Genomic DNA, 115,343 nt, shown 5'->3' on the forward strand with positions numbered 1-115,343 from the left:
ATCTATTTCAGTTAATCCTTTTAACATCAATGAACCTACAAAAATTAGTGCAGGTGCAGTTGCTGCACCTGGAATAGAGGCTGCCAACGGAGAGAAGAAAAGCATCAATAACATCAATATTGATGTTACAACTGAAGCTAATCCAGTTCTTGCGCCTTGAGCCATTCCAGCACCACTTTCTATAAAAGTTGTTACTGTAGATGTTCCAAATAATGAACCTACAACAGTACCAGTGGCATCTGCCATATATGCTTTTTTAGCTCTTGGAAGATTTCCATCTTTGTCTGTTAACCCAGCTGAATGTGATAAACCCATCAATGTTCCTGTAGTATCAAAGAAATCAACAAAGAAGAAAGTTAATACAACTATCCAAAAATTTGTGTTTAATAAACTATGCCAATCAAGTTTTAATTTTAAAAAAGTTGGAGAAATATCAGGTATTTTACCAACAACGCCCTTAAATTCAGTAACGCCTGTCATCATTGCAAAAATTGTAGAAACTATTATCCCTATTAATACAGATCCTGGTACTTTTAAAGCATATAAAATTGCTATTACAAATAAACCTATTATAGTTGTTAATGCTTGAGCTGAAGTTATATTTCCTAAAGTGATCAAAGTATCTGGATCACTAACAACTATTCCAGAACTTTTTAAACCAAGAAAGGCTATAAAAAGACCTATACCGGCACCAGTTGCTATTTTTATTGTTTTTGGAATAGCATTTCCTATAAATGTTCTAACCCCTGTTAAGGTTATAATAACAAAAATCAATCCTTCAACAAAAACTGCACCTAAAGCTATTCTCCAATCAATACCCATTTTAAGAACAACAGTGTAAGTAAAATAAGCGTTTAATCCCATACCTGGAGCTAAAGCTATTGGATAATTTGCTATTAATCCCATCATTAAAGTTGCAGTTGCTCCACCTAATATTGTTGCAACCATTAAAGCACCAAAATATTGTTGATATAAATCTGGATTACTTGCGACTTCTGGAATTGCATTTATCAATATTGATGGATTTACAAAAATAATGTATGCCATAGTTAGAAAAGTAGCAATACCACCGTATATTTCTTTTCTAACAGTACTTCCTGCTTTTTTTATTCCGAAAAAGCTTTCCAACTGAATAACCTCCCTTAAAATAAAATGCTCCTTCCTATTATCAGGAAGGAGCATCATTTATATAAAAATATTTTATAAAAACAAAAATCCCTCCTATAGTCAGATAATTTACGGTTATCTGGTAGAAACTTCCGAACCATATCTTCGGAAATATACAGGAAGACGAAAAAGTATTAACTTTTATATCACAATGATTATTTTAACAGAATTTTCAGATTAAGTCTTTAAAAAAATGTAACGGTAAAATAAAAATAATAAAATTTACTTTTTTGAATTTATTGTATAATAATTTATAAAGTATTTAATTAAATTTTAAAATATTTTATTTGAAAAAGAGTTATAATAGTAAGGTATAAATTTGTATAAAAGAGATGGGAGGCATATATGTCAAAATATATAAATATAAAAGGTGCAAGAGAACATAACTTAAAAGATGTTGATGTTAAAATACCAAAAAATAAACTGGTTGTTATAAGTGGCCTTTCTGGTTCTGGAAAATCTACACTTGCTTTAGATACTATATATGCTGAAGGGCAAAGAAGATATCTTGAATCAGTTTCTTCATATGCAAGGCAATTTTTAGGAGATTTAAAAAAACCAGATGTTGAAATGATAGAAGGTCTTTCTCCAGCTATAGCAATTGAACAAAAATCTGTCAGTAATAATCCAAGATCCACTGTTGGAACTATAACAGAAATATATGATTATATAAGAGTTTTATATGCAAGAATAGGAAAAGCTTATTGTCCAGATTGTGGTATAGAATTAAAAAGTTCAACAGTGGATGAAATAGTTGATAATATCTATAAAAACTTTGAACCAGAGTCAAGATTATATATATTTTCACCTATTGCTAAAGAAAAAAAAGGAGAATTTAAAAAAGAAATTAATAGTATGAAAGTGTCTGGATTTAGAAAAGCTGAAATAGATGGAGAAATTCTAGATTTAGAAGATATTGTATCATTACCTAAAAATGTGAGACATAATATAAATTTACTCATAGATAGAATAAAACTTAGAGATGAAAATTTTGAAAGAGTTTATGAAGCTGTTGAAATGGCATTAAGAGAATCTAACGGATTTGTTCAAATAAGAGAAATGGATAAAAAAGAAAAAACATTAAAAATTAAAAACTTTTCTGAAATGCTTGCCTGTCCAGAATGTGGTTATTCATTTCCAGAAGTAAATCCCAAATTATTTTCATTTAATAGTCCATATGGCGCTTGTGAAGACTGTCATGGGCTTGGATTTAAACTTGAAGTACAGCCAGAATATATTTTTGACTATGAAAAATCTTTAGATGAAGGTGCTACTCTTAATATGGGAAAAGATACCTATATGGTAAAAATAATGAAAGGAGTAGTAAAAGCTTTAGGCGAAGATCCAAATAAAAAATTAAAAGATTTACCAAAAAAAATAACAGATAGCCTTTTATATGGAACTGAAAAAAAAGTAGAAGTTATACTTGAAAGAGAAGATTCTAGCTATAATTTTAATAGAAAATTTGAAGGTATGGTAAATTGGTATGCTAGGAGATATTTAGAAACTGATTCAAAAGATATAAGAGAATGGATTGAAAGAAATTTTATGGTTCAAAATACATGTAATACATGTAATGGACATAGATTGAGAAAAGAAGCTTTAAATGTCAAAATAAATGATTTAAATATTTCTGAACTTACTACCTTATCCATTGAAAAAGTTGATGAATTTTTTAAGGATTTAAAAGTTTCAAAATTTGAGTATCAAATAGTTGAAGAACTTTTGAGAGAAATAAAAAAAAGATTGGGTTTTTTAATTGATGTTGGATTGGGCTATATAGGTCTTTCAAGAACATCAAATACTCTTTCTGGTGGAGAGTCACAACGTGTTAGATTGGCAACACAAATAGGTTCTGGATTAACAGGAGTTACTTATGTTCTTGATGAGCCAACTATAGGTCTTCATTCAAGAGATAATGATAGACTTATAGATACTTTAAAGAAACTTCAAAAACTTGATAATACTGTGATCATTGTTGAACATGATGAAGAGGTTATAAGAGCTTCTGATTACATTATAGATCTTGGACCAGGTGCAGGAATAAATGGTGGTAATATAATGTATCAAGGCACTACAAAAAATTTACTTAATAAACCAGAAAAATCTCTTACAGGTTTATATTTAACAGGTAAAAAAAGAATAGAATTTATAGATAAAAAAAGAGAAAAAAATAATAAATTTTTGGAATTGAAAGGTGCGACTCATAACAATTTAAAAAATATAGACTTGAAAATACCTTTGGGGAAAATGGTAGTTGTAACTGGTGTATCTGGATCGGGAAAGTCTTCATTAATAATGGATACTCTTTATCCAGCATTACAAAAAGAAATCTATAATTCGAGAGTTATACCAGGTAATTTTAAAGAATTAAAGGGCTTAAAAAATATAGATAAAGTTATTTCTATAGATCAGAGCCCGATAGGTAGAACGCCAAGATCTAATCCGGCTACTTATACAGGTGTTTTTGATTTGATAAGAGATATATTTTCAGCTACACCAGAGTCCAAAATAAGAGGATATAATAAAGGGAGATTTTCATTTAATGTTAAAGGTGGAAGATGTGAGGCGTGTAGAGGACATGGGGTTTTAAAGATTGAAATGCAATTTTTGCCAGATGTATATGTTACATGTGATGTTTGTAAAGGAAAAAGATATAATAAAGAAACTCTTAAGGTAAAATATAGAGATAAAAATATTTCAGATATTTTAGATATGAGTGTGGAAGAAGGAGCTGAATTTTTTAAAAATATAAATGCTATAGGGAGTATACTTGAACTTTTAAAAGATGTAGGGCTTGGTTATATAAAACTTGGACAACCAGCTACTACCTTATCCGGCGGAGAAGCTCAAAGAATAAAATTGACTTCTGAATTAAGAAAAAGATCTACAGGAAAAACAGTTTATATACTCGATGAGCCAACAACTGGACTTCATTTTGAAGATGTGAGAAAACTTATAGGTGTTTTGAATCTATTAGTTGAAAAAGGAAATACAGTTATAATAATAGAACACAATATGGATGTTATAAAAAATGCCGATCATATAATAGATATAGGACCAGAAGGTGGAATAGAAGGTGGTTATATTGTTGGAGAAGGAACACCTTTAGAGATATCAAAATTAAATACATATACTGCCAAATACTTAAAAAAATATATTTAATTATCTAATATCCAATCTATGGGTTCTGCACCAAAGATATTTTTTAAAGCATTTATTGGTCCAATACTTTGAAAATCATTCATCAATTTTTGTAATAAATTTAATACTATATTTAATTCAATATCATTTATTCTTTTATTAAAATAAGAGTCTAATAACTCATCCATATCTAGAATTCTGTATTTGAATTCTTTTGTTATAAGAATATCGAGTTCCAAATCATAAAAAAATATATTATCTTTAGAAGATTTATATTTTCCAAAATCTATATATATCAGGTAATTTGCCATATCTCCAGATATATCTTTGAAATAAGAAAGCATTAGATTTGTTTGTGGATTTAAAATACGTTTTACATAATCTACAGAATTATGTGTAGACAATTTTTCCCAATTTCTCTTAAATCCAAGTATGTGTTGATTAAATTCTCTAAACTCAGTAAAATCAAATTTATTTTCATTTATATGAGTTTTTATATTTTCAGCTTTGTTTTTTATATCGAAATTGTATGATTTCATTGAGCACCTCCAAAAATAAATGGTGACTTTAAGTCACCATTTATTATATCATAATTTTATATTTTATGAATCAAAAGACCAGATCTTAGTTTTGGTTCAAACCACGTAGACTTTGGTGGCATTATTTTATTTTCATCTGCAACATTTATCAATTGTTCAAGAGGTGTTGGGAACATAGAAAAAGCGATAGACCATCCTTCATTATCAACCCAATTTTCAAGTGTTTTAATACCCTTTATTCCACCTATAAAATGAATATTCTTATCTTTTCTTGGATCTTTTATATTCAATAGAGGATTTAAAAGATATTCTTGTAATATATAAACATCTAATTCTTTAACTGGATCTGAAAGATCTATTATATCTTCTTTTGCTTCTAATTTATACCAAGTTCCTTCAAAATACATTCCATATTCATGAAGTTTCTTAGGTGAGAATTCCTCAGTTTCAAGTTTTGATACTACAAATTTATCTTTTAAATTATTAATAAAATCATCAAATTCCATATTATTGAGACTTTTGACTATTCTATTATAATCTAAAACTCTCAATTCATCATGAGGAAAAATGGCAGCAAGAAAATAATTATATTCTTCTTTTCCATCATGATTAGGATTATTCTTCATCTTCAATTGTCTTGTTCTTGAAGATGCAGCAGCTCTATGATGACCATCAGCTATATATAAAGCATCAAGTTTTTCAAAACTCTCTTTTATCTTTATAACTTGTTCATCATTATCAATGATCCATAGTTCATGTTTAACCGCATTTTCATCTACAAAATCTGCAATTTTTTTGCCGATTTCAGCTGATTCGTTTAAAAGCATTTTAATATCATCATCTGATTTAAAAGTTAAAAAGACAGGTCCAGTTTGAGCACTTAGAGTTGTAATATGTCTTGTTCTATCATCTTCTTTTTCTTCTCTTGTTAATTCATGTTTTTTTATTAAGCCTTCATCATATTCATCTACAGAAACTGTAGCAAATATTCCAGTTTGAGATTTACCCCTCCAAGTTTCTCTGTATATGTAATATGATGGTTTCTCATCTTGAATCAGTACACCATTTGATTCAAAATTTTTCAAATTTTCTGATGCTTTTTTGTAAACTTCATCAGAATGAGGATCGACATAATCCTTAAAATCGACTTCAGCTCTTGTAACCCTCAAAAAATTTTCGGGTTTTTTTGAGACTATTTCTTTTACCTCAGATTCTTCCAAAACATCGTATGGTGGACATGAAAAGTCTTCAATAATATCTTTTTTTGGCCGTAATGCCTTAAAGGGTCTAACTATAGACACTACTATCCCTCCTCTTTAAGTAGATTGAAATATTTTTTTTGGATTTCAAACATTTCTTCTGCTTCAGATTCATCATAAATATGATCATAACCCAGAATATGTAAAACTCCATGTATTAAAATATAATATAATTCATTATTAAAAGAATTATTGAATTCTTTTGACTGTTCATATATCTTTTCTGACGATATAACTATATCACCTATTACGGGTTCATTCAAACCGTATTCAAAAGAAAGAACGTCGGTTGGTCCTGATTTTTTTCGAAAATTTTCATTATACTCTGTTATACGTTTATTATTTGTTATTAATATGTTTATTTCAAAGTTATCATCTTTATACTCTGAAATGATAACTTTTTTTACTATTTCAATCATTTTTGCCTCATTTATTTCAAATTCATTCTGTTCATTATTTATATTTACTATCATAGTATTTCACCTTCTAAGATTTTTTTGATCTATTTTAGGGTATTTAATTCTTTTATGATTCATTTCCATTATAGTTCTTATTATTCGGCCTTTTATCATTTGAAGTTCTTTTAAAGTTAAACCACAATCATCTAATTGTCCCTCAAAAAATAAAGATTGAATTAAATCATCGAGTTTTTCTGTTAAATCATTTACATTCAAATCTGGCATGGATCTTGTCATAGCTTCTGTTACATCACATATCATAAGTATAGCGGATTCTTTAAACTGAGGTATAGGACCAGGATATTTAAACATTTCTTTATCATATATACCAGTTTCATCATAATATTTCTTATAAAAATACTGTTTTATTCTTGTTCCTTGATGTTGAACTATCATATCTTCTATTAAAATAGGTAATCTATATTTTTTTGCCAATTCTTGACCATAAGTTACATGATTATTTAATATAAGAGAACTTAATTTAGCACTTATTTTATTATGTGGGTTTTGATTCTTCTGATTTTCTGTAAAAAAACTTGGTTTCCAAGTTTTCCCTATATCATGAAAATAAGAACCGACACGAGCTAATATAGTATTACCTCCTATATGTTCAACAGCACTTTCGGCAATATTAGAAATTATCATGGAATGATAATAAGTACCAGGAGCTTTTAAAGTTAATTTTTTTAATAAAGGATTGTTTAAATTTCCCAACTCTAATAAACCTATATCAGAATAAACTCTTGTGATATATTCAAAAAAAGGTAATATTCCCATAGTAATTAGAGTATTAAAAAAATATACTACAAAAAGACCTGCATAATCATATGTTGTATCTGATAAATCTAATATGTAAAAACAAAGCATTTGTACTAATGAACCAATTATAAATGGTAAGAAAATTTCTATTCTTCGCATTATTTTCTTTGAAATTATCGCAATAATAGCCGATGGTATAAATAAAGCAATTGTAAACTTTACATCAAATCCATATATCAAACCAAAATATACTGAAAATATGAATGAGGAAAGTATTCCAGATTCATAGTCGATTAATAATGTTATTATTAATGTGGAAAGTATACTATTTACAAAATATATATTTAAATATTTGAATATAAATAAATTATATAATATATTAAAAGTCAAGGGTATTAAAAAAGAAGACCAATAATTTATTGGATGTAATTTAAACATTCTTTTAAAAGATAATACAAGCTCTACTAAAAGTATCCAAATACTTAATATAATAATATTTATTTGAAATTGATAATTCAAAGTTATTCTTTTCCATATAATATATTCTGCAAATAAAGATATAATTATAAAAACTAATGAACGAAATACAATATGTTCAATTTTGGAATTAATAATTTTTTTAGAATTATAAATCATAAAATTCACTCCAAATTATTCTCATATTTTTCATATGCAGATATTATTTTTTTTACCAAAGGATTTCTAACAACATCACTATTATTTAAATAACTGAATTTAATTCCTTTGATATTTTTTAAAAATTTAGTTACAGTTAGGAGACCACTATCTTTTTTCTTTTCAAGATCTATTTGAGTTATATCTCCAGTTACTACTACTTTTGAATCAAATCCTATTCTCGTTAAAAACATTTTCATTTGCTGATAAGTAGTGTTTTGTGCTTCATCAAGAATTATAAAAGCATTGTTTAAAGTTCTTCCCCTCATATAAGCCAAAGGAACGACTTCTATTACACCCTTTTCTCTATAAAAGTCTAATTTTTCTAATCCCAAAAAATCTGTTAAAGAATCATATAAAGGTCTTAGATAAGGATCTACTTTATCTTGTAAATCTCCGGGTAAAAAACCAAGTTTTTCTCCTGCTTCAACTGCAGGTCTGGTTAATATTATTTTTTGAACCTTACCAGATTTCAAAAAATCTACAGCCATAGCAACAGCTAAATAAGTTTTTCCAGTTCCAGCTGGTCCAATTGAAAATACAATTTCATTTTCTTGCAAATCTTTTATATATTTTGATTGACCTTCTGTTTTTGCAACTATTTTTACCCCTTTTATAGTTGTATTTATTATATCTTTCATAGAATTCAATGCTCCTTTTTTTATAGTTAAATCATTTGAATTATATCTTGAAATTATATACAAAAATTGAGACCAATCTGGAAGATGATTCTCGTTTAATATTTCTATTAACTCTGAAATTATATTATAAGTACTATCAAGATCTGATTCATGATCACTTTCTATTAAAAGGATTCTATTTTCATAATTGAAATTGATATTGAAGATCTTTTTTAAATGTTTAAGTCTATTGTTATAAGCACCAAAAACTTCAACAGCTTCAAGATTTTCAGGTATCATTATTTGTTTTATCAGTATAATCAACTCCTTAGAATATAATGATTCTAATATATTCTAACATACTCATAAAAAAAATGTACTAATTATGTTTTTGAATCTTTATTTTTATGTTAATTAAAAAGAAAGTATATATGATATTATATACTATAATGAGATTGGAGGGGAGATTATGTGGTATCCCGGTCATATAAATAAAGCAAAAAATGCAATAAAGAAAAATTTAAAAATAGTTAATTCTATAATCGAAATAGTTGATGCAAGAGCACCTTATTCAAGTAGAGCGTATGAATTTGAAAAGTTATTTCAAGGTAAAGATAAAATAATAATATTAAATAAAGCTGATATATGCGATCTTGAAAAAACGAAGAAATGGGAAGAATTATATAAAAAAAGAGGATATAAAGTAATAAAAACCAGTTTAAAAGATGTAAATGCAAGAAATTTTTTGATAAAAAACGTAGCTCCTTTAATTCCAGTAAAATTTAATGAAAAAACTGCGATAATAGTTGGGGCTCCAAATGTTGGAAAATCAACTTTTATTAACTCAATAAAAGGTAAAAAGTCTACAAATACTGGTAATATGCCTGGAATAACAAGAGGAATACAATGGGTTAGTGCAGGAAATAATATAAGAATTCTTGATACTCCAGGAATATTATTTCCTGAACTGTATAATAAATCTATAACAAGTAAATTAATATTGATAGGTTCATTAAAAGCTGAAGATGATGAAGCCGATGAAGCAGTTTTTTATGCATATGAATATCTCAAAAATAATTATCCAAAATTAATAAAGAAAATTGTTGATAATGATTTACATAAAGGAGCATACGAATTTATTTTAGAATTTGCAAAAAAAAGAAATTTTATAAAAAAAGGTGGTATTGGTGATTATGAAAGAGGTAAAATGACCTTTTTAAAAGAACTTATAGATGGCAAATATGGTAAAATTACTTATGATGACATTGAGGAATTTGAAGAGATTAAAATTTAAATATCTTTTCATATTATTGATGATAATTAATTCAAAGGTATTTTCATATGAAGTATTTAGTACAGAAGAATTCTTTGATTTTTTTTTGAAAAGCAAAGTAAGTTCTTCTGTTAATATAGATATAGTTACAATGAGTTTAGATGAAGAAATTCTAAATTTTTTTGATCAGAAATCTCAAAATATAAATATTTACTGTCACTATTTTGATAAAACTTATATAAAAAAATTTGAAAATATAAAATTTCATAAAATAAAAACTCAAGGTGGATACCTTCATCAAAAATATATGATATTAGATAATAGCAGTATCATATTAGGGACTGGAAATCTCACGAAAAGTGGAATTTATCAAGATATAAACCATTATATATATACAGATAATGAAAAAATAGTTGAAATATTTAAAAAAGAAATTCAAAATATAAACTTAGATTTTAAAACATATAAAAAAGTGTTAAATTTAGAAAATGAAGAAATTATATTTTTAAATTTTCCATCTGAAGAAAATTTTAATTATATAAGAAAATTGATAAATAATGCCCAAAAAAGTATAAAAATTTTTACATTTTCTTTCACTGATCCGCTATTAACCTATGATATCCAATTAAAAAGTTCTGAAAATATTGAAATAAAAATATTATCAGATGATTGGAATAAAGAAAATGACTCTCCACTCAAATATATGAGTGGAGTAAAAATAAAATATTTAAAAAATTTACATTCTAAAATAATTATAATTGATGATAATTATTTAATATTTGGAAGTTTTAATCATACTTATAGAGCAAGAAAAAAGAATTATGAATATGTTTTAATATTTGATTCAGAATATCTTATAAAATATTTTGATGAACAATTTGAATATTATTATAATCGAGGTGTTGAACTTTGAAATTAAGAATTGCTATGGCTCAATTGAACCAAACCGTTGGAGATTTAGAAAAAAATACAGAAAAAATACTAAAAAGTATAAAAGAAGCTTATGAAAAGAAAACAGATATAATAGTTTTTCCAGAGCTTGCTATAACAGGATATCCACCAGAAGATTTAATATTAAAAACTCAATTTTTAAGGGATATAAAAATAAAACTTAAAGAGATAATAGAATACTCTAAAGAAAAAAATATTTTAATATTAGTTGGTGGTGTTGACTGGGATATAGAATCGTATAATTCAGCTTTTATAATATATAATGGTAAGCTGGAATATACGTATAAAAAAATGTTTTTGCCAAATTACTCTGTATTTGATGAAAAAAGGTATTTTTCTCCAGGATATGAACCACTTATGATAGATTTTGAGAATATAAAAATAGGGATAAATATTTGTGAAGATCTTTGGGTACCAAATGGACCTTCACTTGCTTTAGCTCAAAATGGTGCAAATATAATTATAAATCTATCGGCGTCTCCTTTTTATAAAAATAAAAATAAATCTAAAGTTGAAATGTTAAAAACGAGAGCATCGGAATTGTCTACATGGATAATATATACAAATTTAGTAGGTGGACAAGATGAAGTTGTTTTTGATGGTGGAAGTATAATATTAAATCCTTATGGTGAGATAAAAAGTAAAGGTCCATTATTTGAAGAAACAATTTTATATTATGATATAGATCCTTATGAAACTACGAGAGCTAATTTAAGAGAAGGAAAAAGAAAACATCATAATAGCAGTATAGCTGATAGTGTAAAAACGATAAAAATAAAACATGAAATAAAAGAAAATGAAAAAATAAAAAATGTCGAATATATTTGGGAGAATGAAATACATCAAATATATAAAGCAATAAAACTTGGTATAAAAGACTATGTTCAAAAAAATGGATTTAAAGATGTTGTATTTGGATTAAGTGGAGGTATGGATTCTGCAATTGTTGCAGCTATTGCTTGCGATGCATTAGGCTCTGAAAATGTTATAGGTATAATGATGCCTTCTGAATTTTCGTCTATAGGATCTATTGAAGATTCTGAAAAATTAGCTAATAATTTAAATATGAAAATATATAATGTTAATATAAAAAATACATATAATAAAATGGTTGAAGAAATAGAAGGAATCATTGGTAAAGATTTTGATGTAACTCAAGAAAATCTTCAAGCTAGAATAAGGGGCAATATAGTTATGGCTTATTCTAATAAATTTGGTAATCTTGCTCTTGCAACAAGTAATAAATCGGAATCTGCTGTTGGGTATTCTACTTTATATGGCGATATGGTCGGAGGTTTTTCTCCAATAAAAGATATATATAAAACTGAAATATATAAATTAGCAAAATTTTATAATGAGTTACATAATAAAGAAATAATACCCAATGAAATATTTATAAAAGCACCTTCAGCTGAACTAAGACCAGATCAAAAAGATGAAGATTCTTTATTACCTTATGAACTTCTTGATGAAATATTATTTAAATATATAGACAGGGAAATGTCTGTTGATGAATTGATAGAGCTTGGATATAAATTAGAAGATATAAAAAAAATAACAAGACTTGTTGATTTGTCTGAATATAAAAGAAGACAAGCTGCCATAGGAATAAAATTATCGGAAAGAGCTTTTGGACGTGATAGAAGAATGCCTATTACAAATGGTTATAGAGCTTGGAAAAGAATAGAGGGAGAATAAAAATGGCTAAATTAACTAAAACAGAGAGACATAATGCATTTAAAAATTTTTCAATAATATTAGGTCTTATGGCTGTTATATATCTCATCGCTTTTTTTCTTTGGGGAATATATGAAGAGGGTCTTAAATTTAAATTTTATTATCCATATATAAAGATAAAAGATAATTCTTTTAAAAGTATAAAAAATTTTCCATATAAATCAAAGAATACTTCAATAAAAATAGATGAAACAGAGTTTTCTAATATTTATGATATAAATACTAAGTTTGGGAATTCAGAAATAAGAAGTTTTGATAATAGATTCTTCTTTTTTGAAAATGAAAAATTATCAATAATAGCTTACCCTTCATATGAATTTAGAGGGTTAGAATATCAAATATTTAAAGATGATGGTAAACAAATAAAACTAATAGTAGTTCCAAATGAAAGTACAATAGATAATATATTTGATTTTTTAAATAATATAGAAGATGTTAAGAGAATAGAAAATATAGATAAATATGATTTTATAAAAACAGATGAAGAAAAGATGATAATCAATTCATATAAAAGAACTTTTATATTACCATCTAAAGATATAAAAACTATGGTTGAAAGTGATGAATTTATATACTTATTATCTAATGATTTAAAAGATTTAAACAAGATATATATAATAAACAAAGAAAATCATATAATAAATGAATTAATAATTTCAGAATACAAATAAAGCTGCTTATGCAGCTTTATTTAATAGTTAAAAGGTATTTTAATTTTCATTTCATTTCTTTTGGGATTTTTTTCAAATTGTATTTGTATTTTGCTTATATCATATTGGCGTATCCCACGATAAAATACAGCAATTTTTTCTCCTAATTCGGGTTCTTCATCGAGTAATTGGTTGAAATTTGATGAATCATCGATAGAAAAATTTTTTTTCTTACTTTTGAACAGGTTTTTAAATTTTATCATATAAATCCCTCCAATATACGATTGTATACTACAATAATTATATACCTGTATAATTAAAAAAACATTAATTTATAATTGCTTTAGTATTAATAAAAAATGTAACTTTTTTATTTCTTTTTTACTTTAAATTAAAATATTAAAAAAATATTAATATGACTAAAGATATTATACTATATAAAATAAATTAAAGCTAATTTGAAATTTTGATTTTATTGAATTTTAGGAATAAATATATTTAATAGGCATAAGTTATAATAAAAAGAGTTAATTACCTTTAAAGTTGTTTGAAATATTATCTTTAAAAAGGTAAAATATAATATGAAAAAAATTTCATATTTATAATAAAATGAGGAGGTATATAATGTTGTTTTCTGAAAAAATATTATCTGTAGAACCTTCAATAACATTAGAGTTAAATGCAAAGGCTATAGAACTTTCAAAAAAGGGATATGATATAGTTAAATTGACTGCAGGTGAACCAGATTTCAGTACTCCTACTGAAATAATAGAAGCTGCTTATGAAGCTATGAAAAATGGTAAAACTAAATACACTGATTCAAAAGGAATAATAGAACTTAGAGAAAAAATTGTAGAGTATGTTGAAAAAAGAACTAATTTAAAATATGGTACAGATGAAGTGGTTGTTACTAATGGTGGAAAACAATCTTTATACAATATTTTACTGGCTATGATAAATCCAGGGGATGAAATAATGGTTTTAGATCCTTCTTGGGTTAGCTATGAAGCTCAAATAAAGATGGTTGGAGGAGTTCCTGTCCATGTGCCTCTTGATGAAGAGGAAGGGTTTCTACCTACAGAAAGTAAATTAAATAGATATTATTCTCCAAAAACTAAAGCTATTTTAATAAATTCACCTAATAATCCTACAGGAGTTGTTTATCCAAAAGAAACTCTTGAAATTATAGCTAATTTTGCAAAAGATAAAGAAATATTTGTTATAAGTGATGAAGTTTATGAACTTTTAATATATGAAGGAAATCATATATCAATAGCTACTATTGAAGATATGAAAGAAAGAACTATAATAGTAAATGCTTTTTCTAAAACATGGGCTATGACGGGTTGGAGAATTGGATATTGTTTAGGACCTAAAAAATTGATGAAACAAATAGCAAAAATTCAATCTCATAGCACATCAAATGTTAATACTCCAACACAATATGCAGCTATAAAAGCTTTTGATGTTGATGTTTATTATATGTTTAAAAAATTTAAAGATAGAAGAGATTATGTTGCATCAAGATTAGAAAAAATGAATTTAAAATTTTTAAAACCTAAAGGAGCATTTTATTATTTTATAAATATATCTGAATTTGGAATAGAAGATTCAGAATTTTCTAAAAAATTATTAGATGAAGCAATGCTTGCGGTAGTTCCAGGTTCTGGATTTTATAAAAAAGGATATATAAGGATATCTTTTGCTACATCTGATGAAAATTTAGAAAAAGCTTTAGATAGACTTGAAAAATTTGTTAAAAATTTGAGAGAGAAAAAATGAAAACTTTAGATTTACTTGTTGCAGAAATTGGCAGTACAACTACAGTTGTTACTGCCTTTGATAAAATAGAATCAGATGAACCGGAAATATTGGGCCAAGCGGAACATTATACTACTGTTCTACAAGGAGATGTAACTTTAGGTATAAAAAAAGCAATATCTATACTTGAAAAAAAGATAAAAAATAAAATAAGATGGAAAAAGTTTTTGGCGAGTTCTTCTGCTGCTGGTGGACTTAAGATAACAGTTCATGGACTTGTTTATGATATGACTGTTAAAGCTGCAAAAGAAGCTGCTTTAGGAGCAGGAGGAGTTATAAAATATATAACTGCTGGTAAGATAAGAAATATGAATTTAAAAAAAATAATGGAAATATCACCAAAATTAATAGTTTTAGCCGGTGGTGTTGATTATGGAGAAGAAAATACAGTACTTTATAATGCTGCATTACTTGCAGACTCAGAAATAAATGTCCCAATTGTGTATGCTGGAAATTGTTCCGTATCAGAAGAAATTAAAAGAATTTTAGAAAAAAAAGGAAAAGAAGTAATATTAACTGAAAATGTTTATCCTAAAGTCGATCAATTAAATGTAAAACCTGCAAGGAAAATTATTCAAGAATCATTTTCAAAAAATATAATATATGCACCGGGAATGGAAAAAGTTTATGATATAGTTGATGATGAAATCATTCCAACTCCTGGATCTGTAATGCTTACAACTGAATTATTATCAGATATTTATAAAGATGTACTTGTTGTTGATATTGGTGGAGCTACTACAGATATTGACTCTGTTACAGAAGGAGATCCTTTAATACAAAAAATTATGTTATCTCCAGAACCTATTTCAAAAAGAACAGTTGAAGGTGATTTAGGCTTATATGTTAATGCTCATAATGTTATAGATTTGATAGGTGAAAATGAATTAAGAAAAGAATTTGAAGATTATGATGATTTAATAAAAAATTTGAGTCCATACCCTCAGAATGATAGACAAGAAATGTTTGTTTCTACTTTGGCAAAATACTGTTTTGTTGAGAGTATAAAAAGACATGCCGGAAACAAAAAATATCTTTATGGTCCAAATGGAAGACAAGAAATAGCAGTTGGAAAAGATTTAACTTCCATAAAATATATTTTTGGAACCGGTGGAATTTTGAGTAGGTCAAAATATAAATATGAAATAATGAAAAAAATATTAGAAGAAGATAGAAGAAATTCTTTAATTCCTGGACAAAAAATATTTTTTGGTTATGACAAAAATTATATATTTGCAGCTATTGGTGTTTTATCCACTGTTAATAAAGAGGCAGCTATTAATTTGTTGAAAAAAAATATAGAAATAATAAAAAACAGATGATAAAAATCATCTGTTTTTTTATGGTGGGCAGAGACAGAATCGAACTGTCGACACACGGATTTTCAGTCCGTTGCTCTACCGACTGAGCTATCTGCCCACTCGTTTATAAATTTATAAAAAATGGTGGGCGCTGCAGGATTTGAACCTACGACCCTCTGCTTGTAAGGCAGATGCTCTCCCGCTGAGCTAAGCGCCCTGATGGCGCCCCCAACCAGATTTGAACTGGTGTCTTTGGCGTGAAAGGCCAATGTCCTAGGCCGCTAGACGATGGGGGCTTTTGTTGTTTTTGTTTCGCCAACCGAGATATATAATATCATAGATAATCTATCTTGTCAAGGTTTTAATGTGAACAGAATATTAAAAAATTATAATTTTTCTTTTAGTATAATATTTCTCGCTAAAATTTCATCTTTTTTCATTTGTAAAATTAAATCTTTTTCGCTGTTAAACTTTATTTCAGATCTTAGAAATTTTAAAATTTTTATTTCAATTATTTGATCATATAGATTATCATCAAAATCCATATAGAATGTTTCTACTTTAGGTTCTTTCTTTTTTTCATAATATGTAGGTCTTATACCAACTGATGTTAAACCATATACAATTTTTTCATTTAATAAAGATTTTGATATATAAACGCCATATGCAGGAAAAAGTATATCTTCTTTATATCTTATATCCATATTGGCTGTTGGAAATCCCAATCTATCCCTACCAACATGTCTATCTTCATAAATAGGTCCTTCAAGTGTCCAATGCCTATTCAACATAAAGTTAGCTTTTTCTATTAGACCTTTTTTTAAAGATTTTCTTATCAAAGTTGAACTTATTCTTTTTCCATTATTTTTTAAATCATGAAGAACTTTTATTTTCAAACCTTTTTTAACCCCTTCGGTTAAGAGGTAACTTACATCTCCAAGAGCTCCTCTACCAAATCTAAAGTCTTCACCACATACGATTTTTTTTACACCTAAATTTATTAAATCATTTAAATATTCTTCATGGGTTATTTTCCAGACATCTTCCATATCAACAATTTTTACTTTGAATCCCATTTTTTCCATTAAGGATTTTCTTTTCCAACTTGGTAATATTAAACCATCAAATCCATTCACATATTGACCTATTGGATACCTCAACATTATAGCCAAAGGAATTAGATTATCTTTTTTTGCTTCTTCGAGAGTATTGTTTAGAATATAATTATGGCCTTTATGAACTCCGTCAAATGTACCAACAGTTAAAACGTACAAAATTAGTCACCTCAATATTTTATAAATTTTTGCTATTCTATCATTTCTTTCATTATTTTTAATAAGGGTTTTAATAAACGAAGAATTCTTTTCTGCCTTAGCTATTCCAAAAAAATTATCATTTTCATCTATTAATTTAACGAAATTATCTTTTTTAAATTTTTCATAGTTTTCTACAAATTCTTTATAGATTTGTATTCCATTCTTTATTTTATCTGAATTATTTACCTTTAAAATAGGAATATTTAAAACCTCATTTATAGAAATTATTTTTTCATAAGAAATATCATTTATATCAATAGTATTTAATATATTCATATTTCCAGCTTGAGTTCTTTTCAATTCAATAGTAACAGCACCAGGACCTATTATATAACCAATTTCCATTATTAAAGATCTTATATAAGTTCCAGCAGAAACAGTAACTTCAAATTCAAATTCTTTACCTTCTTGTGAAAAATTTTCTATAGAAAAAATTTCAATTTCATGAGGTGGAAGGTTTATAATTTCACCTTTTCTCGCATATTCATATAAACGTTTACCTTTATATTTCTTTGCACAATAAGAAGGCGGTGTTTGCATTCTTTTTCCCAATAAAGACATTATTGTAGGTTCAATTTTTTTGATATCTTCGTTTGTAACTTCATTTTGTTCTACTACTTTGCCATCTTTATCAAAAGTATCCGTTATTTCACCAAGTTTTCCACGCACAAAATATTTTTTAATATCTTTATTAAGAAATTCTATAAATTTAGTTCCCTTATTTATACCAAGAATAAGAACACCGGTAGCAAAAGGATCCAATGTACCGGTGTGGCCTATTTTTTTCGTATTAAGTTTTTTTCTTGCAATACTTACTACATCGTGTGAAGTCATATTTTCAGGTTTATTTACTATTAAAAATCCATTATTCATCATTTTCATCCTTAATTTCTATATTATTTAGTAAGTTATTTATTCTTATACTTGCTTCTATTCCTTCATCTTTATGTATTCTTAATTCTGGTGCTTTATACATTCTTATATTTTTAGCTATTAAAGTTCTTAAATATCCTTTAGATTCATTTAAACCATCTAATATTTTTTCAATATTTCCATTTAAAGTTGAAACAAATATATCGGCATAAGATTTATCTTTTGCTAATTTTACTTTATTAATTGTAAATAGTTGACCTCTCAATTTATCATTTCTTAAACTCGAAATATTTGAGTTTAAAAGTTTCATTATTTGTGATTCAAGCATTTGTATTTTAAATCCTGCCATTTTATTCACCATCCATATCTACGATAATATCTTTTAAATTCATAAAATCATTAGATTTATTTATTTTTTCCTCAAGTTCTTTGAAATAATTCAAATATAATTTTGGAGTCAAACCTATATTATTCCAAGTTTTATCATCAGGAATTTCTATTCCAAAATTTCCAGAATAACCATACATTATAGTATTAACAGATAAATTTGCAATGGATACAATTCCTATCATCATTTTAGAATCACTATCTTTTGCTTCAGAAGGAGTGTCATGATAAGCTGCTGTATTTATTATTAATTCAGACAATCCCCAATTCTCAAATAGCATTTTTCCAACTATTTGATGAGAATATGTATTCAATAAATCTTCAGCTTGATGAAATTTTATTTTTTTATGCCTAGCTACTTTTAATATTATTTCAAAAATATCTGGCATAACATAAGCCATAACAATTTTTCCCATATCATGCAACATTCCAGATAAGAAAGCCTCTTCTTTGTCTGGATAATTTAGATATTTGCATAAAAGTTCTGAGGCCATTGCAGTACTCATCAAATGTTTCCAAAATTTTTCAGTATTAAAAAATTCATATTCTTTTTTAAAATAGCTATTAGCAGTAAAAACTCCTAAAGCAAGATTTCTAACAGTTTTAAAACCAAGTATGTTTATAGCCTGAGAAAGCTTTGTTATTTTTCTTGGTAATGCATAATAAGCTGAATTTGATAATTTTAAAATTTTTGCTGATAGAGTAGGAGATTGTAAAACAGCCATATTTAAATCTTTTGTACTCGATTCAGGGTCTGAAGCAACATTTATGATTCTCTGAACTATGAAGTCAGGAGTTGGTAGATCATTTATTTTTTTTGAAAGTTTATTTATAGAAGTTTCCAATTAAATCACACCTTTTGGTAAAGTAATTATAAATTTAGAACCTTTTTCAAATTCACTCTCGAGGAGTATTTTCCCATTATGAAGTTCTACCAGTTCTTTCACAATGGATAATCCTATTCCAGTGCCCTGTATTTCATAGTTTAGTGAAGAATCTGCTCTAAAGAATTTCTCGAAAATTTTCTCTTGATATTCTTCTTTTATTCCCATTCCATTATCTTCTATATAAATAATTATATTTTCTTCATTTTGTTCATAATTTATTTGAACATACTTATCTTCTTTTTTAGAATCAGAATATTTTATAGCATTCTGTATCAAATTTACCAAAATTTGTTTAATTCTTGTCCTATCAAGATTTAATATTATGTTTTCATTTGATTTCAAAATGATTTTTACATCATTAGTTTTTGAAAATTCTTCTAAAGAAGATATTACTTCATTTATTAATTCTGTAAATTCAAAAGATTCTCTTCTTAAAGTTAAAGATTTTAATTCGAGTTTAGAGAAATCTAATAGATCATTTAAAAGCTTATCTAAATGATTGGATTCTTTAAAAATAGTATTTAAAAATTCAGATAAAGTATCTTTATCTAAAATATCTAAAGAATTTATAAGAGTTTCAGAATAAGCTTTAATAGCACTCAAAGGTGTTCTTAATTCATGTGACATCATAGATAAAAATTCCATCTTCATTTTATCTATTTTTTTGAGTTTCTCTAATTCTTTTGTACCAGAAACATCTCTTACAACTATCAAAACATAAGAATTTTCTTTTATTTCAATGTTTATAATATCTATAGAATAAAAATTATTTTTTATATCAAATTCAAAATTATTATTTAATTTATTATTGAAAGCTAATTCTGTATACTCTTCTATTTTATCCATTAAAGCACTATTTTCTTTTATTTTTGAAAAATTGTTATTTTCGAATTTTATTATTTTATTTTTATCATAGACAACTATAGATTCTGTAGTAGAATTTAAAACACTATTTAAAAAGTTTTTGTTTTCTTCTATTATTAAGTTTTTGGCAACTATTTTTTCATAGAGCTTTAGATTTTCAAAAAGGTTTCCCAACAAAAAAGATACTAATTTTATTGTAGTCATAAATTGATTAGAAAAATTTTCTTCTTCAGTATATCCAACATAGATAAAATTAATTTTGTTAGTACTAACTATAGGAATTAAAATATAAGATCCAACATCATCCGGAAAAATTGAAACATCAGACTTGTTATGTGCCCACATTACAATATCTTCTAGGTCTTTTTTAAAAGGTTTTCCAAATATTTCTATTATACTCTCATTTTCTAATTCAAAAAAATATTCTTCTTCAATTTCAAGAGATCTTTTTAAAATTATAGATATTACATCATAAGCTTCTTTAACTGAATTTATTTTCGAAATTTCCATTATTACAGTTGAAATCTGAGTTAAAAAAGATAAATTAGTTTTTAGTTTTTCAGCCATTGAAACACCATCCCAAAATAATTGTCTTAATAAATTATACATTATTAAAATTAATTTTTCAAAAAAAATAATCAATAACTCTATAAAACTTAAAAAAATAATGTTAAAATGAAAATATACACAAAAGGAGATGATATATATGGAAGATCCGTTAAGTAGTTATTCTAATAAACCACCATAAAGGAGGAATATATGTGAAAATAGAAATGACAGTAGATATAAAAAAATTAATAGATTTAAAACAATTCAAAGTTCTTAAAGAATTAATTTCTGAACAATCTGTTCCTTATATAGTTGAAATTTTAGAGGAACTTGAAGCAGAAGAAAAAATAGTAGTATTCAGACTTCTTCCAAAAGATATAGCGGCAGTTGTTTTTACTGAACTCGAAATAGATGATCAGAAAAAATTATTAGCTTTGTTTAAAGAAGAGAAATTGAAAGAAATAATAATTAATATGGAACCAGATGATAGAGTTGAAATATTTGAAGAATTACCAGCAAATGTTGTTAAAAATCTTTTAAATTATCTCTCACCTCAAGAAAGAGATCAAACTTTAATCTTATTAAATTATCCTCAAGATTCTGCTGGGAGAATAATGACACCAGATTTTTTTGATTTAAAAGAAGATCTTACTGTTTCGGAAGCTTTAAAAAATATAAGGACTTATGGAAACGAAAAAGAAACTATATATACATTATTTATTATAAATCATAATAGAAAACTCGAAGGAGTTATAGAATTAAAAGATTTGATATTTGCAGATGATGATAAATTGATAAAAGATATAATGAATAAAGAATTTGTATATGTTAAAGCTTATGAAAATGAAGAAGAAGTTGCAAAAATAATGAAAGATTATGATTTATTGGCTTTACCTGTAACAGATTCTGAAAAAAGACTTATTGGTATTATAACTATTGATGATATAGTAGATATAATAGAAGATTCAGTAACCGAAGATATACAAAAAATGGCTGGTATGGGTGTTACTGATACATCATATCTTCACACCTCAACTTGGAAACTTATAAAAAGTAGAGTTATATGGCTTATAATGTTACTTTTACTTGAGAGTACAGCAGCTTTTATAATAGATGGTTATTCTCATGTTTTACAAAAAGTTACTATATTGGCAGCATTTATTCCAACAATAAATGCAATGGGAGGGAATGCTGGAAGTCAAATGTCTGCAATAATAATACGTTCAATTGCGCTTGGCGAACTTGAATTTAAAGATATGAAAAGAGTATTTTTTAAAGAACTTCTAATTGGAAGTATTATGGGTGTGATTTTATCAATAGTTATGGGATTCAGAGCTTTTGTAAATACTCAAAATCCTATGATAATACTTAGTTTATCTATATCTCTTATAATTGTTGTAATAGTTTCCAATTTACTTGGAGCAATTTTACCTTTTATAGCAAAAAAATTAAAATTAGATCCTGCATTAATATCTGGTCCTTTAATTTCAACATTAATGGATGTTATAAGTATGACAGTTTATTTTTCTGTAGCATTATCTTTATTAAAAGATTTTATTTAGAACAAGGGCTTCTTATGCCCTTGTTAGAGAAAATGTGAAAAAATTCATTAAGTGTTTACTTTAAAAAATATAATTAATTAATATATTAGTTATATAATACAAATGCAACCTTAATAAAGGGGGAGTCAATATGATTGATTTTTATGTTTGTATGGGTAGTGCTTGTTATTTGAAAGGATCTAATGAAATTGTTGAAATAATTAATAGACAAATCGAAAAACATGATTTAAAAGCCAAAGTGCATTTAAAAGGTTCTTTTTGTTTAGGTCCTTGCAATCAAGGAGTTGTTATTAAAGTTGGGGATAAATTTTTTAAAAAAATGAGTCCAGAGAATACGATTGAAAAATTCGAGAATGAAATAATTCCATATATAGAAATATTGATGAATGGAGGAGAATGAATTGAATGTAACAAAAAATGTTTGGGAACTTATAATGGACTATGATCCAAATGGACTTTTAGCTATAGATGAAAATTATGATATAAAACTTGTTAATCCTGCATTTGTAAAAATGTTTTTTCTTGAAGGACAAGATGTTATAGGTAGATCTGTTTTTGATTTTTTTGATGATTATCAAGATTTTTATGAAGTTAATAATGGGAAAAAAAATTTAGTTAGAAGAATAAAAGAATATCCAAATTACGGTATTACTGTTTCTGAAGTAACTTTTAAAATAGAAGATGAAAAAATGGTTGTTAAAATTTTTCATGATATAACAGATCAAGAAAGAAAGGAAAAAGAATTGAGAACTTTAAAATTACAGATAATGGATGAAGTTCAAAAAATCGTTGATAAACAGATGAAAACAGGTCAAGAAATTGCTTCTATTCTTGGAGAAACAACAGCAGAGACTAAAGCCTCTCTTGTAAAATTGTTGACTATTTTGAAAAAAGAAAGTTAAATATGAGAGGTAGGTGTATTTAAATGATATCGGCGGTTATATACAAAAAAAATCTTAATAAATTTGGTGAAGAGGTATGTGGAGATAATTTTCAATTGGGAAAAACTGAAGATTCTAAAATAGCAGTTATGTCTGATGGACTTGGAAGTGGTATAAAAGCAAGTATATTATCTATTTTAACAACTGAAATAATAAGTACTATGTTTAAAAAAGGTGTAGATGTTGAAGAAGTTGTTCATACTATAGCAAATACTTTACCAGTATGCAAAGTAAGAGGAATAGCTTATTCTACATTTACAATTGTTCAAATTTTTAGGAATGGAATGGTCAAATTAGTAAATTATGATAATCCAAAACCAATAATATTAAAAAAAGGTCAACTTTATTGGCCAACTTATCAGGAAAAAATAATTAATGATAAAAAAATTAAAATATCTACATTTACTCTTGATCCAGAAGATTTTATATTTGTTATGTCTGATGGTGTTGTTCATGCAGGTCTTGGAAATTTAATGGATTTTGGTTGGGGAATAGAAAATATAGCTGGATATTTAAAAAGGATGTATAGAAGAACAAGAGATATAAAATACATGGTTGATAATTTAATAGCTGTTACAGAGAGTTATTATGGTTTTGAAGCGGGAGATGATGCAACACTTGTTGGTCTTAAGATTACAGAAAAACCAAGAGCAATAATATTTACAGGACCACCATTAGATCCGAAAAAAGATAGTTATTATGTTGAGAAATTTACTAAATTTGATGGTAAAAAAATAATATCTGGTGGAACTACAAGTAATATAGTATCAAGAATAACTGGAAATGAAATGGAAATAGATCTTACAAGTACTTCCAGCAAAGAACTTCCTCCTTATGGTCATATGGAAAATGTTGATTTAGTAACTGAAGGAGTTTTAACATTAAAAGCTTTAAATAAATTGCTTTCAGAATGTAAAAATAATATGTATGAAATAGATTTTGATAAAAAAAATATAAATGCGGCAGATAATATGTTTTTAATACTTAGAGACTGTGACGAAATAAAAATAATGGTTGGAAGAAAAGTCAATGCATTTTATCATAATCCAGCTTTACCTTTTGATATGTCCATAAGATCTAATTTAGTTAGGGATATAGTTAAAAATTTACAGAGAGTGGGTAAAGATGTTGAAATAGAATATTGTTGAGGAGGAAAAAGTATGGTGATAAGTATATGTGTTGGAACAACATGTCATTTATTGGGATCATCATCTTTAGTTGAAGCTATAAATGAGCTTCCAGAAAAGTATTTAAATAATGTTAGTATAAAGTATTCTACATGTTTTGATGTTTGTCATGGGCAAATGAAACCCCCTATAGCTAAGATAGATGACAAACTTTATGATGATTTATCTCCGGATAAAATCAAAAAAATTATTATTGCCATGGTTGGTGATAATTAGAATGAGATCTTTTATATTTAATGAAGTTATGAAATTGAGAAGACAAACCCTTATAAAAATGGCAGAAATGTATGAAAATAATCAATTAGAAGATGAAATCGATAAATTACCAAAAATAATGCTTCCAGGCCCTGAAGGTAAGTATAGAGGTTCTGTGTATCATGAAAGAGAAGTTTTAAAAAATAGGATAAAAAATTATTTAGGATTGGATTATGATAAAACAAAAGACAAAGAACTTTATGAATTAACTCCTTTTTTAGATGAAATATTATCTGGAAAAAGTGATTTAAAATCAGAAAAATTTGTTCAAGTTATAAAAGAAGCATGTGATTCTTGCCCTTCTGGAAGATATTATGTAACTGATTTATGTAGGAATTGTGTGGCACACTCATGTATGAATGCATGTCCTAAAAATGCTATATCTTTTGAAAATGGAAGAGCTGTTATAGATACTGAAAAGTGTATAGGTTGTGGACTATGTTCTAAATCATGTTCTTATTTTGCAATAGTAAAATTAGAAAGACCTTGTGAAAGAGCTTGTTCAGTAAATGCTGTAATAAAAGATGAAGATAATTCCGCAAAAATAAATGAAGAAAAATGTGTTAATTGTGGAAATTGTTATATTTCTTGTCCTTTTGGAGCTGTAGAAACTCCATCTTATCTCATGAATGTTCTTTACAGTTTAAAAAATTTTAAAAATAATATAGCTATTTTTGCACCTGCCATTGTTTCGCAGTTTGGTCCAAAAGTAAGCATAGGTCAAATAAAAGATGCATTAAAAAAAGCAGGTTTTGATAATGCATATGAAGTTGCTATAGGTGCTGATATTGTAGCTCAAGAAGAAGCAGAACTGTTAGATAATACTGAAGAATTAGTAACAACATCTTGTTGTCCTGCATTTGTTGAATATATAAAAAAACATCAACATAAATATATAAAAAATATTTCACCTGCACCATCACCTATGATTGCTTTGGCAAAAAAAGTTAAAGAAGAAAATAAAGATTCAAATATTATATTTATAGGACCATGTATAGCAAAAAAATCAGAAGCTTACAACAGTAATTATATTGATTATGTCATCACATTTGAAGAATTAGGTGCTTTATTAATAGCTAAAAATATTGAACCAACAGACTTTGAAAATGAAGACATAGAAGGTAGTTATGATGCTTGGAACTTTGCTGCTTCTGGTGGAGTTACAAAAGCTGTAGAGAATAGGATGAAAAAAGAAAATATAACAACTTTAAAAATGAATGGGCTTGAAGAAGGAAAACAAATTTTTAAAGATTTAGAAAAAGAAAACATAAACCTTCTTGAAGGAATGGCTTGCTTTGGAGGATGTATATCAGGACCAGGTGTTTTAATAAATCCAAGAGTTGCAAATAACGGATTAAAAAAAATCAAAACTTTAGATAAAATATAAAAAAAGGGTAGAATAATTAATTATTCTACCCTTTAATATTATTTTTTATATAAACAGATGACTTTTTTATCTACTTTTAAAATATCATCACTTACTTTATTAAAAGTTATAAGATCTCCAGAGAAAAAAACTAAAGAATTTTTACCGAGTATTAAACTACCATTACCATTTTGTATGAAATAACTTCCAACCATACTTGAATCTATTAAATATTCACCAGGTTCTAATTCTCCTGATTTCCATTCAGCCACTTTTAAACTTCTTAATCTTTCTTCTTTTGGAAAGTTAACCAATTCAAAATATTCTCCAGATATAACATTTTCTTTTTGATCTTTTGTAAACATTTCTACGGGGTTTTCGATTACTTCCTTCATACCCCCAAGTGTCTCACTCAATAATTCATAATATTTTTCGATTTCTTCTTTAGAAAAATTATTATTTAAAAATATATCTAATTCATCGAAATCTGCATCAGGTTTTTTTTCAAAAAAATCTTCAACAGCTTTAACAACATTTTCCATTATATGCCTCCAATTATAATTGCATTCTCATTATTTCTTTATAAGAATCTATTATTTTTGTCGTTACTTCTGTAGTCAATCTCAAAGATAGAGAAGCCTTTTCAGCAGCTATAATGACTTGATGTACATCATTAATTTTTCCAGTTGCATAATCATTTGTAGCTTTATCAGAAATATTTTGTAAACTGTTTACATCATTTATAGCATCATTAAGCATTTTTGAAAAGTTTAAATTTTTATTATTTTTATTTAAATCAGTATTTTTAATACTTTCTAAACCGATTTTATTTATTCTGTTTATCAAATCGATTCACCTCCCATATTATTTTCCAATATTTAAGGCCGAATTATACATTGTTTTAGCTGTATTTACAGCAGTTGCATTGAATTCATAAGCCCTTTGTGCAGATATCATATCTATCATTTCACGCAATGCATTTACATTTGGATATCTAACATAGCCATTTTCATCTGCATCAGGATTATCAGGTTCATATTCAAGACGAAATGGAGCTTGATCTTCATTTATTGAGCTTACTTTAACTCCACCAAAACTTTCTGAATTACTCATAGAACCATTTAAAACTTCTTCAAAAGAAACAGATTTTCGTCTATAAGGTCCTCCATTATCAGTTCTTGTTGTATTTGCATTGGATAGATTTTGAGAAATAATATTCAATCTAAATCTTTCTGCAGACATTCCACTTCCAGAAATATTCATGCTTTTAAACAAGCCATCCATCATCTACCACTCCTAACAGCAGTATTATATCTTTGAATAGAATAAGTCATCAATCTTGATAACCCAGTGTATTTCATAGAATTTTGAATCATCAATGAAAACTCTTTATCTTCATCAACATTATTACCGTCATTTTCAAATGATTTTGAATCATCAACTTTAACAGAAGGGTTTACTTCATCTATATTCTTAAAATTTGTGATATGCTTTGAATTATTTGTATTTAACTTTAAATCTTGATCAGAATTATTATCAATAGATTTATTTAACTCTTCTTCAAAAGAAACATATTTTCTTTTATAATTTGGGGTATTTTTATTTGAAAGATTTTGTGATATCATTTTATGACGTAGAACAGATGCATCCATTGCTTTTGGTAAAATTTTAAAGGTATCATTAAACATTTTTATCCCTCCTGTTCTATTATTCTTTAAAAAATATAAATTTCCTAAATGGAGGTCATTATATGAAAAATATAATGCTAATTGGATATTATGGTTTTAAAAATTTTGGAGATGATCTTCTTTTAAAAAGCATTTTAAAAATATTTCAAGAAATAAATTTTTCTGGAAATATATATATTCCATCAGATAATGAACTACCAATCAATAAAACTTCTTATTCTTTTTCTATAAAAAATATAAATAGATTTGATATTTTAAGTCTTAGAAGTTATGTTCAAAAAATGGATATAGTTATATATGGTGGAGGAAATCTATTTCAAAGCGAAACCTCTTTAAAAAGTTTTTTATATTATTATTATATAGCGAAAACAGCTATGAAAAATAATATAAAAATACTTTTATTATCTCAAGGGTTAGGTCCCATAAAACATAAAATAGCTTCTAAAATGTTAAAAAAAGTTTTATCTTATAAAAACCTACAAGCTATATTTAGAGATAATACATCTTATAATTTTGCAAAAAATTATAATCATAATGTTTATCTTTCGGCAGATCTAGGTCTTTATTGTTTGATGGATGAACAAGAAAATTTTATCAAAAAAGATAAAAAAAACAAAATATCTATATGTTTAAAAAATAATTATAATGATATAGAAAGTTTAATAGATTTTCTTTCTATTTTCAATGATCATGAAATACAAACACTCATAATAAATTCAGATAAAGATTCATCAGTAAATTATTATATAGTAGATAAAATGAGAGAAAATAAAGTAAATATACCTTTTCCATTAAAAGATTTTAATAAAATAATAGAAGAGATATCTACATCTAATTTAATAATTTCTGATAGACTTCATGGAGCTATTGCAGGTATTTTTTTTGGAGTACCTACGTTTACATACGGAAATAATAAAAATCAAAGAGTTTTAAAAAATATTTCATCGGATTATAAATTTTTTTATAAAGAACTAATAGATATAAGTTCTTTATACACAGATTATATAACTAAAGGTTATGATTTTAAAACACTTGGAGAAAGATTTAATATTGATATATTAAATTCAGTAAAGATAACTAAAGAACTCATTCAAAACGCCTTATAATTTGCAAAGTTTCTCCATCTGTAGAAAGTACAAGAACTATATTTTCATCTGGAGAAAAAATATCTATTGGATATTCATCTATATCTAAAGTTTGAAAAATTTTAAAATCTTTTATAATATACAATTTATTATAAATATGAGAAATTGCATATATATAATCATTATTAGGAGAAATTTCAAAGTCTTTAAGTGGCACATCTTCAAGTATTTTGGTAGTTTTTCCATTTTTAGTATCATAAAAATAAATACCACCATATAAAGAATTTCCAATTATATAATTTTTATAAGTAGAAATTTTTTCTGTATATTTACCAAATTGAGCTACAAATTCTTGCCTTTTATAAGAATTTTTATAAAGTTTTCCATCAAAATAAGAAATTATATATTCATTATTGTTGTAATAAGTTATATCTTTAGGAAATTTTATATTGGCATAGTTGATTATATAAGTATTTTTTTCAGGAATATAAAATAAAATATTAGTTAAAAATTTATTATCTTCAAAATTATCAAACATTGGAACAAAAATTTGATTATTTAATATATTTATTGCTGGACTATCAACTATTAAATTTGAAGATTTTAATATGTCCAAATTAGAATTTAATATATATAGTTTATTTGGTGAGTTTGAAGTTATATAAAGCTTATCATTTAAAAACACTATGTTTACTGGTTTTGATTCTATTCTAATTTTTTTTATTAATTTGTTATTTTTTAATTTTAAAATTTCTCTTTTATAATTATCTATTAAATATATAAATTCACCATCATATGCAGCTGCCATTGGTATTGTTGCATCATTATATTGAGAAATTTCATTTGTATAAAAATCTATAACGGATAATTTACCATCATAATCAGAAATCAAAGCATAATTATCGTAAGAATTTATATGAAAAGCCCTTTTTCCAATATTAAATTTATTTATTTCAACAAAATAATCTTCAGAAAATATTAAAACAAAAATAAAAATGTATAGAATTAAAATATAAAATTTTTTTATGATTATCTCCTCCTCAATAAAAATAAATCAATAATTATTTTATCACAAAGAAGATAAAAAATGAATAATTTAATTATATAAAAATATTAACTTAAAAATGAGAAAGATTTTTCATAAATCTTTTTGCTAAAACAAAATATTTATAGTATAATAAATTGAAAAAGACTGAAAAGAGGTGTATTTTTTGTGGTTCTTGTTGCTATAGTTGGAGGGAGTGGTTCAGGTAAAACAAGTGTTTCAAAATGCATAGTAGAGCATTTTAAGAATAGAGCATCATTATTAAATATGGATGACTACTATAAAGATTTACCCCCAAAAATAAATCCTTCAGACTTTAATTTTGATGATCCAAAAGCATTTGATTTTGAATTGTTTTCGAAACACATGAAAGAATTAAAAAATGGTAAAGATATTCATGTTCCAGTATACAATATGGTTACTTTTAGAAGAGAAAATGGTATTTTTGATTTATTTAGGACAAATGACCTTGTAATAGTCGAAGGAATATTTGTTTTACATGATGATAACATAAAAGAACTCTTTGATTTTTCAGTTTATATAGATGCTCCTTCTGATGAAAGACTTATAAGAAGAATTGAAAGGGATACAATAGAGAGAGGTAGAACAGTTGAAAGTATTTTAAAACAATATAGAAAGTTCGTAGCTCCTTCATTTAAATCTTTTATAGAGCCACAAAAGTTTAAAGCAGATATTGTTTTGCCAGAAGGAGTTAGTAATTTTAGAGGTATGAATATAATAATAAATGCTATAGAAAGAATGTTAGAAACAACATCACAGGAGGGAGATCAATGAAAAAATTAATAGTAATTCTTCTCTTATTTACAAGCTTAATTTCGATAGGGTTTTCTCTTGATTTAGATGTTCTAAGAAACAATTATAATTCTTATATTTCTGAATATAAAAGTGGAAATGAAGAAGGAAATCTTAAAGATTTTTATATTCAACTTGAAAATCTTGGAATATATAAGTTTTATAGAAATATTATGATAGGTAGTGCTGAGTATATTGATAGACCAACTAATATTCAAACGTATCTGTCAAATATATATAATTCTATGGAATTTGATAACTATGAAGAAAAGATTGCATTTGCTGGATTCTTAGCTTATGTTCAAAGTGATTTTTCTGGTCAAAGACTTTCAAAAGAATCTGTTAGATCTCTACCAGCATATTTTACTACTATTCAAGATTATAGGGGAGAAATACAAGATGAATCATTAACATATCTTGGAAATGTTATAGCTTATTCATTAGGTCTTGTTGAATCATCACCATATAAAAATATTAAAAAATTTGATATGAAAGCAAGTATAGATAATTATGATTTATATACATACTCAGGAGAAGCCCAAACTCTTTATGACTCTATGATAGAAAAAAATAAAATAGATTTAGAATCTAAAATAAAAGATATTTCGACTTCAGATTTAAATGGTGAAGAACTTGAATATGCAATAGATGACTTATCTTATGAATTTTTGCAATCACTTACAGAACAAGTTGATGATGAATTGACTGAAGTTATAAATATAATAATGCAAGATGGAAAAATAAGTTTAAATTTATATTATTTAAGATTTATAGTTTATGTAATAATTTTTATTTTATTTTATTTTTTCTATAAAAAATTTATACCTTATATTTCTCTAATAATATTTCTTTCTGAAAGTTTCTATATGTTGTTTATTTTTGATGCTTTAAAAGATACTATAAGTTCTTTTATATATGGTTCTTATTTTATTTTATTTATCGGTATTTTTGCTATTATCACACTTTTATCTGTATTCAAAAGAAGAGCAAATATATTCAAGAGAATTTCAAATAGTTTAATATTTATAGGATTATTATTATTGATATTAATACCTTCATATTATTCTGAAGATTTACTCATGAAAAATAATGTTTCGTTTGAAAATAGTGAGTTTCAAAAGCAACTTATGAGTGATATTCTATATTATGATCATGCGCCAGTTATGAAAAGTCTTGACTTTATAAGATCTGAACTTGGACAAGAATATTCAGAAATAAATCTAATATATAAAAATGAATTAAATGCAATGCTAAAAAAAGGAATAGACAAAAATATATATGAATATGTATATGCAGATGAAATTGATGGAATAGATATAAAAACTTTAAAAGAAGGATTAAAGTTTAACAATATAGAAAATTATCAAGAAATAGCAAAAGAATATTCAAGGGTTATAGAAAAAGCCATTAAAGTTTCAGAATTAAGGTCTGGAAGAGTTAATAATGAAATGAAAGTATTGAAAGACAATATAGCTGATGTAATAAGATACTCTGATGAAGATTTTATGGATTATTATGAAAAAGAGTTTTTTAAAATCACTTCAAATAATGAACTTTTACAGGCGATAGAAAAAGATACTCAAGAATATTTTGATGAGACACTTATAAGAAATAAAATACCTTTAAAAGCTTATAATACAAGTTGGGGAACTTCTATATTGATAATATTTTTACTTTCAATATTAATTTTTATAATCTTTGAACAAAGAATAATAAAAAATATTTCTTCAATCATGATGATTTTAGCCAGTATATTATCATTTATAAAACCTGATACATTAGAAGTAATATCACAGATTAAATTTCCAACTGTTCACACGTATGATTTTTCAGTTAATATTTTTTATGGTGCTATAATGTTAGTTATTTCGTTACTAATATACTTCAACCAAAGGGGAGGTAGTAAAGTATGAAAAAAATTCTTGTTTTATCGCTTGTTTTATTGCTTTTTGTAAGTGCTTTTTCATTAAAAGCAATAATGGTAACAGATACTGGAGGATTGGGAGACAAATCATTCAATGATGGTACATGGAATGGCCTTTTAAGGGCAGAAGACGAATTAAAAGTAGATATTGAATATATAATATCTAAAGAACAAACAGATTATATTACCAATTTAACAACAGCTGCAAAAAATGGTGATGTAATACTTGGTGTAGGTTTTTTAATGGCTGATGCTTTATTTAATGTTGCACCACAATTTCCAGACAAAAAATTTATAGGTATTGATATATCTCCATCAGAAGGACAAACAGTACCTAACAATCTTGCACTATATACTTTTAAAGAACAAGATGGAACTTTTCTTGCTGGATATATAGCTGCAGCTATGAATAAAACAGGTAAATTAGGTTATGTTGGTGGTATAAGAATTCCTCCAGTTATGAGACTTGAACTTGGATTTAGAGCAGGTATAAAAGCTTATAATCAACTTCATGGAACAAATATTGAATTAATATCAGGTTATGCTGGTGCTTTTGATGCTCCCGCTAAAGGTAAACAGATGGCTATGGCACAGTATGAACAAGGTGCAGATATTGTTTTCCATGCTGCTGGTGGAACAGGAAATGGTGTAATAGATGCTTCTAAAGAAAAAGGTAGTCAATTTTTAAATGTTAAAGCTGATGCTTCTTTAACAACAATAATAGATGAATATTTTAAAGCTGGAAGAGGATACTTCTCAATAGGTGTAGATTCAGATCAAGACTATTTAGCACCTGGTTATGTATTAGCTTCAGCAATGAAGAGAGTAGATAATGCAGCTTTTGAAGGAATAAAGTCTGCAAGATCTGCAAGAAGATTCCAATCTGGAGAAACAATATTGAGTTTAGCAGATGGTGGAGTTAGTTTATCACCTATGAAATATACAAAAGGTTTTGTACCTAATAAAGTTTTTGCAGAATTATCTTATCTTGAAAAATTAATAGCAGAAGGAACATTAGTTATTCCAGGAACAGATGAAGCATTTGGAACATTTGATGTATCAAGTGTACAATTTCCATTTTAATTAAAATAAAGGGCAGGAATCCCCTGCCCTATTAAAATATTAAATCAGTTAAATTTGTTTAATTGTTCTAATATTTTAATGAAAAATGAAAAACAGGAGGTGTTTTAATGTCTCAGCCTGAAGTTAATATAAAAGATTATGCCATTTATATGAAAGATATAACAAAACAATTTCCAAAAGTATTGGCTAATAATAAAGTCAATCTCAAGGTAAAAAAAGGTGAAATTCATGCTTTAATTGGAGAAAATGGGGCAGGAAAGTCTACACTAATGAATCAATTATATGGATTATATAAACCTACATCTGGAGAGATTTATATAATGGGAGAAAAGGTAGAAATAAATGGCCCAAAAGATGCTATTCTAAAGGGAGTAGGAATGGTTCATCAACATTTCATGCTTGTTGATAATCTTACCGTTGCAGAAAATGTTATTCTTGGTTCTGAGCCGAAAAAAGGAATTTCATTAAACTTAAAAAAGGCGAGAGAGGAAGTAAAAAAACTATCTGATAGATATGGTCTTTATGTTGATGTGGATGCTAAGATTGAAGATATACCTGTTGGAATGCAACAAAGAGTTGAAATAATAAAAACCCTTTATAGAGGAGCAGAAATATTAATCTTAGATGAACCTACTGCTGTTTTAACTCCTCAAGAAATAGAAGATATTTTTGAAATTATGAATAAATTAAGAGATGATGGAAAGACTATAATATTTATCTCTCATAAACTTCATGAGGTTATGAAAATATCTGATAATATAACTGTTATGAGACTTGGAGAGGTTACCGGGCATGTAAATGTAAAAGATACAAATGAAAAACAACTCGCAAATATGATGGTAGGAAGAGAAGTTGTTTTGAGAGTTGACAAACCGGAAAAAACACCTGGTGAAAAACTTGTAAAAATAGAAAATTTATGGGTAAAAGATAATAGACATTTAGATACTGTTAGAGGAATAAACTTTGAAATAAAAAAGGGTGAAATACTTGGAATTGCTGGTGTAGCTGGTAATGGACAAAGTGAACTTGTTGAAGCTTTGACTGGATTAAGGAAAATAGAAAAAGGAAATTATTATTTCAAAGAAAAAGAAATTTCAAAATATAATGTTAGAGAATTAAGAGAAGAAAATATTACACATATACCAGAAGATAGATTTAAATATGCTATGATACAAGAATATCCAAATTATTATAATATGATATTGGGCAAACATTATCTTGAACCATTTGCATATAGAGGATTTTTACAACATGAAAATATATTAAAAAGAAGTGAAACACTTGTTAAAAATTTTGATGTAAGACCTGCAGATTCTACAATAGCAACTGGAAATTTATCAGGGGGAAATCAACAAAAAGTAGTAATTTCGAGAGAAGTTTCTGCTGGACCTGAATTTATTATAATTGCTCAACCTACAAGAGGTCTTGATGTTGGAGCAATTGAATATGTTCATAATGAAATAATAAATCTTAGACAGAAAGATGTAGCTGTTTTATTAGTTTCTATGGAACTTGAAGAAGTTTTATCCCTTTCTGATAGAATAATTGTTATGTATGAAGGACAAATAATGGGAGAAGTAAAACCAGAAGAAGTATCGATCGAAGAGATAGGTCTTATGATGACAGGTAACAAATTAAAGGATATAAAACTTTCAGAAGACACAAAAAGCCATCATGGAGGCGATAAATAATGCCTAAAGTTCAAAGTAAAAATAAATGGATGCCATTTTTAGTTCCATTTTTCTCAGTATTAGTTTCTCTTATAATAGCAGCTATAATAATTCTATTATTGGGGAAAAATCCTTTAACAGCTTATGCTGAAATGTTTAAAGGAGCTTTTGGAAGTAGACTATCATGGGCAGATAATATAACTAAAATGACCAGTTTACTATTAACAGGATTGGCGGTAGGATTTGGATTTAGAGCTGGAGTATTTAATATAGGAGCAGAAGGACAAATGGCTGTTGGAGGAATAATGGCTACTTTTGTAGGGATAAATATGGGAAATGTTCCAGCAGTTATAGCAATTCCTCTTACAATGATGGCAGGTATACTTGGTGGAGCTGTATGGGCTTCAATTGCAGGTATTTTAAAAGCAAAAACTGGAGCTCACGAAGTAATCTCCACTATAATGCTAAACTGGGTAGCTTATCATTTGAGTAATTATGTTGTTTCTGGTCCTTTAGCTGTTGGACAAGGTGTTCCGAAATCTCCTGAAATAGCTCAAAGTGCTCAATTACCACCTTTGTTAACTGTACAGGCTTCAAATGTTCCATCGGGGATACTTGTTGCAATAGTTGCAGCTTTTGTCGTATATATAGTTCTTCAGAAAACAACTGTTGGATATGAATTAAAAGCAGTTGGATATAATCCTTATGCTGCCGAGTATGGTGGAATTTCGATATCAAAGAATATAGTTTTAACTATGGCCATTTCTGGAGGACTTGCTGGATTGGCTGGAGCAATAGAAGTAATGTGTGTTTATCATAGAATATTTGGAGCATTTACTGGAAGTAGGGGATTTGATGGAATCACAATAGCTCTTATAGGTCAAAATAATCCTATAGGAATAATATTCTCCTCATTCTTAATATCATCTTTAAGATCTGGTTCTAATGCCATGCAAAGTGTTGGAATTCCAGATGATATAGTAACTATAATACAAGGTATAATAATATTTTTTGTAGCAGCAAATAGAATAATAAAAATGTGGATAATGAAATTTTCTAAACCTGTTAAAGGTGGTGAATTAGAATGAGTTGGATAGAGGCAATTTTTACGGCATTGATATCTCCTCTTTTTTATAAATTAACAATTTTATCTGCTCTACCTTTAATATTTGCATCAATAGGTGGAGTATTTACCGAAAAAACTGGAGTAACAAATATAGCTTTAGAAGGAATAATGAAATTGGGTGCTTTTACATCTACAGCTTTTACATTTTTGACCGGAAATGTTTGGATTGGATTGTTGATGGGTATAATATCTGGAGCAATCTTGGCATATCTTCATGCTTATGTTTCCATAGAATGGGGGGCAGATCAAATTGTTTCTGCTACTGCATTGATAATATTAGCTCAAGGTATTGTAGGTTTTTTAATGGTTCCAGTTTTTAATCAAGAAGGGCAAAGTGATTTTGTATCAAAGATTCCTTTAGTTAGAATACCAGCCATACAAAAAATTCCTTTTATAGGCGAAATATTTGGTGAAATAACAATTTTCTTTTATATTGCAATAGTAGTAATAATAGCATCATGGTATTTATTATATAAAACTCCTCTAGGTTTAAGGATGAGGGCGGTTGGAGAAAACCCAAAAGCTGCAGATACTCTTGGAGTTAATGTAAAAGGCATAAGATATTTTGGTGTTTTGATGTCTGGACTTTTAGCTGGATTAGGTGGAGTATATATTGTTTTAGGTGATCTTGGACAATTTCAAGAACATATGCCGGCTGGAAAAGGTTTTATTGCATTAGCTGCCATGATACTTGGAAATTGGAATCCGATAGGAGCAATGTGGGCTTCTTTATTATTTGGAGCTGCAGAAGCTATGAATATTCAACTTCAAACTCTGTTAGAATTACCATCAGAAGCTAAAGCTTTATTAAATTTATTACCATTCATACTAACTTTAATAGTGGTTGGAGGATTTGTTGGAAAAACAAGGGCTCCAGCAGCGAGTGGTAAATCATATGAAAAAGAATAAAAAGTCCGCTTTGCGGGCTTTTTTTTAGTAATATAATATGATAAAATTGTATTTGTTGTTAAAATTTGGAGGTTAAAATGTTATTTGATGAACAATTTTTTGAAAAAGGAAAATATTTAATAGGAATGGATGAAGCTGGTAGAGGTCCTTTAGCTGGACCAGTATTTACTGGTGCATTAATTTTAGAGTCCAAACAAGATCTTAGAGATCTTTCAAAAGTTGCTAAAGATTCAAAAAAATTAAATTTTAAACAAAGGGAAGAAAGATTTGAATATATAACTAAAAATTTTCAATGGTATAGTGATTATGCTACTTCAGAAGAAATAGATGATATAAATATTTTTAAAGCAACTCAATTATCTATGAATAGAAATTATAATAAAATAAATAAAAAAAATTCTTATTGCTTAATAGATGGAAAAAATTTTAATTTTAATTTTAATTTTGAATGTATAATAAAAGGGGATGATAAATCATTTTTAATAGGTGGAGCCTCAATAATAGCAAAAGTTTTGAGAGATAGATATATGATAAATTTGCATGAAAAATATCCAATGTATGAGTTTGATAGGCACAAAGGATATCCTACAAAAAAACATATTGAAAATATAAAAAAATATGGAATATTTTCAGAATATAGGTTAACCTTTAATCCTGTTAAATCGATGATTATAAAAAAAGAAATAATAAAAGATTTTAGTGATATATCTAAAATTAGACTTTTTAGGATAGGAGTTTTATAATGGATAGAGATATAATAAACAATCTTGAAGAACTTTTTGAAGTAATGATAAAATTGAGATCAAAAAATGGATGTGAATGGGACAGAAAACAAACAATAAAGAGTTTAAAACCATATATAATAGAAGAATCATATGAAGTTGCACAAGCAATTGAAAATGAAGATTATGAAGAGTTAAAAGATGAACTCGGAGATGTTTTATTACAAATAGTTTTTCAATCGATTATAGCCGAAGAAGAGAAAAAATTTGATTTTTCAGATGTTATCAAAAGTGTCACCGAAAAAATGATAAGAAGACATCCTCATGTATTTGAAAAAAAGGGTGAATATTCTTATGAAAATTGGGAAAATATAAAAGCTAAAGAAAAAAATCATAAAAAACAATCTTCATTGGGAGAATTAAAAAATAATCTTCCACCAATATTAAAATTGAGAAGAATAATAGATAATTCGAAAGAACTGGGAATAAATCCATATAAAGATGAAAATTTAAAAGAAATTATGATAAATAATATAAAAAAAGATAATTTTTCAGATTTTTTTGAAGTGCTTCTATTTTATTTGTCAGAAAATAAATTGCAAATAAATGAAATAATAAATGAATCTGCAAAAAATTATTATGAGAAATTTATAAATATAGAAAAAATGTTAAATCAAGAAATAATTAATAATGAAAAAAATTTTATAAAACTTTGGAAAGATAAATATGGGGAGGAAATAAAATGAAAAAATATTTAATCTTATTTTTACTTAGCATTTTTACATTAGGTATGGCATTTAACTATGGTTTTGAGGAATTAGAAGATGAAATATCTATGAAGATAAATGAAGAAAAAATAAGTTCAGATTATTTAGCTGCAAAAAGTGGAACTATATCTTTATTAACTAATTTAAGACAACAAAATGATTCATTTTACTATCTTTTAACTAATACTGCTACTGGAATAGAACTTTTAAATGAATATAATTTACAACAAGCAAAAAAAGTTGCAAATCAAATACTTTTTATACAGTTTGTTGAAAATAAAGAAATCAATTTAAATAGAGAAGAAACAAAAAAACTCATAGAAGAAGATTTGAACTCTGCAATTAAGGACTCTAATTTAAAAGAAGAAGATGCAAATTATTATTTTATGACAAAAGGATATATGAATAAACAAAATTATATAAATGGAATAACATATGATAGATTGTATCAAACATCTATTAATAAACTTTATAATCAAATATCTTCAAGTTATGAAATAAATGAAGAAGAAATGAAATCAGAATATGAAAATAATAAAGAGAATTATATGCAAAAATCAACATCAGATATTGAGATCAAAAGATTCGACAATATTGATCAAGCAAATAAAGCTTATGAAAATATAATAAATGGATTAAATAATTATGAAGATATAAATAAAGATCAAACTCAAGCAGTTACAATATCTCTTGAAGATGAAAACAATGAAATAGTTAAAATGGTTAAAAATAATGCCCCTGGATATATATCAAAACCTTTAAATTTAAATCAAAATGAAGAAAGATTTATTATAAAAATAATAAATAAAAAACCTCAAAAACAGTTGACTTTAGAAGAATCTAAAGAACAAATAATATTTAACTTAAGAGATAAAAAAACTAAAGAATATTTTGATAAAATCTTACCACAAGAAATAACAGAATTTGTCAATAATTCAGATATAATATTTAATTCTAAATTATTCTAAGGAGGTTAAAACATGGAAAAAATAACTAAAGAACGTGTTATACAAGCATTAAGTAATGTATATGATATGGAAATTGGATTTGATGTTGTTTCTCTGGGGTTAATTTATGATGTTGATATAGATGAAAATAATAATATACATGTTAATATGACATTAACGACACCGATGTGTCCTTTAGCAGGAATGATGGTTGAAGATGCAACTTCGAAAGTAAGAGAAATAGAAGAGGCAAAAGAAGTAAAAGTTGATTTAATATTTGATCCACCTTGGGATCCTTCAATGGCAAGTGAAGAAGTAAGAAGAATATTAGGAATTTAAAATGAATTTAAATGAATTAATAAATTATTTAAACGGGAAATATAATATTTCCCGTTTAAATATTATAAAAAAATTATCAATGATAGAAAAAAAAGATATTATAGAATATATGTTTTCAGATCCTTTTATATCAGAAAAAAATGTTGAAAAACTTGAAAAAAATATAAAAGGATACCCAATAGAATATTTGGTAAATGAAGTACAATTTTTAAATAATATTTTTTACATAGATGAAAGAGTGTTAATTCCAAGAGTTGAAACAGAAGATTTAGTATTAATAGCAAAGAAAATAATTGAAGAAAAAAATATAAAAAAAATATTAGATCTTGGAACAGGATCTGGAGTTATAGCTATAACATTAAAAAAATTTTTTCCTGATATAGAAATCATAGCTTCTGATATATCTTTCGAAGCTTTAGAAGTTTTTAAAAAAAATTGTAAGAAAAATAATGTTAATATAAAAAGTTATTTAGGATCTTATTTGGAACCATTTTTAAAAGAACATGAACAAATAGATTTGATAATTTCGAATCCACCTTATGTTGAAGAAGAATACAAAAATAAAAATGAAACATTGAAATATGAACCAGATATAGCACTTTTTGCGGGAAAAGATGGACAGAATTTTTATAGAAAATTAATAAACAAATATTATGATTTAATAAAAAATAAAACTCTGTTATTTGAAACAACAGAGTTTAATGTATTAAAAACATATGATTTGATAGATAAGCTCTCTGGAAAAACAGAGATAAAAAAAGACAGTTTTGGTATAGAAAGATTTATTTATCATTATAAAAATTCACATAAAGATTAACTTCACCAGTTCCTATACCCATTATTTTTGCAACAGACTCCGGAGAATTACCGGAGTTTATGAGTTGTAAAATCTTTTTAATCTTCAAATTTTCTTCTTCATTTTGGGAATATAAAATTTTCTTTTTACCCTCAACAGAAGCATTTGTTATTTTAATTGATTCTTGTTTTGATGATATTTTGTTATATTTGTTTATTAACAAATCCAATTTTTTTAGATTTTGTTCAAAAAGGATATCATAATTATTTATAATTTTTGTTAATTCATCTTCCATTTCAAATCTATAATTTTCTAATTTTTCATCTAATTTATTTTTACTTTTATATAAAAACATCAAAATCAATACCAATAAAAATATTAAGATTATTAATAAAAAAAGAATTATAAAATCCATGAAATACACTTCTTATTGATTAATTCTAAAAAGAATTATTGGGAAATCCATATTACCTGAATTACTATATAAAACAAAATTATTTGCAATTTTATTTGGTGCTGGATCTATCTTTTCAATGACCCAATTTTCTGGAAAATAAATATATACATTATCTTTTACATTAAATGGTTGACCTTTTAATGAGAATTCATAAAGATTATCTTCTTTCTTTTCTAATAATCCTTCTATTAAAACTGATTCATTTACCGACATTTCTGGGTTATTCTCTGTTACAGTAGATTGATAACTTATTGTCGTCATATTTTTTCCTATTTTTTCATTCAACTCTTTAAATTGATCATTATAAACTTTAAATTTTTCTTCATCTGGGGTATTAAAGTTTCTTACCATATTAGTATAAGATTTTTCATCATTTGCTTTGAATGTAACATCGGTATTTATTTCCACATTAAAATCTTCTCGTATTGTAAAATAAGTACTTGAATTGACAATATCAAAATCAGTTTTCATATTTTTCATCATGAAAAATTGAAAAAGGGTTAGGCCTCCGAAGAATATTATTGTTATTATTATAAAATTAAAGTTGCTCTTTCTGGGTGCTTTTTGATTCATTATATAAGAATCCTCCTTTTACAGTATCTTTAAAACAATTATACCATATACAAGTAATAATGTGATAAAATAAATTTGAAGATAATACTCTGAAATAGGATTAATAAGATTTTTAACGGGAGAATGATTAAAGTGATAATTGAAGAATTAAACATAGAAATAGATATTTATTCTGGTTCATTTTCAACATTGGTTGAACTTGTTAAAGATAAAAAAATACCATTAAATGAAATATCAGTATCAGAAATATCAGATCTATATTTGAATTTTATTCAAAAAAATAAAAATAAACTCTCTGAAATAGGTGAGTTTATGAAATTATCAGCATATTTAACTTATTTAAAATCTTTAAGTTTATTACCAGATAAAAATAATAAAAATAGATTAAGAAAACATACAGAACAATTATATTCAACTATAGATGATTATGAGCTTCTTGATTATACAAAAAAGATTTTAATGAAGGAATATGGTAAACCATCAGCGAAATATGTAAGGGTAAAACCAAGAGATAAAATAGATCAAAAGGATGCAAAAATACAATTAGAAAATTTTGTTAATGATTATTTAAAAGTGCAAGAAAAACTGGAAATAATAAAAGAAGTTTATTCTGTTGAAGAAGCTATAAAAAGACTTGAAAAAGAAAATCAATTAAATATATATGATATATATAAAATATCAGATTTCAATAAATTAAAATTTATAGTTCTTTTTCTTGGTATATTAACCTTAATAAGAAATGATAGATTTTCTTATGAAGATGGAATATTTATAAATTTAAAATAGTAGGTGATCATATGAATATAAATTTTCAACTCATAGAAGCATATATATATTCAAAACCTAATGGATGTAATATAGAAGATATATCTAAAAGTACTGGAATAGAAATTGACGAAGTGAGAAAAATTATTTTTGACATACAAACTCATTATATGGATAATTCTCATGGAGTAGAATTAACAAAATTTTATGATAAATATAGATTTGAAATTAAACCTGAAATAAAAAAAATAATAACACCTAAACCCAAAAAAATGAATTTAACGGATACACAATTTGAAGTAATAACTGTATTATTTTTAAATGGACCATCAAGACTAATAGAAATTGAAAAGACCAGAGGAAAGAACAGTTATTCTCAAATAAAAAAATTGATGGAATATAAAATAGTAAAAAAGGTTAAAAGGAAAGAAAAAAAATCTTATCTATACCAATTAACCGATAAATTTTATGAATGGGTTCCACAAGAGACAATAAGAAAGTTGGAGGAGATTAAAGATGATAAGTTTACAAAAAGCAATACAAACACTGGGGATTAGTAGAAGAAAATCAGCTGATAAAATATTAAAAGATGGAATACTGGTAAACTCCAAAATAATTAAGGAACCTTGGTACGAATTAGAAGAAGAAGATACAATAAAATATGAAGGAAAAACATATAAAATATCTGAGTTATTAAAAAGAAAAGAAGAAAAGGTTTATTATTTAATAAACAAACCTTTAGATGTTATATGTGCAATGGAAGATCCTTTTGGTAGAAAAACTATAAGTGATTTAATAAAAAATAAAATAAAAGAAAAAGTTTTTCATGTTGGAAGACTGGATTTAAATTCATCTGGATTATTATTATTAACAAATGATGGAGATTTAGCCAATAAACTTTTACATCCAAAACATGAAATATCTAAGACTTATACAGTTATTATAAATGGTCATCCAACTAGAGAAGATTTAAAAAAAATAGAAAATGGAGTAGTTCTTGAAACTGGATATAAAACAAATCCAGCTAAAATAGAAAAAGTAAAAAAGCAAGGTTCTAATCATGAAGTAACTATCACAATAAATGAAGGCAAAAAAAGACAAGTGAGGCTTATGTTTAAAGTCATAGGTTTTAAAGTAAAAGAATTAAAGAGAATAAAATTTGGACCTTTTAGTATAAAAGAGGTTCCTAATCCTGGAAATATTAAAAAAATAGATCCAGAAATAATAAAAAATTTTATAAAATAAAAATATATTGAGGTGATAAAAATTTATGAGAAAATAAAAAAAATTATTTTAGAAGCAGGAGAAATATTAAAAAAATCGCAAAACGAAACATTCCAAATAAATACCAAAAAGGTTGATTATGATCTCGTCACAGAATATGATTTTAGAATACAAAAATTTTTAATAGAAAAATTTAAAATAATAATGCCTGAAGTTGAAGTTTTTGCAGAAGAAGCAAATTTTGACAAAAAACCTAATAGTAAAAAATATTGGGTTATAGATCCAATAGATGGAACTGTGAATTTTTCGAAAGGTATTCCAGAATACTGTATTTCAGTAGCATATGTAGAAGATGATGAGCCAATAATGGGCTTTGTTTATGCACCAATGATGAATCTTTTCTATAATGCGAAAAAAAATGAAGGAGCTTATTTAAATGATAAAAAAATAGTTCCAAATTGGTCAAAAAATTTAAAAAATTCTATAATAACTCTTGGAAATAAAAGAGGAAAAACTCATGAATATATTAAACAGCTTGAAGAAGAGGTTATGAGAATAAGATTATTTGGAACAGCTGCTCTTCAAATTTGCTATGTTGCCAGTGGATATTGTGACGCATTCATTTCATTGCGATCTAATCCTTGGGATGTTGCAGCTTCACACTTAATACTTAAAGAAGCTGGTGGTATTGTAATAAACTATAAAAATGAAGATATGAATATCTTTTCTAAAAAAGGTTTATATACAAATGAAAATATAAGAAATGAATTATTAAACAAAACTGAGGAGATGATAAAATGAAAGCTTTAGTACTATGTGCTGGAAAAGGAACGAGATTGAGACCGCTTACTTTTACAAATGCAAAACCTCTGATTCCTATTGCAAATAAACCTACAATAATGTATTCATTAGAAAAAATAAAACAGTCAGGAATAACTGAAGTTGGAATAATAGTAAATCCAGATAATAAAGAAGATTTTATAAATGTTCTTGGTACTGGTGAAGAAATTGGTATGGAAATAAGCTATATAATTCAAGAAAACCCAAAAGGACTTGCACATGCTGTAAAAATATGTGAAGAATTTATTGGAGAAGATGATTTTTTAATGTATTTAGGAGATAATCTCATAAATACAGATTTAAATATATTTGTTGAGGAATTTAAAGAAAAAAATCATGATGCTTTTATACTTTTAACACCAGTAGAAGATCCTACCAGATTTGGAATAGCAGTTATGAAAGATTCAAAAGTTGTAAATGTTGTAGAAAAACCTAAAACACCACCATCAAATCTTGCAATAATAGGAGTATACATATTTAAACCATCAGTTTTTCAAGCAATAGATAATATAAAACCTTCATGGAGAGGAGAGCTTGAAATAACTGATGCGATACAATGGCTAATACAAAATGAAAAAAATGTTGGAGCACATGTGATATATGGTTGGTGGAAAGATACTGGAAAACCTGAAGATTTGATCGAAGCAAATAGAACTGTATTAGAAAACATAAGCAATAAAATAATAGATGGTAATGTATATGAAAATTCTGTTGTACAAGGAAATGTAATAATAGAAAAAGGGGCTAAAATAATAGATTCAATAGTTAGAGGTCCTGTCATAATAGGACAAAATGCTACAGTTAACAATGCTTATATAGGTCCATACACTTCAATTGGAAATAATGTTAATATAGAAGACTCAGAAGTAGAAAATTCTATAATACTTGATGGAGCTATAATATCTTCATTGGGTGTTAGAATGGATAGCTCTATAATAGGAGCAAATTCTCATATAGTATCAGTTAAGAAAAAACCAAAAACAGTTAAATTAGTTATAGGAGATTATGGAAAAATAGAATTACCTGAATGAAATTTAAAATAATAGACATATAATTAAATTGCATGGTTTCTGATTATAAAGAAACCATGCATAAATTTTAATTAATAAATATTTAAATATCTTTTCTAAAATAAAATTCTTTATTATAAAGTTTTGCTATAGAATAAAGATTATTTCTTAAAGTATCAATATTTTTACAATTATCAACTAAAGTTAAAACTCTTCCTCCTGAAGAAAAAGCTTTTTCTTCAGAAATTTTTGAAGAATAATAAATAAAATCACAATCATCTGATTTTTTTAAAATCTCTATATTTTTTTTATATTCTAAAGGATAACCAAATGCAGTTAAAACCAAACCCATTGAAATACCTTGTTTCCATTTTAAATGAGTATTTTCAACATTGTTATTATAAATATCATTAAAAATATCTACTAAATCTGAATCCAATAAATTTAATAAAGATTGTGTTTCAGGATCTCCAAATCTTACATTATATTCAAGAAGATAAGGAATATTATTTTCAAAAAGTATACCAAAAAACAAAATGCCTTTATACATCAAATTTTCAGCTTTAAGGCCATTGATAGTAGGTTTTATTATCAAATCTTCAACCTTGATTTTAAGATTCTCGTCTATATTTGGATGAGGTGTAATAGAGCCCATTCCACCCGTATTTAAACCTTTTTCACCTTCACCTATTTTTTTATGATCTTTTGAATAATTAAATAATTTATAGTTTTTTTCATCTAAAAGAACAAAAAATGAGGCTTCAAAACCACTTAAATATCTTTCAATTATTATCTTATTACCAGATTCACCAAAACATTTATTTTTCATTATATCCTCTAAAACCTTAACAGATTGTTTGTAATTATCACAAATAAATACACCTTTTCCTGCAGCAAGGCCATCTACTTTAATAACAATAGGAAAATTAATATTGTTTAAAAAATTAAAAGCATCTTCAAAATTATTAAATTCTTCATAATCTGCTGTAGAAATCTTATATTTTTTCATAAAGTTTTTTGAAAAAATTTTAGATCCTTCTAAAATAGAAGATTTTTTGTTTGGACCGATAATTTTAAGATTATTTTTTTCAAATTCATCAACAATTCCTTCACATAAAAACTTTTCAGGACCAACTATAGTTAAATCGATTGAATTTTTTTCTGCAAAATTTAATAAAGTATTTTCATCTATAAATTCAATATTGTGACATTTTTTTTCATAAAAAGTTCCAGCATTTCCAGGGCAAATAAAAATTTCATCTGTTTTTGGAGATTCACAAAGTTTTTTTGCAATCGAATGTTCTCTTGCACCATCACCTAATATAAGAAATTTCATATGATTCCCCCCTCAATGTTTAAAATGCCTCATATTTGTAAAATACATATCTATATTATTTTCATTACAAAAATCAATAGAATCTTGGTCGCGAATAGAACCACCTGGTTGAACAATTATTTTTACACCATTTTTATAAGCAAGTTCAACGACATCTTTAAATGGGAAAAATGCATCAGAAGCCATTATTTTAGGTTGTCTTATAGATCTTTCAAAAGCTTTTTCAGCAGCCCAAATTCTTGAAACTTCTCCTCCACCTATACCTACTGTTTGAAAACCATCACATACAACTATTGCATTTGATTTAACAAATTTCACACAATTAAAAGCAAATTCAATTTCTTTTAAATCAATATCATAATTCTTTTTTTTAGTTACAAGATTTAATTCATTATTTAATATTAAATCTGTATTTTGAATTATTAAACCACCATTTAAAGAAATAAACTCTCGATTTTCAAAGTTATTATTATTAACTTTTAAAATTCTGAGATTTTTTTTCTTTTTTAATAAATCTAAAGCTATATCCTCAAAATCTGTTGCTATTACAATCTCTAAAAAGATATCTTTTAATTTTTTTGCAGTTTCAAAATCAATAGTTCTATTAAAAGCTACAACACCACCAAAAATTGATACGGGGTCACATTCAAAGGATTTATTGAACGATTCTAAAGTATCTTTTCCAATAGCTATTCCACATGGAGTATTATGTTTCAAAGCTACACAACAGCAATCAGAAAAAGAACTTACAGTTTTCCACGCAATATCAACATCCCTTAGATTATTAAAAGATAATTTTTTCCCATTTAAAGTTTCAAAATCATTAAAAAAATAGAAACCATTATTTTTTTTATAAAAAGCTGCTTTTTGATGGGGATTTTCACCATATCTTAAATCATCCTCTTTTTTATAAGAAATAGCAAAATAATCTGGAAATTCAATATTGCTTTTATTATTAAAATATTCTGAAATAGAAGCATCATATGCAGAAGTTAAATTAAATGCTTTTGCTGCCATTTTAAATCTAAAATCATAATCAATATTTTCAAAATTATCCATAAAAGAATCATAATCTGAAGGATCCGTCAATATTGTGGTATATTTGAAATTTTTAGATGCCGATCTAATCATTGATGGTCCACCAATATCTATATATTCTATTAAAGAATCAGTATCAAAGTTTTTATTAACATTTTCAAAAAAAGGATATAGATTACATACAACTAAATCAAATTTTGTAATATTGAGTTTTTCTAATTGATCTATGTCAGAATTTTTTGCTAAAATACCGCCATGTATTTTTGGGTGAAGACTTTTAACTCTACCTTCTAATATTTCTGGAAAATCAATATATTCTGATATTTTAAAAACTTCAATATTATTATTTTTTAAAATATCATAAGTTCCACCAGTTGAAAAAATTTTTACATTTTTTGATATTAAAAATTTTGCTAAATCAATTATTCCTTTTTTATTAAAAACACTTAAAATAGCATTTTTGAAATACAATATTAACACCTCCATATTTTATATACTAATATTCTTAAGCAAAACAAATGATTATAAATTAACAAAAAGATAATTTTTGGTTAATTAAATGTTTCGAAAAAACTTAAAAATATATAGAAAACAATGAAAGTATGATTATAAATATATTAAAAGTAAAAAAATATATTTTTTTTAAATTGATTAACAATTAATTTAAAATTTCTTATCTTTTAATTAAGATAGAAAAATATTTATTCTGTTAGAATCAAAATATATAAACTAAAAGTAAATAAAATATGAAGCACCTCTTCCTGTATATTTTCGAAAATAAGGTTCGAAAGTTTCTACCGGGTACCGTAAATATCCGACTACAGGAAGAGGGGTTGGATTTTTTCCACCTCTCTTCCTGCATAGAGAGGTGGAATTTCTTTTTTAAAAAAGGAGGAAAAAATGAAAAAAATACTTATAGTATCTGGAAGTAAATCTGATGAAAATCTTGTTAAAGTTGGAACAGAATTATTAGAAAATTGGGAAATACAATATGATTACAAAGTTTTAAGTGCACATAGAAATTTAAAAGAACTGATGAAATTTATAGAAGAGAATGAAAAAGAGTATTTTGCAATAATAGCAGTAGCGGGACTTGCAGCAGCTTTACCTGGAGTAATAGCCTCTTTAACTCAAAAACCAGTTATAGGTGTACCAAACGAAGTAGGTACTTTAAAGGGAATAGATGCTTTATTATCTATGACACAAATGCCAGGTGGAGTACCAGTGGCAACTATGGGGATTGGAAAGCATGGAATGAAAAACGCTGTTTATTTTGTAAAAAGATTAATAGAAAATGAGGAGGAAAAATAAATGGAAAAATTATATGAAGGAAAAGCAAAAATTTTATATTCAACAGAAAAATCAGAAGAAGTAATAATATATTATAAAGATGATGTAACAGCTTTTAATGGAGAAAAAAAAGATAATTTAAAGGGTAAGGGAGTTTTAAACAAAAAAATAACAAAATATTTTTTTGAATATCTTGAAGAAAATAAGATAAAAACTCAGTACATAAAAGATAGAGATGAAAGTTCATTTTTTGCTAAAAAAGTTAAAATAGTACCTTTGGAAGTAATAGTAAGAAATAAAACAGCTGGAAGCTTTTGTAAAAGATATGGAGTAAAAAAAGGAATAAATTTTGAAAATCCGTTAATTGAATATTCTTTAAAAGATGATTCATTAGGTGATCCAATGATAAGTAAAGAAGCTATATACGCTTTAAAAATAATATCAGAAGAAAAATTAAATTATATAGAAAAAACAACTTTAAAGATAAATAATTTATTAAAAAAAATTCTTGAACCAAAAAAAATAGATCTTGTTGATTTCAAATTAGAATATGGATATTTTGGTGAACAAATACTTTTAAGTGATGAAATATCACCTGATACATGTAGGTTTTGGGATAAAGAAACTGGGGAATCATTAGACAAAGATATATATAGAGAAGATAAGGGAAATTTAATACTTGGATATGAAAACTTTATAAGGAGAATGGGAATATGAAAAAATTTGAATTTCAAATACAAATAAATCTTAAAGATGGAATACTTGATACGCAAGCTATAGCTACAGACAAAGTTCTTAAAAGAAAAAAAATATATTTAGAAAATATATCATTTGGAAAAATAATAAATATAAGCCTTGAAGAAGAAAATTTTGAAATTGCATACAAAAAAATAGAAGATATATCTCATAATTTATTATCTAATCCTGTACTTGAAAATTTTAAAATAATTCCAATAAATTCGGAGGTAAAACAATGAAAAAATTAAAAGCAGGTGTTATAGTATTTCCTGGTTCAAATTGTGATAAAGATGCTTATTTTGCATTAGAAAAATCTGGATTTAATGCAGAATATATATGGCATGATTTCGAAAAAACTCTTGACTATGATTTTTTATTTATACCTGGTGGATTTAGTTATGGAGATTATTTAAGAGCTGGAGCACTTGCAAAGTTTTCACCTGTTATGAAATCTGTTGAAAAATACATAATTAATGAAAGAGGTTTAGTTATGGGGATTTGTAATGGATTTCAAATTTTATCTGAATCTGGATTACTTCCAGGAGCACTTGCAAAAAACAAACATCATAAATTTATATGTAAAAATGTAGAATTAGATGTTATAAACAAAAAATCACCATTTACTTCTGGAATTTCAAAAGAAAAAATAATATTACCTATTGCTCATATGGAAGGAAATTATATGGATGATTATGAAAATATAAATAAATTAGAATCAAAAAATCTGATATCTTTCAAATATACGGATAATCCAAATGGTTCTATGAATAATATAGCTGGAATAATAAATGAAAAAGGAAATGTTATGGGTATGATGCCACATCCTGAAAGAAATACAGTAAAACTATTAGGAAATGGTGATGGAGCATATATATTTCTCTCAATAAGGAGGCATTTAGAAAATGGAAATTAAAACTTTAGCCTTAAATCTTGGATTATCTGTAGAAGAATATAAATTAATAATTGAAAAATTAGATAGAGAGCCTACTGAACTTGAAACCTATTTATATTCAGCACAATGGTCAGAACATTGTGGTTATAAACATTCAAAAGAATTTTTAAAAAATCTTCCAATGAATATAGAAAATGAAAATGCTGGGTATATAAAGATTGATGATTATGCAGTAGTTTTTAAAGTCGAAAGTCATAATCATCCAAGTGCTGTAGAACCCTATCAAGGAGCAGCAACTGGAATAGGTGGAATAGTTAGAGATGTTCTTGCGATGGGAGCAAGGCCAATTGCGCTTTTAGATTCATTAAAATTTGGAAATATTGAAGATGCACATTCGAAAAATATTTTTGAAGGTGTTGTAGAAGGGATCAGTGGGTATGGAAACTCAATAGGAGTACCAACCGTAGCTGGTGAAACATATTTTGATGAAACTTATTCTACCAATCCACTTGTAAATGTTATGTGTGTTGGTTTAGCAAAAGAAAAAGAATTAACTTATTCTAAGGCAACTAATCATAACAAAAAGTATATATATGTTGGTGCTAAAACGGGAAGAGATGGAATTCATGGAGCTTCATTTGCTTCGAAAGAATTATCTGGAAGAGATGATAGACCATCTGTACAAGTTGGAGATCCTTTTTCAGAAAAAAATTTAATAGAAGCTACTCTTGAAATACTAAAAATAAAAGGTGTTTTAGCTTGTCAAGATATGGGAGCTGCTGGATTATTAAGTTCAATATCAGAAATGTCTTTTAAAGGAGATCTTGGCTGTGAATTATATATAGATAAAATTCCTTTAAGAGAAAAAAATATGAAACCTTGGGAAATAATGCTTTCAGAATCACAAGAAAGAATGTTATTTTTGATAGATGAAGGTTGTGAAAAATCTATAAAAAAAGTTGTTTCAAAATATATGCTTGATTATTCAGAAGTTGGTAAAACTATATATGAAAAAAGAATGAAAATTTATAAAAATGAAGAAATAATATGTGATACACCTTTAGAACCACTTGTAAACGCACCTTCTTTAAAAAAAGTAAGTGAAACACCTTCTTATTTTTATGTTCATAGAGCAAGAAAATATCCTAAAATAGAAAAACATCCTAAGTATATATTAAAAGAAATTTTAAAACATCCAAATATAGCTAACAAAAATTGGATATATCAACAATACGACTATAAAGTAGGAAATAACACTATAGTAGAACCTGGAGAAGCTGATTCATCAATATTATGGATAAAAGATACTAATAGAGGATTTGCAGTTACAATAGATTCTAATCCCTTATATACATATTTAAATCCATATGAAGGTTCAAGAAATATAGTGTATGAAGCTGCAAGAAATATAATAAGTACTGGAGCTATTCCTCAAGGAGTTACGGATAATCTTAATTTTGGTGACCCTGAAGAATCTACAGTTAATTGGCAATTTGAACAATCTGTAAAAGGTATATCAAATGCCTGTAGGGAGTTAGAAACACCAATAACTGGTGGAAATGTATCATTTTATAATGAATCAAAAAATAAAATAATATATCCAACTCCTGTTATAGGAATGGTTGGAACTATAAAAAATGTAAACAATATAAAGAATAAATCATTTAAAAATATTGGAGACATAGTATATATAGTCGGTAAAACAGAGATATGTAGTGATTTTATAGGTGGAAGTATATATTTGAAAATACTTCAAGACTTTATAGGTGGAGAAATAGACAAAGTAAAGACTCTTTATGAACTTGGTCTTCAAAAAACGATATTAAATTTAATAAATAAAAATTTAGTAAACGCTGTTCATGATATTTCTAAAGGTGGAATTGCTGTGGCAGTTTTAGAATCTTCTTTCTCAGGATTAAAAGGGTTTAAAGGCTTTGTTGGAGAAACAAATGAACAAATTTTTGGAGAAAATCAATCTAGATTTATAGTTAGTGTACCGGCAGAAAAAAATATAATATTTGAAAAAGAAATGTTCAATAATAAAATGGATTACTTAAAATTGGGAATAGTAACCCCTAAAGAATATGGAATTGATTTAGGATTTGGAAAAATGTCCTTTGAAGAATTGTATTCAATATTCAATAATTCTGTAAGAAAACATATGGAGGAGTAATTATGATAGGAGAGGAATGTGGAATATTTGGAACATTTTTAAAAAATCCAGAAGAGATAAATGCTCCATCATATGTATTAGAAGGACTCGTTGCACTTCAACATAGAGGACAAGAATCATGTGGTGTTTCATATGTGCAAGATAATAAAATTCTTGTAAAAAAAGAGTTTGGTACTGTTTTAGAAGGTTTTAATGATAAAGAAAAAATCCAAAAAATGAAATCTTATATATCGATAGGCCATGTTAGATATTCTACAAAAGGTGGAAATATAATAAATAATGCTCAACCTTATAAAGTAGATTATAAAGATTCATCATTTTCTATAGCTCATAATGGACAAATAGAAAATGCAAAAGAAATAAAAAAAGAATTGGAAAAAGATGGACATATATTTTTAACAGATTCAGATTCTGAAGTAATACTTCATATTCTTATAAAAAAATTAAAAAAAGAACCAGAAAAATGGAATATAGAAGAAATATCCAATATACTTCAAGAAAATTTAAAACCATCATATTCACTTTTAATGATGATGAAAAATAGATTAATAGCGATTAGAGATCCACAAGGATATAGACCTTTATCAATATATGAAGATGAAAAAGGATATTATATATCTTCAGAGGATTGTGGATATAAATTTTTAAATGCTAATTATAAAAAGGTAAGAGACATAATGCCTGGAGAAACAATCGAAATAACATCAAATAAAATTCAAAAATATACTATAAAACAAAATAAAAAAACAAATTTTTGTTTTTTTGAACATGTATATTTTTCCAGACCAGATTCGAATGTATTTGGCATAAATGTTCATCAAATGCGTAAAAGACTTGGGGAAGAATGTGCATTACAAAATCCAGTAGATGCTGATATAGTTATTCCAGTTATGGACAGTGGATTATCAGCTGCAATCGGATATTCAAAAATGTCAGGAATACCATTAGATATGGGACTTATGCGTAACAGATATATAGGTAGAACTTTTATAAATCCAGTACAAAAAGATAGAGAAATAGGTGTTATAAGAAAATTAACCCCAATATTAGAAATAGTAAAGAATAAAAGAGTCATACTCGTTGATGATTCATTAGTAAGAGGAACAACTATGAAAAAAATAGTAAAAATATTGAGAGAAGCTAAAGCTGAAGAAGTACATGTGAGAATATCGAGTCCGAAAGTAATAAATGTTTGCAATTGGGGAGTTGATATACCAGATACTCAACAATTAATAGCTGCTAATAATGATTTAGAAAATATAAGAAAAATAATACAGGCAGATAGTATAGGTTATGTAAGTATAGAAGGAATAAAAAAAATATTAAACAATAATTTTAATAATTATTGTTTAAAGTGCTTTCAGAGGTGAAAAAATGAATTATGAAAATAGTGGTGTTAACATAAATAAAGCAAATAAAATGATAAATGGAATAAAAGAACTAATAGGTTCAAATATAGGTCTTTATGCTGGAATATATCCATTGTATAAACATATAGAAGATTATAAAAAACCATGTCTTATATCATCTTCTGATGGAATAGGAACAAAATTATTATTACTTGAAAAAAATAAAAGATGGGATATTGCGGCTCAAGATCTTGTCGCAATGAATGCCAATGATTTAGTATGTATGGGTGCAAAACCCCTATACTTTATGGACTATTATTCAACATCTAAATTAAATGAAACAGAGGCAATGAATTTTATAAAAGAATTAAATAAAATATTAAAAAGTATAAATTGTGAACTCTTAGGTGGCGAAACAGCTGAATTGCCAGGAATGTATAAAAATGAAACAGTTGATATTTCAGGTTTCATAACTGGAATAGTAGAAGAAGATGAAATATTGAAAAAAGAAAATGTAAAAGAAAATGATATAATATTAGCTTTAAATTCAAATGGCCCACATTCAAATGGATTTTCTCTTATAAGAAGCTTAATAGATTCTAAAAAACTTGATATAGATGAAGACTTAATAAATCCAACCAGATTATATGTAAATGAAACTTTAGAATGTAAGAAATATTTAAAAGCCGCAGCTCATATTACTGGTGGAGGTATAGTAGAAAATCTTGAAAGAATAATACCAGAGAATCTAACTGCAAACTTAAAATTAAATTGGGAAATTCCAAATATATTCAAAAAAATAAAAAATTCTGGTGTTGAACTTGAAGAAATGTTTAAAGTATTTAATATGGGAATTGGAATGATATATATATTAGAAGAAAAAAATATTTCTAAAGTACAAGAAATATTGGAAAAATATAAAATATCTAATTTTATAATAGGAAAAATGGAAAAATATATGAATAAAAAAGTTTTTTTGGAGATTTAAAAAATGAAAAAAATAATAATACTTGCATCTGGTAATGGAAGTAATTTTGAAAGTATATGTAAAAAAATAGATAAAAATGTAAAAATAGAATGTCTTATAACAAATAATCCTATGGCTCAAGTTATACAAAAAGCAAAAAAATATCAAATAAAAACACATATAATAGACTCAAAAAGTATAAACAAAAATGAATATAAAGAACTATTAATAAAAACTTTAGAAAAATATTCAAGCATAGATTTAATAGTTTTAGCTGGATATATGAAAATTATAGAAAAAGAAATAATAGAAAAATATAAAAATAAAATAATAAATATTCATCCATCATTATTACCAGCTTTTAAAGGCATGAATGCAATACAAAAAGCTTATACTTATGGTGTGAAATATACAGGAATAACAATACATTATATAGATGAAAATATAGATGAAGGAACAATAATAGAACAAAAAGTGATAAAAATAAATTATAAAGAAAATTTAGAATATCTCGAAAATAAAATACATGAAATAGAGCATGAAACATATACAAAAGTAATAGAAAAAATATTAAAAACAATGTAAAAAAAGCCTCCAAGCAGATTTTGTATTATTTATTAATCACATATCTGTTATGGAGGTATATTTTTACTTAACTCTTTTTAATTTCCATTTTCCTTTATTATAAAATGAAACACTTACAATTGTTTCCGCAAGATCAGCAAATAAAAATGAAGCCCATACCCAATTTATATCAAAATTTAAAATTTTTATAAATACAATTAAAAAAGGTAATTGAACTCCCCATCTTGAAATCATACTGGAAATAAAAAATGGAATATTATAACCAGAACCTGAAAAAGCAGTTGCCAGTCCAAAACCATAACCCAAAAATATTAGGCCAATAGACCCAAAAATTAAAAAATCAGAACCAAACTTAATAACTTCAATATTATCTGTAAAAAGAGATAATATATTTTGTGAAAAAAATAAAATAATTATTGTGAAAATCATCATAAAAGATATAGAAAGAAAAGCTGCCATCTTTGAAGAATCTTCAGCTCTTTTAACATCATTAGCTCCAAGTGATTGACCTATAATGGTTGAACTTCCCATAGAGAGACCTACTAAAGGCATAAATGCAAATCCGAAAATTCTACCAGCTATTCCATTTGCGGCAAGTGCATTATTTCCAAATACTGAGATAAAACCTAAAATAAAAGTATTAGATAAATTTCTTAGAAATATTTCAAAACCATTAGGTAGACCTATTGTCATCAAAGAAATATCCACATTCTTATTCAATTTTAAAAGACCTTTTAAAGACGGTTTTATACCTCTTTTACCAGAAAATAAAAAATAAAAACCTATAAAAAATGCAATACTCTGAGAAATTATAGTTGCAACGGCAGCACCGAAAACGCCCAAATTAAAACCAGGAATAGATAAAAATGGAGTCTTATCAAACATGAAAATTGGATCTAAAAAAATATTTAAAATACTGACAAATATCATTATAAACATTGGAGTTTTTGGATCACCTATACATCTTAAAGCAGTGTTAACAGAATAAGAAGAAAACATAATAGGTAAAAAGAAAAGTCTTATATATCCATATTCAAGTCCCATGTTAACCGTTTCTATATCTGTAAAAAGATACATTATAGGTTTTAAAAAAATGGATAGAATAATAGCAGCGATTAAAGCCATCAAGAATTTAAAAGTTATAGTTTGCTCTATTGCTATATTAGTTGATTTTATATCTTTTCTTCCAAAAGCTTGAGAAATTAAAGAAATTGAAGAAGAACCTATTATTTCATTTAAAGACTCAACAACCCAAAAAATCGTTGTAAATATAGTTATTCCTGCGATAGCTTGAGATGATATTTTTCCTATCCAATATAAATCAACAAGGTCATATATCATTTGAGCACTGAATCCTATCATAGTTGGAATAGCCATTAAAAAGATATTTTTAAAAATACTCCCCTTAGTTAAATCTTTTGACATATATTCCTCCAAATATTACCAAGCTTCTATTTGATCATCTACTATATCATCATTGAATCTTGGAATAAAAATTCTATTAGATCTTTCATTACCAAAAAAATCTTTTTCTATACTGTTAAAAGTTCCCAAGTTATATTTATATTTAATTTCTTTATTGGGAACAACTTTAACTTTTAAAGAATAAGAATCATCAGAATTTTTTGTCATTCTATAATTTTCATCTCCTGGGAACCAATTATTAAAATTTCCCATTATATATATATCATCGTTTTCGTTTGTTTCAGATGGTATAGAAGAAATTACAAAAGTAATATAAAAAAAGTTATTTTCATCAATGATATAATCATTCCCTTTTGAAGAATCAATCGAATTAACTTCATTTACTTCAGAAGTTTGAATAGAACATGAAACTAATATCATCGAAAAAGATATTAAAAAAGCAAAAAATAAAAATTTTTTCATAAAAACACCTCCAAATTTTTAGTTATTATTATCATAATTTTTTTTCCAAAGAAAATATGAAAAATTAAAAATTCTTTTATAAGAAAAATGAAGAATCAGATAAAATGTTAATCCTATTAAAAACCAGAGATTAGCCATTAATTCATAAATACGACCATCCACTACAAAAAATACTTTATATAAAAATAAAGAACCTAATTCGATTAAAGAAAAACAAATAATTTGAAATATAGCTCTTTTCTCTATTACTGATACTGTCGCTGGTAAAAGTATTAAACCGTAAAAAATCCATCCAAAAGGATCATTCAAAAACAATATTATTACAAAAGTAGATATAATAGACATATAAAAATATCTTTTACCTGCCATTTTAAATATAAAATAAAGAGGAATTACAGCAAGAAAAGAAAAAGCCATTCCTAAAAAAGGTATGAACATTTGACTTGAAAATAATAGAACACTTATAACTGAAAATATTGCAGAAACCGTTATGTTTTTTGTCATTATGAACCTCCAAATAAAATATGGTAAAATGTTATCATGTATAATTATATAACATAAATGAGGAGGATTATAAAATTGAAAGAAAATTCTGTGCAAATGGAAAAAATTATGAGAGAAATAAACTTTAAAATAAAAATAGAAGGAAGAAAAGTATTAAAACAATTAGAACTATCAACAGCACAATTTGATGTTCTTCAAATACTTTATTTTAAGGGAGATAAAAAATTAAGTGATATAAGTAAAAGTTTAGGAGTTACAAAATCAACAACAACTGGATTAATAAAAAGACTTGAAGCGTTAAATCTCATAGAAAAAATACAATCATCAAAAGATAAAAGAATATATAATGTAAAAATAACAACAAAGGGGAAAAAAATAATAGATGAAGTTATAATACGCAGAATAAGTTTAATGGAAAAAGTGATAGAAAAAATGGGAAAAGATGAGACTTTTATAGAAAAATTGATAAAGCTAAAAAATACACTAAATGAGGTGGTTGAAGGTGATGAACTATAAGAAGTCTGTTTTAAGTATATTTTATTTGATGATTTTAACTCTTTTTTCATTTTCGGCAAATATAGTAATTCAGGGATTAAAAGGGACAGACATCTTTATAAATGATGTATATAATACTACAATACAATCAGAACAAACAATAATAGAAATACCAGAAGGAAACTATAATATAAAACTAAAAAAATCTGGTTTTACTGATTATGAAAAAAATATACAATTACAACAAAATTCATATGAAAATTTAATTGCTCAACAAATACCACTTACAAGAATAGAATTTAATTTGAATATTCCTCAATTTACAGTTGAATATGAGTATCAGCAAACAAAAATTAATTATGAATTAAAAAACAAAGATTATATAGATATTCCTTACACTGTAAAATCTATAAAAATAATGGCGAATGAATACAATACTCTTGAAGTAAATTTAAATTCAAAACCATTTTTAAAAACGACAATAACGGATGAATTGTTAAAAATGGGATATATAAAAATCAATACAACTCCAGAGAAATCAAAAGTTTATTATAAAAATGAATATATTGGAGAAACACCTATTATAATAGAAAAAGAAAAAATAGAAGATATATATATAGAGAAAGAAGGTTATATAAGAGAAAAAATAGAAAATTATTCAAATCAAGGAGAAATGACTATAAATTTAAACAAAGGAATAAATTTAAGTATAGGAAGTAATCCAATTGAAACTGCAGTTTATATAGATGGTGAATATAAAGGGAATACTCCATATTCATCTATGTTGAAAAAAGGAAAATATACAATAACCCTTTCAAAATTTGGGTATAAAACAAAACAAATGTATATAAATCTTGAAAAAGAGGAAGATTATAATTCTTATTATATTACATTGGAAAGTATGTTCAATGAAATAAATATAATAAATGCTAAAGAATATGAAATAAATATAGATGGTGTTTATTTTGGAAATGGAATAAATAAAATATATATAGATGATTCTAAGCATTCATTCAGAGCTTTAAATAAAGATAAAAATATAAATACAGTAATTGGTAAAAATATAAAGATGATAGACTTAAAAAGAACATCTTTCATAAATGTTGTAGGTTCAGAAAATGAATATATAAATATGTTAAATAAGTCTTTAAAATCACCATCATTTTTTAATTTAAATTTGATTTCAAATGAACAACCTGTAAGCATAAAAACAATTTCAAATAATTATATAGTAAATGCAAAACCTGGAGAATCTTCTGATCTATTCACAAAAGAAGATAAAGCAATGTTGATAATAAGTTCTAATAATCCAAATACATCCTTTTATATAAATGGAGATTATGTAAATGCTCAAGATGCTATAAATAAAATTGTAAATCCTGGAACATACAATATAAAAGCTAATTTTGCAAATATGAGTGAAATAATTAATGTTGATATAAAAGATAATGAAATAAAATATATAAACTTTAATTTTAAATATGATATACCTGTAAAAATAAAGTCCGATACGGGTATAAAAGTAAATGACAAAAATTATACGAATATACCAGAATTATTTTATTTAAATATGGGGGCAAACAAAATAGAATACAAAAATGAAAAAATAATCATTTTTATTTATGAACCTCAATATATAGACTTAACATCATTAAATTAATTGGAGGTAAAAAATGAAAAAAATAATAGTATTTTTATTTATGATAGTGATAAGTTCTTTCGTATTTTCTCAAACAAATATAAAAGATTTAAAACCTTCATCACCATCTTATCCACATGTTATAAGAATGATAGAAAATGGAATAATGACACTTGATAATCAAGGAAGGTTTAATGGTTCAGAAACAATGCCCAAATATGATATAGCTGTTTTTGGATCAAAAATTTTAGATTATTTAGAAGGAATATATGGAAATAAAATTGTAGACTTTGAAAATAGAATAGCTTATATAGAACAAGCTAAACCTATAGAAAGAATAGAAAATCTTGAAAGTATGGTAAATACTTTTGATCTTAGAATAGAAAATTATGATCAAGATGTAAAATTACTTACGAAACAAGTAAGTGACATATTGAAAGTCATAACCCCAGGGGAAAACCTTGAAGCAGATAATGTTATATATAAAAATATCGTTGAAAATACAAATAAAGTTGCCGAAAAAGCTGCAAAAGAAGAATTACAGAAAATAAGTGAAGAAACATTAGTTCAAATGACGGAATTTAATAAAAAAATGGAAAATTTTGAAAAACAAGTACAACTTTTGAACCAAAAGTATGATAAAAATACAGAATATTTAAATACTTTAATAATGTCTAATGAACAAAAAAGTAGAGAAGAGTTAAAAAACTATGTAGATATGAAATTTAATAATGAAATAGATGCTTTAAAAACAACTTTAAGAAACATTGCAAACTCTGAAATCGGTTATTACAGTACAACATTAGAATCAACTCTTATGAAAATGGATTCAAGAATAGTAAATATAGAAAATAGTATTAAAGATATAAATACATTAAACTTAAATTCATATGATTCAAAATTAAATGATATAGAAGCAAAATTAAAAGCATATGAAAATAAAATAATAGATTCAACATTAGATGATAAAGATCCTTCATCACAATTAATAAAAGCTGAAATAGAATCTTTAAAAATAGACTTAAATAAAATTCAAAATGAGATCAAAGGCATACAAGACTCAAATAAATACAATAAATCATATATAGAATCTTTTGATCAAAGAGAAAAATACTATATAAACTTATTAAATCAAACAAATGAAAAATTTGATAATCTTTCATCAGAACTTATTTTTCAAGGAAAAAAAATAGATAGTTTAATGTTTCAAATATCAAAAAATGATATAAACAAATCTGAAGAAAATACTTATGATCCACAAATGCAAAATTTAACCCAAAGAATATCAAGCCTTGAAAGATTCATGAGCATATATTCAGATCAAATAGGACAAATAGATATATATTCAAAAGGATTCGAAGATTTAGAAAATAAAGTACAGAAAAATTCAGATATAATTCAAAAAATAAATTCAGAAGATAAAAAATATAAAGAAGATTATGAACAACTCAATAGCAAAATAAACTCTATAACCAATCTAATAAATGTTACGAATGAAGATATAACAAAATTAGGAGATATAAAACTAATAGGAACAAGAATAGGAAGTATAGAACAAAAATATGAAATTATAAATGAAAATTCTTTCAACAATAAAAACAATATACAAGATTTAAATTATAGATTATCAAACCTTGAGAAATCTATAAGTAACTTTGATATAAATAAAGAACAAATAAACAAACTCAATGAAAGTTATGAAGAATTAATAAAAAAATATTATAATTTATTAGAAGAAATAGATTCACAAACAAATTTAAAAACTGCATTAGATGATGTGAAATTAGAATTAAGAAATGAAATATCATCAGAATTTATAGCCAGAGATTCAAGAATAGAGAGAATCGAAAGGGATATAACTTCAATACAAGAAAAAGAATATAACAACTCTTCTGATGAAAATATAAACTATGTTGGAGAAACACTCGCAAAACAAAATACACAAGAAATCGAAAAATTACAGAAGAAAATCGAAGAATTAGAAAAACCAAACACATTTAATTTATGGTCTACTGTTACAACTGGAATAGTTGGTGTTGCTGTTGGAGCAGCTATAACTTGGTTTATCTTATCTTCGGGACTTTAAGGAGAAAATATGAAGTATGGATTAGCTTTGGGAAGCGGTGGAATAAGAGGATTAGCCCACGTAGCCTTAATAAACTTATTAAAAGAAAAGAGAAATCAAAAAATAGATATTATATCAGGATGCAGTGCAGGGGCCGTAATAGGGGCCCTTTTTGCCTTGGATCCAGAATTGGATCTTTATAATAAAGTTGAACAAGTTTTAAAAAATAATTTGTCCGAATTAAATAAAATAACAAAATCATTGAATTCTAAAATAAATATGTTCACTAAAATAATATCTACAACTGGAATAAATACCAATGATATAATATATAATTCATTAAAAGAAATCTTTCATAATAAAAAATTTTCTGATTGTAAAATACCTTTTTATGCAATAACATTTGATTTAGAAACTGGTGAAGAAATAATAATAAATGAAGGTTTTATAATAGATGCAGTCATGGCTTCTGCAAATGTTCCTGCTGCTTTTTATCCATTAAGAATAGGTGGTATGCTCTTAGTAGATGGAGGATCTATAACTCCTGTTCCTGCAAATGTTTTAAAAGAAGAAGGAGCAGACTATATAATATCTTGTGATATATCTCAACCAGATTTCAAAGAAGAATATGATAATGGAATAGAATATATAAATACAGTTGATGAATTCAAAATAGAATTAATAAATCAAAGGGAAAAAGCTATAAGTGATGAATATTATATATTTGATGAACAATTGAGTTGGGAACAGTTTACACAATACGATTATGTATATAAAAAAGCTTATGAAAAATTTGGAAGTGAAATATTATGAGAATAATTATGGGTGGATATTTTGAAGGATTATATTGGGAAAGTGGAGTTTTACAAGGAATACTTGAAAATCAAAATAAAATAGATTTTTATCTTTCTGGAACAGGAAGTCTAATAGGAATATTTTTTAGTTTATACCAAGAAAATTTTTTGGGTAAATTAAAAAATTTTCTTTATGAGAAAGAAAATCCTTTAAATTCAATAATATCGAAAGATATATATCAAAGTAGATATTCTCAAATAACATCACTTTATAAACTTGGAAGAGGGAATAATTCCTTATACAATAATAAAGAATTGGAAGAATATTTAAAATCATATTTTAAAACTTTAAAAATATCAGATTTAAAAGAAAATATAGAATTAGAAGTTTTTGATTTAAAAAATAGGCAGTTTAAAATAATATCAAAAGAAACCTATATATATGAAGCTTTAACTATGGAACTTTCTGTTCCTCCTTATTATCAGTATTATGAACATGATGAAGGATTATATATACCATCATCATATTTATCTATTATTCCAGTAAATGATATAAAAAATGATGATATAATAATATCATATGAGTCAAAAATAGAATTTCCAATACCAAAAAATGGAGTAGAAATACTTTTGAAAATTTCAAATAGAAGATCCATAAAAAATTATAGGATATATACAAATTCAAAGAATAAAATAGAACCAGAAAATATTTCAGAAAATCCATACAATATAAAAGAATTTTTTAATGGTAAAAAAGCTGCTTATAAATTCTTGGAGGGAATAAATGAAAATTAAAAAAATAATGATATTGTTTATTTTAATTCTTGCTTCAATAACCTATGCATCTACTGTAAATGTTTCCGCTGATGATATAAGTGGAAAAGAAAAATATTATGTTTTAAGAAACAATGTTAAAATAAAAAAAGAAGATATAAACATAATAACAAACAGTGCAACAATAAATATAATTAATGAAGAATGGGACAATCTATTAGCTGAAGATATAAAAATAAATTCTGAAACGTTTGATTCAAACGCAGAAGAACTTTTTTTTGATTTAAAAGAAGAAAAAGGTGAATTAAAAAACAATGTTGAAACAAAAATTAAAATAGATGAAGAGATAATGACAATAAAATGTGATATTATGAATTTTGATAATAAAAATAAGTCCTATCAAGGAGAGTCTGAAAATATAGTAAAAATAATAAAAAATGATTATAATATTCAAGCAAAAAAATTTAGTTATAAAGAAGAAGAAAATGTATTATATCTTGAAGGTGATGTATACATATTAAATGAAAAGAAAAAAATGGAATTAAAGTCACAACAAGCAACTTTTAATACCAAAACAAATGAAATGAAAGCTACTAAAGTTAATCTAACTCTTGAAGTAGAAGACAAAAAAGAAGACTAAATAGGGAGGAAAAAAATGTTAGATATAAAATATGTAAGAAACAATATAGAAGAAGTAAAAAATTCATTAGAAAACAGAAAAAATGATACAAAAATATTGGAAGAATTGATCAAACTTGATGAAAAAAGAAGAGAAATAATGAATATAGTCCAAGATTATAGAGCAGAAAGAAATAATAATACAAAAAATGTAGCAGATTTAAAAAAACAAGGTAAAAATGAAGAGGCACAAAAAATAATAGATGATGGTAAAAAGATATCTGAAAAAATAAAAGAATTAGATAATGAACTAAAAAAAATAGATGAAGAATACTCTTTAAAGCTCCTTTATATTCCTAATATTCCTGCAAATGATGTAAAAGTAGGAAAAGATGAAAACGATAATATTGAATTAAGAAAATGGGGAGAGCCTAAAAAATTTAATTTTGAACCTAAAGCTCATTGGGATATTGGTCCAGACTTAAATATGATGGATTTTGATAGAGCCAGTAAATTATCGGGATCAAGGTTTACAATATTAAAATCACAAATAGCAAAATTGTCAAGAGCATTGACGAATTTTATGCTTGATACTCATACAAAAAATGGTTATACAGAAATAATGCCACCACATCTTGTAACGAGAGAAACAATAACTGGAACAGGTCAATTACCAAAATTTGAAGATGATTTATATCATACAGATGCTGATGATTTATTTTTAATTCCAACAGCTGAAGTTACTTTGGTGGGAATGCATAAAGATGATATATTAACTCTCGATGAAATGCCTGCAAAATATTGTGCTTATACACCATGTTATAGAAGAGAAGCTGGAAGTTATGGTAGAGATGTAAGAGGTATGATAAGACAACATCAATTTGATAAAGTTGAACTCGTTTGGCATGTTCATCCAGAAGAATCTGAAAAAGCTCATGAACAATTAACAAAAGATGCGGAAAATATATTACAACTATTAGAATTACCTTATAGAGTTATATCATTATGTACAGGAGATTTAGGTTTTTCGGCAGTAAAAACATATGATATAGAAGTATGGCTTCCATCATATCAAAATTATAAAGAAATATCTTCATGTTCAAATACAAAAGATTTTCAAGCGAGAAGAGCGAATATAAGATTTAGAGATAAAGACAATAAATTAAAATATTTACATACATTAAATGGCTCTGGACTTGCTGTTGGAAGAACTTTGGTTGCAGTACTTGAAAATTATCAAATGGAAGATGGAAGGGTTAAAATTCCAGAGGTATTAAAACCTTATATGAATGGTTTGGAGTATATAGGTTAATGCCAAATTTATTTTTTGGAAAAAAAGAAAATGATGAAATAATATTGGATAAACAAGAAACTGCTCATTTAAAGATAATGAGAAAAAAGGAAAATGAACAATTAGATGCATTTATAAATGATGGTAAAATCTATAAATGTATTATAAAAAAAATTTCCTCAAAAAATACTATTTTAAAAATAAATGAAATAAAAGAGCAAAAACTAAATTTCAAACCTAATATTAATTTATATTTTGGAATAAGTAAAGTAGATAGAATGAACCTATTAATAGAAAAAGCTGTTGAAATGAGAATAAATACTATAAATATATATAAAGGTGAAAAATCTACCATAAATTATAAAAATGAAGATAAAATAAAAAAAACAGCTATACAAGCGGCAAAACAATCTTATTTATCTAAAATACCAGATATAAACATTATAAATTTTAAAGAAATAGTATTAAATGATAATACCATTGCATTTGATTTTTCTGAAAACTATTCAATGGAAGAAAATCTAAAAAATGATATTCAAGAAATAAATTTATTATTTGGTCCGGATATGGGTTTTTCGGATAATGAAAAAAAAATACTAAATAAATCAAATATTCCGATAATAAACCTTGGAAAAACAATATTTAGATTCGAGACATCGATATTTTATGTGTTAAGCATAATAAATTATAAATATAAAAGACTTTTATAAGGTGCAATTTTTTTGCACCTTTTTTAATTATAAATAAAAAAATAATATATTAGGATAAACTTTTAATATTATAGAAAAATATATTGTAAGGAGGATGAAGATGGCTGATAAAAAAAAGAAGAAAAATAAATCAAAAGGAATTACGATTTTTTTAATAATAGGATTATTAATAGCGTTTTTTCTTTTAAGTGTAGGCTATATAGTTTTTGAATTCAATAGAATATCATACTTTAACTTAAGTTTAAAAAATGATTGGAGAGGATATTTAGCTTATATAACAAAAAACATACCAGTTGTAAATGATATGATTAAGTATGAATATTTAGAAATAGGCAATCCAATTGCGAATCAAAAAGATATCATAGAACAAAGAATAAAATATATGGAAGATCAAAATCTTCAATTAGAAGCAAAAAAAGAAGAATTAAATAAATTAATGAATGATATATCAATACAAACAGAAGAATTAACGAAACAAAAACTTGAATTAGAAAAAAATCAACAAGACTTTCAAAAACAATTAGATGAATTCAATGATTATAATTCAAGAATAAATAAATTATCGGCATGGTTAAGTTCATCAACTCCACAAGAAATAGCCAATGCTCTCATAAGAGATGAAGTCAGTGTACAACTAATAGTTGATTCCTTTTATACTATGGACTCTGGAGTAGTTGCAGAAATACTTCAAGCAATAGCTCAAGTCAACCCTGAAAAAGCAGCTAAAATAATAGCAACACTTGGTGAAAAAAGGGGTGAATAAGTTTGAATGGTATTATATTAAATCTTATAAACAATAATAAAATCGAGATAAAACCAGAAAATAATACGAAAGAAAGTTCTATCGATTTTGAGAAAGTTTTAAATCAAAAAAATAATATGCAAAACGAAAAAACATATCAAATAAATGAACAAAAAAATACAAAAAAAGAAACATCAAGTGAAGAAATAAAGTCTTTAAAGATAAATGATATTCCTGTAAAAAAAGAAATAATAGATAATGACAAAAGTCAAATTTTAGAAAAAATAAAAAAAATAATAAACTTAGATGGAATGAAAGAACTTTCTAAAGAACAAAAAAATGAACTAATAAAAAAATTAAAAAATCTCATAAATAATTTATCAAATGAAGATAATACAGAACAATTAAAAGAATTACTTTTACAAATTCAAGATATATTAAAAAAAGTTAATATAAAATTAGAGGTTTTAAATATAAAAGAATCAAAAGAAGGAAAGAATAATATATTTATAAAAATAAAAAATATTAAAACTGATGAAGAAATATTAATACCTCAAAAAAAAGCTAATAAATATATACATGTAAAAATAATTCCAAAAGAAATAATAGAGAAAAATGATACAAAAACAAAATATAATATACTCCAAAAAAATGTAAAAAATATAAAAAAATCTGATTCATTATTAGAAAAGATACAAGATAAAAAATCTGAAATAAAGTCAAAACAAGTATTTATTCCAATAGAAGGTGAAGTTAAAGAAACTTCCAAATCATTAGAAGATTTAAATATTGAAACATCTGAAAATAAAATTCTTGAAATGATTAAAAATCTTCAAATAAATGCAGATAGGGATATAAAACAAAAAGATGAAAAAATAGAATTGGGAAAAAACTTATTAAATAATTTGAAATTAAATGTGCAAGCTTCAAATTCAAATATCAATAATAAACAAATAAATGGAATATTAGAAATGATGCAAAAAGATAATTTAAGAACTACTGAAAATATCAAAATAGAAAATCAAGATCTTATAAAAAAAGATTTTAAAAATATACAAAATGAAAATGTTATTTTTAAACCCATTAATAATTTAGAAAATAAATCTGAAAAAAATGAACAAAAAAACTCAGAAGATTTGAAACAAAATACGAAAAAAAATAAAATAAATTTTGATAATAAAAAAACAGAAAATGATTCAAATAGCAAACAATATGTTCAAAGCTCTAATAAAATAGAAAATACTTCTAATATAAAACAAAATCAATTGAATACTACTAATAATAAACAAAATGTTACAATGTTACCATTAAAAGAATTAAACAATCATATAGAGCAAATTATTCAAAAAAATACTACATTAAACACATTTACAGAAACAATAAATATCAAAATAACTCCACCAGATTTAGGAGAAATAACTGTAGAATTAATAAAAACAAATAAAACAATAATTATAAACATAATAACAGATAATGAATCATCAAAATCTCAAATAGCGAGGACATTACAACAATTGATAACTCAATTAAAAGATAATGGATATAATCCAGTTCAAGTAAAAGTTGAAGTGGATGTAGAAAATGATTATTTAAATAATCAAAAAGAAAATCCTCAAAAAAACAATGAAAATGAAAAAAACAAAGAAAATAAAGAAAATGAAAGCCAGTTTGAGGATTTATTAAGAGGTGAAGAAATATGATGAATACAGGCATTGATAAAACAGGATTATTTTATAGCACCTTACAGGCAAATAAAGAAAGAGGAATAAAAAAAGAATTGGATAAAGATGCTTTTTTGCAATTAATGCTAACACAGATGAAATATCAAGACCCTACAGCCCCAATGGATAGTAAAGAAATGATTCAACAAGTGTCACAATTATCCCAAACAGAACAAATAATGAATATGAGTAAATCATTTCAAAACATGGTTAGTTCTCAACTAACTTTATATAGAATGCAGGCTACAGGACTTGTTGGCAAAAACGCTGTAGTAGAAGATAATAAAATGGCTTTAAAAGATGGTGTAACTCAAAATGTAATATTTGATGTAGATAAATCTAGTAATATAAAAATAGAAATTTATAATGCAAATGAAAAATTAATCTATTCTGATGATTTAGGAGTATTACCTAAAGGTATAAACACATTTTCATGGAATGGAAGGAATGCAAACGGAGTTGCAATGCCTGATGGTACTTATGAGTACAAACTATATAGAATGGAAAATGGCCAAAAAGTAGAAATAACAGGGCTTGATGGTGGAAAAGTTGAAGCTGTTCAGTTTGAAGGGGAAAAATTCTATGTTATAGTTAATGGTAGAAAATTTCCTATCTCCGCTATAAAAGAAATAGCTGGTGAAACTAAACCAGACCCAGATGAACCTGGTGATGGAGATAAACCTGATGATAAAGATAAAACTGAAGAAAAGGATAAAGTATAGTTATTAGGAGGGGAAAAATATGTTAAGGGCAATGTACTCTGGAATAACAGGATTAAAAAACTTTCAAACACAAATGGATGTAGTTGGAAATAATATAGCAAATGTAAATACAGTTGGATTTAAATCTTCAAGGGTGACTTTTCAAACAACATTATTACAAACATTAAAATCTGGAAAATCACCTGATGGCCAATTTGGAGGAACTAATCCAATGCAAATAGGTATGGGATCAAAAGTTGCGTCAGTAGACAAAATAATGAGTCAAAGCTCATTTCAAAGTACTGGTAAAATAACAGATTTAGCCATACAGGGAGATGGTTTTTTTGTTCTTTCTGATGGAGAAGGCTCATATTTTACGAGAGCTGGAAATTTTACCAGAGATACATCCGGATATTTAGTAGATCCAAGCTCAGGAATGAAACTACAAGGTTGGACTGCAAAAATTTCGAGTTCGGGAAAAAGATATGTGGATTCAAATGACCCTATAGGAGATATACAAATTTCTGCGGGACAAGTTATGGCTGCAAAACAAACAACTTTTGTGAATCTTGCACACAATTTAAAATCAGATGTGGGGATAAAAGAATCTACAATAGTTATAAAATCATTATCTGGACAGAATATACCTGTAAAGTTCAGATTTGAAAGAGATATGAGCAAAGCTAATAGAGATAAAATAGTATATAAATGGACAGCAGAATCTTTAAATGAAGACTATCCTTTGAAAGATAATAAAGGTTATCTTGAACTCGATGAATCGGGAAATGTAAAAGAATGGATAACTTATGATGGAAATACAACAACTCCAAAATCAGATCCAAAAATCAGACTTGGTATAATAGAAAAATATAATATTGAACAAACGGGAACTCCTCCTGCATATCCAACTTTAAATATAGGTGGAGGTACTTCAACTGCTTCAATAGAAGGAGATATAATATTAACAAAAGATGGTAAAAGTGTAGAAATAGACACAACACAACCTATAAATGTTAACTTTGCTGCTGGAACACCTGGAACTTTTGAAGTTACTTTGACTGACAAAGATGGAACAGCTTTAACATTTACTGGAACAGGAAATACTGTAAAAGATATAAATGATGCTCTTAATAAAGGATTAGAAGATGCCGCAAATGGTGTAAAACTAACTGGACTTCAATTGAATGCTACAGATACAAGTTTGAATATAGATGCAGGAACTACTGCATTGACTTTAAAAGGAACTGAGAGAGAAGTTTTACAACCAGCAACAGGTGGAGAAATAAAATTAACAGACTTAGAAACACCGACAAACTTTTCAAAAGTAAAATATCAAAGTCCTACAGTTTCGACTTCAACTCTTATATTTGATTCATTGGGGAACTCTTATAATGCATACATAAAATTTACTAAAATAGATGAAAATACATGGCAATGGAAAGCACAACTTGAAGATGGAACACCTTTAAAGAAATTAGATCAACAAGGAAATCAAACAGATGAAATTGCACAAGGTGTAATAGCCTTTGATTCTAACGGATCTATAGCTGCTACGGATTGGAGTATAGAAGATGATGGTTCAATAAATGAAGTGGATGGAAAAGGTGGATTTGGATTCTGGTTTGATCCAGCAAAAACTGGTGGGGCATTAGATCAATCTCAAGAACCATCTTCATCATCAGCTGCTGGACCTGTTAAAGTTGAAATTAAATTTAATAATATAACACAATTTGCATCTCCAAACTCTGTAACAGTAAATGATCAGGATGGAAATGCTGAAGGAACTCTCGAATCTTTTGCTATAAATGAAGTTGGAGAAGTAGTTGGCTCTTTTTCAAATGGTAGAAGTGATATATTGGGAAGAGTTGCTCTTGCCACTTTTAACAATCCAGAGGGTCTTATGGAAATAGGAAATTCATTATATGCACAAAGTTCAAATAGTGGATTAGCACAGATTGGAATTGCCGGTGTAGGTGGAAGAGGAACATTGATTCCAGGAGCTCTTGAAATGTCTAATGTAGATCTTGCAGAAGAATTTACAAACATGATAGTTGCTCAAAGAGGATTTCAAGCTACCTCGAGAATAATAACAACATCTGATCAAATATTAAATGAATTAGTTAATATGAAAAGATAAATCTCTTAGGAGCTGATAATTATGATAAAATTAAATAAGCTCAATGATAAAGAGTTTATATTGAACTGTGACCAGATAGAAAAAATCGAAATGAATCCAGATTCTACAATTACTATGATGAACGGGCATGTATATGTAGTAAAGGATAATATTGAAGATATAATAAAAAAAGTGATAGAATATAAAAGGAACTATTCTATTAATGGTCAAAGAGGTGAAATATAAGTGGATATTTCTACAATAATAGGTCTTGTACTTGCCATCTTGGCAATTGTTATGGGTGTGGGTTCAGAATTTGGGGCTATATTAGATACACAATCTTTCTTTATAACTGTTATAGGGTCAATAGGAGGAACATTTATAGCCCATCCAAAAGAAACGGCATTCAAATTGTTTAGTACCTTTTTAAAAGCTATAAAAAATCCACAAATTGATAATATAGGATCTTTAAGAACATTGTATTCTTTTGCTGAAAAAGCCAGAAGAGATGGAATGATAGCATTAGAAGAAGATATACCTTCCATAGAAGATGAATTTATGAAAGATGGATTAAGAGCTGCTGTTGATGGTACAGATCCTGAAGAAATAAAAAAAATATTAGAAATAAAAATGGAATTATATGAGCAAGACGAAGAAGCATCGATAAGTGTATTAGATACTTGGGCGGCTTTAGCACCAGCTTTTGGTATGATTGGAACACTTATAGGATTAGTTCTTTTACTCAAGACATTAAATGATCCTACGACAATAGGTCCAAAAATGTCTATAGCTCTCGTAACTACTTTATATGGAGCATTAATTGCAAATATATTTGCAACTCCTCCAGCTGAAAAGCTAAAAAGAAGGGTTGCAGACAGTTTAAACCAAAAAAGAATGGCATTAGAAGGAATTCTTTCAATAGTACAGGGAGAAAATCCAAGACTAATGGAAGAAAAATTAAAAGCTTTTCTTTCAGCTACAGATAGAAAAGCTTATGAGGCCAACAAAAAAGATACTGAAGTATGATTAGGGGTGAACTAAATGGCTAAAAAGAAAAAAGAAGCCGCAGGTTCTCCAGCATGGATGGCAACTTTTTCAGACTTAAATTCACTTTTAATGACTATGTTCGTAGCTTTATTTTCAATGGCTACCATATCTCCTGGAAAATTTCAACAAGCAGCTATGAGTTTTAACAATGCTTTTAACGGAGCTCCTCCGGGAGTTTTAGTGGGTGGAAAATCGATAGCTGATGAACCACTTATTACTTCAAACCCTGGAGTTAAAAGGGATTTGTTAAAAATTGTTGAAGATGAAAAATATAAAGGAAAAATTACAATAGAAGAAACTGATAGAGGAACATTAGTTTCATTAAAAGATATGGCTTTTTTTAAACTTGGTAGTGCTGAACTTACAAAAGAAGCTAAAGAATTATTAAATCAAGTTGGAAAAATTATAATAGAACATACCACAAATGAAATAGAAATATATGGCTTTACGGATGATTTGCCAATAACAAGCAATAATATTTATCCTTCAAATTGGCATATGGCTTCTGCAAGAGCTGCGAGTGTAGCAAATTTTTTTACAAGTGAATTAAAAGAAAGAAGAACTTTAGAATTACTTGCTGAAGTAAAAAATGGACAATTCGATATAGAATATTTTTATAATCAAGATAGATTTTTTCCTATATCTACTGGAGATAGGGAGATAAAAAAACAAATAAATCAATTAAAAGCAGAAATAGACTCTCAAAATGAAATAGCAAAAAATAAATTTCAAAATGGAGAGATAACTGCGGTTGAATTAAAAGAACAACAAGACAAACTTGAAAAGCAATATGAGGAAGAAATAAAAGTATTAAGAGATTTATACAGAAGAATAGATTTATTAATACTAAGACAAAGAATAAGATAAAGCGGGGGGTAATTAATTATGGCTGATGAAGATAATATTCAGGTTCCAGAAACGAAAGAAAAAAAAGGACCTAATCTTATAATGATATTAATTATAACAGTAGTTGTTACTCTAATAGTAGCAGCCGGAACCTCTTTTTTAATAATAAAATTATTATCTCCAAATGTTCAAGAAAATGCAGATGTATCTAATTCCTCTTCATTATCAACACAGATAATATCTACTTCAGAACTAATAAGAGAAGGTGCAAGATACCCTGTGATGTTAAAAGGTGGAAAAGATGTTGCTGTTATAGATGCTTTAAATATGAAAGTTGGTAGCAATGAAGCTAGAGATCTTTTAGCTTCAAATAAAATAGAAGTTTTAGAAGCTGTAAGGATGATATTTTTAAATAAAACACGATCTGAAGTCTCAAATTCACAAGGAATAGAATTAATAAAAAAACAAATAAAAGATTCGGTAAATGAAATAATAGGATTTACTGGAGAAAGAGAAAATTTAGGAGTAGTAAAGGTTATAATGGTTATATTGACTGTATCTTCTACTGAATGATGAGGTGATTATTAATGGCTGGTAATGATACATTATCTCAAGATGAGATAGATAAAATATTAAATTCCTTATCAGATTCATCTGAAGAAGGTGGCGGTGAAGATATAGTAGCAGCCAGTCTTGAAGAAAAAAAAGTAAGAGAATATAACTTTAGAAGACCGGTTAAATTTTCGAGAGAACAGCAAAGAACTATACAATTAATTCATGAAAACTTTGCAAGGGAATTATCAACTTATTTATCCGGAAGAACAAGAACATTTGTTGAAGTAAGGTATGCAAGTATAGATCAAATTACTTTTTCGGAATTTCAACAATCTCTTACTACGCCCACATATATGGCAATTTTTTCAACAGATATGCTATCTGGAAGCGCCATACTTCAAATAGGACTTGATATTGGATATGTTATGATTGATAAACTCTTAGGAGGTCCTGGAGTTGCTTTTGAACAACTAAGAACACCAACAGATATAGAAATGTCTATACTTAGAAAAGAATCGGCTGTGATGCTTAGATCTTTAGCTAAATCATGGTCTATAATAACTGATTTTGATATAATGTTGGATAAAGTTGAAACTAATCCACAATTTGTTCAAATAGCACCGCCAAATGAAATGACAATATTAATAACTATGGCTATAACTGTTAGAGATGTACAGGGATTTATAAATATTTGTTTTCCATCATCTACTTTAGAGCCAATTTCGAATAAATTATCCACAAGAATGTGGACACAATCTTTTAAAAAATCTGAAAAGCAAAAAGAAACTCTAAAAAAATTATTAATGTTATCTGAATTACAACTTTCTGCAACACTTGGGAATGCTTCTTTAGAGTTAAGGGATTTGATGAATTTAAAGCTTGGAGATGTTATAAGATTGAACAGTTTTTATGAAGATCCAATAGACTTAAATGTTCAAGGAGTGCCAGTATACAAAACAAAAATAGGTAAAAATAAAGGATATTATGCAGTTAAGGTGGAAGAAGAGAATAAAGACTTATTAGAAAAACTTTTAATTCAACAATCATTAAAAAATGAAGAAGTTTTCGAAGAAGATAAACCACCTGTTGAAGGGGGTGAAGAATAATGCTTGGTGATGATTTTTTAAGTCAAGAAGAATTAGATTCATTATTACAAGGCTTAAATGAAGAAGAAAATGGAGATAATAAAGATTCAAATGTTGATATTGATAGTACAGTAGATATGATGGGTGAAATAGGTAATATAGCTATGGGATCAGGATCTACCACATTATCTACACTGTTAAGAAAAAAAGTTAATATAGGTTCTCCAGAATCTGATATAGTAAAATTTAAGGATATAAAAACTAATTTTCAAGATCAACAATTGGTAATAATAATAAATTATAAAAAAGGCTTGGAAGGATTAAATACTTTTGTTTTACCTGCCAAGATGGCATTAATAATTTCAAATTTGATGATGGGTGGAGATGGAAACGTTGAAGAAAATGCTGAACTTGATGAAATAAGTAAAAGTGCAGTAGGAGAAGCTATGAACCAAATGATGGGATCGGCTTCTACAGCTATGTCAGAATTTTTAAAAACATCTGTTGATATAACACCTCCTGAAATAAAAATACTCGATTTTTCAAGTCCAGATACAGTATTTCCTCCTTTAAATACATCAGAAGATGAAGATATTATATCTATAAGATTTAATATGGAAATAGAGGGTCTTACAAAAACTATATTTTGGCAGTTTATACCATTAAAATTTGCTAAAGTAGTTCAAGATTTGATGAAAAAAGTTATGGAAGAAGAAAATAAAGATTCAGAAGTTAAACCTCAAAATAATATAAATCAAAATGAACCAACTCATACACCAGAAATACCTAATACGAGGCAACAAACACAACAAGTTTCTCAACAACCAGTTCAACAACAAGCACCTCAACCAACTCAACAATATCAATATATACCTGATGATACAAATTATTCAAACCCAAATATTATACAACAAGGAAGTGAGGTTACCGTGAACCCTGTTAATTTTGGAGAAATAGATGGTAATCCTCCATCTATGAGAAGTGGTGAAAAAGTAGATTTATCAAAATTACAATTATTATTAGATGTACCTTTAGAAATAAAAGTTGAACTTGGTAGAGTTAATATGTCTCTCAGAGAAGTTCTGGATTTACATCAAGGTTCTATGATACAACTTGATAAACTTGCTGGAGAGCCTCTTGATATATATGCAAATGGAAAATTGATAGCTAGAGGAGAAGTAGTTGTAATTGAAGAAAGTTTTGGTATAAGAATAACAGAAATAGTATCTTTGAAAGAAAGGTTAAGAACGATCAAATGAAAAAGTACTTCATCTTAATCTTTTTACTCATAGGAATATTTATCTTTTCGAACAATGCTTTTGAAAAATATATAGCAAGTTTAATAGTAAAAGATAATTTGAAATTACAATTAAAAGTAATTATGGAAATAACTAAACCAACAGTCATAGAAAGTGATGTCTATTTTTTAAAAAACAGATATTTAATAATAAAAATAAATAAGCCCGAATTATTTTCGGGCATTGATTACGTATATGATATATTTGAAAATATTTTTTATACATCATCTCAAAATCATACAGACTCTTATGAAGAAGTAAATGTTTTAACTGCAAGCATACCTCAATTATTCCAGGGAATACTGATATCTTTTAAACCTGAAAAGTTAAATCATAAAAGTTTTATCGAAGATGAAATGATTATAGATTATTATGAACCTAAGACAAAAAATTTTTTAAAATTATTAAATGTTGATTTTGTCAAATTCAAAGTTTTTTTTAAGCAACCAAAAGAAGAAATATTGATGTTTGAAAAGTTTCAAATTTTAAATTCTCAAGAAAATAAAAAAATAGATTTTTATATTACAGAAATTGATAATTTGAAGGAAGAAGAATTAGATAATTTAATAAATAATATTATAAAATGATTTTATTCAAAAGATAGTTTTTAAATCTATCATCTTTTAATCTTCTATCATTATCACTAAAAAGATAATCGAGTTGTAATTTTATTAAATCAGATTCTCCAGGCTTTCCATGTCCTGGAGCTATTTTTTTGAAATTAATTTTTTTCAAAGATTCTAAAGTATTTACCCACAAATCAATATTAGAATTATAAAGCTCTGAATGTACTTTTGAAAAAATCAAATCTCCAGAAATTAAAACATTCATAGGCTTCAACATATAAATTGTAGAATCGGTAGTATGACCTCCAACGATTTTTGAAGAAACAATAATATCATCAATTATATTATAATTAGTATTAGTAAAAAGTTCTATATTCTTATTTTCAAAATTTATATTAATATCTGAAAAATTAAAATCAGATAATTTTGAAATTTCTCTCAATTGATTTTCAGTAAAATTAGTGAGATATTTAAAAGTCAGATCGCTCATAGTTATATGTAAATTTTTTTTATTAAAGATAGCTCCAAATGAATGATCTGGATGATAATGAGTTAAATATATATTTTTTAATTTCTTTCCAGTTTTATCTTCTATTATTTCTGTCATTTCATTAAATTTTTTAGGGTATAAAGAACTATCAAAAGCTATGAGACCTTTTGAATATTCTAAAAAAGTTATATTACTCGCACCATTTTCAAACCAAAAAAAATACAGATTATTATACTGATAAAGCAATTTTTTTCACCTCTCAACTCTTTTAATTAATTTTTCTGTATAATAGTCTGGAAATCCTTTAATTTTAATGATATAATTTTTGTAAGCCAAACAAACTATAGAGGTGATAAACTTGTTGATAAAAGATTTTTTAAAGAAATATTGGTGGAGATACTCCATTGGAATACTGTTTTTGATAGTAGTTGATATCATTCAAATTTATATACCAAAACAAATAGGAAATATAGTAGATGTACTCGAAATACCAAATTTTCAAATGAATGATATAAAAAAATTAATTTTAGGTATAATCTTTTTGGCATTTGGATTAGTTATAGGAAGATTTTTGTGGAGAATATTTATTATAGGAGCAGCTAGACTTTTTCAATTTAAAACTATAAATAAAATGTTTGATCATATAATCGAGTTAGATCAAAATTTCTATGATAAATGGAGAACTGGAGATTTAATGACAAGATTCACCTCTGATACTAATCAAATAGAAAGATTAATGGGACCAGCAGTTATAATGTTAGTTGATACATTATTTATGTCCATTTTTACAATAATTGCAATGGGGAATTTTGTGAATTGGAAATTGACTTTTTTAGCAATAATACCTTTGCCATTAATAGCAATAATCTCATTATTTTTTGGAAAAGTAATTCATAAGAAATTTACACAACTTCAAGAAGATACATCAGAGCTTTCTAACATAACAGAAGAGAGTGTTGCAGGTGTTGATGTTATAAAATTATATTCAAATAAAAAAACTATGGAAGATATATTTAACAAAAGATCTAAAAGATATTATGATTCATACATAAGTCTTATAAGAATATGGGGATTGATGTTTCCCTTAGTTATGCTTTTGGGTGCAATGGCAACATTATTTGTCTTCTTTTTTGGTGGGAAAATGGTTATAATGAATGATATAACCCTTGGTCAATTTATAATGACTAATCAATATGTAGGAATGTTAATATGGCCGATGATGGCTTTTGGATTTTTAATTAACAATATTCAAAGGGGAAGAGCATCATTAAAGAGAATAAATAATGTTTTAGAACAAAAAAGTTTAATAAATGAGCCAGAAATGAGACAAATGGAATTCACTGGAAATTATCAAATAAAAGATTTAAATTTCAATTATCCTGAAAATGAAAGAAAAGTTTTAAAAAATATAAATATGAACATAAAACAAGGTGATATGATAGCATTTGTTGGTAGAGTTGGATCTGGAAAATCAACAGTTGCGAAACTCATGGCAAAAATATATCCTGTTGACAAAGGAAAAATAATTATAGATGATAAAGATATAAATGATATAAATGGAAAATCCATAAGAGATCATGTATCATATGTACCTCAAGATAATTTTTTATTTTCAATGACCATAAGAGAAAATATCTCATTTTCAAATAAAAAACTCGAACCTAAAGCAGAAAACTATGCTAAAATGGCGAGTGTTCATGGAGATATTTTAAATATAGAAAATGGATATGAAACTGTTGTAGGAGAAAGAGGTGTTACATTATCTGGAGGACAAAGACAAAGAGTTTCTATTGCAAGAGCTTTGGCAAAGAAATCTGAAATAATAATACTTGATGATTGTTTATCAGCTGTTGATACCGAAACAGAAGAAGCAATAATAAAAAATTTAAGAAAAGAAATAAAAAATAAAACTATAATAGTGATATCTCACAGATTAAAAGCTGTTAAAGATTCTGATAAAATATATGTTTTTGAAGATGGTCAAATTATAGAAGAAGGAAATCATAATCAATTGATGGACAAAAAATCTGTTTATCACTCAATGTATATGAAACAATTGATAGAAGATAAGTTGGGAGAGGAATACAATGGCTAATATAAGAGATGAAGTTTTTATTGAAGAACAAGAAAAAGGATTAAGTGATTCAAAAACATTCAAAAAACTTTGGAAATATATAAAAAAATATAAAATAATATTGATGATAGCACTTTTATCTTTGACTTTCTCAACAATAATAGATTTAATGTTGCCATATCTTATAAGATATGGTATAGACAATGTTATAAATGTAGAATATACTTTTTCAAAAAATGAAAAAAATGAATATATTTTAAAGGATGATGGAATATATAAATTAGATTCAAAAGATGAAAAATATTATTTTTTAAATAAAGAAACACAACAAAAAGAATATATAAGTAAAGAAAGATTTGTATCTTATAAACAAGAAAACATAAATAAAGTTACATCATTTTCTGGAATATTTTTAATAGTATTAATATTTCAATTGATAATAAACTATTCACAAGTATTTTTTTCAAACCTTTTAGGTCAAAAAGTAATATATGATATAAGAAGTGATTTATTCAAACATATAGTAAGAGTTAAATATCGTTTTTTTACACAAAATCCTTCGGGAAAAATAACAACAAGAATAGTAAATGATACACAAAATCTTTCAGAATTTTTTTCTGATGTTATGAGTGCTTTAATGAAGGATATAGCAATACTTATAGGGGTATTGATATTAATGTTTGTTTTAAATGTAAAACTAACATTATACACTATAATAACTTTTCCAATAGTACTCATTGCAGTGTATTTATTTAGAAAATTTGATAGAAAAGCTTATGATAAAGTTAGGACAAGAATCTCAATAGTAAATGCATACTTAGCAGAAAATATTTCTGGAAGTCTTGTTACAAAACTTTTCAATCAAGAAAAAAGAAAAAAAGAAGAATTCAATTATATAAGTTCAAAATTATATAGTGCAAGATTGAATCAAATGATCGTATTTGCGATATTTAGACCCATGATGAATCTTTTATTCTATTTAACCATGAGTCTTCTTTTATGGTTTGGATCAAAGGGAATAAGAGATAGTTTTATAACTTTTGGTACTTTATATGCATTTACAGCTTATGTTGAAATGTTTTTTAAACCTCTTTTTGATATAGCAGAAAAATATGACATAATGCAAAATGCTTTTGCTTCTGCTGGAAAAATATTTAAATTGTTTGGTGAGACACATGAAGACCTTGGAAATGCCAAATATAAAAATATACAAAAGGGAGAAATAAGATTTGAAAATGTTAAATTTTCATATAATGAAAATGAAAATTATGTTTTAAAAGGTGCAAGCTTTTCGATAAAAGAAAATGAAAGGGTTTCAATAGTTGGCGAAACAGGTTCTGGAAAAACAACCTTGATAAAACTCATAAGTGGATTATATAAATATCAAGAAGGAAATATATATATAGATAATAAAAAATTATATGATTATGATATAGATTCGATAAGACAAAAAATAGCAGTAGTTCCTCAAGATGTATTTTTATTTTCTGGTAATATAATAGATAATATAAGACTTTTTAATGAAAATTATAGTGATCAAGATGTTATAAACGCAGCTAAAACTGTATATGCACATGATATAATTGAAAAATTACCAAACTCTTATAATACAGAGATATTAGAAAGAGGAGGAACTTTATCCAGTGGTGAAAGACAACTCATAGCTCTTGCAAGAGCAGTTCTATACAATGCAAAAATTATAATATTGGATGAAGCAACTGCAAATATAGATGTTGAAACAGAAGATTTAATTCAAAAGGCTTTAGATAAAATCTCATTAAATACGACTATAATATCTATTGCTCATAGACTTTCTACAGTTAAAAGTTCAAACAGAATAATAGTTGTGCATAAAGGTAAAATCGCAGAAGAAGGCTCACACAGTGAATTAATGAATAAAAAAGGAATATATTATGATCTATACAAACTTCAATTTGAAAATTCTTAACATATAATTAATATTTTTTATACTATATATAGTGTTTATTAATATGTAATGAAATTAAAATCATCTTCTAAAAAAAATAATACAATCCTTATTTAATAAAGGGTTGTATTATTTTCATGAATAAATCAAATTTTCCAATAAAATACATATAAATATTAACAAAAGATGTTATAGAAGTTTCTGAAATGAGAACAAATTAATTGCAAAAAAATCTTAACATTTAAAAAGATATAAAAAATTAACAAATAAAAAAATAATATCTAATCTATATCATTGATAAAAAGGGATTAATAGAATTTATTATTCTGTAATCCTTTATAATAAAGAGTTATAAAGATTTAATCAAAAATTTTCTTGATTAAGGTTCATGAATGTGATAAGCTATATATTGGCTATATATTAAGGGGTGGAATTTGTATGAACAAGGAAGAACTTCATGAACAGTTAAAATTAAATATATCCAGAGAGACTTGGAAAAATTGGTTTAACACATCACAAATTATATCTATGGATGAAAATGAAGTTATAATAGGTTTGGGAAATCCATTTTTAAAAGACACAGTAGAGAAAAAATTTGGATCTATAATAAATGAAAAAATAAATGATATTTTAGGAAAAAATATAAAAGTTAAATATCAAGCTTCAACTATAGATAAAAATACCAAACCTCTATCAGGACCTTTGATCAGAAACAGACCTTTAAAATTATCAGAATTTAATCCTGAATTTACTTTTGAATCATTCGTTGTTGGTGAATCCAACAGAATGGCTTATTACTCTTCAATAGAGGCTTCTAAAAATCCCGGGAAATTTAATCCCTTATTCATTTATGGAGATGTTGGTTTAGGAAAAACTCATTTAATGCATTCTATTGCAAATTATATATTAGAACATTCTCCTGATTTAAGAGTTAGATATTTAACCGCTGAAGATTTTATGAATGAAATGATGGATGCTATAAGAAACAAACAAATGGAATCTTTCAGAGAACGATTTAGAAAAACAGTTGATATCTTACTAATAGATGATGTACAATTTTTAATAGGAAAAAATAATGTTCAAAACGAACTCTTTCACACATTCAATTCACTTTTTAATGCAGGAAAACAGGTTATAATATGTTCAGATAGAACACCAGATGAATTGGCGACATTTCATCCAAGATTGATAAGTAGATTTGAAATGGGATTAGTTGTAAATATTGAAACTCCAGATGAAAGTACGAGATACTTAATAGCAAAAAAAATGGCACAGATGATATCATTACAAATGTCAGATGATGTAGCTCATTATTTAGCAGAACATGTAGATCAAAACTTAAGACGATTAAGAGGAGCTATAATGAATTTGCTACTTCATACAAAGATTACTGGAGAACCAGTTAGTGTTTCTTCAGCAAAAAAGATAGTTGATTCTATAGTTAGAATGAATAAATCAAAAACGAAATATAATTCTAAAGAAGCTTTTGAAACAATAAAATTAAATACTGTAATAGACACAGTTATTGAAGAATTTAAAATATGTAGAGAAGATCTTTATTCTAATTCAAGAAAGAAAAATATTTCTGAGGCAAGACAAGTTTTAGCATACATATTAAAAATATATATGAAATTGTCTGTAAAGGAAATATCAAAGATACTAAAAAGAAATCATTCAACAATAAGTCATTCAATAAAAAAAATAGATCATTCATTGATGTTAGGTAATAATATAATAAAAAGTAAAATAGATAATATAAAAGAAAAGATGGAATCTGAAAAAGTTGATTTAGATTTAGTATGAGTAAAGGATGGTTTTATACCATCCTTTTTCAAATATTTATCAGAGACTAATTTAAAGATATAATTGGCTATAAATACAATATATTAGCTATTTCTTTGATTAATAAGTCGATAGAAATATTGAAATTTTTTTCATAATCATTTAAACTATATATGTAAGTAAATTTTATTTCTGGGAGAGTGATGAAATGAAAGCATTGTTAAAAAAAGAACCAGGCAAAGGATTTACATTGGAAAATGTTGAAGAACCAGTTATAAAAAATTCAGATGATGTGAAAATAAAGATATTAAGAACATCGATATGTGGTACGGATGTACACATTTATGAATGGAATAAATGGGCTGAAGAAAGGATAAAAACACCTCAAATTGGTGGTCATGAATTTGTTGGTGAAGTAATAGAAATTGGAGATAATGTAAAAGGTTTAGTACCTGGAGATATAGTTGCCAGTGAAACTCATATTCCATGCAAAGTATGTTATCAATGTAAAACTGGAAATATGCATGTATGTAAAGATATGCAGATTCTTGGAGTTGATAGAGATGGAGTATTTGCTGAATATGCAGTAGTTCCAGAAATTGTGTTATGGAAATTAGATGAAAGTATACCATTAAAATATGCATCAGTTATGGAACCTTTAGGTAATGCTATACATACAGCTACAGCTACTGATTTAAGAGCTAAACATGTATTAATAACGGGAGCAGGACCAATAGGAGCGATGGCTATACAAGTTGCAAAAGCTTCAGGTGCTGCAACAATCATTGTAAGTGAAGTTTCTGAATATAGAATAAATATGGCAAAAGAAGTTGGTGCAGATCTTGTTATAAATCCATCTAAAGAAAATTTATATGAAAAAGTAATGGAATTTACAGGAAATCATGGAGCAGATGTTTTATTAGAGATGTCTGGAAATGTAACAGCTTTAAATGATGGAATTAAATCTGTCAGAAATGCTGGATTTGTATCTATATTAGGTGTATATAATGAAGAAAAAATACCTTTTGTTATGAACACAGCTGTTTTTAAAAATCTTACAATACAAGCAATAACTGGTAGAAAAATGTTTGAAACTTGGCATATTGCAACTCAATGGCTTAAATATAACAGAATAAATATAGATAAAATAGTTACTCATGAAATAAAAATGGAAGATTTTGAGAAAGGTTTTGAGTTGATGATGTCTGGTAAAAGTGGTAAAATTGTAATGAAAGTATCAGAATAGGAGGGATCTAATTGAATATTTATGAAGAATTAACAAAAGAAATGAAAGAACTTGAAGAACAAGGGCTTCTTGTTAATATAAGAACTTTAGAGTCAGCTCAGGGAGCATGGCTTAATATGAATGGTAAAAAAGTTTTAAATATGTGTTCAAATAATTATCTTGGTTTTGCCAATGATGAAAGATTAAAAAAGGCTTCTATAAAGGCAATAGAAGAATGGGGAGTAGGTCCTGGAGCAGTTAGGTCTATTGCTGGAACATTGACTATACATAACACATTAGAATCAGAACTTGCAAAGTTTAAACATGTTGAAGACACTTTAGTAGTGCAATCTGGATTTAATGCAAACCAAGCTATAATACCCGCAATAATGAGATCAGAAGATGCAATACTATCAGATGAATTAAATCATGCAAGTATAATAGATGGAGTTAGATTGACAAAATCAAAAAAATACGTTTGGAAACATAAAGATGTAAAATCTTTAGAAGAAGCTTTAAAAAAAGCTGATTCTGAAAATGCCAAAAGAAAATTAATAATTACTGATGGAGTTTTTTCAATGGATGGTGATGTAGCTCCACTTCCAGAGATTTGTGATGTAGCTGAAAAATATAATGCTCTTGTTATGGTTGATGATGCTCATGGTGAAGGAGTATTGGGTTCAAATGGTAGGGGAATAGTAGATCATTTTGGACTTCATGGAAGAGTTGATATAGAAGTTGGTACATTATCAAAAGCTTTTGGTGTAGTTGGTGGATTTGTAGCCGGTAAAAAAGAGCTCATAAAATATTTAAAACAAAAAGCAAGACCATTTTTATTCTCAAGTTCATTATCTCCAGCAGAATCAGGAGCAGCTCTTGAAGCTATAAAAATATTGACTGAAAATGATATAGAAGTAAAAAAACTTTGGGATAATGGAAAGTATTTCCAAGAAAAAATGAGAGAAATGGGATTTGATACTGGAGAAACTGTAACTCCTATCACACCTGTTATGCTTTATGAAGCAAAGACAGCAAAAAAATTCTCTTCAAGATTGTATGAAGAAGGAATATTTGCATCAGCTATAGGATTTCCAACAGTTCCAAAAGGAAAAGCAAGAATAAGAGTTATGATAAGTGCTGCACATAGTAGAGAAGATCTAGATTTTGCACTTGAAAAATTTAAATTAATAGGTAAAGAACTTGAAATAATATAAAGAATGCTTCGGCATTCTTTTTTTATCAAAATTTATATAATAATTAAAAACTAAGTAATAAATAATATAACTTAATGAATAAAAAAATGATATAATACCTCGTATGAGGAGGTATTATAATGCTAAAAGAGAACAATTATGATGTAATAGTTGTTGGGGCAGGTCATGCAGGTATAGAAGCGGCAATAGCTTCATCAAAAATGGATTTAAAAACATTATTATTAAACATAAATTTAGATTCTGTTGGATGGACACCATGTAATCCAGCAATTGGAGGACCAGCTAAAGGTATAGTTACAAGAGAAATAGATGCACTTGGAGGAGTTCAAGCTAAAGTAACTGATAAAACAATGATAAATGTTAGAATGTTGAATACATCAAAAGGAATAGCTGTAAGAGCTTTGAGAGCGCAAGTTGATAAATATGAATATTCTCGAGAAATGAAAAAAATACTTGAAAATCAAAAAAATTTGACTTTAAGATATGGACTTGTAAAAAATATTATAGTAGATGGGAATGAAATAAAAGGTGTTGAAACAGAACTTGGTATAACTTATTATTCTAAAGCTGTAATATTAACAACTGGAACTTACTTAAGAGGGAAAATTTTCATTGGAAGAAATGTATTTCACTCCGGAAGAATGGGAGATTTATCGGCAGATTCTTTAACAGAATCATTAAATAAATATGGAATAAAAACCAACAGATTTAAAACGGGAACTCCAGCAAGAATAAATAAAGATTCTATTAATTTTGAAAATTTAATAAGACAAGATACATCAAAAAGTCCCTTAGCTTTTTCATTTTTCAATAAACCAAAAATATTAAAAGATGATTTTCCTTGTTGGATTACAAGAACAACAGAAAAAACTAATGAAATAATAAAAGAATATATAAACTATTCACCTCTTTATGGAGATATAAAATTAATAGAATCAAAAGGTCCAAGATATTGTCCATCGATAGAAGATAAAGTTATGAAATTCAATAGAGACAAACATCAGTTATTTTTAGAACCAGAATCTAAATATTCAAAAGAATATTATATAAATGGATTAAGTACAAGTCTTCCATATGAAGCTCAAGTAAAAATGTTACAAAGTATACCAGGCCTTGAAAATGCCATTGTTGAAAGACCTGCTTATGCTGTTGAATATGATTATATTTTACCTGAACAACTAAAATATACATTAGAATATAAAAATATATCAGGACTTTACTTTGCAGGCCAAATAAATGGAACGAGTGGATATGAAGAGGCAGCTGGACAAGGTTTGATTGCAGGTATAAATGCAGCTTTAAAAATAAAAAACAAAAAAGAATTTATTTTAAATAGATCTGAATCTTATATAGGAGTATTAATAGACGATCTAATAAACAAAGGGGTAGATGAACCTTATAGATTATTAACATCTAGAGCAGAATATAGATTATTATTAAGACATGATAATTCACATTTCAGACTTATAGATTATGGTTATCAATTAAACTTAATAAATAAAGAAGAATATGAAGAAGTAAAAAAAGTAGAAAAAGAAATTAATTATCATTATGATAAAATTCAAAATATAAAAATAGAAAAAACTTATTTAAATGAAATATTAGAAAAAAATAATTCAACAAAAGTAGATCATAAAACTAATATGTCTGATATTTTAAAAAGACCTGAAATATCTTTTTACGATTTGAAAAATTTTTACAATGAAAAAATAGAAGATGAAAGAGTTATAGAACAAATAGAAATAAGGTTTAAATACGGTGGATATATAAGAAAAATGAAAGAAGAAATAGAAAAGATGAAAAAATTAGAAAATGATCTAATTCCTGTAGATATGAATTATGACGAAGTTCATAATTTGGCTTTTGAAGCGCGTGAAAAATTAAAAAAAATAAAACCAAAATCTATAGCTCAAGCTATGAGAATACCTGGTATAAATCCATCTGATATAATAAATCTGAGTTTATATATAAAAAAATAATGAAGAGCTTAAGCTCTTCATTATTTTATAGTATATTTAAAAACTATTATATCTTTATCATCTGAACCAAAATCTTTTGAAGTAGAGTAACCAGCAACATAAATATTGCCTTTTTCATCTATATCTAAAGAATAAGCAACATCATCGCCATCTCCACCGATTATTTTAGTCGATTCAATATAACCATCTGAATTGAATTCAAGTAATATTATATCTTTATCATTTTTTCCTTCAGGAGTAGTATAACCAGCAACATACAAATTATTGTTAGGTCCTTCTTTCACAGAATAGCCATGATCTGATTTTATATCACCATAACCTGATTCCCAAAGCATTTTTCCATCTTTTGAAAATTTAACTAAATAAAAATCTGACCAACCATCTTTCCAAGAACCATCATAACCTACTGCAACATAACCATCCTTAACTTCTTTAACTTCAAATCCTCTTGCATAATCTCTTCCAGTGAAAACATTTGTCCATAATTCTTCACCAGTCAAGGTAACTTTTGTCATCATAAACTTAGTTCTACCCTCAAAGAAATCAACAATAGTTCCAGCTATTATAAGATTTCCATCAGTAGTTAATTCCATACTCAAAGGTTTAATATCTGAACCAGCTTGACCAATAGGTAACCATTTTGTCCATACAACATCTAAACTATCTTTAGAAACTTTTATAAGTTTCCCTTTCATGTTTAAAGTTTTAGGATCTGTTCCATAACCTAAAAGTATATAAGAGTCATTTAATTCGACCATAGCTGTACCTTTTTCAATACCAAAATTTTTAATATTCTTTTTAAATCCATTTTCGCCTAATTTAGCAAGAAAAATGTCATAATCTGTGGAATAAGATCTTGTAGAACCTACAGCTACAGGATTTCCATCAAAATCTTCGAATCCCCATAATAACCAGTCATTATTTGAACCGCCAACTAATTCTTTTGATAATATTTCGCCTTTAGAATTTAATTTAATAACTAGTCCATCTTCGTTGTAACCATTAGGATCTGATACACCAAATAGGTAAGCTCCATCCTCAACAGCATTCACATAAAAAATTTCTTGTTCACCCTCCATAGGATAAACTCTACCCCAATCAAGATTAGGCGCTGCAAAAGATAATAGTCCCACTAATAATACCATTATTACTAGAATTCTTGGTTTCATGATTATCCCTCCTACCAAAATTCATTTTATTATAAATCATTATAATTATAACATAAAAAAAAGTAAAAAAGAAAACTAAGTAAGTTTTAAAATCTTTGTTTTTAGCTCATTTATATTTGACAAGACTTGTATTTCTATTTCATCGTTTAATAAAATATCATAAAAGTTTTTATAAAGAATATTCTTTATAAAATCAACTTGCTTATTATCGATATCATATATTGACAACAAATAGATTTCAGAATTTAAACGGAATAAAGAATATTTGAAAAAAATATCTTTGAATGAATACTTAAGAATATTTAAAATTTTCAAATTAAATTCAAAGTATTTTTCATAAGAGTTATAATTACTTTTTTTAAATTTAATCATAATATTTAAATTTGATTTTTTATTTAAAATATCGAACATACTATAAAAATCTAATTCATTATAAATATTAAAATAGTTATACTGTTTCTTATTATTAATCTCATTTAAATAAGAATAAAAATAAATATTATTTTTAAATAGGCTTATAAATAAAAGAATACTATCTTCAATATTTTTATTTGAGGATTTTATGGGAAATAAAAATATTTTATATTCAAAATTAAATTCTATCATTACAAAATATATATCAAAAATGTTTTTATCTGTATTTATATCAAGATTTTCATCATCAACAATTTCTTTTATATTATAGACTTTATAAAGAGAAATATTCTTTTTTTGTATATCCTCAATATCAAATTTAATTTTTTTAAATTTATATATAAAAGATCTTTCATTTCCAAAAAATTTTTGGAATTCAAAATAATTTTTATGTTTTTTATAACTAATTACTGTATTTAAAAAAGAAAAATTTTTAGAAAAATTATCAATGAGCATTTTAAATAAAGAATCCTCATTAAAGAAAAATACATCATTTGATTCGTTTTTAGGAATGCAATTATAAATATTTATTTTTTCTTTTTTTAATTTATTTATATAATCAATTATTTTTTTAAAACTAACATCATAATTTCTATCGTCTAAAAATTTAGTTTTATTTAATTCATTAGATAATAAATCTATATTTTGAAATAATTTTTTTCTTGAATTACTTATGATATTATAAATTACCAACAAAGAAATAAAAAATAAAATTGTTATAGTTATCGAAGTCATATAAAATAAATTAAAATATTCATTATTTGTATCTTCATAAACGATAAAAAATTTTTTATTCAAGAAATCCAAACTTTTTATAGCATAGAACTTTTTTTCATCATTTATAATTGAAACACTATTATCATTATAATTTTTTAAAAATAAACCATTTACTATTAGATCATTTTTATTTTTAAAAGATACAAAGGGTGAATTAAATGTATTAAATTTACTTTCCAATATAAAATATCCCATATGTTTGTCGGTTATTTTTCCTGATTTCAATTCAAAGCTTTTCATAGCAATATAAAAATAAACTTCATCATTATGATAAAAAAAATCGCTTAAAAATATATTTTCTTTTGATAAAGATAATTGAAACAAATTTTTATTAAAAAGTGTTTTATTCAAAGGGATTTTATCATATGGCATTAATATATTAAATTTATTATCAGTCAAAAAAATTTTAGAATCTTCTTTTCCCATATAAATATCATTTATATAATCCATATACCTATCATGATAAGTTTTATATAATACAAGATTCTCATCTAAGATCAAATTGTTTTTTAATGAGTTTTTTTCTTGCAAATTTAATTTTGAATAATAATTAGTTAATATTCTATTAGCTGTATTTCCCATTATATCTTTTGATAAAATAGATAAAATCGTTTTTTTTGAATTTAGATAAGTTATCTGAGATTTAGAGTAACTTTCAACATTTTTTTCGACTTGTTTTTCAAATATCTTTAAATTTGAGTTTATTAAATAATAAAAATTTAATAAATTAAATAATAAAATGAATAAAATAAGAAATACATTTTTTATTATAAATTTTTTATTTATATCCATAAGAATCCCCCGTATAAAACAATATTATGATAAATTATACCTTAAGAACTTTTTATTTCAAAATAAAAAGTAGTGTGTTTAAAACACACTACTTTAAGAATATCATTGTTGAGGTTGTTGAGGATCTTGATAATCATTAGGTCCTTGAGGATCTTGAGGTCCTTGACCATTTTGTCCATTTTGACCATATATTTGCTGACCTATTTTCATTGATTCTTGTTTTATTTCATCAACTAAAATTTTAATTTTACCTATATTATCTTCAGCAAGAGCATCTCTTAAATCTTTTATTTTTAATTCTAAATTAGATTTTACATCTTCTGAAATCTTATCTTTATTTTCATTCAAAAGTTTTTCCATTTGATAAGCTAAATCTTCAGCTTGGTTTTTAAGCTCAATTTCTTCTCTTTTTCTCTTATCTTGTTCTTCATATTCTTGAGCATCTTTAATCATTTTTTGAATTTCATCAGAATTTAACTTTTGTCTTCCAGTAACAACCATAGATTGTTCTTTGTTTGTACCTAAATCTTTTGCTGAAACATTAACAATTCCATTTGAATCTATATCAAAAGTTACTTCTATTTGAGGAACTCCACGAGGAGCAGGAGCTATTCCAGTTAATTTAAAACTACCCAATAAAGCATTATCTTTTGCAAGTGTTCTTTCACCTTGAAATATTCTAACTTCAACTTCTGGTTGAAAATCTACTGCAGTAGTAAAAGTCTGGGATTTTTTTATAGGTATTTTAGAGTTTCTTGGAATTATATTTTGAACTAATCCACCCTTTACTTCTACACCTAAAGATAAAGGAGTTACATCAACTAATACAATATCTTTATCTGTATTTCCTGTCATAACTGCCCCTTGAACAGCAGCTCCCAATGAAACTGCTTCATCTGGGTTTACTCCTTTATTAGGTTCTTTACCAAAGAATTCTTTTACAAGTTTACTAACAGCAGGCATTCTTGTAGAACCACCAACTAAAAGAACTTCATCTATTTCATTTACAGAAAGACCGGAATCTTTCAATGCATTTTCCATAGGAATTCTTGTAGCTTGAATCAAATCGCCAACTAAATCTTCGAACTTAGATCTTGTTATTTTCTTTTCTAAATGAAGAGGTTGACCATTGGCTACAGTGATAAAAGGTAAATTTATTTCAGTTTCAAGTTTAGAAGAAAGTTCTATTTTTGCACCTTCGGCAGCTTCTTTTAATCTTTGAATTGCTTGTTTATCTTCTCTCAAATCCACATTATGTTCTTTTTTAAATTCTTCTGCGAGAAAATCTATAAGTTTTTGGTCGAAGTCATCTCCACCAAGTTTATTATTACCAGATGTTGAAATAACTTCTATTATATCATCACCTATTTCTAGTATAGAAACATCGAAAGTACCACCACCAAGATCATATACAACTATTTTTTTATCTCCTGAATTTGATTTATCAAGTCCAAAAGCAATAGATGCTGCTGTAGGTTCATTAATAATTCTTAGAACTTCTAAACCAGCTATTTCACCAGCCTCTTTTGTTGCCTGCCTTTGTGAATCATTAAAATAAGCTGGAACTGTTATAACTGCTTTTGTTATTTTACCATTCAAATAATCTTCAGCATCTTTCACTAATTTTTTTAATATAAATGCACTTATTTGTTGTGGAGAATAAGATTTATCATCTATTTTAACAATATGATCAGTACCCATATATCTTTTTATAGATCTAACAGTCTTATCTGAATTCAATACAGCCTGTCTCTTAGCTGGTTCTCCAACTATAATTTCACCATCTTTTGTAAAAGAAACAATAGATGGTGTTGTTCTTTTGCCTTCTGAATTTGGAAGGATTTCAACATTTCCATCAGGTTTCATCCAAGAAATTGCTGAGTTCGTTGTACCTAAGTCTATACCTACTACATATTCTTTTTGACTCATAGTTAAACCTCCTTTTACATCTTAACATTTTCAATAATATTATACTTTAAAAAAAACATTATTTCAACCCATTTCAAAAAAAATAGAAAAAGGCTATAATCGTTATTAAAATTTAATTTAAATTTATTTAAATGTATTTGTTTCTAAAATTTATATCACTTGTAATAATAGAGTGAAAAAATCAATAAAAATTTTCTTTTAAATCGGAAAATATATTATTATAATCATTTAAATATTTATTTCTTGACAATTTTTCGTCTATTGAAAATGTTTTTAATTCAAAAGAATCTTTTGAGAATCTATTTATAATTTCTCCATTTGGAGATGTTAATTGACTCATACCTGTAAAATTATATGAAACATCATTATTTTTTTGTTCTCCATAAGTATTTGAAGTTGCAATAAAAATTTTATTCTCAAGGGCTCTTGTTTTTGAAGCTTCTTGGCAATAGGGCATTACAAGATTTGATGGATGTAGTATTATATCGGAGTTCATTTTACTTAATTTTCTAAATGACTCAGGAAAAAACCAGTCAAAACATATAGCTATACCATACTTTATATTATCCACTTCGACTACTTTAAAACCAGTATTTCCATTATCAAAAAATAATTTTTCTTTATAAAATAAATGAGTTTTTCTATAAACTTCTATATTCCCATATTTTGTTATCATACATGCAGAATTGTAATATGAAGTATTTTCCTTTTCAACAAATCCATATACTATATTTAAATTATTTTTTAAAGATAAATTTTTTAAGGTTTTAAAGACTATTCCTTGATTTTCCATGGGAGATTCATAGACATATTCTAACTCATTTTTATTTTTAAAAGAATATCCTGTAAAAGCTAATTCAGGCAAAACTAAAGTTGTATCTTTCAGATTTTTTATAGCGTTTACAACAAAATCTAAATTTTTCTTTTTTTTCAAAAATTCTATTTTATATTGTAATATACTTACATTAAACATTGCATTTCACCACCCTTTTTTCTGAAATTATATAATCTAATTTTATATCATGATTTTCTGATTTAATATTTTCAATTATTTGAAAATCAAAACAAAATCCTATTAAAACACTTCTTTGATTTAAATCAAAGAATTTATCATAAAAACCTCCACCGTATCCAATTCTTTCGCCTTTTATGTTGAAAGCCAAACCCGGTATAATATAATAGTCTAAAGAATTATTTATAGTATTGTTAAATGGTTCAGAAATCCCATAATTACTTTTCAATAAAATAGAATCTTTAGAAAATTCATGAAAATTCATATATTTATTTTTAACTTTTGGTAGATAAAAATATACATCATTCAAAAGATCTGTTAATAATAAAGGATTTATTTCATTTCTTATAGGATAAAATAAACCAATACTTTTTGGCTTTTTATCTTTTAAAAAATTTAATACATTTATACAAGCAATTTTAGAGTTTTTTATAATTAATTCATTTGAAAGTTTATTTCTTTTTTCTTTTAATTGTTTTCTAATTAAAGATTTTTGCATGGTTTCCTCCTTAAATTTAATTTTTAAAATTTCGAAGTAAATTAATTATAACAAAATTATGTTATAATAAAAAAGGCTATAATAGATAATTTAAAGCGAATAGCTTTTTAAAAGGAGATGCTTTTTTTGTTATTAGATTTACATTGTCATAGTACATTTTCAGATGGAACTAAAAATCCAGCGGAAATAGTTAAAATTGCTAAAGAAAAAAACTTAGAATACTTATCTTTAACAGATCATGATAATACTAGAGGTATAAAAATTGCTCATGAAGAAGCAAAAAAAAGTGGAATTAACTTTGTTACTGGGGTTGAAATAAGTTGTGAATATCCTACTATGTTAGATATGTTAGGTTATGGAATGAATATTTATGATGAAAAATTTCATGATACATTAGAAAAACTTTTGAAATATAGAGAGGATAGAAATATACTTATGATTGATAAATTTAAAACTCTCGATATAGATATAAATATTGAAGAAGTTCAGAAAGAAGCTGGAAGTAAAGTTATAGGTAGACCTCACTTTGCAAGAGTTTTAGTGAAAAAAGGTTATGTTAATAATAAAGATGAAGCTTTTGATAAATATCTTGGAGATGGTAAAAAAGCTTATATGCCTAAAAAAAGACTAACTCCAGAAGAAGCTATTGATTTAATAAAAAATGCTGGGGGATATCCAGTTTTAGCACATCCAAAATATATAAATCTTAAGTCTAAAGATTTTATTAAACTTGTTAAAAAGTTGAAAAATATTGGATTATCTGGAATAGAAGTATTTTATAGTAAACATTCAAAGGGAGAGATAGAATTTTTCAAACAAGTTGCAATTGAAAATGATCTACTTATGACTAGTGGAAGTGATTTTCATGGTGAAAACAAACCAGATATTTCTCTTGGTATGAGTGTCGAAGATAAATATTTAGAAAAAACAATAAATACATTATTTAAAAGTTAAGGGGGAGTTGTATGAATTTAAATTATCCTGTTATAGTACTCGGAAATGGACTGGGGGATAAGAAAACACCTTCTTATAGTTTAAAAGCTTTTTTGCAAGATATAGATTATGGTGCTGATGGTATAAATATAAATTTAAAAAAGTTGAAAGATAATTCTTTAATAGTTTGGGATCAAGATTATATAGATTATAATGATGAAAAAAAGTTTTTAAAAGAAATTGATTTTAAAGAAATTTCAAAAATAAAAGTTCAAAAACAAAATAGATTTGTATCTTTAGAACAACTTTTTATAAAAATGCCAGAAAATATTCTTTTCAATATTAATGTTGAAGAAGATTATTTAGAGTATGTAATAATGTTAATAAAGAGTTTTAATGCTCAAAATAGAGTTATGGTATCGGTATCTGATGCTAATTTAATAGATAAAATAAATTCGATCGATGAAGAGATATTTATAGGCTTGAATTATTCTACTGAAATTAGAACACAAGATTTGATGAATAAAAAATTATATTCTTTGAATATAGATTTTAATAAATATAAACAAAACATTGAAAAGATAAAAGATCAATCTTCTTTTATAAAAGAAATAAATATAAAAGTCATGATAAATAATTTAATAGATGAAAATTATATAAAAAATCTTAAAGGATATTATGATTTTTTTTCAACAAAAAATGTAGAAAAATCTGTTGAAATACTTTCCAATATATATTAAAGGAGGAATATGGGTGTATCCAAGAATTATTTTTGATGGGGAAAAATTAATACAAAATTATAAAAATATAGAAAATAAACTCAAAGATAAAAAAATAGACCTTGCATTAGTTACAAAAGTTATATGTGCAGATCCAAATATCATAAAAATATTTGAAGAAAATGGAGCAAAATTATTTGCAGATGCTCGTCTTGATAATATATTAAAGATGAAAAAAAATGGTATAAAAGGAAAATTCATGCTTTTGAGAATTCCTATGATATCAGAATTAGAGAAAGTCATAGAGAATGTAGATTATGTTTTAATCAGTGAATTAAAAACCTTAAAAAAATTAGGAGAAATTTCATCTTCCAAAAATAAAAAAATAAAAGTAATATATATGATAGATCTTGGAGATTTAAGAGAAGGTGTATGGTATAAAACTTCTTTAAATGAATTAATAAGAGCTTCAAAAGTAAAAGGGATAACTTTAGAAGGAATAGGAACGAATTTAGGTTGTTTTGGAGGAATTCTTCCAGATGAAAATAATATGAAAGAAATTGTTTTAATAAAAAATGAATTTGAAAAAAATACTGGAATAAAATTAAACTTGATTTCTGGAGGAGCGACAGCAAATCTTCCATTGGTAGAAAAAAATAAACTACCTATAGAAATAAATAATCTAAGAATCGGTGAAGCTATTTTTTGTGGAACTGATGTTACAAATAACAGGAAAGTTCCTGGAGCCGTTCAAGATGCAATAACTTTAGAAGCTGAAATAGTAGAAATAAAAGATAAACCATCTATTCCAGTTGGAAATATTGGATTAGATGCTTTTGGAAGAAAACCAACATTTGAGGATAAAGGGATTAGGAAAAAATGTATAATTGCTGTTGGTGAACAAGATATAGACCCAAAAGGATTGAAACCAAAAGATAAAAGCATACAAGTTTTACATTCGAGTTCAGATCATACAATACTTGATATAACAAATTGTGAAAAAGAATATGATATAGGAGATATAATATCCTTTGAAATGTCTTATTCATGTACTTTGAAAGCTTCTACGAGCGAATATGTGAAAAAGATTTATAATAAACCCAATAAATAAGAAATTATAAATATTATAATGCTTGAAGAAATCAATATAATTCCTTTTTTGTCAAATTCCTTTACTTTTAATGTATCTGCTTCTTTTTTGCCTTTTCTTAACTCTTTTGCTGAAGATACAAAATAAGTTATAGATAGTAAAAAAGTTATAAAAGCGATAAAAAATAGTATATTTAAAATAGTATTCAAATTAATCACCTCAGATTTTATTATATCACAGTGAGGAGGTAGTAAATTGCAAAATGAATCATTTAACCCTCCAAATAGTCTTGAAGCAGAGGAATCGGTTTTAGGAAGTATTTTTTTAGATCCATCTGTTATTGAAGATATTATGGAAGAAGTGAGATGGCAAGACTTCTACTATGAAAAACATAGACTCATTTTTAAAGTTATAGAAACACTTTTTATAAATGCATTACCTATAGATGTTGTTACTGTAATTGAAAGACTGAGAATGGATAATCTTTTAGATAAGGTTGGTGGCGAAGAAACAATAATAAATCTTGCCCAAGCAGTTCCAACAACCGCAAATGTGATGTATTACTCCAATATTGTAAAAGAAAAAGCTTTACTTAGGAATCTTATAACGGCATCTTCTGAAATTGTTGAATCCATAAGAACAGTTGGAGATGCACAAGAAATACTTGAATATGCTGAGAAAAGAATATTTGCAATAGCTGAGGCAAGAGCTACAAGAACATATGATCTTCTTGGGAATATAATACCTGATGTTGCAGATAATATAGTTTATTTAAAAAATCAAGCTGAATCAGGCAATCTTGGCGTTGTTACTGGAATTGGTACAGGATTTCATTCATTAGATAAAATGACATCTGGATTTCATAAATCGGATTTAATAATAATAGCGGCAAGACCATCTATGGGAAAAACTTCTTTTGCTTTGAATTTAGCTTCAAATATGGCTTTAAAATATAAAAAAGGAGTAGCTATATTCAGCCTTGAGATGTCTAAAGAACAACTTGTAAACAGAATATTATGTTCAGAAGCTATGGTTGAAATTCAAAAAGTAAGAACAGGTCAAATAAATGATGAAGAATGGACTAAAATTACCAATGCAGCAGGTAATTTACAAGATTCAAAACTTATTCTTGATGATGAACCAGGGCTTGATTCAAGAACTTTGAGGGCCAAGGCCAGAAGAATAAAAAGAGAATTTGATGTTGATGTTATTTTAATAGATTATTTACAGCTTATGCAAGGAAGAAAAGGTGGAAATGACAGTAGGCAGCAAGAAATTTCTGAGATTTCGAGATCCTTAAAATTACTTGCAAGAGAACTTGGAATAACTGTAGTAGCTCTTTCACAACTTTCAAGAGCTGTAGAACAAAGAGAAGACAAGAGACCTCGTTTAGCAGATTTAAGAGAATCTGGAGCTATAGAACAGGATGCCGATATGGTTATGTTTTTATATAGGGACTCTTACTATAAAAGAAAAAAAGAAGATGGACAAGAAAGACTTATTTTAAATGAACCTCATGAATCAGAATTAATAATAGGTAAACAAAGAAATGGTCCTGTTGGGACTATAAAACTGATGTTTAATCCAGAATTGGCGACTTTTTATGAAATTGACAGATCACATAATATATAGTGGAGGTGATTTAGTGGTAGATATTGAAAAGAAAATAATAGAAATAATAAAACATAAACCTGTAATATTGAAAAAAATTTATGAATTACTACAGGCAGAAAATAAAGAAGATAGAAGATTGATAAGAAAAACAGCAAAAAAAATGTTGAGTGATGGTATAGCTTATAAAGATTCGAAAAATAAATATCATCTTGTTTCATCGAAACAAGTTGTGGGCACTATAGAATTTACAAAAAGTGGGAATATGGCATTTTTAAGCGACAAAAATGGAGATGAAATAGCTATAACTGTTGAAAATTCATTAAATGCCATGCATAAAGATAGAGTTTTAATTGAAAAAATTGGTCAATGGAGAGACTTACCATCTGGTAGAGTTATAAGAATATTGAATAATGAAATTGAAAGAATTGTTGGTCAATTTCAAAAAAAGAAAATGTTTGGCTTTGTAATTCCCCTTAATGGAAAAATAAATTATGATTTTTATATATCACCTGAAAATATGAACAATGCAAAAGAAGGTGAAATTGTTGAGGTTGAAATATTAAAACATAAATCTAAAAATAAAAATCCAGAGGGTAAAATAATAAAAATACTTGGAAAACCTGGAGATCCATCTATAGATTTACCTATAATAATAACAAAGCATGGTCTTCCAAATCCTGGAGAATTTCCTAAAAAAGTTATGGAAGAAGCTTTGAAAATACCAGAAAAAATTTCTAAAAAAGAATTTAAAGGAAGAAAAGATTTTAGAGATCAATTAATATTTACAATAGATGGAGATACCGCAAAAGATTTTGATGATGCAGTTGGATTAAAAAAATTAAATAATGGAAACTATGAACTTGGTGTTCATATTGCTGATGTATCTCATTATGTGAATGACAATTCGGATTTGAATAAAGAAGCTTATAAAAGAAGTACAAGTATATATCTCATAAATACTGTAATTCCAATGTTACCTCATGAACTTTCAGATTGGATATGTTCTCTCGTTCAAGATGAAGATAGATTAACTATGTCTTTAATAATGGAAATAAACAAAGATGGAGATGTTGTAAAATCTAATATATATAATGGAATAATAAATTCAAAAAAGAGATTAACCTATTCAAAAGCGAATAAAATTCTTGAAAATAATGCAGATGAAAATTTAATGGAAGAAATAGGATTTTTAAAGGAAACATTAGAAAGTATGAAAGAATTAATGTATATAATAAGAGAAAATAGAAAAAGAAGAGGTTCAATACTTGATATTGAAAGTGGAGAAGTCTATTTTGAATTTGATGAAAATGGTTATGTAAAAGATATTTTAAAAAGAGAAAGAGGTATTAGTGAAAAAATAATTGAAGAATTTATGATAAAAGCAAATGAAACAGTTGCAGAATTTTTTGACATAAAAGGTCTCCCTTTTATATATAGAGTTCATGAAAATCCTGATGGAGAAATGCTAATACAATTAAAAAACTATTTAGAAATACTTGGTATAAAATTTAAAATACCAGAAACAATGCATCCTAAAGTATTACAAGAAATATTAGAAAAAACAAAAGATCATCCATTGAATGAAAGTATTCAAAAACTTTTAGTTAGATCTATGAAAAGAGCAATATATTCAAATAATAATATAGGCCATTTTGGATTAGCGTCTAATTCTTATACACATTTTACATCTCCAATAAGAAGATATCCAGATCTAATAGTACATAAAATGTTAAAAAAATATATAGAAGGAAAAAATGACCTAAAAAAACAAGATATAGAAAAATATTCAAAAATATTACCCGATATATCTGAAAGTTGTTCAAAAAAAGAAAGAGTTGCAGATGAAGCAGAATGGGATTTAATAGATATGAAAAAGATAGAATATATAAGAAAGCATATAGGAGAAAAATACGAAGTTTTTGTTACTGGAGTTACTAAATTTGGGTTATTTGTTGAAATTCCGGAAAAAATGATAAATGGACTAATTCATATTTCTGAACTTGATGATTATTTTATATACAATGAAAGAGATAATAGTTTAGTTGGAGATAAGACTAAAAAAACTTATAGAGTTGGAGATAAAATAAAAGCTGTAGTTGCAAAAGCCGATAAATTAACACTTCAAGTGGATTTTATACCTTATGAGAATTATATAAAAATAAATAAAAAAAATACTAAAAATTATTTCAATAAAAAAAATAAAAATGGAAATAAAAAAACATTCAAAAAAAAAGGTAAGAACAAATAAGTTCTTACCTAATTATTTTTTATAACCTTTATTATCGAATTTATTGAAATATCTCCTTTTATGTTTCCTCTATTTTTAGAACCTCCACCTTTAATATTATAATCAGTTTTTAATTTGTTTATTAAATCATTGATATTAATATTTTCAGAAAAAATACTTATTTGATCATTATACTTATATATAAAAACTTTTTCTGTTAAATCAATATAATTAAAAGCAAACTCTGCATGATTATTTTCATCTTCAAAAAATATAATATCATCATCAATATTATTTAAATTTTCTCCAATTACTTTAGAATAAAGTTGCTTTAAATTTTTTAGATCTTTTATCAATTCTTTATTTTCGTTCAAAAGATTATAAATTTTTGATTTTGAGTCATAAATAGATGTACTCAAGTCATTTGAAATTGATTTTAATGTCTTATGTAAAAAACTAAAATATTTTAAGGCTCTATCACCAGAAAGATAATATATTCTTAAAAGATTCCCTTTTACTTTTTCTATATTTATTATTTTTAATAATTTTAATTCTGAAGTATTTTTTACATGAAATCCTCCACAAGCTGAAATATCTATGTTTCCAATTTTTATTAATCTTATATCATCTTCGATCTTATCAGATATTTTTTTTCTCAAATTAAATTTTGAGATATTATTTTTATCAGTTAAAATCTCTTCAACATTTAGTGATTCTAAAACATAATTTGAAAAAATTTGTTCGATTTCTGTTATTATTTCTTCATTCAGATTATTTAAATCAATATCAATAGAAGAATATTCTTCAGACATATGAAAACTCAATGTGTCGATATCAAATTTATCTTTTAATATTGCCGATAAAAGATGCTGAGATGTATGTTGTTGAGCTATATCAAATCTATTATTTTTATCTATTAAATATGAATGAATACCAGGTGATAATTCATCTGTTATATCAACACCATCTTCATAACTTTTTAAAACTTTTATATTATTTATAAAACCTCTATCTCCAAGTTGCCCGCCTTTACCATCAGGATAAAATGGATTATTTTTTATTTTTACATTATAAAAATTTTTTAATTTTTTAACAGATAAAATTTCTAAAGTATTCAAAATAATTCCCCCTATTTAGAAGTTTTTACAATATAATTATCAATATTTAAATCCACAAAATTAAAAGAATTTTTAATTTTTTTAGACCAATTAATATTATAAGGATGTTCTAATCTTGTAGATATAACGGTCTCAAATCCAAATAATTCAGATATGTTTAAAGCTTTTCTCATATTCAATAATCCACCCATTTTAGTTATATCTAATACTAATCCTTGTCCTTTTAATTTCTTTATATTTTCCATATTTTCTATAGATTCATCCCAAAATATAGGTAATTCGTACATATCATAAATATTATCTTCACTTCCAGGTTTGACAGGTTGTTCAAATCCTATAATAGATAGATCTTTTAAAATATTATAAACACGTCTAAATTCATGATAATTTAAAAAACCTCTAAAATCAAACCATAAATCATATTTTCCAAATAATTTTTTTATATTTATAATATCTTTTAAATCAGGTTTTTCTATAAATTCAAATTTTAATGTATTTTTTTTATCTAAATTTAAAGAATATATATTTAAATCTTTTTTCCAATAAACCCTTTTAAGGGTTTCCTGATATGTATTGTCTTTTTTTGTATATAATATTTTTGAAATATCTATTGAATTTTTTTTGATTAAATAATCTGAAATAGCTAACAAAACAGCCGTTTTTGCAGCATGTTCTTTTTTTATGATAAATTCTAAATCTGTTTGAAAATCATATAATTCATTTAAATCATCAAAATTTTCACTAAATCTTCTCAATGATTCCACTACAGCCATAGTTGTTTTAAAGGTTTCTCCAAAATTTTTATAAGGAGTTGCACTTCCTAATCCTTCAATACCATCTTCGTCGATTATTTTAAATACTATGTGTTCTTTCCATTCCATATTTAAATTTTTTAGTATAGATCTCTCTTGCCAATAAAAAACATCTCTTTTTCTAATCATAAGAACCTCCAAAAAATTTAAAGGGAAGCGATAAGCTTCCCAAATTATTATTTTTATTTCATTATTATGAGCCAAATATAAGAAATTACTAATCCAAGTATAGGGGATAAAATTATTTCTTTTTTTCTGAATTTTTCGAAGATATATTTATATATAATTCCAATAATTCCAGAAATTATAGCGAATAAAAAATTCTGAGATAAAATGAATATAAAGATGACTAACCTTTCAGTTGTCCCCGCTGTATCTTTCTTTTCTCTTGGATATATTTCAAAGATTCGAAATATATAAGTTAAAAAACTTGTAGTTATCATCAAACCTAAAATATAAAGTTGAAAATTATTAGTTAAAAAAGATCCTTCCAAATGACTTTTAAAAATATAATTTAGGATGAAAAAGATTATCAAGCCGATAAATTCAAATAAAGGAGTTGTATTCTTTTTAATTCTAATCAAATCAAATAAAATATGAATGATAAAAGATAAAATTAACACATAAAAACTTTTAGAATTTAAAAGCTCAAAATTAAAAGATAAAAAAACTACTGCAGCCCATATTAAGTGTAAATAATAAGTTTTTTTGTTCAGAAACTTCTCAGAATAAACATTAGAGAAAGCAAAATCTGTTATAAAATGACTCAAAAATATATTTAAGGGCACCATCAAACCTCCTTAATTCAAAGAAAAGCCACATCTCCTCTATTTCCCTCAGAAATATATAAGGCTTTTTTTAATTTTTCTAAAATTTTGTTTAAATCTTCATTTGGATTACTTACTTCTGTTATTCCAAAAGCTAATGAGATATTTCTATAAGAAGATTTTATTTTATTAGATCTTCTTTTTATTCTTTCACAAGCAATTTCAGCGTTTCTTAATTCTGTAAATGGAAGTAAAATTCCAAATTCCTTTCTTGAAATTTTCATTACTTCATCTGATTTCCTTGTGGAAATTTTTATCATTTTATAAATGTCTTTTACTGTTTCATCAAGTTCTATTGAAGAAAGATTATTTTTATGTTTATAAAAATCTAAAACTGAAACCAAAGCCAAAGAAAATGAACCTCCACTTCTATTTAATTTTTCAAGTTCATTTTTAATTCTTTGTTTGAATGCACCTCTACTACCTCTAGCCATTACAAAATAAATAGCATTTTGTATCTTTAACCTTATAAAATCTTCATCAAAATTTTTTAATATAAAATCTATACCATCATACTTAAACAGTTGATTTGAGTTTATGTTTTCCATCGTATTACTAACTACTATATGAGGAAAAGAATAATTGAGAGTTTCTTTAACTATTGCAAAATCAGAATTAAAAATGTCTTCTTTTTCCACCTCAATATTGTTTTCATCTAGTATTTCTAAAATTTTTTCTTTTGTTTCCCCCTCGTCAATATCCATGTATGTCGAATATAAAGAATTCATAAACATCACTCCACCTTTTAAAATTTATTAAGAAAAATTATAATATATTAATTTTTAATAAAAATAGATTAATTAACCCAAATATATTATATCAGAAAAAATATAATAATATATAAATTAAGATATATTTGAAAATTCTTTAAAATCGACTGGAACTACATATGTAACGCCATTTTTCATGGTTATACCATGAAAAATTTCAGCTATTTCCATCATAAGTTTATTATGAGTTATTATCATAAATTGAGATTTATGGGCATTATTTTTTATTAATGAAGCTATTTTATCTGCATTTATATCATCTAATGGAGCATCAATTTCATCTAATATATAGAAAGGACTTGGATTTAAATCCATCAAGGAAAATAAAAAAGCTATCGCTATTAAAGCTTTTTCACCACCAGAAAAAAGAGATAATTTTTGAAAATTTCTACCAGATTTTTTCACAGAAATTTGTATCCCTTGTTCAAATATTTTACCTTCACCTACAAGTCTCAATTCTCCATAGCCATTAATAAATAGTTGAGATATATATATTTTAAATTTTTCATTTAATTTTTCAAAAAAGTCTCCATAAATTTTTTCTGCATTTGAATCTAAATCATTTATAGAACTTTTTAATTTATTATAAGATTCTACTATATCTTCTTTTTCCATATTTTGAGTATTGAATTCATTTTCAACTTCATTAAATTCATCTAATACGGTTAAATCAACAGAACCAAGATTTTTAAGATAATTTTCTATTTCTTTTATTTTATTAGAATAAGATTTTAATTCAATTTCATCGAGTTCTACAAGCTCAAATTCTGATGCTTCTATATCTAAATTATTTGCTTTTTCAGTCAAAAATTCGATTTCATGTTTAACATTTTCTATTTCATAGTTTATACTATTATTTCTTTCTTTTTTTTCATTTATTAATTCTTTTAAGTTGTTTTTTTCTGTTTCGAGTATTTCAAGATCTTCGGCTTTTTCGAATTTACCGCTTCTTGAAGATTTCATTATATCAAATATTTTTGTAATTTCAGTATTTAAACTATCATATTCAATTTCTACTCTTTTTATATCATTATTTTTAGATTCAAGGGTATTTTTAATATTAGAATATTTTTCATTTAAATCAATTATCTCACTTTTTATATGATCTATATTTTTTAATGATTCTACTTTTTTTTGATTATAATAATTTATTTTTTCATCCAAAGAATCTTTTTGATATTTCTTTTCTAATAATGTTTGTTTTAATTCAGTAATTTTAAGGTTAAAATCACTATTTTCAATTTCTAAAGTTTCAATTTCTTTTTTTAAATTCAATGTTTTATTTTCATTTTCGGAATTTATTTTTTGAAAATTTATAATATCTTCTTTAAGAATTTCAATTTCATCTTCATAATTATAAATTCTTTCAGAAATATTTTTATTTGAAGAAATTAAGTTTTTCAATTCTTCATTCAAACTTTTAAATTCATTATTATGTATATTTTTTTCAGAAATCAGATCATTAAGTTTTTCCTTTTCCTCTCTTACAATATCATTTAACTTAATTATTTTTTCACTTATTTTCTTTATTTCAGATTCAGAATATATAATATTTTCTTTATTTTCTTCTAATAAGAAAATAGTTTCTTGTAATTCTCTTTTTCTTTTCAAAATAGAAGAAGAATAATCATATTTGTTTTTACCAGCACTTATAGATCCCTGACCACTTACAGTTTCTCCATTAATTGTAACTATATTGCTATTAAATCCAACTTTTGATAGATTTATGGCACTTTCAATATCATTAACAAGTATTGTATTTGAAAAAACATATTCCATTATTTTTTGATATTTATTATCAAATTTTATTATATTTATTAAATAGTCTATAACACCAGGTTCATTCAGAAATTTTTTATTTAAATATGATTTAGTCTTTAAAAGATCTAAAGGTAAAAAAGTTATTTTACCCATTCTCAAATTTTTTAAAAAATCAATATAGAATTTAGAGTAAGAAGAACTTTTAATTACTATATTTTGGAGTTTGTATCCAGCTGAAGAAGATATAGCTTCTTCATATTGTTCATTTATTTCTACAATATTTGCTACTACATCTACAACATTATCATCATCTTTAAATTCTTTAAAAAATTCTTTTATAACTGATGAATATCCAGCATATTCAGAAATTTGAAGGTTTAAGTTTTCAAGTTTATTTTTTAATTGAATTCTTTCACTTTTTCTATTTTCCAAATCATTTTTTAATACATTATATTCAGAATTTAAGTCTTTTAAGGCAGTAATTTTTTCTTTTATGGTATTTATTAGACTTTTTTCTTCTTCTGATTTAATGGTCAATTTTTCTCTTATTTTTTTTAGAGAAAGTTCAACTGATTCTATTTTATTCGATTTATTTTCAAATTCTGTTTTTAAAAATTCCAATCTCTCTTTTTTCCCTATAATAGAATTATTTTTTTGTTCGATTAAAGTATTATTTTTATTTATTTCATCTATTAATGTGTTATAAAAAAATTTCTTCTCATTATATAATTTTTGCTTTTGAGATACCGTATTTTCTAAATCATTTTTTTTTGAAAGAATTTCTTCATATTCATTATATATTCTTTCAAAATCTATATTATAAGTTTTTTCTAAAGTTGAAACTTCTTCTAATTTTTGTTCTTCGTTTTTTAATCTTTCATCAAAATTATTGATTTTCCAATCTATTGAAAGTATTTCAGAGTTTAATTCATTTATAGATTCATTTAATCTTTCTTTTTCTTTTTCAAGAGAAGAAGTTCTACTTCTATAACTCTCGATTAAATCAGTATTTTTATTTATTTCATCTTCAACATTATCAATTTCTTCTTTCAAAGATCTATACTTTCTTTCAATATCAAATTGTTCAGAATAAAGTTTTTTTAAATCTAAACTTATATTATGCTTTTCTTTTTCTAAAGTATCAATCGTATTCATTTTATATATTTTTGAGGCACCAAAATAAATTTTTCCAATATTTTGTAATTGTTGCTTATTTTCAAGATATTTTTTTGCTCTTCCTGCTCTTATAGATAAAGACTTTAATCTTTTTTCTGTCATATAAAGAATATCATTTATTCTATCTAAATTTTCTTGTGTTTTTTCTAATAATTTTAAAGAATAATTTTTTTTATCTAAGAAATCTTTTATTTCTGAAGCATCAATAATGATATTTTTTAATTGTTCAGAAGAAGAATTTACTATATCTGAAACTTGTCCTTGAGAAATTATAGAATAGAATTGTTTTCCTATTCCATTAGAAAAAAGATTTAAAATATCTTTTAAAGTAGAGTTTTTATCATTAATAGAATATATATTTCCTTTATTCTTATCAAAGTATTTAGTCAATTTTATGTTTTTTTCATCAATTTCAATTATGAGACTAACCATAGCAAATTTCGAAGGTTTATGTTTATTAGTTCCAGAAAAAACAACATCTTCTCTGTCTTGAATTCTCATTTGTTTATTAGACTGTTCACCCAACATCCATCTGATAGCATCAACAACATTTGATTTTCCAGAACCATTAGGACCTACTATTGCTATGAGATTTTTATTGATATCAATGGAGGTTTTTTTTGCAAAACTTTTAAAACCTTCTATTTCAAGGGTTTTTAATTTCATTTTAAATTCCTCCAGAATCTTTCATTATCTTAGTCACTGCTTTTACTATATCTTCAACATTTTTATCATTATTTAAGGCTTTAATCATTATTCCAATGGCCCTCATATCGAGCCAAGAATACCATCTTGGAGTTCCTTTTTGCATTGAAGGATTTCTTAAAAGATAACTTGGATGAAATGTTGGAAATATTTTAATTCCTGAATACCAATCATAAAATTTTCCTCTCGATTCTGTTATTTTAGTTTTATTAGTTAAATATTTCATACTTGTAGAACCCAATGTAACTATTATCTTTGGTTTAATTTGAATTAATTGAGCTTCGAGAAAATGTCCACAAGAATTCATTTCTTCATCTGAAGGAACTCTATTTTTAGGTGGACGGCATTTCACGATATTAGTTATAAAAATTTGATTTCTATCTATTTTTGCCCAGTCTTTAAACATCACATCAAGTAATTTCCCTGCTCTACCAACAAAAGGTCTGCCAGAAGAATCCTCATCAGCACCAGGACCTTCTCCAACAAAAACTATTTTAGAATTTATATTACCTTCGCCAGGTACAGTATTATTTCTGCTTAAATGCAGAGAACATTTTTCACATATTTTTATTTTATCTTTTATAAAGTTCATTTCTTTTATATTTGCCATGTTAAAAACAACTCCTTTACATAAGTCCAAATTCAAATCCATCATCGCTAAAAGCTACATTTTTGTTTGGAAGATTATTTATAAAAAATGTAAGTGTGAATTTTTTTAATTCAAATTGTGGTAAAAATGATATATCAGCTTTTATGTTAAAAGTCCAACAAATAATTCTTTTTTGAATTTCAAATTTTTTAAAATCTAAAATTTCATTTTCTATATCATATTCAAATTCCATATCAGCAAATTCTTTTTCATCACGACTTTCTATACCTATACTGGCAGTTAAAAAATTTTCTTTTCTATAATAATTACCACCAAAAGTCATTGAAAATAAAGAATTTTCTTCCAGAAATTTATTTTTATAAAGTTCAAATCTATTATAATCATCTTTTATATTGAACTTACCAATTAATTTGTTCCCAAAAATATAAAATGAATAACTTGAAAGTAATTCTGGTAGAATTTTTTCAATTTCTTCTTCATATGGATATATTTTATATTCAATTTCTAATCTATTCCTATTGAATAAAACTTTTTCTTTATTTAATATATACTCAATAGGTTTTTCTTCATTATGTTTATACGTGAATTCACTTGTATGATAAAAAGGTTTTAATTCTGATTTAAATTTAACTTCTGTTGTTTTAGGTTTTATTTCAATATCTGTATCAAAAAGTGTTTTAGTTTGTAGTTGATTTTTAAAGTTGAATATATTTAAAGATGTATCTGTTTTTAATTCAAGATAAGAAATTTTATCAAAACCATCCTTCAAAAAATTGTATTTTCTGGTTATTCTTGCAGCATTTTTAAAATTATTTTCGAAAAAACTCAATTTATATCCAATATAATCCCCATAATTAACTTCATCTGTTGCAGAAGGTGTTAAAGAATTTTCAAAAACTTTTTTAAATTCCACAAAATTACCAAATTCCAATATATTCCAACTCATGTCTATTTTAGGTTTTAATGTAAAATCAAACAAAGTATGTCCGATCGAGTACTTTGAATTTTCTGTAAAATCTCTTTTATGATTAAAATTTGAAGTAGTTTCAAAACCTGTTTTTCCATCTATATCGAGTAATTTAAATTTATTTAAAGTATAATCATATTCAAATTTGTTTTTTGAATCTATTTGATTATTTAGAACTTTAGAAGATTCTGAAGTTAGATTATAATATAAATCACCCGTTAAATTTGAGTATTTTGAATAAAAACCATATTTTCCTTTAACTTCTATACGACTATTTTTTTCTTTCCAAGCTTCTACTATATTAAAACCGTTTAAATTTTTATATTCTAGATTTACTCCTAACCTTGATAATGATATTATTGATTTTTTATATTTTTTTTGATAAGCATCAGTATAAGCCTGTAAAAATTTTATATAATAAAGAGTATTTTCATTCCAATAAACATTAGATCTGATGTTCTTTATATTTCCATAAGGTGTTTTTAATTCAGGAATATATAGATCAAATTTCATCAAAGTATTCTTATTGTCTTGAGTTAATCGCATATAAGAATCTTTATCATAAATATCATATTCAAAACCGAGTTCTGTATTAATATTATTTTCTATATTTGAGTATAAATATAAGTACTTATCAAAAACTTTTATTCCATATTTAAATAAAAACTTTTGATAAGTCAAAGAATTTTCAAAATCATTTGTCATACCATATTTTAATTTCAAAAGACTCTCATTTTCAAATAAATAATTAATTCCTATTAAAAAAGTTAATTTATTATTTTCATAATCAAACTTTAAAGAAAAAGGTTCATTATCATCTTCATTTAAACTTTGAAAGTAAAATGGTAAATATAAAACGGGAACACCAAAAAATTCCAAAGTAACATCTCTTGCTATAAGAAATTTTTCTGGATAAATAGTTACTTTTCGAGATTTAAAATAATATGTTATACAGTCTTTGCAAGTAGTCATTTTAGTTTTTTCCGAAATAAAATAATCGTCCTCTAAAGGTTTGTAAATTTCTTCAGACCAAACCTTGACTTCTACTTCATTTTTATCATCTTTATACTTTTGTAAAGTATAAGAATTTATAAAAAAACTGTCATCTTTTTCGAAATTTATTGTCATTGTAGAAGCTTCAATAGTAGATTCACCATGAGTATAAATAACATTGCCAGTTAATTCAGCACTATTGATAGTATTATCATCATTTAAAACTGCTGAACCTTTTTCAGCAGTTATAATTGAATCTTTATAAAGTATTTTCAATTCTTGATTAAATTGTAAAATATCATCTATTATTTGAAAATCATTTGATTCAATATTGACATTTGCAGAATAACTAATACTTGGGAAAATTAATAATGCAATCAATACTACAAAAATTTTTTTTAAAGGTTCTGTTATTTTAAAAGAAATTTCAGTATCTAATAAGAAAAATAGCAAAATTCCAACAATCCCAAATAAAATATCTGGAATCCATGCTGATAATACAGGATTTATTATTTTTTCTTTACCCAATGCATTAAGCCAAGCTCCAGATCCTTGATAAAGAACAACTAATAAAAATGTAGTTATTACACTCCATGATTTACTTTTCAAGTTTAAAAATAAAGAAAGAGATACTCCTAAAATAGATATAACAAGTGGGGCTAAGGCATTTGCAAATTTACTTTGAAAAGAAACTATTAAACCAGAAACATCACTTCCAAGTTTTGAGAAAGTATCTATTTTTTCTTTTAATTCTTTTGAAGTCATTTCATTGGCACTCTTACCAAAATTTAAAAATTCTTCAACATCTTTTTCTAAATCCAAAGAAAGCGATTTAAAAGAAAGATCAAATTCTAAAAAACCATTTGAATCAACTCTAAAACTTCTACCATTTTCCATTTTCCAACCATCTGGATATTTTTTTGCTTTTTGAGCATGAAAAACAGTTGTTTTCTTATAGTCAACTTCATATAACAAAATATCATAAAGAGTTCCATTTTCTCTATCAAGTTCTTTTACAAAAAGATATCTATTATCTCCAAGATCTACAAATTCATTATCGCTTATAACAGCTTCAGGTTTTTGATAAATATATTTAGCCATAGCTTGTTTAGCTTCATAGTTCGATTTTGGAACTATACTATCAAAAAGCATAAAAGTGAAAAAAGATAATAATATTGATATAATCAAAAAAGGTATCATGAGCCTTTTTGCTGGTATACCTAAAGTCTGTATTGCAATTATTTCATTATCATTTGATAATCTTGACATTAACCAAAAAATACCGAATAAAACTCCTACCGGTATTCCCATTGATACAAAATAAGGGAGATTGTACCAAATCAATAAAAGTAATTTATCAAAACCAACTTTATTTCTTACAATTATTTCAGAAAGCTCATATAATAATTGAACACTTACAAATATCACAAAACCAAAGAGTCCCATTAAAAAAGGAGAAAAAAATTCTCTGGAAATATACTTTATAAGTCTTATCATAAATCGTCCTCCAAAGAATAAAAATATTCGAGATTAGTACCTCTGCATTTATAACGAACACCTTTGAGAGCCCATATTATATTTTCAGATATATTTGTTGTGAAATCAGAAAATCTTTCTATATTTGATAATATGTTCAAATGTAAATTTGTTGTTTTAACTGATTCTTTTGATTTATAAAGATGTTTTTTATATGCTGATAATAAAGAATTAACCTCTATATCCATAGCACAAATTTTTTTAGCTGGTTCAAAAAATTTTTTATCTATATCAACTTTTGACAATTTATCTGTCTCAAGATTTATGAAATCAGAAAAAAGTCTTAAAGATATAGACAACATTTCATGGCTTTGAATAAAAATATCTTCAAAACTTACCATATTTACGAATTGGGGTAATTTTAAGATTTCAAGATTTATTTTAGCATTTTCTTCACATAAATCACCCATGTTTTCAAAAATATATGACAGTTTAATACCTAAAAGAGAGGCTTTTAAATATATTCCAGTATAATTATTGGCACTTATCATTGTTAATCCATCATATTCTAATTTAGATTCTAAAAAATCGAGTCTATCATCTTGTTCGATTATCTCGTTGGATAAATTTTTATCTTTTTCAAAATAAGAATCTTTAAATTTGTAAAACATACCTTGTACAAGTCTTCCCATTTTTAAAACATTATTTAAAAATATTATTAATTTATCATTTTTAAATGAATTCAAATGTCTTTCTTCAAAATCATCAATCATCATTCAAACCTCCTGCCAAAAGCCAGTTTTTTATTTAAGGTTGAATAAAAAGTTTCAGTATTTTTTTGTGCAAGTAAAATTCTCTTTTCACTTCCAGAAATTTTTATAGAAGTACCTGGCTCAAGCTTCTTTATTATATTTCCATCTCCTGTTATATATGAAAAACCAGCTGAAATATTATTAATATTTATTTCAATACTTCTATTTGGAGACACAATAAAAGGTCTTATATTTAAAGCATGAGGAGAAAGAGGAACTAATTCCATCATATTTAAATCTGGGTCTATTATACTACCACCTGAAGAAAGAGCATATCCAGTTGCACCAGTAGGAGTAGAAATTATTATACCATCTCCTAAAAAAGAATACAAAATATGATTCGCAACTTTGACTTCAAGATCTATAGTACCAACTGGTTGACTTTTTTGAATAACAAAATCATTCAGAGCAATTATATTTTTACCATCAATATTGCATTTTATTAAATATCTTGAAGAAAATTTTAAATTTTTATTTTTAATATCCAAAGCAGCTAATTCGATTTCTTCTCTTGAATAAGCGCTTAAAAATCCTAATGTACCGAGATTTATAGATATTATAGGTTTATTATGAAAAGTTGCTATTTGAGAAATTCTGAGTACGGTTCCATCACCACCAAGAACAACGTAAAAATCAGCTGAATTGGCTATTTTTTCATTTACAAACGAACTTGCAGATAATATATCTAAAACTTCTATATTATTACTTTCAAAAATATAAGATATATTTTTTTCAATATATTCTTTATTATGTTTTGTAGGATTAAAAAATAAAATTATCTTCAAAATTTCACCCCAAACGATTTCCAAAGTCTATTAATGTTTGAACTAAAAATCTATCAGTAAAAATTAATATGAGAATTGCTATAAAAGGAGAAAAATCAAACATGCCTATATTTACAGGAAGATATCTTCTTATAGGTCTCAAAAAAAATTCACTTATAGAATCTACTATTGATTTAAACTTATTATAAACTGGGAATAAAAAACTCATAACAACAGATATAATTATGGTTAATTCAATAAAATTTATACTTATTCTTAAAACAGTTCCGATCGCTGTAAAAAAGTTACCCAATGCAAACATTTTATCACCTCAATAATTTCTATTTCCAAATATTTTACTACCTATTCTTATAAAAGTAGCACCATGTTTTAAAGCTAATTTATAATCATTAGTCATTCCCATAGAAAGTTCTTTTAAATCAGGATAAGAAAATTTAAAACTATTTAGAAGTTTAGAGGCTTCAAAAAATACAGATTCTATAATATTTTCATCATCAGTCAATGGAGCCATTGTCATAA

The 115,343-nt window shown here is 25.8% G+C and carries 110 protein-coding genes, 3 tRNA genes and 2 riboswitches (2 of these 115 running past the window's edge); of the genes, 68 read left to right on the forward strand and 45 right to left on the reverse strand.

Annotated elements, in window-relative coordinates; genetic code table 11:
* Window positions 1-1,128, reverse strand: the 5' portion of a protein-coding gene (locus C7380_RS02105; RefSeq protein ID WP_109603830.1) for an NCS2 family permease. 201 nt of this gene lie to the left of the window's left edge; only the first 1,128 of its 1,329 coding nucleotides appear in the window; its start codon is at window positions 1,126-1,128; the stop codon falls past the left edge of the window.
* Window positions 1,129-1,204: 76 nt separating this feature from the next.
* A riboswitch (purine riboswitch) is annotated at window positions 1,205-1,306 on the reverse strand.
* Between the two features lie 206 nt (window positions 1,307-1,512).
* Between C7380_RS02105 and uvrA the strand changes: the two genes are divergently transcribed.
* The gene (gene uvrA, locus C7380_RS02110) at window positions 1,513-4,332 is read left to right on the forward strand and encodes an excinuclease ABC subunit UvrA (protein ID WP_109603831.1); all 2,820 of its coding nucleotides are present in this window, start codon (window positions 1,513-1,515) and stop codon (window positions 4,330-4,332) included.
* On the opposite strand, the gene C7380_RS02115 is transcribed toward uvrA, so the two are convergent.
* The 5 genes from C7380_RS02115 to C7380_RS02135 are packed head-to-tail and all read right to left on the reverse strand — an operon-like array spanning window position 4,329 to window position 8,936.
* Window positions 4,329-4,850 (reverse strand): ribonuclease FAU-1 family protein, encoded by a 522-nt coding sequence (locus C7380_RS02115; RefSeq protein ID WP_109603832.1) that lies wholly within the window; start codon window positions 4,848-4,850, stop codon window positions 4,329-4,331. The two genes, uvrA and C7380_RS02115, sit on opposite strands and share 4 nt — an antisense overlap.
* A gap of 56 nt (window positions 4,851-4,906) precedes the next feature.
* Window positions 4,907-6,151 (reverse strand): DUF1015 domain-containing protein, encoded by a 1,245-nt coding sequence (locus C7380_RS02120; protein WP_109603833.1) that lies wholly within the window; start codon window positions 6,149-6,151, stop codon window positions 4,907-4,909.
* Window positions 6,152-6,153: 2 nt separating this feature from the next.
* On the reverse strand, window positions 6,154-6,582 hold the full coding sequence (ybeY, locus tag C7380_RS02125) for an rRNA maturation RNase YbeY (protein WP_109603834.1): 429 nt from the start codon (window positions 6,580-6,582) through the stop codon (window positions 6,154-6,156).
* Window positions 6,583-6,588: 6 nt separating this feature from the next.
* Window positions 6,589-7,962: an HDIG domain-containing metalloprotein gene (locus C7380_RS02130; protein ID WP_109603835.1), complete on the reverse strand. Its 1,374-nt coding sequence runs from the start codon at window positions 7,960-7,962 to the stop codon at window positions 6,589-6,591.
* A gap of 5 nt (window positions 7,963-7,967) precedes the next feature.
* A complete protein-coding gene (locus tag C7380_RS02135; protein ID WP_369426054.1) occupies window positions 7,968-8,936 on the reverse strand; it encodes a PhoH family protein in 969 nt (322 codons plus the stop codon).
* Window positions 8,937-9,090: 154 nt separating this feature from the next.
* Between C7380_RS02135 and ylqF the strand changes: the two genes are divergently transcribed.
* From ylqF to C7380_RS02155, 4 genes are read left to right on the forward strand one after another with little or no spacing between them, the layout of a single operon-like run.
* Window positions 9,091-9,915 carry a ribosome biogenesis GTPase YlqF gene (ylqF, locus tag C7380_RS02140; RefSeq protein ID WP_109603837.1) on the forward strand — a complete coding sequence of 275 codons (825 nt, stop codon included), beginning with the start codon at window positions 9,091-9,093 and terminating at the stop codon, window positions 9,913-9,915.
* The gene (locus tag C7380_RS02145; RefSeq protein ID WP_206050491.1) at window positions 9,863-10,807 is read left to right on the forward strand and encodes a phospholipase D-like domain-containing protein; all 945 of its coding nucleotides are present in this window, start codon (window positions 9,863-9,865) and stop codon (window positions 10,805-10,807) included. The genes ylqF and C7380_RS02145 overlap by 53 nt, the downstream gene beginning before the upstream one ends.
* On the forward strand, window positions 10,804-12,543 hold the full coding sequence (locus C7380_RS02150; RefSeq protein WP_109603839.1) for an NAD+ synthase: 1,740 nt from the start codon (window positions 10,804-10,806) through the stop codon (window positions 12,541-12,543). The genes C7380_RS02145 and C7380_RS02150 overlap by 4 nt, the downstream gene beginning before the upstream one ends.
* A 2-nt stretch (window positions 12,544-12,545) precedes the next feature.
* On the forward strand, window positions 12,546-13,253 hold the full coding sequence (locus C7380_RS02155) for a hypothetical protein (RefSeq protein ID WP_109603840.1): 708 nt from the start codon (window positions 12,546-12,548) through the stop codon (window positions 13,251-13,253).
* A gap of 20 nt (window positions 13,254-13,273) precedes the next feature.
* Here the strand turns inward: C7380_RS02155 and C7380_RS02160 are convergent, their stop codons facing one another.
* On the reverse strand, window positions 13,274-13,495 hold the full coding sequence (locus C7380_RS02160; RefSeq protein ID WP_109603841.1) for a hypothetical protein: 222 nt from the start codon (window positions 13,493-13,495) through the stop codon (window positions 13,274-13,276).
* Window positions 13,496-13,856: 361 nt separating this feature from the next.
* Here C7380_RS02160 and aspC point away from each other — a divergent pair, with 361 nt between their 5' ends.
* Window positions 13,857-15,014 carry an aspartate aminotransferase gene (gene aspC, locus C7380_RS02165; RefSeq protein WP_109603842.1) on the forward strand — a complete coding sequence of 386 codons (1,158 nt, stop codon included), beginning with the start codon at window positions 13,857-13,859 and terminating at the stop codon, window positions 15,012-15,014.
* Window positions 15,011-16,375 (forward strand): GlmL-related ornithine degradation protein, encoded by a 1,365-nt coding sequence (locus C7380_RS02170; protein ID WP_109603843.1) that lies wholly within the window; start codon window positions 15,011-15,013, stop codon window positions 16,373-16,375. The genes aspC and C7380_RS02170 overlap by 4 nt, the downstream gene beginning before the upstream one ends.
* Window positions 16,376-16,396: 21 nt before the next feature.
* Here the strand turns inward: C7380_RS02170 and C7380_RS02175 are convergent.
* From C7380_RS02175 to C7380_RS02210, 8 genes are all read right to left on the reverse strand, one after another.
* Window positions 16,397-16,472, reverse strand: a tRNA-Phe gene (locus C7380_RS02175).
* 24 nt (window positions 16,473-16,496) lie between these two features.
* A tRNA-Val gene (locus C7380_RS02180) sits at window positions 16,497-16,571 on the reverse strand.
* Between the two features lie 3 nt (window positions 16,572-16,574).
* Window positions 16,575-16,650 (reverse strand) — tRNA-Glu (locus C7380_RS02185).
* A 90-nt stretch (window positions 16,651-16,740) separates the two neighbouring features.
* Window positions 16,741-17,628: a riboflavin kinase gene (locus C7380_RS02190; RefSeq protein WP_109603844.1), complete on the reverse strand. Its 888-nt coding sequence runs from the start codon at window positions 17,626-17,628 to the stop codon at window positions 16,741-16,743.
* Window positions 17,629-17,634: 6 nt separating this feature from the next.
* Window positions 17,635-18,543 carry a tRNA pseudouridine(55) synthase TruB gene (gene truB, locus C7380_RS02195; protein WP_109603845.1) on the reverse strand — a complete coding sequence of 303 codons (909 nt, stop codon included), beginning with the start codon at window positions 18,541-18,543 and terminating at the stop codon, window positions 17,635-17,637.
* The gene (rbfA, locus tag C7380_RS02200; RefSeq protein ID WP_109603846.1) at window positions 18,536-18,892 is read right to left on the reverse strand and encodes a 30S ribosome-binding factor RbfA; all 357 of its coding nucleotides are present in this window, start codon (window positions 18,890-18,892) and stop codon (window positions 18,536-18,538) included. Before rbfA ends, truB begins: the two co-directional genes overlap by 8 nt.
* Window position 18,893: 1 nt before the next feature.
* Complete coding sequence (locus C7380_RS02205) at window positions 18,894-19,775, reverse strand: HDOD domain-containing protein (RefSeq protein ID WP_109603847.1); 882 nt, start codon at window positions 19,773-19,775, stop codon at window positions 18,894-18,896.
* Complete coding sequence (locus C7380_RS02210) at window positions 19,776-21,248, reverse strand: sensor histidine kinase (RefSeq protein WP_158274749.1); 1,473 nt, start codon at window positions 21,246-21,248, stop codon at window positions 19,776-19,778.
* 194 nt (window positions 21,249-21,442) lie between these two features.
* Between C7380_RS02210 and mgtE the strand changes: the two genes are divergently transcribed.
* The 6 genes from mgtE to C7380_RS02240 all read left to right on the forward strand — a co-directional run bounded on the left by mgtE (window position 21,443) and on the right by C7380_RS02240 (window position 26,562).
* Window positions 21,443-22,792 carry a magnesium transporter gene (mgtE, locus tag C7380_RS02215; RefSeq protein WP_109603849.1) on the forward strand — a complete coding sequence of 450 codons (1,350 nt, stop codon included), beginning with the start codon at window positions 21,443-21,445 and terminating at the stop codon, window positions 22,790-22,792.
* 130 nt (window positions 22,793-22,922) lie between these two features.
* Window positions 22,923-23,192 carry a (2Fe-2S) ferredoxin domain-containing protein gene (locus C7380_RS02220; protein WP_109603850.1) on the forward strand — a complete coding sequence of 90 codons (270 nt, stop codon included), beginning with the start codon at window positions 22,923-22,925 and terminating at the stop codon, window positions 23,190-23,192.
* A gap of 1 nt (window position 23,193) precedes the next feature.
* Complete coding sequence (locus C7380_RS02225; protein WP_158274750.1) at window positions 23,194-23,694, forward strand: PAS domain S-box protein; 501 nt, start codon at window positions 23,194-23,196, stop codon at window positions 23,692-23,694.
* Between the two features lie 23 nt (window positions 23,695-23,717).
* A complete protein-coding gene (locus tag C7380_RS02230; protein WP_109603852.1) occupies window positions 23,718-24,881 on the forward strand; it encodes a SpoIIE family protein phosphatase in 1,164 nt (387 codons plus the stop codon).
* Window positions 24,882-24,893: 12 nt separating this feature from the next.
* Window positions 24,894-25,136, forward strand: coding sequence for an NAD(P)H-dependent oxidoreductase subunit E (locus C7380_RS02235; protein ID WP_109603853.1), 243 nt, complete (start codon window positions 24,894-24,896; stop codon window positions 25,134-25,136).
* A gap of 1 nt (window position 25,137) precedes the next feature.
* A complete protein-coding gene (locus tag C7380_RS02240; protein WP_158274751.1) occupies window positions 25,138-26,562 on the forward strand; it encodes a monomeric [FeFe] hydrogenase in 1,425 nt (474 codons plus the stop codon).
* 38 nt (window positions 26,563-26,600) lie between these two features.
* Here the strand turns inward: C7380_RS02240 and C7380_RS02245 are convergent, their stop codons facing one another.
* From C7380_RS02245 to flgB, 4 genes are read right to left on the reverse strand one after another with little or no spacing between them, the layout of a single operon-like run.
* Window positions 26,601-27,083, reverse strand: coding sequence for a hypothetical protein (locus C7380_RS02245; RefSeq protein ID WP_109603855.1), 483 nt, complete (start codon window positions 27,081-27,083; stop codon window positions 26,601-26,603).
* A 13-nt stretch (window positions 27,084-27,096) separates the two neighbouring features.
* Window positions 27,097-27,387 (reverse strand): flagellar hook-basal body complex protein FliE, encoded by a 291-nt coding sequence (gene fliE, locus C7380_RS02250; protein WP_109603856.1) that lies wholly within the window; start codon window positions 27,385-27,387, stop codon window positions 27,097-27,099.
* 18 nt (window positions 27,388-27,405) lie between these two features.
* Window positions 27,406-27,825 carry a flagellar basal body rod protein FlgC gene (flgC, locus tag C7380_RS02255; protein WP_170110811.1) on the reverse strand — a complete coding sequence of 140 codons (420 nt, stop codon included), beginning with the start codon at window positions 27,823-27,825 and terminating at the stop codon, window positions 27,406-27,408.
* Window positions 27,825-28,229 (reverse strand): flagellar basal body rod protein FlgB, encoded by a 405-nt coding sequence (gene flgB, locus C7380_RS02260; RefSeq protein ID WP_109603858.1) that lies wholly within the window; start codon window positions 28,227-28,229, stop codon window positions 27,825-27,827. The genes flgC and flgB overlap by 1 nt, the downstream gene beginning before the upstream one ends.
* A 62-nt stretch (window positions 28,230-28,291) precedes the next feature.
* Here flgB and C7380_RS02265 point away from each other — a divergent pair, with 62 nt between their 5' ends.
* On the forward strand, window positions 28,292-29,335 hold the full coding sequence (locus tag C7380_RS02265) for a polysaccharide pyruvyl transferase family protein (RefSeq protein WP_109603859.1): 1,044 nt from the start codon (window positions 28,292-28,294) through the stop codon (window positions 29,333-29,335).
* Here the strand turns inward: C7380_RS02265 and C7380_RS02270 are convergent.
* Window positions 29,316-30,206, reverse strand: a complete 891-nt coding sequence (locus tag C7380_RS02270) for a YncE family protein (protein WP_109603860.1) — start codon at window positions 30,204-30,206, stop codon at window positions 29,316-29,318. The genes C7380_RS02265 and C7380_RS02270 overlap by 20 nt on opposite strands.
* Window positions 30,207-30,527: 321 nt before the next feature.
* Here C7380_RS02270 and udk point away from each other — a divergent pair, with 321 nt between their 5' ends.
* The 11 genes from udk (at window position 30,528) to C7380_RS02325 (ending at window position 41,476) form a co-directional block, all read left to right on the forward strand.
* Complete coding sequence (gene udk, locus C7380_RS02275; protein WP_109603861.1) at window positions 30,528-31,154, forward strand: uridine kinase; 627 nt, start codon at window positions 30,528-30,530, stop codon at window positions 31,152-31,154.
* On the forward strand, window positions 31,151-33,085 hold the full coding sequence (locus C7380_RS02280) for a hypothetical protein (protein ID WP_109603862.1): 1,935 nt from the start codon (window positions 31,151-31,153) through the stop codon (window positions 33,083-33,085). Before udk ends, C7380_RS02280 begins: the two co-directional genes overlap by 4 nt.
* Window positions 33,082-34,179, forward strand: coding sequence for a BMP family lipoprotein (locus tag C7380_RS02285; RefSeq protein WP_109603863.1), 1,098 nt, complete (start codon window positions 33,082-33,084; stop codon window positions 34,177-34,179). Before C7380_RS02280 ends, C7380_RS02285 begins: the two co-directional genes overlap by 4 nt.
* A gap of 107 nt (window positions 34,180-34,286) precedes the next feature.
* Window positions 34,287-35,870, forward strand: a complete 1,584-nt coding sequence (locus tag C7380_RS02290; RefSeq protein ID WP_109603864.1) for an ABC transporter ATP-binding protein — start codon at window positions 34,287-34,289, stop codon at window positions 35,868-35,870.
* The gene (locus tag C7380_RS02295; protein WP_109603865.1) at window positions 35,870-36,937 is read left to right on the forward strand and encodes an ABC transporter permease; all 1,068 of its coding nucleotides are present in this window, start codon (window positions 35,870-35,872) and stop codon (window positions 36,935-36,937) included. Before C7380_RS02290 ends, C7380_RS02295 begins: the two co-directional genes overlap by 1 nt.
* Complete coding sequence (locus C7380_RS02300; RefSeq protein WP_109603866.1) at window positions 36,934-37,884, forward strand: ABC transporter permease; 951 nt, start codon at window positions 36,934-36,936, stop codon at window positions 37,882-37,884. The genes C7380_RS02295 and C7380_RS02300 overlap by 4 nt, the downstream gene beginning before the upstream one ends.
* A 77-nt stretch (window positions 37,885-37,961) precedes the next feature.
* Window positions 37,962-38,627: a ribonuclease HII gene (rnhB, locus tag C7380_RS02305; protein ID WP_109603867.1), complete on the forward strand. Its 666-nt coding sequence runs from the start codon at window positions 37,962-37,964 to the stop codon at window positions 38,625-38,627.
* Window positions 38,627-39,352, forward strand: coding sequence for a MazG family protein (locus C7380_RS02310; RefSeq protein WP_109603868.1), 726 nt, complete (start codon window positions 38,627-38,629; stop codon window positions 39,350-39,352). The genes rnhB and C7380_RS02310 overlap by 1 nt, the downstream gene beginning before the upstream one ends.
* Window positions 39,349-40,341, forward strand: coding sequence for a peptidyl-prolyl cis-trans isomerase (locus C7380_RS02315; RefSeq protein ID WP_109603869.1), 993 nt, complete (start codon window positions 39,349-39,351; stop codon window positions 40,339-40,341). Before C7380_RS02310 ends, C7380_RS02315 begins: the two co-directional genes overlap by 4 nt.
* Before the next feature lie 12 nt (window positions 40,342-40,353).
* The gene (locus C7380_RS02320; RefSeq protein WP_109603870.1) at window positions 40,354-40,659 is read left to right on the forward strand and encodes a metal-sulfur cluster assembly factor; all 306 of its coding nucleotides are present in this window, start codon (window positions 40,354-40,356) and stop codon (window positions 40,657-40,659) included.
* A 1-nt stretch (window position 40,660) separates the two neighbouring features.
* Window positions 40,661-41,476: a HemK/PrmC family methyltransferase gene (locus C7380_RS02325; protein WP_109603871.1), complete on the forward strand. Its 816-nt coding sequence runs from the start codon at window positions 40,661-40,663 to the stop codon at window positions 41,474-41,476.
* Here the strand turns inward: C7380_RS02325 and C7380_RS02330 are convergent.
* The gene (locus C7380_RS02330; protein WP_109603872.1) at window positions 41,442-41,870 is read right to left on the reverse strand and encodes a DUF6115 domain-containing protein; all 429 of its coding nucleotides are present in this window, start codon (window positions 41,868-41,870) and stop codon (window positions 41,442-41,444) included. The genes C7380_RS02325 and C7380_RS02330 overlap by 35 nt on opposite strands.
* A gap of 12 nt (window positions 41,871-41,882) precedes the next feature.
* On the reverse strand, window positions 41,883-42,485 hold the full coding sequence (locus C7380_RS02335; protein ID WP_109603873.1) for a DUF4897 domain-containing protein: 603 nt from the start codon (window positions 42,483-42,485) through the stop codon (window positions 41,883-41,885).
* 123 nt (window positions 42,486-42,608) lie between these two features.
* On the opposite strand from C7380_RS02335, the gene C7380_RS02340 reads away from it, so the two are divergent.
* From C7380_RS02340 to C7380_RS02360, 5 genes are read left to right on the forward strand one after another with little or no spacing between them, the layout of a single operon-like run.
* Entirely contained in the window at window positions 42,609-43,271 is a 663-nt protein-coding gene (locus tag C7380_RS02340; protein WP_146192146.1) for a hypothetical protein, read from the forward strand.
* Window positions 43,272-43,282: 11 nt separating this feature from the next.
* Window positions 43,283-43,807 (forward strand): SMC-Scp complex subunit ScpB, encoded by a 525-nt coding sequence (locus C7380_RS02345; protein WP_109603875.1) that lies wholly within the window; start codon window positions 43,283-43,285, stop codon window positions 43,805-43,807.
* Complete coding sequence (locus C7380_RS02350; protein WP_109603876.1) at window positions 43,767-44,495, forward strand: pseudouridine synthase; 729 nt, start codon at window positions 43,767-43,769, stop codon at window positions 44,493-44,495. Before C7380_RS02345 ends, C7380_RS02350 begins: the two co-directional genes overlap by 41 nt.
* A 12-nt stretch (window positions 44,496-44,507) precedes the next feature.
* Window positions 44,508-45,275 carry an inositol monophosphatase family protein gene (locus tag C7380_RS02355; protein ID WP_240597477.1) on the forward strand — a complete coding sequence of 256 codons (768 nt, stop codon included), beginning with the start codon at window positions 44,508-44,510 and terminating at the stop codon, window positions 45,273-45,275.
* Window positions 45,272-46,345: a glucose-1-phosphate thymidylyltransferase gene (locus C7380_RS02360; RefSeq protein ID WP_109603877.1), complete on the forward strand. Its 1,074-nt coding sequence runs from the start codon at window positions 45,272-45,274 to the stop codon at window positions 46,343-46,345. Before C7380_RS02355 ends, C7380_RS02360 begins: the two co-directional genes overlap by 4 nt.
* Before the next feature lie 82 nt (window positions 46,346-46,427).
* Here C7380_RS02360 and purD read toward each other — a convergent pair whose 3' ends face one another.
* Window positions 46,428-47,660 carry a phosphoribosylamine--glycine ligase gene (purD, locus tag C7380_RS02365; protein WP_109603878.1) on the reverse strand — a complete coding sequence of 411 codons (1,233 nt, stop codon included), beginning with the start codon at window positions 47,658-47,660 and terminating at the stop codon, window positions 46,428-46,430.
* 12 nt (window positions 47,661-47,672) lie between these two features.
* A complete protein-coding gene (purH, locus tag C7380_RS02370; protein ID WP_240597478.1) occupies window positions 47,673-49,169 on the reverse strand; it encodes a bifunctional phosphoribosylaminoimidazolecarboxamide formyltransferase/IMP cyclohydrolase in 1,497 nt (498 codons plus the stop codon).
* A gap of 270 nt (window positions 49,170-49,439) precedes the next feature.
* Window positions 49,440-49,539: riboswitch (purine riboswitch) on the forward strand.
* Between the two features lie 59 nt (window positions 49,540-49,598).
* On the opposite strand from purH, the gene C7380_RS02375 reads away from it, so the two are divergent.
* The 8 genes from C7380_RS02375 to purN are packed head-to-tail and all read left to right on the forward strand — an operon-like array spanning window position 49,599 to window position 56,692.
* Window positions 49,599-50,009, forward strand: a complete 411-nt coding sequence (locus tag C7380_RS02375; protein ID WP_109603880.1) for an AIR carboxylase family protein — start codon at window positions 49,599-49,601, stop codon at window positions 50,007-50,009.
* Window positions 50,010-50,705 carry a phosphoribosylaminoimidazolesuccinocarboxamide synthase gene (purC, locus tag C7380_RS02380; RefSeq protein WP_109603881.1) on the forward strand — a complete coding sequence of 232 codons (696 nt, stop codon included), beginning with the start codon at window positions 50,010-50,012 and terminating at the stop codon, window positions 50,703-50,705.
* Window positions 50,702-50,965 carry a phosphoribosylformylglycinamidine synthase subunit PurS gene (purS, locus tag C7380_RS02385; RefSeq protein WP_109603882.1) on the forward strand — a complete coding sequence of 88 codons (264 nt, stop codon included), beginning with the start codon at window positions 50,702-50,704 and terminating at the stop codon, window positions 50,963-50,965. The genes purC and purS overlap by 4 nt, the downstream gene beginning before the upstream one ends.
* Window positions 50,962-51,639, forward strand: a complete 678-nt coding sequence (gene purQ / locus C7380_RS02390) for a phosphoribosylformylglycinamidine synthase subunit PurQ (protein WP_109603883.1) — start codon at window positions 50,962-50,964, stop codon at window positions 51,637-51,639. The genes purS and purQ overlap by 4 nt, the downstream gene beginning before the upstream one ends.
* Window positions 51,629-53,791 (forward strand): phosphoribosylformylglycinamidine synthase subunit PurL, encoded by a 2,163-nt coding sequence (gene purL / locus C7380_RS02395; protein WP_109603884.1) that lies wholly within the window; start codon window positions 51,629-51,631, stop codon window positions 53,789-53,791. The genes purQ and purL overlap by 11 nt, the downstream gene beginning before the upstream one ends.
* A gap of 2 nt (window positions 53,792-53,793) precedes the next feature.
* Complete coding sequence (gene purF / locus C7380_RS02400; protein WP_109603885.1) at window positions 53,794-55,161, forward strand: amidophosphoribosyltransferase; 1,368 nt, start codon at window positions 53,794-53,796, stop codon at window positions 55,159-55,161.
* Between the two features lie 4 nt (window positions 55,162-55,165).
* Entirely contained in the window at window positions 55,166-56,128 is a 963-nt protein-coding gene (gene purM / locus C7380_RS02405) for a phosphoribosylformylglycinamidine cyclo-ligase (RefSeq protein WP_109603886.1), read from the forward strand.
* A 3-nt stretch (window positions 56,129-56,131) separates the two neighbouring features.
* Window positions 56,132-56,692, forward strand: a complete 561-nt coding sequence (gene purN, locus C7380_RS02410) for a phosphoribosylglycinamide formyltransferase (protein ID WP_109603887.1) — start codon at window positions 56,132-56,134, stop codon at window positions 56,690-56,692.
* A gap of 63 nt (window positions 56,693-56,755) precedes the next feature.
* Here the strand turns inward: purN and C7380_RS02415 are convergent, their stop codons facing one another.
* The 3 genes from C7380_RS02415 to C7380_RS02425 are packed head-to-tail and all read right to left on the reverse strand — an operon-like array spanning window position 56,756 to window position 59,083.
* On the reverse strand, window positions 56,756-58,117 hold the full coding sequence (locus tag C7380_RS02415; protein WP_206050492.1) for an MATE family efflux transporter: 1,362 nt from the start codon (window positions 58,115-58,117) through the stop codon (window positions 56,756-56,758).
* A gap of 15 nt (window positions 58,118-58,132) precedes the next feature.
* Entirely contained in the window at window positions 58,133-58,579 is a 447-nt protein-coding gene (locus tag C7380_RS02420; RefSeq protein WP_109603888.1) for an early set domain-containing protein, read from the reverse strand.
* A gap of 18 nt (window positions 58,580-58,597) precedes the next feature.
* Window positions 58,598-59,083 carry a hypothetical protein gene (locus C7380_RS02425; RefSeq protein WP_109603889.1) on the reverse strand — a complete coding sequence of 162 codons (486 nt, stop codon included), beginning with the start codon at window positions 59,081-59,083 and terminating at the stop codon, window positions 58,598-58,600.
* 75 nt (window positions 59,084-59,158) lie between these two features.
* Between C7380_RS02425 and C7380_RS02430 the strand changes: the two genes are divergently transcribed.
* The 19 genes from C7380_RS02430 to C7380_RS02520 all read left to right on the forward strand — a co-directional run bounded on the left by C7380_RS02430 (window position 59,159) and on the right by C7380_RS02520 (window position 78,167).
* Window positions 59,159-59,599: a MarR family winged helix-turn-helix transcriptional regulator gene (locus C7380_RS02430; protein WP_109603890.1), complete on the forward strand. Its 441-nt coding sequence runs from the start codon at window positions 59,159-59,161 to the stop codon at window positions 59,597-59,599.
* On the forward strand, window positions 59,589-61,238 hold the full coding sequence (locus C7380_RS02435; RefSeq protein WP_158274754.1) for a PEGA domain-containing protein: 1,650 nt from the start codon (window positions 59,589-59,591) through the stop codon (window positions 61,236-61,238). The genes C7380_RS02430 and C7380_RS02435 overlap by 11 nt, the downstream gene beginning before the upstream one ends.
* Window positions 61,239-61,251: 13 nt before the next feature.
* Complete coding sequence (locus tag C7380_RS02440) at window positions 61,252-63,303, forward strand: coiled-coil domain-containing protein (RefSeq protein ID WP_109603892.1); 2,052 nt, start codon at window positions 61,252-61,254, stop codon at window positions 63,301-63,303.
* 9 nt (window positions 63,304-63,312) lie between these two features.
* On the forward strand, window positions 63,313-64,095 hold the full coding sequence (locus C7380_RS02445) for a patatin-like phospholipase family protein (protein WP_109603893.1): 783 nt from the start codon (window positions 63,313-63,315) through the stop codon (window positions 64,093-64,095).
* Window positions 64,092-64,871, forward strand: coding sequence for a patatin-like phospholipase family protein (locus C7380_RS02450; protein WP_109603894.1), 780 nt, complete (start codon window positions 64,092-64,094; stop codon window positions 64,869-64,871). Before C7380_RS02445 ends, C7380_RS02450 begins: the two co-directional genes overlap by 4 nt.
* Window positions 64,861-65,490, forward strand: coding sequence for an LPS export ABC transporter periplasmic protein LptC (gene lptC, locus C7380_RS02455; protein WP_109603895.1), 630 nt, complete (start codon window positions 64,861-64,863; stop codon window positions 65,488-65,490). Before C7380_RS02450 ends, lptC begins: the two co-directional genes overlap by 11 nt.
* A 15-nt stretch (window positions 65,491-65,505) precedes the next feature.
* A complete protein-coding gene (gene serS / locus C7380_RS02460; RefSeq protein ID WP_109603896.1) occupies window positions 65,506-66,780 on the forward strand; it encodes a serine--tRNA ligase in 1,275 nt (424 codons plus the stop codon).
* Complete coding sequence (locus C7380_RS02465) at window positions 66,780-67,469, forward strand: 16S rRNA (uracil(1498)-N(3))-methyltransferase (protein ID WP_109603897.1); 690 nt, start codon at window positions 66,780-66,782, stop codon at window positions 67,467-67,469. The genes serS and C7380_RS02465 overlap by 1 nt, the downstream gene beginning before the upstream one ends.
* 100 nt (window positions 67,470-67,569) lie before the next feature.
* On the forward strand, window positions 67,570-68,232 hold the full coding sequence (locus C7380_RS02470; protein WP_109603898.1) for a MotE family protein: 663 nt from the start codon (window positions 67,570-67,572) through the stop codon (window positions 68,230-68,232).
* Between the two features lie 2 nt (window positions 68,233-68,234).
* Window positions 68,235-69,911, forward strand: coding sequence for a flagellar hook-length control protein FliK (locus tag C7380_RS02475; RefSeq protein ID WP_109603899.1), 1,677 nt, complete (start codon window positions 68,235-68,237; stop codon window positions 69,909-69,911).
* Window positions 69,908-70,654: a flagellar hook assembly protein FlgD gene (locus C7380_RS02480; protein ID WP_109603900.1), complete on the forward strand. Its 747-nt coding sequence runs from the start codon at window positions 69,908-69,910 to the stop codon at window positions 70,652-70,654. The genes C7380_RS02475 and C7380_RS02480 overlap by 4 nt, the downstream gene beginning before the upstream one ends.
* A 19-nt stretch (window positions 70,655-70,673) precedes the next feature.
* A complete protein-coding gene (locus C7380_RS02485; RefSeq protein ID WP_109603901.1) occupies window positions 70,674-72,770 on the forward strand; it encodes a flagellar hook-basal body complex protein in 2,097 nt (698 codons plus the stop codon).
* Between the two features lie 21 nt (window positions 72,771-72,791).
* The gene (locus C7380_RS02490; protein WP_109603902.1) at window positions 72,792-72,995 is read left to right on the forward strand and encodes a flagellar FlbD family protein; all 204 of its coding nucleotides are present in this window, start codon (window positions 72,792-72,794) and stop codon (window positions 72,993-72,995) included.
* Entirely contained in the window at window positions 72,996-73,775 is a 780-nt protein-coding gene (locus C7380_RS02495; RefSeq protein ID WP_109603903.1) for a motility protein A, read from the forward strand.
* A gap of 15 nt (window positions 73,776-73,790) precedes the next feature.
* A complete protein-coding gene (locus C7380_RS02500) occupies window positions 73,791-74,663 on the forward strand; it encodes an OmpA/MotB family protein (protein ID WP_109603904.1) in 873 nt (290 codons plus the stop codon).
* A gap of 18 nt (window positions 74,664-74,681) precedes the next feature.
* Window positions 74,682-75,215 (forward strand): flagellar basal body-associated FliL family protein, encoded by a 534-nt coding sequence (locus tag C7380_RS02505; RefSeq protein WP_109603905.1) that lies wholly within the window; start codon window positions 74,682-74,684, stop codon window positions 75,213-75,215.
* 14 nt (window positions 75,216-75,229) lie between these two features.
* The gene (gene fliM / locus C7380_RS02510) at window positions 75,230-76,303 is read left to right on the forward strand and encodes a flagellar motor switch protein FliM (protein ID WP_109603906.1); all 1,074 of its coding nucleotides are present in this window, start codon (window positions 75,230-75,232) and stop codon (window positions 76,301-76,303) included.
* Complete coding sequence (gene fliY / locus C7380_RS02515; RefSeq protein WP_109603907.1) at window positions 76,303-77,541, forward strand: flagellar motor switch phosphatase FliY; 1,239 nt, start codon at window positions 76,303-76,305, stop codon at window positions 77,539-77,541. Before fliM ends, fliY begins: the two co-directional genes overlap by 1 nt.
* A complete protein-coding gene (locus C7380_RS02520) occupies window positions 77,538-78,167 on the forward strand; it encodes a hypothetical protein (RefSeq protein ID WP_109603908.1) in 630 nt (209 codons plus the stop codon). The genes fliY and C7380_RS02520 overlap by 4 nt, the downstream gene beginning before the upstream one ends.
* Here C7380_RS02520 and C7380_RS02525 read toward each other — a convergent pair.
* Entirely contained in the window at window positions 78,157-78,882 is a 726-nt protein-coding gene (locus tag C7380_RS02525) for an MBL fold metallo-hydrolase (RefSeq protein ID WP_109603909.1), read from the reverse strand. The two genes, C7380_RS02520 and C7380_RS02525, sit on opposite strands and share 11 nt — an antisense overlap.
* A gap of 115 nt (window positions 78,883-78,997) precedes the next feature.
* Here C7380_RS02525 and C7380_RS02530 point away from each other — a divergent pair, with 115 nt between their 5' ends.
* From C7380_RS02530 to mnmG, 6 genes are all read left to right on the forward strand, one after another.
* Window positions 78,998-80,731, forward strand: coding sequence for an ABC transporter ATP-binding protein (locus C7380_RS02530; RefSeq protein WP_109603946.1), 1,734 nt, complete (start codon window positions 78,998-79,000; stop codon window positions 80,729-80,731).
* The gene (locus tag C7380_RS02535) at window positions 80,724-82,658 is read left to right on the forward strand and encodes an ABC transporter ATP-binding protein (protein ID WP_109603910.1); all 1,935 of its coding nucleotides are present in this window, start codon (window positions 80,724-80,726) and stop codon (window positions 82,656-82,658) included. Before C7380_RS02530 ends, C7380_RS02535 begins: the two co-directional genes overlap by 8 nt.
* Before the next feature lie 417 nt (window positions 82,659-83,075).
* Window positions 83,076-84,440 carry a chromosomal replication initiator protein DnaA gene (dnaA, locus tag C7380_RS02540; protein ID WP_109603911.1) on the forward strand — a complete coding sequence of 455 codons (1,365 nt, stop codon included), beginning with the start codon at window positions 83,076-83,078 and terminating at the stop codon, window positions 84,438-84,440.
* 187 nt (window positions 84,441-84,627) lie between these two features.
* The gene (gene tdh / locus C7380_RS02545; protein ID WP_109603912.1) at window positions 84,628-85,665 is read left to right on the forward strand and encodes an L-threonine 3-dehydrogenase; all 1,038 of its coding nucleotides are present in this window, start codon (window positions 84,628-84,630) and stop codon (window positions 85,663-85,665) included.
* Window positions 85,666-85,676: 11 nt separating this feature from the next.
* Window positions 85,677-86,858: a glycine C-acetyltransferase gene (locus C7380_RS02550; protein WP_109603913.1), complete on the forward strand. Its 1,182-nt coding sequence runs from the start codon at window positions 85,677-85,679 to the stop codon at window positions 86,856-86,858.
* A gap of 119 nt (window positions 86,859-86,977) precedes the next feature.
* Complete coding sequence (gene mnmG / locus C7380_RS02555) at window positions 86,978-88,837, forward strand: tRNA uridine-5-carboxymethylaminomethyl(34) synthesis enzyme MnmG (RefSeq protein ID WP_109603914.1); 1,860 nt, start codon at window positions 86,978-86,980, stop codon at window positions 88,835-88,837.
* A gap of 20 nt (window positions 88,838-88,857) precedes the next feature.
* Here the strand turns inward: mnmG and C7380_RS02560 are convergent, their stop codons facing one another.
* The 5 genes from C7380_RS02560 to C7380_RS02580 all read right to left on the reverse strand — a co-directional run bounded on the left by C7380_RS02560 (window position 88,858) and on the right by C7380_RS02580 (window position 95,429).
* Window positions 88,858-90,006: an SBBP repeat-containing protein gene (locus C7380_RS02560; RefSeq protein WP_109603915.1), complete on the reverse strand. Its 1,149-nt coding sequence runs from the start codon at window positions 90,004-90,006 to the stop codon at window positions 88,858-88,860.
* Window positions 90,007-90,081: 75 nt separating this feature from the next.
* Entirely contained in the window at window positions 90,082-91,989 is a 1,908-nt protein-coding gene (locus tag C7380_RS02565) for a hypothetical protein (protein ID WP_109603916.1), read from the reverse strand.
* 102 nt (window positions 91,990-92,091) lie between these two features.
* Entirely contained in the window at window positions 92,092-93,918 is a 1,827-nt protein-coding gene (gene dnaK / locus C7380_RS02570; protein WP_109603917.1) for a molecular chaperone DnaK, read from the reverse strand.
* A 181-nt stretch (window positions 93,919-94,099) separates the two neighbouring features.
* Window positions 94,100-94,891 (reverse strand): nitrilase-related carbon-nitrogen hydrolase, encoded by a 792-nt coding sequence (locus tag C7380_RS02575; protein WP_109603918.1) that lies wholly within the window; start codon window positions 94,889-94,891, stop codon window positions 94,100-94,102.
* The gene (locus C7380_RS02580) at window positions 94,884-95,429 is read right to left on the reverse strand and encodes a 5-formyltetrahydrofolate cyclo-ligase (protein ID WP_109603919.1); all 546 of its coding nucleotides are present in this window, start codon (window positions 95,427-95,429) and stop codon (window positions 94,884-94,886) included. Before C7380_RS02580 ends, C7380_RS02575 begins: the two co-directional genes overlap by 8 nt.
* A 126-nt stretch (window positions 95,430-95,555) precedes the next feature.
* On the opposite strand from C7380_RS02580, the gene C7380_RS02585 reads away from it, so the two are divergent.
* From C7380_RS02585 to C7380_RS02595, 3 genes are read left to right on the forward strand one after another with little or no spacing between them, the layout of a single operon-like run.
* Window positions 95,556-96,383, forward strand: coding sequence for a PHP domain-containing protein (locus C7380_RS02585; protein ID WP_109603920.1), 828 nt, complete (start codon window positions 95,556-95,558; stop codon window positions 96,381-96,383).
* Window positions 96,384-96,394: 11 nt separating this feature from the next.
* Window positions 96,395-97,102: a PI-PLC domain-containing protein gene (locus tag C7380_RS02590; RefSeq protein ID WP_109603921.1), complete on the forward strand. Its 708-nt coding sequence runs from the start codon at window positions 96,395-96,397 to the stop codon at window positions 97,100-97,102.
* Window positions 97,103-97,115: 13 nt separating this feature from the next.
* Window positions 97,116-98,192 carry an alanine/ornithine racemase family PLP-dependent enzyme gene (locus tag C7380_RS02595; RefSeq protein ID WP_109603922.1) on the forward strand — a complete coding sequence of 359 codons (1,077 nt, stop codon included), beginning with the start codon at window positions 97,116-97,118 and terminating at the stop codon, window positions 98,190-98,192.
* On the opposite strand, the gene C7380_RS02600 is transcribed toward C7380_RS02595, so the two are convergent.
* A complete protein-coding gene (locus C7380_RS02600; protein ID WP_109603923.1) occupies window positions 98,171-98,380 on the reverse strand; it encodes a hypothetical protein in 210 nt (69 codons plus the stop codon). The genes C7380_RS02595 and C7380_RS02600 overlap by 22 nt on opposite strands.
* A 46-nt stretch (window positions 98,381-98,426) precedes the next feature.
* On the opposite strand from C7380_RS02600, the gene dnaB reads away from it, so the two are divergent.
* Complete coding sequence (gene dnaB, locus C7380_RS02605) at window positions 98,427-99,803, forward strand: replicative DNA helicase (RefSeq protein ID WP_109603924.1); 1,377 nt, start codon at window positions 98,427-98,429, stop codon at window positions 99,801-99,803.
* Window positions 99,775-102,033, forward strand: coding sequence for a ribonuclease R (gene rnr, locus C7380_RS02610; RefSeq protein WP_109603925.1), 2,259 nt, complete (start codon window positions 99,775-99,777; stop codon window positions 102,031-102,033). The genes dnaB and rnr overlap by 29 nt, the downstream gene beginning before the upstream one ends.
* 8 nt (window positions 102,034-102,041) lie before the next feature.
* Here the strand turns inward: rnr and C7380_RS02615 are convergent, their stop codons facing one another.
* The 11 genes from C7380_RS02615 to C7380_RS02665 all read right to left on the reverse strand — a co-directional run.
* On the reverse strand, window positions 102,042-103,130 hold the full coding sequence (locus C7380_RS02615) for an alanyl-tRNA editing protein (RefSeq protein ID WP_109603926.1): 1,089 nt from the start codon (window positions 103,128-103,130) through the stop codon (window positions 102,042-102,044).
* A gap of 11 nt (window positions 103,131-103,141) precedes the next feature.
* On the reverse strand, window positions 103,142-104,071 hold the full coding sequence (locus C7380_RS02620) for an enolase C-terminal domain-like protein (RefSeq protein ID WP_109603927.1): 930 nt from the start codon (window positions 104,069-104,071) through the stop codon (window positions 103,142-103,144).
* 53 nt (window positions 104,072-104,124) lie between these two features.
* Window positions 104,125-104,730, reverse strand: coding sequence for a hypothetical protein (locus C7380_RS02625; RefSeq protein ID WP_109603928.1), 606 nt, complete (start codon window positions 104,728-104,730; stop codon window positions 104,125-104,127).
* Window positions 104,731-104,747: 17 nt separating this feature from the next.
* Window positions 104,748-105,497 (reverse strand): diguanylate cyclase domain-containing protein, encoded by a 750-nt coding sequence (locus tag C7380_RS02630; RefSeq protein ID WP_158274756.1) that lies wholly within the window; start codon window positions 105,495-105,497, stop codon window positions 104,748-104,750.
* A gap of 117 nt (window positions 105,498-105,614) precedes the next feature.
* Window positions 105,615-109,142 (reverse strand): chromosome segregation protein SMC, encoded by a 3,528-nt coding sequence (gene smc, locus C7380_RS02635; RefSeq protein ID WP_109603930.1) that lies wholly within the window; start codon window positions 109,140-109,142, stop codon window positions 105,615-105,617.
* 1 nt (window position 109,143) lies between these two features.
* Window positions 109,144-109,791, reverse strand: a complete 648-nt coding sequence (locus tag C7380_RS02640) for a uracil-DNA glycosylase (protein WP_109603931.1) — start codon at window positions 109,789-109,791, stop codon at window positions 109,144-109,146.
* 16 nt (window positions 109,792-109,807) lie between these two features.
* Window positions 109,808-113,248: an LptF/LptG family permease gene (locus C7380_RS02645; protein ID WP_109603932.1), complete on the reverse strand. Its 3,441-nt coding sequence runs from the start codon at window positions 113,246-113,248 to the stop codon at window positions 109,808-109,810.
* Window positions 113,245-114,000 carry a phosphate signaling complex PhoU family protein gene (locus C7380_RS02650; RefSeq protein ID WP_158274757.1) on the reverse strand — a complete coding sequence of 252 codons (756 nt, stop codon included), beginning with the start codon at window positions 113,998-114,000 and terminating at the stop codon, window positions 113,245-113,247. Before C7380_RS02650 ends, C7380_RS02645 begins: the two co-directional genes overlap by 4 nt.
* A complete protein-coding gene (locus tag C7380_RS02655) occupies window positions 114,000-114,824 on the reverse strand; it encodes an NAD(+)/NADH kinase (RefSeq protein WP_109603934.1) in 825 nt (274 codons plus the stop codon). Before C7380_RS02655 ends, C7380_RS02650 begins: the two co-directional genes overlap by 1 nt.
* A gap of 4 nt (window positions 114,825-114,828) precedes the next feature.
* Window positions 114,829-115,125 (reverse strand): YggT family protein, encoded by a 297-nt coding sequence (locus C7380_RS02660; RefSeq protein WP_109603935.1) that lies wholly within the window; start codon window positions 115,123-115,125, stop codon window positions 114,829-114,831.
* A 9-nt stretch (window positions 115,126-115,134) separates the two neighbouring features.
* Window positions 115,135-115,343 carry the 3' end of a YggS family pyridoxal phosphate-dependent enzyme gene (locus C7380_RS02665; RefSeq protein ID WP_109603936.1) on the reverse strand. The gene runs 454 nt beyond the window's last position, so the window shows 209 of its 663 coding nt (coding positions 455-663); the start codon falls outside the window, past its right edge; the stop codon is at window positions 115,135-115,137.

This window comes from Oceanotoga teriensis (genome assembly GCF_003148465.1).
GTDB lineage: Bacteria > Thermotogota > Thermotogae > Petrotogales > Petrotogaceae > Oceanotoga > Oceanotoga teriensis.

What these genes read in the sequence shown, in the direction of transcription:
- C7380_RS02345 (WP_109603875.1), top strand. Translation starts at nt 43,283, where the DNA reads ATGAATATAAATTTTCAACTCATAGAAGCATATATATATTCAAAACCT.
- mnmG (WP_109603914.1), top strand. Translation starts at nt 86,978, where the DNA reads ATGCTAAAAGAGAACAATTATGATGTAATAGTTGTTGGGGCAGGTCAT.
- C7380_RS02325 (WP_109603871.1), top strand. Translation starts at nt 40,661, where the DNA reads ATGAATTTAAATGAATTAATAAATTATTTAAACGGGAAATATAATATT.
- purS (WP_109603882.1), top strand. Translation starts at nt 50,702, where the DNA reads ATGAAAAAATTTGAATTTCAAATACAAATAAATCTTAAAGATGGAATA.
- C7380_RS02445 (WP_109603893.1), top strand. Translation starts at nt 63,313, where the DNA reads ATGAAGTATGGATTAGCTTTGGGAAGCGGTGGAATAAGAGGATTAGCC.
- C7380_RS02245 (WP_109603855.1), bottom strand. Translation starts at nt 27,083, where the DNA reads ATGGAAAATGTTGTTAAAGCTGTTGAAGATTTTTTTGAAAAAAAACCT.
- dnaA (WP_109603911.1), top strand. Translation starts at nt 83,076, where the DNA reads ATGAACAAGGAAGAACTTCATGAACAGTTAAAATTAAATATATCCAGA.
- C7380_RS02240 (WP_158274751.1), top strand. Translation starts at nt 25,138, where the DNA reads ATGAGATCTTTTATATTTAATGAAGTTATGAAATTGAGAAGACAAACC.
- uvrA (WP_109603831.1), top strand. Translation starts at nt 1,513, where the DNA reads ATGTCAAAATATATAAATATAAAAGGTGCAAGAGAACATAACTTAAAA.
- C7380_RS02535 (WP_109603910.1), top strand. Translation starts at nt 80,724, where the DNA reads ATGGCTAATATAAGAGATGAAGTTTTTATTGAAGAACAAGAAAAAGGA.
- C7380_RS02650 (WP_158274757.1), bottom strand. Translation starts at nt 114,000, where the DNA reads ATGATTGATGATTTTGAAGAAAGACATTTGAATTCATTTAAAAATGAT.
- C7380_RS02435 (WP_158274754.1), top strand. Translation starts at nt 59,589, where the DNA reads ATGAACTATAAGAAGTCTGTTTTAAGTATATTTTATTTGATGATTTTA.
- C7380_RS02620 (WP_109603927.1), bottom strand. Translation starts at nt 104,071, where the DNA reads ATGATTAGAAAAAGAGATGTTTTTTATTGGCAAGAGAGATCTATACTA.
- purM (WP_109603886.1), top strand. Translation starts at nt 55,166, where the DNA reads ATGAATTATGAAAATAGTGGTGTTAACATAAATAAAGCAAATAAAATG.
- ybeY (WP_109603834.1), bottom strand. Translation starts at nt 6,582, where the DNA reads ATGATAGTAAATATAAATAATGAACAGAATGAATTTGAAATAAATGAG.
- C7380_RS02500 (WP_109603904.1), top strand. Translation starts at nt 73,791, where the DNA reads ATGGCTAAAAAGAAAAAAGAAGCCGCAGGTTCTCCAGCATGGATGGCA.
- truB (WP_109603845.1), bottom strand. Translation starts at nt 18,543, where the DNA reads ATGAATAATGGATTTTTAATAGTAAATAAACCTGAAAATATGACTTCA.
- C7380_RS02630 (WP_158274756.1), bottom strand. Translation starts at nt 105,497, where the DNA reads ATGAATTCTTTATATTCGACATACATGGATATTGACGAGGGGGAAACA.
- aspC (WP_109603842.1), top strand. Translation starts at nt 13,857, where the DNA reads ATGTTGTTTTCTGAAAAAATATTATCTGTAGAACCTTCAATAACATTA.
- purF (WP_109603885.1), top strand. Translation starts at nt 53,794, where the DNA reads ATGATAGGAGAGGAATGTGGAATATTTGGAACATTTTTAAAAAATCCA.
- flgC (WP_170110811.1), bottom strand. Translation starts at nt 27,825, where the DNA reads ATGGATGGCTTGTTTAAAAGCATGAATATTTCTGGAAGTGGAATGTCT.
- C7380_RS02230 (WP_109603852.1), top strand. Translation starts at nt 23,718, where the DNA reads ATGATATCGGCGGTTATATACAAAAAAAATCTTAATAAATTTGGTGAA.
- C7380_RS02210 (WP_158274749.1), bottom strand. Translation starts at nt 21,248, where the DNA reads ATGGCTGAAAAACTAAAAACTAATTTATCTTTTTTAACTCAGATTTCA.
- C7380_RS02590 (WP_109603921.1), top strand. Translation starts at nt 96,395, where the DNA reads ATGAATTTAAATTATCCTGTTATAGTACTCGGAAATGGACTGGGGGAT.
- purN (WP_109603887.1), top strand. Translation starts at nt 56,132, where the DNA reads ATGAAAAAAATAATAATACTTGCATCTGGTAATGGAAGTAATTTTGAA.
- C7380_RS02285 (WP_109603863.1), top strand. Translation starts at nt 33,082, where the DNA reads ATGAAAAAAATTCTTGTTTTATCGCTTGTTTTATTGCTTTTTGTAAGT.
- purC (WP_109603881.1), top strand. Translation starts at nt 50,010, where the DNA reads ATGGAAAAATTATATGAAGGAAAAGCAAAAATTTTATATTCAACAGAA.
- C7380_RS02425 (WP_109603889.1), bottom strand. Translation starts at nt 59,083, where the DNA reads ATGACAAAAAACATAACGGTTTCTGCAATATTTTCAGTTATAAGTGTT.
- purQ (WP_109603883.1), top strand. Translation starts at nt 50,962, where the DNA reads ATGAAAAAATTAAAAGCAGGTGTTATAGTATTTCCTGGTTCAAATTGT.
- tdh (WP_109603912.1), top strand. Translation starts at nt 84,628, where the DNA reads ATGAAAGCATTGTTAAAAAAAGAACCAGGCAAAGGATTTACATTGGAA.
- rnr (WP_109603925.1), top strand. Translation starts at nt 99,775, where the DNA reads ATGAAATTGACAGATCACATAATATATAGTGGAGGTGATTTAGTGGTA.
- C7380_RS02645 (WP_109603932.1), bottom strand. Translation starts at nt 113,248, where the DNA reads ATGATAAGACTTATAAAGTATATTTCCAGAGAATTTTTTTCTCCTTTT.
- C7380_RS02155 (WP_109603840.1), top strand. Translation starts at nt 12,546, where the DNA reads ATGGCTAAATTAACTAAAACAGAGAGACATAATGCATTTAAAAATTTT.
- fliM (WP_109603906.1), top strand. Translation starts at nt 75,230, where the DNA reads ATGGCTGGTAATGATACATTATCTCAAGATGAGATAGATAAAATATTA.
- C7380_RS02450 (WP_109603894.1), top strand. Translation starts at nt 64,092, where the DNA reads ATGAGAATAATTATGGGTGGATATTTTGAAGGATTATATTGGGAAAGT.
- C7380_RS02310 (WP_109603868.1), top strand. Translation starts at nt 38,627, where the DNA reads ATGGATAGAGATATAATAAACAATCTTGAAGAACTTTTTGAAGTAATG.
- C7380_RS02330 (WP_109603872.1), bottom strand. Translation starts at nt 41,870, where the DNA reads ATGGATTTTATAATTCTTTTTTTATTAATAATCTTAATATTTTTATTG.
- C7380_RS02130 (WP_109603835.1), bottom strand. Translation starts at nt 7,962, where the DNA reads ATGATTTATAATTCTAAAAAAATTATTAATTCCAAAATTGAACATATT.
- C7380_RS02340 (WP_146192146.1), top strand. Translation starts at nt 42,609, where the DNA reads ATGATTAAAGTGATAATTGAAGAATTAAACATAGAAATAGATATTTAT.
- C7380_RS02170 (WP_109603843.1), top strand. Translation starts at nt 15,011, where the DNA reads ATGAAAACTTTAGATTTACTTGTTGCAGAAATTGGCAGTACAACTACA.
- C7380_RS02315 (WP_109603869.1), top strand. Translation starts at nt 39,349, where the DNA reads ATGAAAAAATATTTAATCTTATTTTTACTTAGCATTTTTACATTAGGT.
- C7380_RS02465 (WP_109603897.1), top strand. Translation starts at nt 66,780, where the DNA reads ATGCCAAATTTATTTTTTGGAAAAAAAGAAAATGATGAAATAATATTG.
- C7380_RS02300 (WP_109603866.1), top strand. Translation starts at nt 36,934, where the DNA reads ATGAGTTGGATAGAGGCAATTTTTACGGCATTGATATCTCCTCTTTTT.
- C7380_RS02295 (WP_109603865.1), top strand. Translation starts at nt 35,870, where the DNA reads ATGCCTAAAGTTCAAAGTAAAAATAAATGGATGCCATTTTTAGTTCCA.
- C7380_RS02290 (WP_109603864.1), top strand. Translation starts at nt 34,287, where the DNA reads ATGTCTCAGCCTGAAGTTAATATAAAAGATTATGCCATTTATATGAAA.
- C7380_RS02220 (WP_109603850.1), top strand. Translation starts at nt 22,923, where the DNA reads ATGATTGATTTTTATGTTTGTATGGGTAGTGCTTGTTATTTGAAAGGA.
- C7380_RS02350 (WP_109603876.1), top strand. Translation starts at nt 43,767, where the DNA reads ATGATAAGTTTACAAAAAGCAATACAAACACTGGGGATTAGTAGAAGA.
- C7380_RS02490 (WP_109603902.1), top strand. Translation starts at nt 72,792, where the DNA reads ATGATAAAATTAAATAAGCTCAATGATAAAGAGTTTATATTGAACTGT.
- dnaK (WP_109603917.1), bottom strand. Translation starts at nt 93,918, where the DNA reads ATGAGTCAAAAAGAATATGTAGTAGGTATAGACTTAGGTACAACGAAC.
- C7380_RS02235 (WP_109603853.1), top strand. Translation starts at nt 24,894, where the DNA reads ATGGTGATAAGTATATGTGTTGGAACAACATGTCATTTATTGGGATCA.
- C7380_RS02415 (WP_206050492.1), bottom strand. Translation starts at nt 58,117, where the DNA reads ATGTCAAAAGATTTAACTAAGGGGAGTATTTTTAAAAATATCTTTTTA.
- flgB (WP_109603858.1), bottom strand. Translation starts at nt 28,229, where the DNA reads ATGTTTAATGATACCTTTAAAATTTTACCAAAAGCAATGGATGCATCT.
- C7380_RS02115 (WP_109603832.1), bottom strand. Translation starts at nt 4,850, where the DNA reads ATGAAATCATACAATTTCGATATAAAAAACAAAGCTGAAAATATAAAA.
- C7380_RS02640 (WP_109603931.1), bottom strand. Translation starts at nt 109,791, where the DNA reads ATGGCAAATATAAAAGAAATGAACTTTATAAAAGATAAAATAAAAATA.
- ylqF (WP_109603837.1), top strand. Translation starts at nt 9,091, where the DNA reads ATGTGGTATCCCGGTCATATAAATAAAGCAAAAAATGCAATAAAGAAA.
- lptC (WP_109603895.1), top strand. Translation starts at nt 64,861, where the DNA reads ATGAAAATTAAAAAAATAATGATATTGTTTATTTTAATTCTTGCTTCA.
- C7380_RS02520 (WP_109603908.1), top strand. Translation starts at nt 77,538, where the DNA reads ATGAAAAAGTACTTCATCTTAATCTTTTTACTCATAGGAATATTTATC.
- C7380_RS02420 (WP_109603888.1), bottom strand. Translation starts at nt 58,579, where the DNA reads ATGAAAAAATTTTTATTTTTTGCTTTTTTAATATCTTTTTCGATGATA.
- C7380_RS02375 (WP_109603880.1), top strand. Translation starts at nt 49,599, where the DNA reads ATGAAAAAAATACTTATAGTATCTGGAAGTAAATCTGATGAAAATCTT.
- C7380_RS02485 (WP_109603901.1), top strand. Translation starts at nt 70,674, where the DNA reads ATGTTAAGGGCAATGTACTCTGGAATAACAGGATTAAAAAACTTTCAA.
- C7380_RS02565 (WP_109603916.1), bottom strand. Translation starts at nt 91,989, where the DNA reads ATGGATATAAATAAAAAATTTATAATAAAAAATGTATTTCTTATTTTA.
- C7380_RS02575 (WP_109603918.1), bottom strand. Translation starts at nt 94,891, where the DNA reads ATGTTTAATGTAAGTATATTACAATATAAAATAGAATTTTTGAAAAAA.
- C7380_RS02505 (WP_109603905.1), top strand. Translation starts at nt 74,682, where the DNA reads ATGGCTGATGAAGATAATATTCAGGTTCCAGAAACGAAAGAAAAAAAA.
- fliY (WP_109603907.1), top strand. Translation starts at nt 76,303, where the DNA reads ATGCTTGGTGATGATTTTTTAAGTCAAGAAGAATTAGATTCATTATTA.
- smc (WP_109603930.1), bottom strand. Translation starts at nt 109,142, where the DNA reads ATGAAATTAAAAACCCTTGAAATAGAAGGTTTTAAAAGTTTTGCAAAA.
- C7380_RS02280 (WP_109603862.1), top strand. Translation starts at nt 31,151, where the DNA reads ATGAAAAAATTAATAGTAATTCTTCTCTTATTTACAAGCTTAATTTCG.
- C7380_RS02480 (WP_109603900.1), top strand. Translation starts at nt 69,908, where the DNA reads ATGATGAATACAGGCATTGATAAAACAGGATTATTTTATAGCACCTTA.
- C7380_RS02265 (WP_109603859.1), top strand. Translation starts at nt 28,292, where the DNA reads ATGAAAAATATAATGCTAATTGGATATTATGGTTTTAAAAATTTTGGA.
- rnhB (WP_109603867.1), top strand. Translation starts at nt 37,962, where the DNA reads ATGTTATTTGATGAACAATTTTTTGAAAAAGGAAAATATTTAATAGGA.
- C7380_RS02320 (WP_109603870.1), top strand. Translation starts at nt 40,354, where the DNA reads ATGGAAAAAATAACTAAAGAACGTGTTATACAAGCATTAAGTAATGTA.
- C7380_RS02440 (WP_109603892.1), top strand. Translation starts at nt 61,252, where the DNA reads ATGAAAAAAATAATAGTATTTTTATTTATGATAGTGATAAGTTCTTTC.
- C7380_RS02145 (WP_206050491.1), top strand. Translation starts at nt 9,863, where the DNA reads ATGGTAAAATTACTTATGATGACATTGAGGAATTTGAAGAGATTAAAA.
- C7380_RS02660 (WP_109603935.1), bottom strand. Translation starts at nt 115,125, where the DNA reads ATGTTTGCATTGGGTAACTTTTTTACAGCGATCGGAACTGTTTTAAGA.
- C7380_RS02335 (WP_109603873.1), bottom strand. Translation starts at nt 42,485, where the DNA reads ATGAATCAAAAAGCACCCAGAAAGAGCAACTTTAATTTTATAATAATA.
- rbfA (WP_109603846.1), bottom strand. Translation starts at nt 18,892, where the DNA reads ATGGCAGGATTTAAAATACAAATGCTTGAATCACAAATAATGAAACTT.
- serS (WP_109603896.1), top strand. Translation starts at nt 65,506, where the DNA reads ATGTTAGATATAAAATATGTAAGAAACAATATAGAAGAAGTAAAAAAT.
- C7380_RS02580 (WP_109603919.1), bottom strand. Translation starts at nt 95,429, where the DNA reads ATGCAAAAATCTTTAATTAGAAAACAATTAAAAGAAAAAAGAAATAAA.
- purL (WP_109603884.1), top strand. Translation starts at nt 51,629, where the DNA reads ATGGAAATTAAAACTTTAGCCTTAAATCTTGGATTATCTGTAGAAGAA.
- C7380_RS02470 (WP_109603898.1), top strand. Translation starts at nt 67,570, where the DNA reads ATGGCTGATAAAAAAAAGAAGAAAAATAAATCAAAAGGAATTACGATT.
- C7380_RS02560 (WP_109603915.1), bottom strand. Translation starts at nt 90,006, where the DNA reads ATGAAACCAAGAATTCTAGTAATAATGGTATTATTAGTGGGACTATTA.
- C7380_RS02160 (WP_109603841.1), bottom strand. Translation starts at nt 13,495, where the DNA reads ATGATAAAATTTAAAAACCTGTTCAAAAGTAAGAAAAAAAATTTTTCT.
- purD (WP_109603878.1), bottom strand. Translation starts at nt 47,660, where the DNA reads ATGAAATTTCTTATATTAGGTGATGGTGCAAGAGAACATTCGATTGCA.
- C7380_RS02360 (WP_109603877.1), top strand. Translation starts at nt 45,272, where the DNA reads ATGAAAGCTTTAGTACTATGTGCTGGAAAAGGAACGAGATTGAGACCG.